Source organism: Allochromatium vinosum DSM 180 (genome assembly GCF_000025485.1).
Taxonomy (GTDB): Bacteria; Pseudomonadota; Gammaproteobacteria; order Chromatiales; family Chromatiaceae; genus Thermochromatium; species Thermochromatium vinosum.
In genome coordinates, this window is sequence record NC_013851.1 from 1827705 (window position 1) to 1942622 (window position 114918).

General features: G+C 64.9%; 107 protein-coding genes and 3 tRNA genes (2 of these 110 running past the window's edge). 32 read left to right on the forward strand and 78 right to left on the reverse strand.

Translation table 11 applies throughout. From position 1 onward, the window contains the following. The 15 genes from ALVIN_RS07790 to fliW form a co-directional block, all read right to left on the reverse strand. Nucleotides 1-157, reverse strand: the start of a protein-coding gene (locus ALVIN_RS07790; RefSeq protein ID WP_012970781.1) for a protein-glutamate methylesterase/protein-glutamine glutaminase. Its footprint begins 962 nt before the window's first position; only the first 157 of its 1119 coding nucleotides appear in the window; its start codon is at nt 155-157; its stop codon lies off the left edge, out of view. 69 nt (nt 158-226) lie between these two features. Next, on the reverse strand, nt 227-829 hold the full coding sequence (locus ALVIN_RS07795; RefSeq protein WP_012970782.1) for a chemotaxis protein CheD: 603 nt from the start codon (nt 827-829) through the stop codon (nt 227-229). Beyond that, nucleotides 826-1710, reverse strand: a complete 885-nt coding sequence (locus ALVIN_RS07800; RefSeq protein ID WP_012970783.1) for a CheR family methyltransferase — start codon at nt 1708-1710, stop codon at nt 826-828. The genes ALVIN_RS07795 and ALVIN_RS07800 overlap by 4 nt, the downstream gene beginning before the upstream one ends. After that, nucleotides 1697-2254: a chemotaxis protein CheW gene (locus tag ALVIN_RS07805; RefSeq protein WP_012970784.1), complete on the reverse strand. Its 558-nt coding sequence runs from the start codon at nt 2252-2254 to the stop codon at nt 1697-1699. The genes ALVIN_RS07800 and ALVIN_RS07805 overlap by 14 nt, the downstream gene beginning before the upstream one ends. Nucleotides 2255-2264: 10 nt before the next feature. Further along, nucleotides 2265-4211, reverse strand: a complete 1947-nt coding sequence (locus ALVIN_RS07810) for a HAMP domain-containing methyl-accepting chemotaxis protein (RefSeq protein WP_012970785.1) — start codon at nt 4209-4211, stop codon at nt 2265-2267. A 55-nt stretch (nt 4212-4266) separates the two neighbouring features. Next, nucleotides 4267-6474, reverse strand: coding sequence for a chemotaxis protein CheA (locus ALVIN_RS07815; protein ID WP_012970786.1), 2208 nt, complete (start codon nt 6472-6474; stop codon nt 4267-4269). Next, entirely contained in the window at nt 6471-6797 is a 327-nt protein-coding gene (locus ALVIN_RS07820; RefSeq protein WP_012970787.1) for an STAS domain-containing protein, read from the reverse strand. Before ALVIN_RS07820 ends, ALVIN_RS07815 begins: the two co-directional genes overlap by 4 nt. A 64-nt stretch (nt 6798-6861) precedes the next feature. After that, the gene (gene iscB, locus ALVIN_RS07825; RefSeq protein ID WP_012970788.1) at nt 6862-8211 is read right to left on the reverse strand and encodes an RNA-guided endonuclease IscB; all 1350 of its coding nucleotides are present in this window, start codon (nt 8209-8211) and stop codon (nt 6862-6864) included. Nucleotides 8212-8538: 327 nt separating this feature from the next. Further along, nucleotides 8539-8907, reverse strand: coding sequence for a response regulator (locus ALVIN_RS07830; RefSeq protein WP_012970789.1), 369 nt, complete (start codon nt 8905-8907; stop codon nt 8539-8541). A gap of 13 nt (nt 8908-8920) precedes the next feature. Then, nucleotides 8921-10126, reverse strand: a complete 1206-nt coding sequence (locus tag ALVIN_RS07835; protein WP_012970790.1) for a methyl-accepting chemotaxis protein — start codon at nt 10124-10126, stop codon at nt 8921-8923. A gap of 198 nt (nt 10127-10324) precedes the next feature. Beyond that, complete coding sequence (locus tag ALVIN_RS07840; protein ID WP_012970791.1) at nt 10325-11518, reverse strand: DUF5610 domain-containing protein; 1194 nt, start codon at nt 11516-11518, stop codon at nt 10325-10327. Between the two features lie 69 nt (nt 11519-11587). Then, a complete protein-coding gene (gene rsmA / locus ALVIN_RS07845; protein WP_012970792.1) occupies nt 11588-12379 on the reverse strand; it encodes a 16S rRNA (adenine(1518)-N(6)/adenine(1519)-N(6))-dimethyltransferase RsmA in 792 nt (263 codons plus the stop codon). 8 nt (nt 12380-12387) lie between these two features. Further along, entirely contained in the window at nt 12388-12678 is a 291-nt protein-coding gene (locus ALVIN_RS07850; protein WP_012970793.1) for a DUF2934 domain-containing protein, read from the reverse strand. A 7-nt stretch (nt 12679-12685) separates the two neighbouring features. Beyond that, nucleotides 12686-13150 (reverse strand): rhodanese-like domain-containing protein, encoded by a 465-nt coding sequence (locus ALVIN_RS07855; RefSeq protein WP_012970794.1) that lies wholly within the window; start codon nt 13148-13150, stop codon nt 12686-12688. 139 nt (nt 13151-13289) lie between these two features. After that, nucleotides 13290-13715 carry a flagellar assembly protein FliW gene (fliW, locus tag ALVIN_RS07860; protein WP_012970795.1) on the reverse strand — a complete coding sequence of 142 codons (426 nt, stop codon included), beginning with the start codon at nt 13713-13715 and terminating at the stop codon, nt 13290-13292. A 166-nt stretch (nt 13716-13881) separates the two neighbouring features. On the opposite strand from fliW, the gene ALVIN_RS07865 reads away from it, so the two are divergent. Further along, the gene (locus ALVIN_RS07865) at nt 13882-14454 is read left to right on the forward strand and encodes an Lcl C-terminal domain-containing protein (protein WP_012970796.1); all 573 of its coding nucleotides are present in this window, start codon (nt 13882-13884) and stop codon (nt 14452-14454) included. A 7-nt stretch (nt 14455-14461) separates the two neighbouring features. On the opposite strand, the gene ALVIN_RS07870 is transcribed toward ALVIN_RS07865, so the two are convergent. Continuing rightward, nucleotides 14462-14797, reverse strand: coding sequence for a hypothetical protein (locus ALVIN_RS07870; protein ID WP_012970797.1), 336 nt, complete (start codon nt 14795-14797; stop codon nt 14462-14464). A 253-nt stretch (nt 14798-15050) separates the two neighbouring features. On the opposite strand from ALVIN_RS07870, the gene ALVIN_RS07875 reads away from it, so the two are divergent. After that, nucleotides 15051-18599 (forward strand): hypothetical protein, encoded by a 3549-nt coding sequence (locus ALVIN_RS07875; RefSeq protein WP_012970798.1) that lies wholly within the window; start codon nt 15051-15053, stop codon nt 18597-18599. Between the two features lie 95 nt (nt 18600-18694). Here ALVIN_RS07875 and ALVIN_RS07880 read toward each other — a convergent pair. From ALVIN_RS07880 to rnr, 4 genes are all read right to left on the reverse strand, one after another. Then, nucleotides 18695-18769, reverse strand: a tRNA-Val gene (locus ALVIN_RS07880). Between the two features lie 72 nt (nt 18770-18841). Continuing rightward, nucleotides 18842-22735, reverse strand: a complete 3894-nt coding sequence (gene purL / locus ALVIN_RS07885) for a phosphoribosylformylglycinamidine synthase (protein WP_012970799.1) — start codon at nt 22733-22735, stop codon at nt 18842-18844. A gap of 48 nt (nt 22736-22783) precedes the next feature. Beyond that, nucleotides 22784-23527 (reverse strand): 23S rRNA (guanosine(2251)-2'-O)-methyltransferase RlmB, encoded by a 744-nt coding sequence (rlmB, locus tag ALVIN_RS07890; RefSeq protein WP_012970800.1) that lies wholly within the window; start codon nt 23525-23527, stop codon nt 22784-22786. Then, nucleotides 23520-25940: a ribonuclease R gene (rnr, locus tag ALVIN_RS07895; RefSeq protein ID WP_012970801.1), complete on the reverse strand. Its 2421-nt coding sequence runs from the start codon at nt 25938-25940 to the stop codon at nt 23520-23522. The genes rlmB and rnr overlap by 8 nt, the downstream gene beginning before the upstream one ends. 117 nt (nt 25941-26057) lie before the next feature. Here rnr and ALVIN_RS07900 point away from each other — a divergent pair. The 4 genes from ALVIN_RS07900 to thiO all read left to right on the forward strand — a co-directional run bounded on the left by ALVIN_RS07900 (nt 26058) and on the right by thiO (nt 29975). Next, nucleotides 26058-26144: transfer RNA gene (locus ALVIN_RS07900), tRNA-Leu, on the forward strand. A 118-nt stretch (nt 26145-26262) separates the two neighbouring features. Continuing rightward, entirely contained in the window at nt 26263-27630 is a 1368-nt protein-coding gene (purB, locus tag ALVIN_RS07905; RefSeq protein WP_043796116.1) for an adenylosuccinate lyase, read from the forward strand. 222 nt (nt 27631-27852) lie between these two features. Beyond that, entirely contained in the window at nt 27853-28818 is a 966-nt protein-coding gene (gene ispH, locus ALVIN_RS07910; protein ID WP_012970803.1) for a 4-hydroxy-3-methylbut-2-enyl diphosphate reductase, read from the forward strand. 26 nt (nt 28819-28844) lie between these two features. Beyond that, nucleotides 28845-29975 carry a glycine oxidase ThiO gene (gene thiO / locus ALVIN_RS07915; RefSeq protein WP_012970804.1) on the forward strand — a complete coding sequence of 377 codons (1131 nt, stop codon included), beginning with the start codon at nt 28845-28847 and terminating at the stop codon, nt 29973-29975. On the opposite strand, the gene folC is transcribed toward thiO, so the two are convergent. The 24 genes from folC to metH all read right to left on the reverse strand — a co-directional run bounded on the left by folC (nt 29929) and on the right by metH (nt 61224). Further along, a complete protein-coding gene (gene folC / locus ALVIN_RS07920; RefSeq protein WP_012970805.1) occupies nt 29929-31227 on the reverse strand; it encodes a bifunctional tetrahydrofolate synthase/dihydrofolate synthase in 1299 nt (432 codons plus the stop codon). The two genes, thiO and folC, sit on opposite strands and share 47 nt — an antisense overlap. Nucleotides 31228-31229: 2 nt before the next feature. Continuing rightward, nucleotides 31230-32123: an acetyl-CoA carboxylase, carboxyltransferase subunit beta gene (gene accD, locus ALVIN_RS07925; RefSeq protein WP_012970806.1), complete on the reverse strand. Its 894-nt coding sequence runs from the start codon at nt 32121-32123 to the stop codon at nt 31230-31232. Nucleotides 32124-32228: 105 nt separating this feature from the next. Next, nucleotides 32229-33038: a tryptophan synthase subunit alpha gene (gene trpA, locus ALVIN_RS07930; protein WP_012970807.1), complete on the reverse strand. Its 810-nt coding sequence runs from the start codon at nt 33036-33038 to the stop codon at nt 32229-32231. Continuing rightward, on the reverse strand, nt 33035-34285 hold the full coding sequence (trpB, locus tag ALVIN_RS07935) for a tryptophan synthase subunit beta (protein ID WP_012970808.1): 1251 nt from the start codon (nt 34283-34285) through the stop codon (nt 33035-33037). Before trpB ends, trpA begins: the two co-directional genes overlap by 4 nt. Continuing rightward, a complete protein-coding gene (locus ALVIN_RS07940) occupies nt 34254-34913 on the reverse strand; it encodes a phosphoribosylanthranilate isomerase (protein ID WP_012970809.1) in 660 nt (219 codons plus the stop codon). Before ALVIN_RS07940 ends, trpB begins: the two co-directional genes overlap by 32 nt. A 16-nt stretch (nt 34914-34929) precedes the next feature. Next, nucleotides 34930-35736 carry a tRNA pseudouridine(38-40) synthase TruA gene (truA, locus tag ALVIN_RS07945; RefSeq protein WP_148217475.1) on the reverse strand — a complete coding sequence of 269 codons (807 nt, stop codon included), beginning with the start codon at nt 35734-35736 and terminating at the stop codon, nt 34930-34932. 81 nt (nt 35737-35817) lie between these two features. After that, nucleotides 35818-38757: a FimV/HubP family polar landmark protein gene (locus ALVIN_RS07950; protein ID WP_012970811.1), complete on the reverse strand. Its 2940-nt coding sequence runs from the start codon at nt 38755-38757 to the stop codon at nt 35818-35820. A gap of 61 nt (nt 38758-38818) precedes the next feature. Next, the gene (gene asd, locus ALVIN_RS07955; RefSeq protein WP_012970812.1) at nt 38819-39934 is read right to left on the reverse strand and encodes an aspartate-semialdehyde dehydrogenase; all 1116 of its coding nucleotides are present in this window, start codon (nt 39932-39934) and stop codon (nt 38819-38821) included. 227 nt (nt 39935-40161) lie between these two features. Next, nucleotides 40162-41241, reverse strand: coding sequence for a 3-isopropylmalate dehydrogenase (gene leuB / locus ALVIN_RS07960; protein WP_012970813.1), 1080 nt, complete (start codon nt 41239-41241; stop codon nt 40162-40164). Nucleotides 41242-41260: 19 nt separating this feature from the next. Then, nucleotides 41261-41899, reverse strand: coding sequence for a 3-isopropylmalate dehydratase small subunit (leuD, locus tag ALVIN_RS07965; RefSeq protein WP_012970814.1), 639 nt, complete (start codon nt 41897-41899; stop codon nt 41261-41263). Continuing rightward, entirely contained in the window at nt 41899-43302 is a 1404-nt protein-coding gene (leuC, locus tag ALVIN_RS07970; RefSeq protein WP_012970815.1) for a 3-isopropylmalate dehydratase large subunit, read from the reverse strand. The genes leuD and leuC overlap by 1 nt, the downstream gene beginning before the upstream one ends. Before the next feature lie 55 nt (nt 43303-43357). After that, nucleotides 43358-43852 carry a glycosyl-4,4'-diaponeurosporenoate acyltransferase CrtO family protein gene (locus tag ALVIN_RS07975; RefSeq protein ID WP_012970816.1) on the reverse strand — a complete coding sequence of 165 codons (495 nt, stop codon included), beginning with the start codon at nt 43850-43852 and terminating at the stop codon, nt 43358-43360. A gap of 4 nt (nt 43853-43856) precedes the next feature. After that, nucleotides 43857-45431 carry an AAA family ATPase gene (locus tag ALVIN_RS07980; protein ID WP_012970817.1) on the reverse strand — a complete coding sequence of 525 codons (1575 nt, stop codon included), beginning with the start codon at nt 45429-45431 and terminating at the stop codon, nt 43857-43859. Between the two features lie 350 nt (nt 45432-45781). Continuing rightward, nucleotides 45782-46132, reverse strand: a complete 351-nt coding sequence (locus ALVIN_RS18210) for a type II toxin-antitoxin system HicA family toxin (protein ID WP_317623694.1) — start codon at nt 46130-46132, stop codon at nt 45782-45784. Further along, the gene (locus ALVIN_RS07990) at nt 46080-46976 is read right to left on the reverse strand and encodes a Bpu10I family restriction endonuclease (RefSeq protein WP_012970819.1); all 897 of its coding nucleotides are present in this window, start codon (nt 46974-46976) and stop codon (nt 46080-46082) included. The genes ALVIN_RS18210 and ALVIN_RS07990 overlap by 53 nt, the downstream gene beginning before the upstream one ends. 3 nt (nt 46977-46979) lie before the next feature. Beyond that, the gene (locus ALVIN_RS17055; RefSeq protein WP_012970820.1) at nt 46980-48170 is read right to left on the reverse strand and encodes a DNA methyltransferase; all 1191 of its coding nucleotides are present in this window, start codon (nt 48168-48170) and stop codon (nt 46980-46982) included. 83 nt (nt 48171-48253) lie between these two features. Next, nucleotides 48254-49633 carry a hypothetical protein gene (locus tag ALVIN_RS17555; RefSeq protein ID WP_148217477.1) on the reverse strand — a complete coding sequence of 460 codons (1380 nt, stop codon included), beginning with the start codon at nt 49631-49633 and terminating at the stop codon, nt 48254-48256. Nucleotides 49634-49801: 168 nt separating this feature from the next. Further along, entirely contained in the window at nt 49802-51076 is a 1275-nt protein-coding gene (serS, locus tag ALVIN_RS08005) for a serine--tRNA ligase (RefSeq protein WP_012970822.1), read from the reverse strand. 45 nt (nt 51077-51121) lie between these two features. Continuing rightward, complete coding sequence (locus ALVIN_RS08010; protein WP_012970823.1) at nt 51122-51733, reverse strand: class I SAM-dependent methyltransferase; 612 nt, start codon at nt 51731-51733, stop codon at nt 51122-51124. Between the two features lie 339 nt (nt 51734-52072). Continuing rightward, a complete protein-coding gene (locus ALVIN_RS08015; RefSeq protein ID WP_012970824.1) occupies nt 52073-53182 on the reverse strand; it encodes an osmoprotectant NAGGN system M42 family peptidase in 1110 nt (369 codons plus the stop codon). Then, on the reverse strand, nt 53179-54930 hold the full coding sequence (gene ngg / locus ALVIN_RS08020; protein ID WP_012970825.1) for an N-acetylglutaminylglutamine synthetase: 1752 nt from the start codon (nt 54928-54930) through the stop codon (nt 53179-53181). The genes ALVIN_RS08015 and ngg overlap by 4 nt, the downstream gene beginning before the upstream one ends. Nucleotides 54931-54979: 49 nt before the next feature. Beyond that, entirely contained in the window at nt 54980-56746 is a 1767-nt protein-coding gene (locus ALVIN_RS08025) for an N-acetylglutaminylglutamine amidotransferase (RefSeq protein ID WP_012970826.1), read from the reverse strand. Nucleotides 56747-57069: 323 nt separating this feature from the next. After that, nucleotides 57070-57402, reverse strand: a complete 333-nt coding sequence (locus ALVIN_RS08030) for a type II toxin-antitoxin system HicB family antitoxin (protein WP_012970827.1) — start codon at nt 57400-57402, stop codon at nt 57070-57072. 60 nt (nt 57403-57462) lie between these two features. Further along, complete coding sequence (metH, locus tag ALVIN_RS08035) at nt 57463-61224, reverse strand: methionine synthase (protein WP_012970828.1); 3762 nt, start codon at nt 61222-61224, stop codon at nt 57463-57465. A 281-nt stretch (nt 61225-61505) separates the two neighbouring features. Here metH and ALVIN_RS18160 point away from each other — a divergent pair, with 281 nt between their 5' ends. Together ALVIN_RS18160 and ALVIN_RS08045 are read left to right on the forward strand one after the other, a co-directional pair. Then, on the forward strand, nt 61506-62897 hold the full coding sequence (locus ALVIN_RS18160; protein WP_012970829.1) for a L,D-transpeptidase family protein: 1392 nt from the start codon (nt 61506-61508) through the stop codon (nt 62895-62897). Next, entirely contained in the window at nt 62894-64033 is a 1140-nt protein-coding gene (locus ALVIN_RS08045) for an aminotransferase class V-fold PLP-dependent enzyme (RefSeq protein ID WP_012970830.1), read from the forward strand. The genes ALVIN_RS18160 and ALVIN_RS08045 overlap by 4 nt, the downstream gene beginning before the upstream one ends. Here the strand turns inward: ALVIN_RS08045 and ALVIN_RS08050 are convergent. Next, nucleotides 64020-64409: a DUF2750 domain-containing protein gene (locus tag ALVIN_RS08050; RefSeq protein WP_012970831.1), complete on the reverse strand. Its 390-nt coding sequence runs from the start codon at nt 64407-64409 to the stop codon at nt 64020-64022. The two genes, ALVIN_RS08045 and ALVIN_RS08050, sit on opposite strands and share 14 nt — an antisense overlap. Nucleotides 64410-64743: 334 nt before the next feature. Here ALVIN_RS08050 and glgX point away from each other — a divergent pair, with 334 nt between their 5' ends. The 5 genes from glgX to ALVIN_RS08080 all read left to right on the forward strand — a co-directional run bounded on the left by glgX (nt 64744) and on the right by ALVIN_RS08080 (nt 71339). Then, nucleotides 64744-66828, forward strand: a complete 2085-nt coding sequence (glgX, locus tag ALVIN_RS08060; protein WP_012970833.1) for a glycogen debranching protein GlgX — start codon at nt 64744-64746, stop codon at nt 66826-66828. A 46-nt stretch (nt 66829-66874) separates the two neighbouring features. Beyond that, a complete protein-coding gene (gnd, locus tag ALVIN_RS08065) occupies nt 66875-67891 on the forward strand; it encodes a phosphogluconate dehydrogenase (NAD(+)-dependent, decarboxylating) (RefSeq protein WP_012970834.1) in 1017 nt (338 codons plus the stop codon). Nucleotides 67892-67901: 10 nt separating this feature from the next. Next, on the forward strand, nt 67902-68504 hold the full coding sequence (locus ALVIN_RS08070; RefSeq protein WP_012970835.1) for a Maf family protein: 603 nt from the start codon (nt 67902-67904) through the stop codon (nt 68502-68504). A 120-nt stretch (nt 68505-68624) separates the two neighbouring features. Continuing rightward, nucleotides 68625-70166: a lytic transglycosylase domain-containing protein gene (locus ALVIN_RS08075; RefSeq protein ID WP_012970836.1), complete on the forward strand. Its 1542-nt coding sequence runs from the start codon at nt 68625-68627 to the stop codon at nt 70164-70166. A 387-nt stretch (nt 70167-70553) separates the two neighbouring features. Further along, nucleotides 70554-71339 carry a metallophosphoesterase gene (locus ALVIN_RS08080; protein WP_012970837.1) on the forward strand — a complete coding sequence of 262 codons (786 nt, stop codon included), beginning with the start codon at nt 70554-70556 and terminating at the stop codon, nt 71337-71339. A 30-nt stretch (nt 71340-71369) separates the two neighbouring features. Here the strand turns inward: ALVIN_RS08080 and ALVIN_RS08085 are convergent, their stop codons facing one another. Next, nucleotides 71370-71660: an acylphosphatase gene (locus tag ALVIN_RS08085; protein WP_012970838.1), complete on the reverse strand. Its 291-nt coding sequence runs from the start codon at nt 71658-71660 to the stop codon at nt 71370-71372. A 178-nt stretch (nt 71661-71838) separates the two neighbouring features. On the opposite strand from ALVIN_RS08085, the gene wrbA reads away from it, so the two are divergent. Continuing rightward, a complete protein-coding gene (gene wrbA / locus ALVIN_RS08090) occupies nt 71839-72429 on the forward strand; it encodes an NAD(P)H:quinone oxidoreductase (protein ID WP_012970839.1) in 591 nt (196 codons plus the stop codon). Nucleotides 72430-72450: 21 nt separating this feature from the next. Continuing rightward, on the forward strand, nt 72451-73164 hold the full coding sequence (gene hda, locus ALVIN_RS08095) for a DnaA regulatory inactivator Hda (protein ID WP_012970840.1): 714 nt from the start codon (nt 72451-72453) through the stop codon (nt 73162-73164). Between the two features lie 2 nt (nt 73165-73166). On the opposite strand, the gene ALVIN_RS08100 is transcribed toward hda, so the two are convergent. Next, nucleotides 73167-73733 (reverse strand): CDP-alcohol phosphatidyltransferase family protein, encoded by a 567-nt coding sequence (locus ALVIN_RS08100; RefSeq protein ID WP_012970841.1) that lies wholly within the window; start codon nt 73731-73733, stop codon nt 73167-73169. Between the two features lie 81 nt (nt 73734-73814). Here ALVIN_RS08100 and purM point away from each other — a divergent pair, with 81 nt between their 5' ends. After that, on the forward strand, nt 73815-74888 hold the full coding sequence (gene purM, locus ALVIN_RS08105) for a phosphoribosylformylglycinamidine cyclo-ligase (RefSeq protein ID WP_012970842.1): 1074 nt from the start codon (nt 73815-73817) through the stop codon (nt 74886-74888). Beyond that, nucleotides 74878-75549: a phosphoribosylglycinamide formyltransferase gene (gene purN / locus ALVIN_RS08110; RefSeq protein WP_012970843.1), complete on the forward strand. Its 672-nt coding sequence runs from the start codon at nt 74878-74880 to the stop codon at nt 75547-75549. The genes purM and purN overlap by 11 nt, the downstream gene beginning before the upstream one ends. On the opposite strand, the gene ALVIN_RS08115 is transcribed toward purN, so the two are convergent. From ALVIN_RS08115 to ALVIN_RS08130, 4 genes are all read right to left on the reverse strand, one after another. Beyond that, nucleotides 75534-76133, reverse strand: coding sequence for an Lcl C-terminal domain-containing protein (locus tag ALVIN_RS08115; protein WP_223295188.1), 600 nt, complete (start codon nt 76131-76133; stop codon nt 75534-75536). The two genes, purN and ALVIN_RS08115, sit on opposite strands and share 16 nt — an antisense overlap. A gap of 37 nt (nt 76134-76170) precedes the next feature. Further along, entirely contained in the window at nt 76171-76428 is a 258-nt protein-coding gene (locus ALVIN_RS08120; RefSeq protein WP_012970845.1) for a DUF6489 family protein, read from the reverse strand. Nucleotides 76429-76864: 436 nt separating this feature from the next. Beyond that, nucleotides 76865-77323 (reverse strand): hypothetical protein, encoded by a 459-nt coding sequence (locus ALVIN_RS08125; RefSeq protein ID WP_012970846.1) that lies wholly within the window; start codon nt 77321-77323, stop codon nt 76865-76867. Between the two features lie 96 nt (nt 77324-77419). Next, the gene (locus ALVIN_RS08130; RefSeq protein ID WP_012970847.1) at nt 77420-77986 is read right to left on the reverse strand and encodes an NUDIX hydrolase; all 567 of its coding nucleotides are present in this window, start codon (nt 77984-77986) and stop codon (nt 77420-77422) included. A 218-nt stretch (nt 77987-78204) separates the two neighbouring features. Here ALVIN_RS08130 and phoB point away from each other — a divergent pair, with 218 nt between their 5' ends. Next, a complete protein-coding gene (gene phoB, locus ALVIN_RS08135; protein ID WP_012970848.1) occupies nt 78205-78891 on the forward strand; it encodes a phosphate regulon transcriptional regulator PhoB in 687 nt (228 codons plus the stop codon). Continuing rightward, nucleotides 78888-80264, forward strand: a complete 1377-nt coding sequence (gene phoR, locus ALVIN_RS08140) for a phosphate regulon sensor histidine kinase PhoR (RefSeq protein ID WP_012970849.1) — start codon at nt 78888-78890, stop codon at nt 80262-80264. The genes phoB and phoR overlap by 4 nt, the downstream gene beginning before the upstream one ends. A gap of 105 nt (nt 80265-80369) precedes the next feature. Here the strand turns inward: phoR and ihfB are convergent, their stop codons facing one another. From ihfB to aroA, 4 genes are all read right to left on the reverse strand, one after another. Then, nucleotides 80370-80732 (reverse strand): integration host factor subunit beta, encoded by a 363-nt coding sequence (gene ihfB / locus ALVIN_RS08145; protein ID WP_012970850.1) that lies wholly within the window; start codon nt 80730-80732, stop codon nt 80370-80372. Nucleotides 80733-80815: 83 nt separating this feature from the next. Beyond that, entirely contained in the window at nt 80816-82498 is a 1683-nt protein-coding gene (rpsA, locus tag ALVIN_RS08150) for a 30S ribosomal protein S1 (protein WP_012970851.1), read from the reverse strand. Nucleotides 82499-82660: 162 nt separating this feature from the next. Beyond that, nucleotides 82661-83338, reverse strand: a complete 678-nt coding sequence (gene cmk / locus ALVIN_RS08155) for a (d)CMP kinase (protein WP_012970852.1) — start codon at nt 83336-83338, stop codon at nt 82661-82663. Further along, nucleotides 83335-84669: a 3-phosphoshikimate 1-carboxyvinyltransferase gene (gene aroA, locus ALVIN_RS08160; RefSeq protein ID WP_050750365.1), complete on the reverse strand. Its 1335-nt coding sequence runs from the start codon at nt 84667-84669 to the stop codon at nt 83335-83337. Before aroA ends, cmk begins: the two co-directional genes overlap by 4 nt. A gap of 187 nt (nt 84670-84856) precedes the next feature. Between aroA and yhbY the strand changes: the two genes are divergently transcribed. Further along, the gene (gene yhbY / locus ALVIN_RS08165) at nt 84857-85159 is read left to right on the forward strand and encodes a ribosome assembly RNA-binding protein YhbY (protein ID WP_012970854.1); all 303 of its coding nucleotides are present in this window, start codon (nt 84857-84859) and stop codon (nt 85157-85159) included. 77 nt (nt 85160-85236) lie between these two features. Here the strand turns inward: yhbY and dcd are convergent, their stop codons facing one another. From dcd to ALVIN_RS08200, 7 genes are all read right to left on the reverse strand, one after another. Then, complete coding sequence (gene dcd / locus ALVIN_RS08170) at nt 85237-85803, reverse strand: dCTP deaminase (protein WP_012970855.1); 567 nt, start codon at nt 85801-85803, stop codon at nt 85237-85239. 87 nt (nt 85804-85890) lie between these two features. Beyond that, nucleotides 85891-86898 (reverse strand): UDP-glucose 4-epimerase GalE, encoded by a 1008-nt coding sequence (gene galE / locus ALVIN_RS08175; protein ID WP_012970856.1) that lies wholly within the window; start codon nt 86896-86898, stop codon nt 85891-85893. Nucleotides 86899-86947: 49 nt separating this feature from the next. Next, nucleotides 86948-87406 carry a protein YgfX gene (locus ALVIN_RS08180; protein ID WP_012970857.1) on the reverse strand — a complete coding sequence of 153 codons (459 nt, stop codon included), beginning with the start codon at nt 87404-87406 and terminating at the stop codon, nt 86948-86950. A gap of 3 nt (nt 87407-87409) precedes the next feature. Next, a complete protein-coding gene (locus ALVIN_RS08185; RefSeq protein ID WP_050750311.1) occupies nt 87410-87709 on the reverse strand; it encodes an FAD assembly factor SdhE in 300 nt (99 codons plus the stop codon). After that, complete coding sequence (locus ALVIN_RS08190; RefSeq protein WP_012970859.1) at nt 87710-88402, reverse strand: succinate dehydrogenase iron-sulfur subunit; 693 nt, start codon at nt 88400-88402, stop codon at nt 87710-87712. A gap of 153 nt (nt 88403-88555) precedes the next feature. Next, on the reverse strand, nt 88556-89758 hold the full coding sequence (locus ALVIN_RS08195) for a toxic anion resistance protein (RefSeq protein WP_012970860.1): 1203 nt from the start codon (nt 89756-89758) through the stop codon (nt 88556-88558). 73 nt (nt 89759-89831) lie between these two features. Continuing rightward, nucleotides 89832-90839, reverse strand: a complete 1008-nt coding sequence (locus ALVIN_RS08200) for a cobyrinic acid a,c-diamide synthase (protein ID WP_223295189.1) — start codon at nt 90837-90839, stop codon at nt 89832-89834. A gap of 223 nt (nt 90840-91062) precedes the next feature. Here ALVIN_RS08200 and ALVIN_RS08205 point away from each other — a divergent pair, with 223 nt between their 5' ends. The 3 genes from ALVIN_RS08205 to aqpZ all read left to right on the forward strand — a co-directional run bounded on the left by ALVIN_RS08205 (nt 91063) and on the right by aqpZ (nt 92410). Further along, complete coding sequence (locus ALVIN_RS08205; RefSeq protein ID WP_012970862.1) at nt 91063-91221, forward strand: entericidin A/B family lipoprotein; 159 nt, start codon at nt 91063-91065, stop codon at nt 91219-91221. A gap of 122 nt (nt 91222-91343) precedes the next feature. Then, entirely contained in the window at nt 91344-91571 is a 228-nt protein-coding gene (locus ALVIN_RS08210; RefSeq protein ID WP_012970863.1) for a YgaP family membrane protein, read from the forward strand. Between the two features lie 98 nt (nt 91572-91669). Next, nucleotides 91670-92410: an aquaporin Z gene (aqpZ, locus tag ALVIN_RS08215; RefSeq protein ID WP_012970864.1), complete on the forward strand. Its 741-nt coding sequence runs from the start codon at nt 91670-91672 to the stop codon at nt 92408-92410. Nucleotides 92411-92448: 38 nt separating this feature from the next. Here aqpZ and ALVIN_RS08220 read toward each other — a convergent pair whose 3' ends face one another. Further along, a complete protein-coding gene (locus ALVIN_RS08220) occupies nt 92449-93825 on the reverse strand; it encodes a ribonucleotide-diphosphate reductase subunit beta (protein WP_012970865.1) in 1377 nt (458 codons plus the stop codon). A gap of 259 nt (nt 93826-94084) precedes the next feature. Here ALVIN_RS08220 and ALVIN_RS08225 point away from each other — a divergent pair, with 259 nt between their 5' ends. Together ALVIN_RS08225 and ALVIN_RS08230 are read left to right on the forward strand one after the other, a co-directional pair. Then, nucleotides 94085-95074, forward strand: coding sequence for a serine/threonine protein kinase (locus ALVIN_RS08225; protein WP_012970866.1), 990 nt, complete (start codon nt 94085-94087; stop codon nt 95072-95074). Between the two features lie 135 nt (nt 95075-95209). Next, a complete protein-coding gene (locus tag ALVIN_RS08230; protein WP_012970867.1) occupies nt 95210-95509 on the forward strand; it encodes a DUF4342 domain-containing protein in 300 nt (99 codons plus the stop codon). 68 nt (nt 95510-95577) lie between these two features. Here ALVIN_RS08230 and ALVIN_RS08235 read toward each other — a convergent pair whose 3' ends face one another. The 3 genes from ALVIN_RS08235 to pncC form a co-directional block, all read right to left on the reverse strand. Next, on the reverse strand, nt 95578-96069 hold the full coding sequence (locus ALVIN_RS08235; protein WP_012970868.1) for a CvpA family protein: 492 nt from the start codon (nt 96067-96069) through the stop codon (nt 95578-95580). 23 nt (nt 96070-96092) lie between these two features. Beyond that, nucleotides 96093-96839: an SPOR domain-containing protein gene (locus ALVIN_RS08240; RefSeq protein ID WP_012970869.1), complete on the reverse strand. Its 747-nt coding sequence runs from the start codon at nt 96837-96839 to the stop codon at nt 96093-96095. Nucleotides 96840-96987: 148 nt separating this feature from the next. After that, nucleotides 96988-97533 (reverse strand): nicotinamide-nucleotide amidase, encoded by a 546-nt coding sequence (pncC, locus tag ALVIN_RS08245; protein WP_012970870.1) that lies wholly within the window; start codon nt 97531-97533, stop codon nt 96988-96990. A 156-nt stretch (nt 97534-97689) separates the two neighbouring features. Here pncC and ALVIN_RS08250 point away from each other — a divergent pair, with 156 nt between their 5' ends. Beyond that, a complete protein-coding gene (locus tag ALVIN_RS08250) occupies nt 97690-97971 on the forward strand; it encodes a cupin domain-containing protein (protein ID WP_012970871.1) in 282 nt (93 codons plus the stop codon). A gap of 64 nt (nt 97972-98035) precedes the next feature. Continuing rightward, nucleotides 98036-98530: a DUF302 domain-containing protein gene (locus ALVIN_RS08255; RefSeq protein WP_012970872.1), complete on the forward strand. Its 495-nt coding sequence runs from the start codon at nt 98036-98038 to the stop codon at nt 98528-98530. Nucleotides 98531-98536: 6 nt separating this feature from the next. Here ALVIN_RS08255 and ALVIN_RS08260 read toward each other — a convergent pair whose 3' ends face one another. From ALVIN_RS08260 to purT, 6 genes are all read right to left on the reverse strand, one after another. After that, nucleotides 98537-98863, reverse strand: coding sequence for a cysteine-rich small domain-containing protein (locus tag ALVIN_RS08260; protein ID WP_012970873.1), 327 nt, complete (start codon nt 98861-98863; stop codon nt 98537-98539). A gap of 22 nt (nt 98864-98885) precedes the next feature. Beyond that, a complete protein-coding gene (oadA, locus tag ALVIN_RS08265) occupies nt 98886-100706 on the reverse strand; it encodes a sodium-extruding oxaloacetate decarboxylase subunit alpha (protein WP_012970874.1) in 1821 nt (606 codons plus the stop codon). A 31-nt stretch (nt 100707-100737) separates the two neighbouring features. Continuing rightward, nucleotides 100738-102156: an acetyl-CoA carboxylase biotin carboxylase subunit gene (locus ALVIN_RS08270; RefSeq protein ID WP_012970875.1), complete on the reverse strand. Its 1419-nt coding sequence runs from the start codon at nt 102154-102156 to the stop codon at nt 100738-100740. A 227-nt stretch (nt 102157-102383) separates the two neighbouring features. Continuing rightward, nucleotides 102384-102470 (reverse strand) — tRNA-Leu (locus ALVIN_RS08275). Nucleotides 102471-102552: 82 nt separating this feature from the next. After that, the gene (locus ALVIN_RS08280; protein WP_012970876.1) at nt 102553-102996 is read right to left on the reverse strand and encodes a tetratricopeptide repeat protein; all 444 of its coding nucleotides are present in this window, start codon (nt 102994-102996) and stop codon (nt 102553-102555) included. A gap of 93 nt (nt 102997-103089) precedes the next feature. Then, nucleotides 103090-104274, reverse strand: a complete 1185-nt coding sequence (gene purT / locus ALVIN_RS08285) for a formate-dependent phosphoribosylglycinamide formyltransferase (RefSeq protein ID WP_012970877.1) — start codon at nt 104272-104274, stop codon at nt 103090-103092. 228 nt (nt 104275-104502) lie between these two features. Between purT and ALVIN_RS08290 the strand changes: the two genes are divergently transcribed. The 5 genes from ALVIN_RS08290 to ALVIN_RS08310 are packed head-to-tail and all read left to right on the forward strand — an operon-like array spanning nt 104503 to nt 110467. Continuing rightward, nucleotides 104503-106737 (forward strand): TonB-dependent receptor, encoded by a 2235-nt coding sequence (locus tag ALVIN_RS08290; protein ID WP_012970878.1) that lies wholly within the window; start codon nt 104503-104505, stop codon nt 106735-106737. Continuing rightward, entirely contained in the window at nt 106734-107789 is a 1056-nt protein-coding gene (locus ALVIN_RS08295; RefSeq protein ID WP_012970879.1) for an iron ABC transporter substrate-binding protein, read from the forward strand. The genes ALVIN_RS08290 and ALVIN_RS08295 overlap by 4 nt, the downstream gene beginning before the upstream one ends. Beyond that, nucleotides 107771-108847, forward strand: a complete 1077-nt coding sequence (locus ALVIN_RS08300) for a FecCD family ABC transporter permease (protein WP_012970880.1) — start codon at nt 107771-107773, stop codon at nt 108845-108847. The genes ALVIN_RS08295 and ALVIN_RS08300 overlap by 19 nt, the downstream gene beginning before the upstream one ends. Nucleotide 108848: 1 nt before the next feature. Then, nucleotides 108849-109598 (forward strand): ABC transporter ATP-binding protein, encoded by a 750-nt coding sequence (locus tag ALVIN_RS08305; protein WP_012970881.1) that lies wholly within the window; start codon nt 108849-108851, stop codon nt 109596-109598. Nucleotides 109599-109603: 5 nt separating this feature from the next. Continuing rightward, nucleotides 109604-110467, forward strand: a complete 864-nt coding sequence (locus tag ALVIN_RS08310; RefSeq protein ID WP_190275494.1) for a Rossmann-like domain-containing protein — start codon at nt 109604-109606, stop codon at nt 110465-110467. Here the strand turns inward: ALVIN_RS08310 and ALVIN_RS08315 are convergent. The 6 genes from ALVIN_RS08315 to ALVIN_RS08340 form a co-directional block, all read right to left on the reverse strand. Further along, a complete protein-coding gene (locus tag ALVIN_RS08315; RefSeq protein ID WP_012970883.1) occupies nt 110450-112573 on the reverse strand; it encodes a heavy metal translocating P-type ATPase in 2124 nt (707 codons plus the stop codon). The two genes, ALVIN_RS08310 and ALVIN_RS08315, sit on opposite strands and share 18 nt — an antisense overlap. Continuing rightward, the gene (locus tag ALVIN_RS08320; RefSeq protein ID WP_012970884.1) at nt 112570-112977 is read right to left on the reverse strand and encodes a hypothetical protein; all 408 of its coding nucleotides are present in this window, start codon (nt 112975-112977) and stop codon (nt 112570-112572) included. The genes ALVIN_RS08315 and ALVIN_RS08320 overlap by 4 nt, the downstream gene beginning before the upstream one ends. Further along, complete coding sequence (locus tag ALVIN_RS08325) at nt 112974-113156, reverse strand: hypothetical protein (RefSeq protein ID WP_012970885.1); 183 nt, start codon at nt 113154-113156, stop codon at nt 112974-112976. The genes ALVIN_RS08320 and ALVIN_RS08325 overlap by 4 nt, the downstream gene beginning before the upstream one ends. Then, on the reverse strand, nt 113153-113521 hold the full coding sequence (locus ALVIN_RS08330; protein ID WP_012970886.1) for a magnetosome protein MamC: 369 nt from the start codon (nt 113519-113521) through the stop codon (nt 113153-113155). The genes ALVIN_RS08325 and ALVIN_RS08330 overlap by 4 nt, the downstream gene beginning before the upstream one ends. Further along, nucleotides 113518-114273 (reverse strand): hypothetical protein, encoded by a 756-nt coding sequence (locus tag ALVIN_RS08335; protein WP_012970887.1) that lies wholly within the window; start codon nt 114271-114273, stop codon nt 113518-113520. Before ALVIN_RS08335 ends, ALVIN_RS08330 begins: the two co-directional genes overlap by 4 nt. Before the next feature lie 346 nt (nt 114274-114619). Continuing rightward, a protein-coding gene (locus tag ALVIN_RS08340) for an SDR family oxidoreductase (RefSeq protein WP_223295190.1) crosses the window boundary here: on the reverse strand, nt 114620-114918 show its 3' end. The gene runs 607 nt beyond the window's last position; 299 of the gene's 906 nt are visible here — the last part of the coding sequence; its start codon lies off the right edge, out of view; its stop codon occupies nt 114620-114622.

A 114918-nucleotide genomic window follows, 5' to 3' on the forward strand; every position in this document is an offset into this window, starting at 1 on the left:
CGATGACGTCGGGCCACTGCGTCTCCAGCAGTTTGCGCGCAAACAGCGGGTCGCGTGCCGCGCCCATGACCGTGATGCCGGCGATGCCGGCGAGCTGCTCGGTGAGCACCTGGCGGACGACCGCCGAGTCGTCCACGATCAAGACCTTCACAGTCATCCCAACACCGTCCATTCAATCGCGTTCCAGCCGGATGGGCGCACCACGATCCGCCCGTTGGAGCGCGCGTCAGAAGAAATCGGCCGGAACGCCACGCTGTCTGGCGGCGATGGCGTTCTGTAGATAGCGCTGCTCGTCGTTCAGGATACGCTCGACGCCGGCGCGCTGAATCCGGCGCAGAAACACCGAATAATCCCCGCCGTAGAAATGGATCTGGCGCCCATGCAGTCCACCGAGATCCTGCGCCACCAGCGGAATACCATCGTGTTCGAGGAACTGACGCACGAAGGCCACGTTGGACGCGCCGATGTTGAAGCGATCCGGCCGCGTATCCGTGTCCTCGCGCAGGACATTGGCCCCGCCGAACGCCTTGGCCCGGAGACGTTCGCGTCGCGCGCCACGCTTGAGCAGCCCGTTGACGAGCATCTCCATCGCCCAGACCCCATAGCGTCCGGCATCCGTGGCCAGCACCGGCTCGCGGCTGGCCGGATTGCGCATCGGCAGCAGAAAATGATTCATTCCCATCACTTGCGCCACTGGATCGAACAGACAGACCGAGACGCAGGATCCCAACAGGGTCGTCAGGATCATCGGCTCGTCGGTGGTCATGTGTTCGCCGGGGCGCACCAGATGGCGCTTGATCGCTTTCGCCGGGATCGCCGCTGCATTCATGGTGCGCCTCGCTGCGTGCTCGGGCGCTGAAAGATCGAGGGGCGGATCATGATGAGCGGGGTGTCGAGCCCGTGCAGCGACTCGACATGACTGATGAACAGCAGACCACCGGGACGCAGCGACGCGAACAATCGGTCGATGACGCGCTGTTTGGTCGGCGGATCGAAATAGATCAGCACGTTGCGCAGAAAGATGATGTCGAACGACTCGCCGTCGCGGCGCGGTTGCAGCAGATTGTGCTGTTTCAGCGTCACCCGCGACTTGAGCTTGGGATCGATCAGCAGATTGCCGGCCTGCGCGCGCACACCCTTGAGACAGTAGCGTTCCAGCCAGGGGCGCGGCAGATGCCGGGCGCGTTCGAGCGGATAGACCCCCTGACGCGCCTGCTCCAGCACCCGCTGGCTGATATCGGTCCCCAGGATGTGCCAGTCGCCCGGTCCCAGTGCATCGGCCAGCACCATGGCCAGGGTATAGACCTCCTCGCCCGTGGAACAGGCCGCGCTCCAGAGCCGCAACCCCAGGCCGTGGTAGGTCGGGAGTACCTGCTCGCGCAGATATTCGAAATGCGCCGGCTCGCGATAGAAATAGGTCTCGTTGGTGGTCAGAAGATCGACCAGATGCTGACGTTCCTGGTCCTGGTCCGGCTCGAAGACACGGTCGAGATAGGCATCGAAACTGTGCAGCCCCAGATGGTGCAGCCGCCGCTGGAGGCGCGCGCTGACCATCTGTCGCTTGTGCGGCGCCAGACTGATGCCGGCCCGCTCGTGGATGAAGTGACGGAAACGCTCGAATTCGCGCTCCTTGAGCGGTATGACGTCCGGTGGGCGCAGCGCATCCGCACGGGCCGCGTCCCGCGCGAGCTGTCCTTCAAGACGCCCCATCCGCTCCCCCGCCGGCCGCCTCATGACTGAGCCGGCGCAACGCCGCCAGTTCCTGCATGGACAGCACATGATCGACGCTGAGGATGATGACGAAGACATCCTCGACCCGTCCCATCGCCTCGATGAAGTCGATGCGGATCTCCGATCCGAACTCGGGCGGCGGCTTGATGTCCTCGCAGGCGATCTCCAGGATGTTCTTGACCTCGTCGACCAGCATCCCGAGCACATGCGCCTCGTCGCCGACATGCACCTCCACCAGCACGATGCAACTGCGCTTGGTCAGGGTGATCGGCCCGCGTCCCAGCCGCGCGCCGAGATCGATCACGGGCACCACGCTGCCGCGCAGATTGATGATGCCGCGGATATAGTCCGGGGTCATGGGGACACGGGTGATGGCCGGCGTCTCGATGATCTCCTTGACCGCGTCGATCGACATGGCCAGACGCTCGTCGGACACGGCGAAGGTCAGATACTGGGTGAATTCGTCGCCGGCCTCGCTGTGCGTCGCCGCCCCCGTCCGGTTGCTCAACACCAACTCGCCCATATGAACCTCCTCAGAAACGCTCGAAGTCCTTGTGGTCGAAGTCGTCGAGATCCACCGTGCCCTCCGCCTCGCGCACGCGGCTCGCCACAGGTGCCGGGGCGCGCACGCGGCTCTTGGTCCGTGATCCGCTCGATCCGGTGCGGAAGAACGCCATGGTCTCCTGCAACTGACTGGCCTGACCGCTGAGTTCCTCGGCCGTCGCCGCCAGTTCTTCCGAAGACGAGGCGTTCTGCTGGGTGGCCTTGTCGAGCTGGCTCATCGCCTCGTTGATCTGACCGATTCCGGCCGCCTGCTCGCCGGAGGCCGCCGTGATCTCCTCGACCAGATCGGCGGTCTTGACGATGTTGGGCACCATCTGTTCCAGCAGCTTTCCGGCCTCCTCGGCGATGGCCACACTGCTGGTGGCCAACTTGTTGATCTCCTGCGCCGTCACGCCGCTGTTCTCGGCCAGCTTGCGCACCTCGGCCGCGACCACCGTGAAGCCCTTGCCGTGCTCGCCGGCCCGTGCGGCCTCGATCGCCGCGTTGAGGGCCAGCAGATTGGTCTTGTAGGCGATGTCCTCGATCAGCCCGATCTTGCTGGCGATCTCCTTCATCGCCGCCACGGTGCGCGCCACGGCCTCGCCGCCGCGCCGCGCTTCCTCGGCCGAGCTCTTGGCCATGCCGTTGGTCACGCGGGCGTTCTCGGTGTTCTGCTGCACCGAGGCGTTCAACTGTTCGATGCTGGCCGTGGTCTCTTCCACACTCGCGGCCTGCTCGGTCGCCCCCTGACTGAGCGCCTGCGCCGTGGAGCTGACTTCGCTGGAGGCCGAGGACAGGTTATCGGCCCCGACTCGCACTTCACCCACGATCTGGCGCAGCCGCTCGACCATGGCATACATGTCTTTGTAGACGCCGCGCAGATTGGTCTGATCGAACTCGATGGCCAGATTGCCGGCGGCGACCTGTTTGGTGATATCGGCGATGACGCCGGGATCCTTGCCCAACTGGGCCATGACGCCGCGAATGATGAGCCAGGCGATCAGGAGACCGGCCAGGAGCGCGATCAGCGACAGCACCGAGATCAGCAGGATTCCGCGATCGTTGGTGGCCTGAACCTGAGGTCCGATGATGTCCTGTTCACCCTTGTAGGAGAGTTTGATCGCATCGATGTCGGCCGCGAACTTGGGTCCGAGGACATTCAGGGTCTCCTCGATGAGCCGATTGCGTTCCTCGATGAGACCGACCACGCGGTCGAAGGCGCTCTTGTAGTCGGCCTGGAGGCGCATGCTCTCGGCGAGCAGGGCGCGCCGCTGTGGATCCTGGAGGCCGGCGTCCATCGCCTCCATCTGTTGGCCGAGTTCCGTCCATTCCCGGTTGACGCGATCCACGTCCGCTTGAGCGTTTTCGCTGAGGAAACGACGCACATAGAGGCGCGCCAGCAGCAGATTGCGCAGACCGCGCGCCGACTTGAGCACGGCCTCGGTGTCGCCGGACTGGTTGGCGCCCTCAAGGATCTTGGTCAAGCTCTGTTCGATGGCTGGACCGTTGACTTCGAGCACGTCGTTGGCGAGTTTGTCGCTCTCATGGGTCATGGACACGACCTGCTCGAAGGTCTGGCTATAAGTCGCGATATTGGTCGCTGAGGTATCGATCTTGGCCTTGCGATCGGGGTCTCGGACGATGCTTTGCAGTTCCTTGAGGATGGCATCGGTCGTTGCCAGGTACTGCTCGAATTGCTTCACGCTCTGGTCGGCGTGGGTCTTGATGTAATCCTTGACCTCCATCCGCCCCATGAGCATGGCCGCCTGCATCTCGCCCATGCGGTTGGCACGGACCGCCTTCTCGCGATAGGAGGCAAAGCCCGTCGAGGCGCCGTTGATAGTGAAATAGGACAGGACGCCAACGATCACGAGCAGGGTCAGGATCGCCGTGAACCCCAGGATGAGCTTTTTGGCCATGGTCATGGAACGAAACATGTGCATTCTCCCAATACGACTTGAATCGATAGCGTCTCTTACGGCTCACTTTGGCTCAGGCGACGGCCGAACGCTTGCCGGCGCCCGCGCGCTGTCCCTCGGCGATGGCGGCCAGCTCGGCGACATCCAGGATGAGCGCAATGTCGCCCGTGCCCAGGATGGTCGCGCCGGCTACGCCGCGCAGTCGTTCGAAGACCTTGCCAAGCGGCTTGATGACGGTTTGCAGCTCACCGAGCAGCGTGTCCACCACCAGCCCCATCTTGTGATGCCCGAAACGCACCACCACCAGACTCTCGCGCCGCGGCCCCTGTTGGATCCCGGCATTTTCAAAAAGGTCGGTCAGACGAATGAACGGCAGCACCTCACCGCGCAGATTGATGTAGTGCTCGCCCTGTTGCCGCGCGCTGCGCTCGGCGTCCATCTCGACACACTCGGCGACCTGAGCGAGCGGGATGACATACTGATCCGGCCCGGCGCCGACCAGGAAGCCGTCAATGATGGCCAGGGTCAACGGCAGTACGATCGTGACCTGGGTGCCCTCCCCCAGACGGCTGTCGAGTTCGACCGTGCCGCGCAGCGCCTCGATGTTGCGTCGCACCACGTCCATGCCCACGCCGCGTCCCGACAGGTTGGTCGCCTGCTCCTTGGTCGACAGCCCTGGCGCGAAGATCAGGCGCAGCGTCTCCTCGCGCGTCAGCACGTCCTCGGGCTTGACGAGTCCCGCCGCCTCGGCCTTGGCGCGAATACGCTCGACGTTGAGTCCGGCACCGTCGTCGGCGATCTCGACCACGATGTGCCCCGAGTCGTGATAGGCGTTGATGCGCACCGTGCCCTGGGCCGGCTTGCCGCGTGCGCGGCGCACCTCGGGCGTCTCGATGCCGTGGTCGACGGCGTTGCGGATCAGATGAGTCAACGGGTCGATCATCTTCTCGACCACCGTCTTGTCGAGTTCGGTCTCGCCGCCGGTGATGACCAGTTCGATCTCCTTGCCGAGTTCGCGACTGGCGTCGCGCACCACGCGCTTGAAGCGCGAGAGCGACTCGCCGATCGGCACCATGCGCAGTTGCAGCGCGTTGTCGCGGATCTCGGCGACCAGATAGTCGACGCCGTCGACCACCTCGTTCATATCCTCGATCCCGGCGCGCTTGACCAGGACGCGGATGGCGGCGCTGCTCGTGACCAGCTCGCCGATCAGGTCGATCAGATGCCCGAGCCGCTGGGCGTCGACACGGATGAAACGCGTCTCCTCTTGACGCCGGGCGCGCGCGGCCTCCTGCGTGCGGGCCGCCTGTTCGACCACCGCCGGTTTGATCGATCCCTGCTCGACCAGGATCTCGCCGACACGGCGCTTGTGCGCCTTGGTGTCGCCTTCGGTGGAACCGCGCGCCTCGACCGCCTGCGTCTCCAGGGCACGATCGAGCTCGCTCCGGGTCAGAGCGCCGATGCGCAACAGCAGATCGCCGATCCAGCCCACCTGCTCGTCGGGTACGGCGGCGAGCAGCTCCAGATATTTCGAGTGCGCCGTGTCCGGCTCCAGGATACGGATCTCGCAGTCCTGATCGGCGAACTCGAACACCCCGGCGAGTGTCGGCTTGTCGACCTCGCCGCGAAAACCGATGCCGAACTGAAGATAGCAGCTCTCGGGATCGAAGTCGTCGGCGTGTCTGGCCTCGGGATCGAGCCGGGTGGTCACATGCACCAGCTCGCCCAGGGAACCGAGATAACGCAGGAAGGACAGCGGATCGATACCGTCGCGAAAGGTGTCGCGCTTGAATCTGAGCGTGATCATCCAGAGATCGCTGACGACCGGCAGATACTTGGCGTCCGGCTCGGAGCGCGCAACGGCGGCCGCGTCCTGATCGGCGTCACCCGACCGTCCAAGCCGCGCCAGCAGCGACTCGCCCGCGCGCGCCAGATCGGGATCGAGCGGGCCGTCCGGCACGGACGCTGCGACGATGGCATCGACGAGCCGCGCGGTGTGGTCGCGACATTCGAGCAGGGTCGCGATCAGGGGGCGTGTCAGGGGCACCTGGCCCGAGCGGACCCGATCCATCAGGGTCTCGACGGTATGGGTGAACTCGACGATGGCCTCATAACCGAACACACCGCCTGTTCCCTTGATGGTGTGCATGGCCCGGAAGACCGCGTTGAGCGACTCCGGATCATCGGGATCGTCCTCCAGGGCCAGTAGCGCGTCCTCCATGGATTGCAGTAGCTCGGCCACCTCGGCCAGAAAGGACTGACGGGCGCTGTCCAGATTCATGCCTCGTCTCCCACCGCCGCGTCGGCGGAACCGGGATCGAACAGGTCGCCGAGCTGGAGCAGGTCCAGCACCTCGTCCACCACCGACCCATGGGCGCTCAGTCGCAGCGTGATCCCCCGCAGGCGCGCCGTCTCGCGCAGCCAGAGCAGGAGCTGGATCCCGGCGCCATCCAGCTCCGTGATCCCGGAGAGATCGAGCTCGCCGGTGGGGTGCTCGCCCAGATGCGGGCGCAGCCGATTCAGCGTCTCGGCCACCGTGTAGATGGTCAGATCGCCGCTGAGTATCAGCCGGTCGTCGTTCGGGTGTTCCGGTCGTGTGTTCATCAGTCTTGCGCGAGAAACCCCGTCCTTCCGGGCGGGGAGGGATAGCGCGCGGCGCGTAGCGCCGTCAGGCCGCCCGTCTCGCCTTCTCCGCATCTGGTTTAGGTTGGAAGGCGTAGCCATAGCCGTCAGCGCGCTGGAGGACGCGGCAATGGCGGTAAGAAACCCCCTGAACGGTTCCGCCCTGGGCCTGGATGTTGAACGATCCCGTTTGGCGCACCGCCACGCGCCCGACATGCACGCCGGCCTTCTTGCCCTTAGGCACCTCGGCGCGCACCCAATCGCCGGTCTGGAAGCCGTGGACGCGCTTGTGGCGCATCAGATAGCCGCGCGGGAAGCCGTTGTTGAACGTGCGCGTGCGGCGGTAAGCGCCGCGCCCGGTGGCGCGGATGGCCAGGACCGGGCGGTTCCAGTCGCGCACCTGATCGACGGCGCCGACACAGGCGGCATCGAGGGCATGGGTTTTGGGGATGTCCAGGCGCGTGCGATTGAACTTGGTGCGTCCGCCCGAGCCGGTCTCGACCGCGAGGCCCGTGGTCTGGAGCGCGTTCAACAGCGCCCAGCGCGTGGCATTGACGGCGGCGGCGTCCTGAAGCGGCGCTTGGGCCTGGGCTTGGATCCGGTGCAGGAGCGCCGGTTGGCGTTTCAGAAAGTCCTCGATGGACTGGTTCGCCTTGCGCTGATTGCAGGCTCGGCAGGCGAGCGTCAGGTTCGAGACCCGATCCGAGCCGCCCCGCGCGCGTGGAACGATGTGCTCGATCTCCAGCGGTACGTGCGTCGCGCCACAATAGGCGCAGGTGCGGTGCCATGTCTCCAGCAGGTATTCACGCACTTCGTAGCCCGCCAGTTCGCCCTGTTGGTACTCCACACCGGAGATCTCCGGGTTCTGGAGCGCCTGGGTATCGAAACGCACCAGTTCCTGACTGAGGGCGGTGATCGGGGCGAGCCGGCGCAGCCGCGCCACCCAGTTGAGCGTCGTGTCGAGCCGATGCTGTAACGACGGCGGCAACCAGCCCTCACGGCGGGGGCGATTCAGAAAACGCGGCGCCCGGTAGCGGGTCTTCCGAGACCGGCGTGCTCGGCGATAGTGACGCCGCAGCGTCAGCGCCTCCCGGATCGCCTGACCGCGATGCGCCAGTTCCCCAAGCCACAGCCCATGCTCCAAGCGCTCGACCGCGCCCGTGTCCGCATCGCCGGTCTCGGATTCGCGAACGATGGCCAGCCCCGTGACGCGACTGCCCGGATCGAGCTTCAAGCGCAGTGGTTGAACCGCGCCGCCGATTCGATCCTTCAGCCGAAGGGTGAAGGGGGCCAGACGCACCACCACCGCGCGTCCGCGCTCCAGCAACAGCCGCGCGCGTTTCTCCGTGCACGGCATCAGCGGATGTTTCTGTTTGTCGAGTACGAATACCGCCATTGGTCTGTTCCAAACGTCTGCCCTTACGGGCCTGGTGACGGAGCCTTGCGGCTCGCTCCCCTCGGGAATGTCTGCAACCGGCTCCCGCCTCGCGGCGGCGATCGGAACCTTCGGCGCTTTGCCTTTCGCCTGCATGACTCCGACCTTCCAGGGTCCGGGACTGAGGAAGCATCCCGGAGTGGGTCTCAACGACCTGTTGCAAACGCAGCGGATGTTCACCGCTGTCCCTGATCAACCCGGCTTGCGAGTCGCCTCACAAGCCCCCGCCTTCAGGCGGGGGTAGTTGACCCCAACCTCGACTGTGCAAACAACCCCTTGGACTTGGATTCAGGGCAGGATCAGCTTGGAGACGGCATCCAGCAGCAGCGGAGGCTGGAAGGGCTTGACCAGCCAGGCCTTGGCCCCGGCCGCGCGCGCGGCCTCCTTCTTCTCGGGCTGACTCTCGGTGGTCAGCATCAGGATCGGCGTAAACCTGTAGTTGGGCCGTTTTTTGATCTCACTGACCAGGGTGATGCCGTCCATGTTGGGCATGTTCACGTCGCTGACGATGAGATGAATCTTCTTGCCGTCGAGCTTGGCCAGCGCGTCACGCCCGTCACAGGCCTCGATGACCTCGTACCCCGCGCCCTTGAGCGCGATGCCCACCACACTGCGAAAGGAGGCCGAATCATCGACCACCATGATCGTCTTCGCCATGCCTAACTCCGTTTCAGAAGAATGTCAATTCCGAGGCCGCCGACTCGTGGCGTGGCTGCTTCACGCCATGATGCAGATCGCATTCCTCGATGGTGCTATAGGATTTGAGCAGGCGCGCCAACAGATCGTCGATCTCCAGGATGTCGCGTTCCTGCTGGGGCAGGTCGTGCCCGGACGTGACCTTGAGTCGCTCACTCAGGCTGTCCAGCCCCTCGCAGACATGGCTGAGGATCTGGCTGGTGCGATCCTGGAACTGTAGATCGACCATGGAGGCGCCGATGCGCGCGCGCAGGCTCTCGCTGAGTGCGCGCAGACTCTGGGCGTCCTCGTTGAGCGACTCGGTCGTCTGTAGCAGACGCTTCATGACGGCCTCGACCTTGTGTTTGGACTCCCCGACCAGCTCGTCGGCACGGCGCATGGAGGCTTTGACCATCGTTTGGGTCTCGGCCAGTGAGCGTGCCAGCTCCTCGACCTTGGCGCTGATGCGCGCGCCTGTGTTGGCCGATGAACCGGCCAGCTTGCGCACCTCGTCGGCCACCACGGCGAAACCGCGCCCCTGCTCACCCGCGCGCGCCGCCTCGATGGCCGCGTTGAGCGCCAGCAGGTTGATCTGTTCGGCCACCGAACGCACGTCCTGGGCCATCTGCCGCATCTGTTCACCAAATCCGGCCAGCCGATCGACCTGGTCGTTCATCGCCGCGTCACGATGCAGAATGGCCTCGAAGTCGGCGATCACCTCGGTCAGCGTCGCCTGACTGTCCTCGAACTGACCGAGGATGGCGCGATCCTCCAGATCGCTGGCGCCCGTGGTCTGGATCACGCGCTCCAGATCCGCGACCAGTTCACTGAACGCGACGACCAGATGGCTGATGCTCTGCTCGGTGAGCTGGCGCGAATGCGCGATATGACGCACAAAGATGGGAAAGAGTTCGATGCCCAGACGCTCGAAGGCGTGTTCGAGCGCGGCCATCTGTTGGCCCTGATGGTCGAGCCTGGATTGAATCTCGGCACGCGCGGCGGCGATCCGGGCGGCGTGCGATCGAGACTGACGGAAGGCGATCAGGAAAGCGAGCGCGAGCACCAGAGGCGCCAGACCCCAGCCTGCTGGAGACCCCGAACCCAGCCACAGCATCGAGGTAGCAGCGAACAGGCCCAGGGCCAGGACTTCCCAGGACGCGCGGATCCAGTGGGTGAGCGACTGCATCGGCTGGTTTGACACCAGTGTCTCCTTGATTTCAGTCACCGAGTATGGTCGAGGCAACTCCCGTCAAGTATGGGCCGGACTCGAACCGTCTCGGTATGACGGCACTGAACGTCCTGAATGGCTGGATCGGTCCGGCAGGCCGAGAGTCTGACTCCCCAAGACGTCGTTCAGACCGATCCTAAGCGATTTCGACCGTCGCTGCACACTTCAATTTCACGTCAATGAGTCGTCCGGTTTCGCGGGGGTGATGGCATTCAGGATCTGCTCCAGGTTCTGCTCGTAGCGTTTTTGCTGCTCGGTATTGGCCTCCAGGAAGCGGCTGTCCTGCTGGACGAGCCCGCGCATGATCTCGCTGGCGGCTTGATCCGGCTGGTTCAGGAAGCCGAGCTCCGGACGCTCGAAGCTGTCGCGCAGCTCGCGCATCATGTGACCGAGACGACGGCCGGCGTTCTGGACCGACTCGGGCTGTTCCAGACGCTGGGTGCCTTCATACACACGGGCCGCGCTGTAACTCTCGGAGCGGCTCATGGTCAGGTTCATGGACGCGAGCTGGGAGGCGTCGAAGCGGACGTCGGGCGCCTGCTCGAAGGCTTTCTGCACGTCACCACCGAAGAAGTCCTTGGCCAGCTTGCCGACGTCCTGGACCAGCGTCTGGATGGCCTTCAGCTCATCTTCGCTCAGGTCGCCCTTCACGCTGAATCCATAGCCGGTCTGCTCGGACTGGCTGATATCCAGGACGGCGGCGCTGTTGCCTTCGCCATCCTGCGAGAAGCCGAAACTTCCCTGAGCCTCGAAATTGCGGCTGAAGCTGATCTCGACCTCGTCGCCGTCACGGGTCTTGAGCTTCAGGCTGAAGTCTTCGGCGTTCTGATAGCGCTCGGCGACCGCCACGCCGGAGGTTGTGTTCGGCGCCCTGGTCGCTTCGGTCTCGGTTCCGGTCTTGGCCTGGGTCGGCGACAGCTTGGCCAGTCCTTCGAGGGTCAGCTTCTCGGTCGCCCCCACCTGCTCGGCGACATTGCCTTCGAGCACCTTGAGATTGGAGAGGATGTCCTTGGCTTCCTTGAATCCCTGCTCGGCTCCCTTGACGGCGCTCTCGTAGAGCGCCTGGATCTCCTCCTCGGACTTGCCGCGTGCACGGGCGTTCTCCAGCCCCATGGCGACGAAGTCCGTGATACGGCCGGCGACCTTTTCCGGGGTGTATTCGTTGGGGTCGAGCGTTTTCAGCCCGGACACATCCATGCCCGGAATCTCGCGGGCAATGGCGCCGAGCGCCTTCTCCTGAAGGCTGGAGAGCGCCCCGGCCGGCTCGCGCAGGGAGGGTGAACCGGCCGGGGCGCCGACCTGAGTATGGGATCTGAGGGTCAGGCTGTTGGAGACGAGTGACGAGAACTGGGCTTGAATGCTCATGGGGGGCGGCTCCTGCGCACGGTGGGCATACACCCCTTAACGGCTGACGAACGGTCGGCTTGAGTCCGCTCAGTCAGCGGTCGCCGAAGCAGCCAGATTCGCCAGCCGCGTATAGCTGGCCACGTCCAGCTCCTCGGCACGGCGCTTCGGGTCGATGCCGGCGGCTTCGATGATGTCCAAATCGACGACTCCGGACAAGCTGTTGCGCAGGGTCTTGCGCCGCTGACCGAAGGCGGCGGCGACGATCCGTCCATGGAGCCGGGGATCGTCGATGGGGTGCGGGAGCGGTCGCAGCGGACGCAGACGCAGAAAGGCCGACTCGACCTTCGGCGCGGGCTTGAAGGCGCCGGGACCGATGCGAAACAGGCTCGCGGCCGCGCAGCGGCTCTGGATCATGACCGAGAGCCGTCCATAGGTCTTGTCGCCCGGCTCAGCGGCGATGCGTTCGACGACCTCCTTTTGCAGCATCAGGTGCATGTCCTGGAGCGCGTCGAGCTGGTCGAGGAAATGAAACAGCAACGGGGTCGAGATGTTGTAGGGCAGATTGCCGACGAGCCGCAGCGTGCCCTCGGAATCCGCGAGCGTGCGCAGATCGAAGTCGAGCGCGTCGGCGTTGTGGATGCGCAATTCGCCCAGACCGCCCAGCCGTTGACGGAGCGGTTCGATCAGATCGCGGTCGAGTTCGATGACGTCGAGCGCACCGGCCCGGGTCAGCAGACCCTGGGTGATGGCGCCCTGCCCTGGCCCGATCTCGACCAGACGCTCGCCCGGTCGTGCGTCGATGGCGGCGTGGATGCGGTCGATCACCAGGGGATCGTGGAGAAAGTTCTGGCCGAAGCGTTTGCGTGCGCGATGTTCCATGGTGTCGGTCAAGGCTGGACGGTCTCGGAAGGGGTATCGAATGTTGTTGGAACCGCGCGCCCGCCGGCGGTCTCCTGGAGCACCAGGGCGTTGCGGATGAGCCGGGCGCGTGTCTCGTCATCCGTGCGGCCCGTCAGGCAACGGCTGGCGATCATGGCGTCGATCGCCTGTTCGGCCAGCCGCCAGTCGGCTTCGGCCTGGCCGGGCGCGAAGCCGCGCCGCTCAGCCAGATAATAGGCGGCGACCGCGATCATCGTGTGACGCTGGCTGTCGGTGGGACGATCCGCACACTCGGACATGCGGTCATCAGACCGGGCGGCGCTGTTCGGGGCGCAGGCGTGGGGTGAAATAGACATCGGCCTCGTCGAGGTCGACCGGACGGCCTTCGGCGTCGACGAGCGGCTGCTCGTAGTCTTTCCAGCCGCGCAGTCCGGTCTTGAGTGAAACGACGCTGGTGTAACCCAGGACGTTCATCGAGTGAGCCGCCAGCACACTGCGATAGCCCGAGCGGCAGACGACCACGATCTCGCGCTCGCGCGCCTGGACCAGTTCGGGCACGGTTTCCTCATAATCCCATTCACACGCCGACTCCAAAATGCCGCGCGGGACATTGATCGAACCCTCGATGTGCATGGCCGCAAACTCATCGGGTTCGCGCACGTCGACGACCAGCAGGTCCGGGTTGGCCTGGAGACGTTCCTCCAGATCCCAGGGCATGAGTTCGTGCACTTCGGTCAGGCAATGTTTGATGAGTTCCAGGAAGTTCTTCACGGTCTGTCGCGCTCCGCTATGGCGTTGGAGACACCGAGCGCTCGTGCCGGGGTGCTCGGTGTCGAGTGAGCGCGGAGCATAGCCCGAGCGGCCGAGTGCGACATTCGAAATCCTCAACCCTGGGCCGACTCGGACGGATTCAGTTCGAGATGCTGAGTTCGACGCGCGGACTGTCGATGATCTTCTGCATTCCCAGACCCTTGACGACATTGATGAGGATGGGACCGCCGATATTGGCGTTCAGCCCCGGCATGCCGCTGCTTGCGGTCTCGTCTTTCCAGAGCATGAGCAGCACCAGAACCTGCTCGGGATCCTCGGCCTGGAGCAGGGACTGTTCCGTATCATCGAGTTCGAGCACATAATTGAGCGCATAGAGTCTCGGATCGACCAGCGTGAACTCGATCTCCGCGTCGTCCTCGGCGCGCAGTCGGTAGACGCGCCCGGAATCCGTGTCCGAATACGTCAGACGGTAGCGCTGAAGATGCTCGAATCCTGGAATGCCGGCGGGAAAGGCGATGGTGGCGGGGACATCCGGCTCGGAGGCCATGGTGGTCTGCTGGTTCATGGTCCTATGTTCCTCGTTTCATGCGCGCTGTTTGAAAGAGATGGAATTTCGCTGGAGACATTACCGAACGCCGGGACTGGCCGCGTTCTCGTTAAAGGATACACGAGCCTGACGCAGCCGGAGATTCCGGCGCCGATCCTAACCCAGATTCACGGCCCTTGCGATCATGCGATACCGGATACGGACGGCCCTGGCCGTCAGTCTGCTCGTTTACTTCACCCCAGCCCAGCTCCAGGCGCAGGAGGACACGCCGATCCTGCCCGCGACCGATGCCTGTCTGAAGGGCGAAACCGAAACCACACCCTCGGCCGAATTCAGTCTGCTGGAGAACGGGGCCGTGGTCCGGCACCAGCGCACGACGCTCGAATGGCAGCGCTGCGCACTCGGTCAGCGCTGGGACGCCGAATCCAACGGCTGTGTCGGGCGTCCCGCCAGCCATCCCTGGACCAAGGCCATGCAGTTGGCGGGCAAGGCCGGGGGCGACTGGAGACTGCCGACCGGCGAGGAACTCCTGACCATTGTCGAAAAATGTCACGACAGCCCCGCGATCAATCCGCAGGTGTTTCCGAACACCCCTTCGGGGCTGTACTGGTCGTCCTCGGTCGACACGGGCGGACTGGAGCGCGCCTGGTCGGTGAGTTTTTTCAGCGGCCAATACTTCCGGGCCGGCAAGTCGCAGAACGGGCGCGTGCGCCTGGTGCGCGGCACCCTGGGGCCACCGGGCGGCGCCGCGCCCTAGACCTCCGTCACCAGGGCCGGTATTCCAGACCTGGAATGGACTCGCGCTCGAAGACATCCGGCAGCGTCAGGATGCATTCTTTGAGCGCATCGAGTTCCATATAGCGTCCATAGGACGCCTTGGCGGCATCGACCGGCAGTTCCACCCAATAGCGGTGCTGGGACGGCTCATAGAGAATCTGCAGGATGGTCTCCTGCGTATCGATGAGACCGAGATAGTCGTCTTCGGTCTGAAGGCGCGGCAGGAGCTGCTCGCAGATGGCCTTGGCGCTCATCTCCACGGCACTGGCCGAGGAGATGGCTTCACCGGACCGATCGAAGAGATAGAAGACGCGATAGTGCATAGTGGGCGGGCTCGCTATCCAAGGGAGGCCATGAATGCAATGAGACCCATCCGGAGTCCGACTCGCGCATGCTATGATGACGCGCAGCGCCACTGGAATCCGGGACGGATCCGTTCAAAACGATTGATTATACCCCCGATTCCCTGTCCGAACAGCGCTTTGGCGCTATCGCTCACTCCATCGTCCGGCTGGCGCGACATCCGATTGCTCGTTGACTCCAAGATCCGACGCCTTTCCTAGAGTGCCTGGAGCCATGTCCCGTCCGCCGCCGACAACCGCCGAGTCCGCCGCGAAGGAATTTCGTGCGAGCGTCTTCAAGCCGGCCGAAGGCATCTTTCTGTTTCATCCGCGTGCACTCGAGCGCCTGGTCGCCGAGCATCTCGAACCCTTTGGCTGCACGGGTTCCATTCCCAGCCTCGGCTATCACGTCATGTCGCGCGAGGATTTCCTGAGCGCGCTGGAATACGAGAATCCCGAGGCCCTGGTGGTCATTGAGGGACTCACTCTGCCTGAGTACGTGATCCTGCTGCCGATCCCGCTGGAGCTGCACCTGGAGCACGAGGATTTCATCGGCCTGCTGCGCGAGTATTGGGCACGTCGCTTCGAGGGCGAGATCGCGCGCGCCTGGCAGATGGCGCGTGATCGCGATCGCGACAGCATACGCTTCGGCGCGGCGCAATTGCGGGCGCTGATCGGCGAGATCGCCCTGGACGAGGTACGCGACGTCCTCACGCGCGATGGTGTGCTGCCAGCGGGGCTGGATGACACCTGGGTCTGCCGGGCCTTCGTCGCGCTGGTCATGCGGCTGCGTTATTTCAGTCCGGGTGCGCGCGGTCATTTCTTTCCGGCCATCCACGACTGGCGCGCGCTCGATGCCTGGATCCGCGACAGCGGTCTGGATCTGCCGCCGCCGAGCCTGGATGGACCGCTCCCGGCACTGCTCGAAGCCTCCTGTCCGGACCCACGCTGCGGACATCCGACCCGACTGCCGTTGCTGCCGTCCGGATTTCCCTATGGCAAATCGGACGCGGATCTGGAGATCCACCGCTCGACGCGGGCGCGTTCGGCCAAGCCGGATTCACCCGCGCTCGAGCCTGAGCCGGCCGTGGATGGGGGGGCGCTGCTCCAGCCTGGATTCCAGCCCCAGGGAACGTTCATGGACCGGTGCGTGGCGGCATTCCATCCGGCGCCGCGACCCGGCCGACACGATTGGCTGGCGCGCCTTCAGGATCTGGCGCTGACACTGATCGCGATCGTCCTGGACCCACTGCTTGCGCTGTCGAACCGATTCCGGCCCCGTGATGCGTCGGGTCCGGCACGCGGTCTGCGCCTAGCGCTCTCTCTGCCGCTGTTCACCCTGGCCATCCGGCGCGCCCGGCACGCCGATCGAGCCGAGCACTACGCCGCCGCCATCGCGCATCTGGCCGTGGCGCGGCGGCGTTTCCTGTCCATGGGGGTCGTCGGCGCGGCCGAAGCGAGCCGGGTGCTGTGGCTCATCGACCAGCGCCGTCGCGGCGCCGAGGAATCGCTGACCAACCGGCTGGCGTTGCAGTGGAAGCTCAATCCCGGCATGAGTCGCGATCTGAAGGCGCTGATCCAGCGGCTCGGTGACGCGATCCTTGATCGCGAGCCGGTCGCGCTCGATCTGTTCCGGGATTTGGAGCGCGTGCTGATCGAGAGTCGCGCCACCTACTATCAGCTCAACCTCATCGCTTGGCTGCGCGCGCGCGGGCGTGTTCCGGCACGCCAGATCCTGCCCTTTCAGGCCGATCTCAAGGCGCTGCGCCTGCTAGACACCGTCCAGAATCGACTGGAACGGCTCGGTTGGCCCACCGATGAGGCGGAGCGCTTCAACCGCCCGTTGAGCGCACTCTCCGGGCGCATCACCGAGCACCTGGAACACCAGCTCAAGCCGCACCTCAAGTGCGCCCTGGAAGAGGCCGGGTTCACCCCTCGCACCCACCGCGAGGAAGTCGCCTTCAACAAGCTGCTGCGTGAGCTGCTGGACGTCATCGAGCACCGGCGTCATCTCAAGTTCACCGACGTGCGCGACATCGTGGCGCGCAATCTGCTGCGTCTGCCCGATCTCACGCTCGACGAATGGCGCTCCGGCGACCGGCTGGCGCAGTTCGATCGCTGTGCCGAACGCGCCCTGCCCGGTCTCTATCGCCCCGGCGAGATCTATATCAAGGGACTGCAACGACTCGGTGCACCACTCTTCGGCACCCCCCAGGGCCGGCTGGCGCTACGCCATCTGATCCTGCCGGTCGGACTGGCCTTTCTCGGTCTCAAAACGCTCGATGTCCTCATCGGCATCCTGCCGACCCTGGAGGCGACCTTCAATCTGACCAGCCTCTGGCTGATCCTGGGACTCGGACTCCTGATCAATGCACTGGCCTACACCCGGGCCGGACGCATCGGCGTGCGGGTCTGTTGGCGCGTGGTCTGGTGGACGCTGCGACTGCTGCTGTTCGATGGTCTCAGACGGTTTCTGCGCTGGCCCCCGGTCAAGCGCATCCTGGAGACCGAACTGGTGCGGGGACTGGACCGCAATCTGCTCCGCCCCTTCCTGAGCGGAACGCTCCTGATGCTGCCGGTCATCGGGCTGGCCAGTCTCATCGAGGGCGGCCTGATCGACCTGAACCTCTCACTGGCTGCGCTGACGCTGATGCTGGGCGTGCTCATCCGCAATACACCCGGCGGACGGCGTCTGTTCGACGACCTCGTCAGTGCCGGCGGTCAGTTTCTGCGCCGAATCAACCAGACCCTGGTGATCGGGCTGATCCAGGAGCTGATGCTGTTCTTCAAGGAGGTCACGCGGCGCTTCCAGCAGGGGCTGCACCGGATCGAGGAGCGTCTGAGCCATCATCTCGGGGAGTCCTGGATGGCGCTGGCGCTCAAGGCGCTGCTGGTACCGGTGTGGCGCGTGCTGGAATGGCTGATCCAGTTCTATGTCACGGTCCTGGTGGAACCGCAGATCAATCCGATCAAGCATTTTCCGCTCGTCACCATCGCTCACAAGCTGATGCTGCCCTTCCTGCCGCTGATCACCTCGATCATGGTCGAGATGCTGGCTCCGGTCCTGCCGAAATGGATCGCCATTCCCTTCGTCACACTCACCGTGCTGCTGCTGCCGGGGCTGGCGGGGTTTCTGGTCTGGGAGCTGAAGGAGAACTGGAAGATCTATGCCGCCAATCATTCGCGCACGACCAACGGGGTGGACGTCAAGCCGGGGCTCTATGCGGTGCGGCGCGAGCATCTGGCGCTGGCGCCGATCGAGCCGGCCATCATCGGCGGGCATGGCGAGACGCTGCGCGGCTTTCTGCGGCGCGGCTTCCATAGCGGGACATTGCCCAAGTCCTTCGATCGTCTGCGGCGTGTGATGCGCCGGCAGATTCACAACGCGATCGAAGCGCCGCAGCGGCTGCGTGAGACTCAGCGTCACCTGACCGAGATCGAGCGCACCCTCGGGGTCTTCTGTGATCGCGAACTGGCCTATGCGCTGCGTCGCCGTTGCCAGGATCCGAACTGCGTTCTGATGAGCGTCTGGACACGGCGTCCGCGTCTGGCGACCACCTCGTTCGAGCTGACCCTGGATCTGCGGCTGAAACCGCCGCATGAGCGGGCGCGGATCGAGTTGCGGCTGTGTCTCTGTCTGCGCGAGCCGGATCTGCGCCTGAGCGTCGTCATGCTGGGTGATCGCGAGGCTTTGGGCGTGACCTGCCGCGAGCGGATCCGCGAGGACATTCGCGTGTTCGGCGCGCGGGCGGGCGCAACGGAGATCGGCATCGACCTGGGCTGATCAGGGTTGACGCCATAGCGCCAGCCGATATGCGGCATGCAAGGCCGCAAACATAAAAAAACCGGCTGATCAGCCGGTTTTTTTATGGACTTGATTGGTGGGCGCAGGTGGGATCGAACCACCGACCCCTGCCGTGTGAAGGCAGTGCTCTCCCGCTGAGCTATGCGCCCTGAACAGACGGCGAATGATAGCGATATTGGCGGAGCCTGACAAGCCCCGCCGCACTCGATCACATCACCCGATCAGCCGACCCAGACGCGCGCATTGCGGAACAGCCGCATCCAGGGACCATCCTGACCCCAGTCGTCCGGATACCAGGAGTTCTGGACGGCCCGGAAGACGCGCTCGGGATGCGGCATCAGGATGGTGACGCGCCCGTCGGTGGTGGTCAGTCCGGCGATGCCGTTGGGCGAGCCGTTGGGGTTGGCCGGATAGCGTTCGGCGATCTGTCCGTCGTTTTCGACATAGCGCGCCACGACCCAGGGTTCGGCCGCCGCCAGATGGGCCGCATCGCGGAACTCCGCCCTCCCCTCGCCATGGGCCACGGCGATCGGCATCCGCGATCCGGCCATGCCGGTCAGCAGCGCCGAGGGAGCCGCTTCGACCTGGAGCATGAGCGTGCGCGCCTCGAACTGCTCTGAGCGGTTGCGCACGAAGTGCGGCCAGTGGTCCGCACCCGGAATCAGCTCGCGCAGGTTGGAGAGCATCTGGCAGCCGTTGCAGACACCGAGCGCAAAGGTGTCGGCACGCTCGAAGAACGTCTGGAACTGATCGCGCGCGCGGGCGTTGAACAGGATGGTCTTGGCCCAGCCCTCGCCCGCCCCCAGCACGTCGCCGTAGGAGAAGCCGCCACAGGCCACCAAGCCCCGGAACTCGGCCAGATCCACGCGCCCGGCGATGACATCGGACAGATGCACGTCGACACAGGAGAACCCGGCGGCATGGAAGGCGGCAGCCATCTCGATCTGACCATTGACGCCCTGATCGCGCAGGATGGCGATCGGCGGGCGCGCGCCGCGTTCGATGTAGGGCGCGGCGATGTCGTCGTCGGGATCGAAGGTCAGGACCGCGTTCAGGCCCGGATCGGGTGCGCCGATCCGCGCGAAGGCTTCAGCCGCGCACTCGGGATCGTCGCGCCGCGCCTGCATCCGGTGGCTGGTTTCGGACCAGAGTCGTTGCAGATCGGCTCGGTCGGCCGTGAACAGGGTGCAGCAGCGATGACAGATACGGATCTGGTCACTGTCGTCGAGCAGACCGATCACCGGACTGAACTCGGCCAGCCCGTGGTACTCCAGGATCTGGAGTACGTCGTCGGTGTCGGTATGACGCACCTGGATGACTGCACCCAGTTCCTCGTTGAACAAGGCCGCGAGCGCGTCAGAGCCGATGGCGGCCAGATCGATGTCCAGCCCGCAATGTCCGGCAAAGGCCATCTCGCACAGGGTGGCCAGCAATCCGCCGTCCGAGCGGTCGTGATAGGCCAGGAGCAGCCCTTCGGCACGCAGTTCCTGGAGCGCGGCGCAGAAGCGCTTGAGCAATTCAGGGTCGTCGAGATCCGGCGTCTCGGTGCCGATCCGGTTGTAGACCTGCGCCAACGCCGAGCCGCCGAGCCGGTTGCGTCCACGGCCGAGGTCGATCAGGATCAGGTCGGTATCGCCCTGATCGGTACGCAGTTGCGGCGTCAGGGTCTCGCGCACGTCCTCGACCGGCGCGAAGGCCGAAACGATCAGCGACAACGGTGCGGTCATCTCGCGCCGCTCGCCTTCGGGCGTGTTCCACACCGTCTTCATGCTCATGGAATCCTTGCCGACCGGGATGGCGATCCCGAGTTCGGCGCAGAGCTCCAGACCGACCGCGCGCACCGTGTCGTAGAGCCGCGCGTCCTCGCCCGGATGCCCGGCCGCCGCCATCCAGTTGGCCGAAAGCTTGATGTCGCCCAGCTGCTCGATGTCAGCGGCGAGGATGTTGGTGATGGCCTCGCCGACCGCCATCCGGCCCGAGGCCGGTGCATTCAACAGCGCCAGCGGGGTGCGCTCGCCGATGGCCATGGCCTCGCCGGTGTAGCCGCTGTAATCGCTCAGGGTCACGGCACAGTCGGCGACCGGCACCTGCCAGGGGCCGACCATCTGCTCGCGCGCCACCAGTCCGGTGATGCTGCGGTCGCCGATGGTGATGAGGAAGCTCTTGTCGGCGACCGTCGGCAATCGCAGCACACGGGCGATGGCCTCGCTCAGCTCGATGCCGCTGGTGTCGAACGGCGCGCCGGGTGACGGCAGACGCTCGACCTCACGGCGCATGCGTGGCGGCTTGCCCAAGAGCAGCGAAAGCGGCATGTCGATCGGGCGCTCACCGCGCGCGGCGTCTTCGAGCGCCAAATGCTCGATCTCGGTCGCCTCGCCGACCACGGCATAGGGGCAACGCTCGCGCTCGCAGATGGCCTTGAACTCGTCCAGCTGCTCGGCGGCGATCGCCATCACATAGCGTTCCTGCGACTCGTTGCACCAGAGTTCCATCGGCGACAGTGACGGATCGTCGCTCGGGATCGCGGCCAGATCGAAGCGTCCGCCGCGTCCGCCGTCATGCACCAGTTCGGGCAGCGCGTTGGACAGTCCGCCCGCGCCGACATCGTGGATGAACAGGACCGGATTGTCCTCGCCGCGCGCCCAGCAACGGTCGATGACCTCCTGACAGCGGCGCTGCATCTCGGGGTTGGCGCGCTGCACCGAGGCGAAATCCAGATCTTCCGCCGAAGCCCCCGAAGCCATGCTGGAGGCCGCACCGCCACCGAGACCGATCAGCATCGCCGGCCCGCCGAGCACGACCAGCGGCGTGCCCGCCGGGAAGGGACGCTTCTCGACATGCTCGTCGCGGATGTTGCCCATCCCGCCTGCAAGCATGATCGGTTTGTGATAACCGCGCAGTTCGGTGCGGCCGTCCGGGCCGGGGATCGCCTGCTCGTAGGTGCGGAAATAGCCGGTCAGATTGGGCCGTCCGAACTCGTTGTTGAAGGCCGCCGCGCCGATCGGCCCCTCGATCATGATGTCGAGCGCCGAGACGATGCGTCCCGGCTTGCCGTGATCGACCTCCCAGGGCTGCTCGAAGCCGGGGATGCGCAGATTCGACACCGAGAAGCCGCACAGACCGGCCTTGGGCTTGGCGCCCTGCCCGGTCGCGCCCTCGTCGCGGATCTCGCCGCCCGAGCCGGTGGCCGCGCCCGGATCGGGAGCGATGGCGGTCGGGTGGTTGTGGGTCTCGACCTTCATCAACAGATGAATGGGTTCCTCGGACTCGCAGTAGACGCGCGTCTGCGGACAGGGGATGAAACGCCGTCCTTCCCAGCCTTCGAGCACGGCGGCGTTGTCCTTGTAGGCCGAGAGCACACCCTCGGGTGAAGTCTGGGTGGTATGGCGGATCATGGCGAACAGCGAATGGGTCTGCGGCTCGCCGTCGATCACCCAGTCGGCGTTGAAGATCTTGTGCCGGCAGTGCTCGGAGTTGGCCTGGGCGAACATCATCAGCTCGACATCGGTCGGATTGCGGCCGAGTGCGCTGAAGTTCTGGGTCAGATAGTCGATCTCGTCGTCGGAGAGCGCCAGCCCCAGTTCGAGGTTGGCCGCTTCCAGCGCCGGCCGTCCGGCACCGATGACATCGACCCGCTGCATCGGGCGCGGCTCGGCGGACTCGAAGAGCTGACCGGCCGAGTCCAGATCGAAGCGGACCACCTGGGTCATGCGGTCGTGCAGCACGGCGGCCGCCGCGCCCAGCACATGGCCGTCGATCTCGGCCGATTCGCTGGTCAGATAGTAGGCGATGCCGCGCTCCAGACGGCGGATCGTCTTCAGGCCGCAGTTGTGCGCGATGTCGGTCGCCTTCGACGACCAGGGCGAGATGGTTCCCGGTCGCGGCACCACCAGCACCAGGCGCCCCTCGGGTTCATGCGCCGGCAGACTCGGCCCATAGCGCAGCAGACGCTCCAGGATGGCGCGCTCCTCGGCGCTGAGTTCAGCCGTCACCTGGGCGAAATGCACATACTCGGCATAGGGCTGGATCGGGAACCCGGTCAGCTCGCACAGCCGGTCGGCCAGTTTCTGGAGACGGAGTTCGGAGAAGGCGGGCGCGCCACGGAGGACAAGCATCGGCGTTGCTCTTTAGGGACTTAGGTGATTGTCGACAGAAAAAGACGGCTAGGCGCGTCGTTGACGCAGGGCCTCGTAGAGACAGACGCCGGCCGCGACCGAGACGTTCAGGCTCTCCACCTGGCCACACATCGGCAGACGCACCAGACGATCGCAGCGTTCGCGGGTCAGGCGGCGCAGTCCGCTGCCCTCGGCGCCCATCACCAGCCCCAGCGGGCCGGTCAGGTCGGCGGCATAGAGTTCGTCGCTCGCCTCGCCGGCGGCGCCGATCAGCCAGATGCCGCGCTCCTTGAGCGCATCCATGACCCGCGCCAGATTCGTCACCTGCACATAGGGCAGCGTCTCGGCGGCGCCGCTGGCGACCTTGCACACCACGGGCGTCAGCCCGACGGCGTTGTCCTTGGGCGCGATGACGGCCTGGACGCCGACGGCCTCGGCGGTACGCAGACAGGCGCCGAGGTTGTGCGGATCCTGGACTTCATCCAAGAGTAGCAGGAATGGCGGCACATCGAGTCGATCGAGCAGCGCCGCCAGGTCGGATTCGGTGCGCGAGGACGGCACCCGAACCCAGGCGAGCGCCCCCTGATGGTTGACGCCGGCCGCCGCGCGTTCCAGCTCCGCACGCTCGACCTGACGCAGCCGGATACCGGCCTCGCGCGCCAGATCGGCCAGTTCCTGCAGGCGCCGGTCACGACGCGCCCGCTCCAGCCAGACTTCGTCCACGCCCTCGGCGCCGAACTTCAGTGCCGCACGGACGCTGTGGATACCCCCGACGGGCGCGCGCTCAGTCATCGCGCTTCACAGTGTTGGACGAACGCTTGCGCTTGGAGCGCGAACGCGATTTCTTGGGCGCAGGCTTGCCGGCATCGGTCAGGCCGCTTGAGTCGCTCTTGGCGGCGGCTTCCGAAGTCGGACGATCACCCGACGGCCCGCCCTGTCGCTTGCCACGCTTGGGCTTCGCATCAGCCGGCACCGGCTCGCCGCCCGGCTTCGGCCCGCGACGTCCGGTCTTGGCCATCGGTTCGGCGAGCACGAAATCGATCTTGCGGTCATCCAGGTTGACGGAGGCCACCTGCACCCGCAGCCGATCACCGAGACGATAGACCATGCCGGTGCGCTCGCCGTGCAGACGGTGCCCGATGGGGTCGAAGTGATAGAAGTCGTTGTCGAGTGCCGTGATATGCACCAGACCATCGACGTGGACCTCGTCGAGTTCGACGAAGATGCCGAACGAATTGACGCTGGTGATGGTGCCGTCGAACTTCTCGCCCAGCTTGTCCTGCATGAACTCGCACTTGAGCCAGTCCTCGGCGTCGCGCGTGGCTTCGTCCGCACGCCGTTCGGTGCCCGAGCACCACTCGGCGGCCTGTTGCAGCTCGGTCTTGGTGTAATCGAGATCCGAGGCCGTACCGCCGGCGATCAGGTGCTTGATGAGCCGGTGCACGACCAGATCCGGATAGCGCCGGATCGGCGAGGTGAAATGCGTATAGGCGTCGAAGGCCAGTCCAAAGTGCCCGGCATTGTCGGTGCTGTACATGGCCTGCTGCATCGAGCGCAGCAGCACGGTCTGGATCAGACGCCGGTCGGGACGCTCCTTGATCTGCTCCAGCAACGCGGCATAGTCCGCCGCTGTCGGCTTCTCGCCGCCCGGCAGTTTCAGCGCCAGTTGCGCCAGGAACTCGCGCAGATCGTTGAGCTTTTCCTGACTCGGCAGGTCGTGGATGCGATAGATGCCCGGCAGTCGCTTGCGCTGGAACTGGCGTGCCGCCGCGACGTTGGCGGCCAGCATGCACTCCTCGATCAGCTTGTGGGCGTCGTTGCGCACCAGCGGTACCACGGATTCGATCCGCCCCTGCTCGTTGAACAGGAATTTGGTTTCAGTGGTGTCGAAGTCGATCGCTCCGCGCTCGGCGCGTGCGGCCTGGAGCGCCTGATAGAGCTGATAGAGCTCGTGCAGATGCGGCAGGATCTCGGCGAAGCGTTCGCACAGCTCGCCATCGCCATCGACCACCATGGCCGCGACCTGATCATAGGTCAGCCGCGCCTGCGAGCGCATCACCGCCTCGAAGAAGCGGGTGCGTGTGACCTGACCCTCACGATTCACATACAGCTCGGCCGTCATGCACAGCCGGTCGACATGCGGATTGAGCGAACAGAGTCCGTTGGACAGCACCTCGGGCAGCATCGGGACGACGCGATCGGGGAAATAGACCGAGTTGCCGCGTGAAAACGCCTCGCGGTCGAGCGCGGTGCCGGGGCGCACATAGCTGGAGACATCGGCGATACAGACCAGCAGCTTCCAGCCCTTGGGCTTGCGCTCGCAGTAGACGGCATCGTCGAAGTCGCGCGCATCGGCCCCGTCGATCGTCACCAGCGGCAACTGACGCAGATCGACACGCCCTGTCTTGGCTGCTTCCGGTACGTCCTCGCTCAAGCCGGCGACCTCGGCCATGACCTCATCCGGCCACTCGACCGGCAGGTTGTGGGCGCGGATGGCGATGTCGGTCTCCATGCCGGGGGCCAGATGATCGCCGAGCACCTCGCGAATCCGTCCGATCGGCTGGGTGCGCTGGGTCGGCTGATCCGTGATGTCGGCCATCACGATCTGCCCCTGCTCGGCGCCTTCGAGCCGGTCGCTGGGGATGATGATGTCGTGGGTGAGCCGCTTGTGGTCCGGCACCACAAAGCCGACGCCACTCTCCTTATATAGACGTCCCACCACGCTGTGGGTGTTGCGCTCCAGGATCTCGACGACCGCGCCTTCGAGCCGCCCGCGCCGGTCGCGCCCGGCGACCCGCACCACCACCCGATCACCGTGGAAGAGCGCGCGCATCTCCTTGGGATAGAGATAGAGATCGTCCCCGCCCTCATCGGGCCGCACGAAGCCGAAACCGTCGGGATGCCCGATGACGCGCCCGGCGATCAGGTCGCGACTGTTGACCGGGCAGAAGGCCTGGTTACGATTGCGCACCAGTTGGCCATCGCGGACCATGGCCCCGAGACGGCGTTCGAGCGCGATCAGGTCCTGTTCGTCAGAGAGCGCGAGTGCGGCGGCGATCTCGTCGAACGCGAGCGGCGCGCCATGATTGGCCAGGGTTTCGAGGATGAACTCCCGGCTCGGGATGGGGTTAGCGTACTTCCTCGCCTCGCGTTGGCGATGGGGGTCCGCGCTCTTGGCAGGTGTGGCTGATCGGCGTTTGGTCACTATAGAGGAATCGTTGCGAAGAAAGTTGTTAGTTTACCCTTGACAGGGCCGTCCTGTCTCACTAATATGCGCGTCTCCACTGGGGGCGCGGCAAAAAAGCCAACGCAAACAGTGACTGCCGAGGTGGCGGAATTGGTAGACGCGCATGGTTCAGGTCCATGTGGGCGAAAGCTCGTGGAGGTTCGAGTCCTCTCCTCGGCACCAAAAATTCCGCAATCACCCATGAGGGTGATATCGAAAAGGCGCTGCATCTCAGGATGCGGCGCCTTTTTTTATGTGTCCGTTTTCGTTCAAGATCCTCGATTGGAGCCAGCCTATGTCGATGCCGCTTTCCACGCTCACCGCGATCTCACCGGTGGATGGCCGCTATGGAGCCCGCGCCGCGGACCTGCGCGCCATCTTCAGCGAATACGGACTCATCCATCACCGCGTCCTGGTCGAGGTGCGCTGGCTCCAGACGCTCGCCGCCCATCCGGGCATCCCAGAAGTACCGCCCTTCTCCGAATCGGCCAACCAGTTGCTCGACCGGATCGCCACCGAATTCAGCCTCACGGATGCCGAGCGGGTCAAGGAGATCGAGCGTACCACCAATCACGACGTCAAGGCGGTCGAATATTTCCTCAAGGAGCGCATCGCCGAGAATGCCGAACTGACGGCCGTCAGCGAGTTCATCCATTTCGCCTGCACCTCCGAGGACATCAACAACCTCTCGCACGGTCTCATGGTCCAGGCCGGACGCGAGCGGGTGCTGCTGCCGCAGATGGACGCCCTGATCGAATCGCTTCGCGCCCTCGCCCACCAATACGCCGATCAGCCGATGCTCTCGCGCACCCACGGCCAGCCGGCGACCCCGACCACGCTCGGCAAGGAGCTGGCCAACGTGGTGCACCGTCTGCGCGCCCAGCGCGCGCGGGTGGCCGAGGTCGCGCTGTTGGGCAAGATCAACGGCGCGGTCGGCAACTACAACGCCCATCAAGTCGCCTATCCCGAGGTCGACTGGCCGGCGCTGGCCCAAGATTTCGTCACCTCGCTGGGCTTGACCTGGAACCCCTACACCACCCAGATCGAGCCGCACGACTATCTGGCCGAGCTGTTCGACGCACTCGCCCGCTTCGACACCATCCTGATCGACTTCTGTCGCGACGTCTGGGGCTACATCTCGCTCGGCTATTTCAAGCAGCGCACCATCGCCGGCGAAGTCGGCTCCTCGACCATGCCGCACAAGGTCAACCCGATCGACTTCGAGAACGGCGAAGGCAATCTCGGCATCGCCAATGCCGTCCTGGAGCATCTGGCCGGCAAGCTGCCGATCTCGCGCTGGCAGCGCGATCTGACCGACTCGACCGTACTGCGCAACCTGGGCGTGGGTCTGGCCCATCTGAGCATCGCACTCCAGTCGATCCAGAAGGGTCTGAGCAAGCTGGAAGCCGACCCCGCGCGTCTGGCCGCCGATCTCGACGCCAACTGGGAAGTGCTGGCCGAGCCGATCCAGACTGTCATGCGTCGTCACGGCGTCGAGCAACCCTACGAAAAGCTCAAGGAACTGACGCGCGGACGGCGCATCGGTGCCGAAGCCCTGACCGCCTTCGTCGACACCCTGGAGATCCCGGATTCGGCCAAAGCCGAACTCAAGGCGCTGACACCCGCACGCTATATCGGTGAAGCCGCCGCGCTGGCACGCGCCATCTAAGCTCGACATCTCAGCTCGCGAGGACGTCAAGGCTTGAGGTGCCGGCGTCGGGGGGTGTCGACCGCATGGAGGCGGTCGTCAAGCCTACAGGGATGCATTCACGGCGCCCCCCCGATGCCGGCACCCCAAGCCGCCCGCCCCGGCAGGAACCCAGCCAAAGCTCAGAAAACCTTACTTTGGCTCTCTGTTTCAATCCGACAGCATCGCCTATCCTTGACGACCATGACCTCGAACCAACACGCCCTCTCCATCGAACTGGCCAACCCGCGCGGCTTCTGCGCCGGCGTCGACCGCGCCATCGCCATCGTCGAGCGCGTACTCGAACGCTATGGCGCCCCCATCTACGTCCGCCACGAAGTCGTCCACAACCGCTTCGTCGTCGACGGACTGCGCGAGCGCGGCGCCATCTTCATCGAGGAACTCGACGACGTGCCGGACAACGCCACCCTGGTCTTCAGCGCCCACGGCGTGCCCCAGAGCGTGCGTCAGGCCGCCGAAGCACGCGGTCTGCGGGTGTTCGACGCCACCTGCCCGCTCGTCACCAAGGTCCATCTGGAAGTCGCGCGCTACTGCAAGAACGGTGTGAGCGTGGTGCTCATCGGACATCGCGGCCATCCCGAGGTCGAGGGCACGCTCGGTCAGTTCGTCGAGGCCGCCGACGGCGCCGCCATGCATCTGGTCGAGAAGGCCGCCGATGTCGAATCACTGGTCGTCGCCGATCCCGAACGGCTGGCCTACGTCACCCAGACCACGCTGTCGATGGACGACAGCCGCGAGATCATCGCCGCACTCCAGGCCCGCTTCCCGGCGATCCAGGGTCCGAAAAAGAGCGACATCTGCTATGCCACCCAGAACCGCCAGGATGCCATCCGCGATCTGGCCCAGCGCTGCGACCTGATGCTGGTGGTCGGTTCGCCGAACAGCTCCAACTCCAACCGGCTGCGCGAGCTGGCCGAGAAACAGGGCTGCGCCGCCTATCTGATCGACGGCCCCGAAGACATCCAGCGCGACTGGCTGAATGGCCGCGCGCGCATTGGCGTCACGGCCGGCGCTTCCGCCCCCGAGATCCTGGTCGAGCGTGTGATCGGCCAACTCAAGGACTGGGGTGCGGCTGAGGTCATCGAACAGGATGGCATCCGCGAGCAGGTCGTCTTCGCCCTGCCGCGCGAGCTGGTGCAAGACTCATAACGAACCCAAGCGATGGGGGAAACCTGATGCGGGATGTTCTGGTCATCGGCGGCGGCATCATCGGCCTGCTGACCGCGCGCGAGCTTCGCCTGTCAGGCGCCGAGGTGACGCTGATCGAGATGGGCGAAACCGGACGCGAGTCCTCCTGGGCCGGCGGCGGCATCGTCTCGCCCCTCTATCCCTGGCGCGTGCCTGAGCCGATCACGGCGCTGTCGCGCTGGAGTCAGGGCCTCTATCCCACGTTGACCAATCAGCTCCTCGACGAGACCGGGATCGATCCCGAGTTCACGATCAACGGCCTGCTGGTCCTGGACGATGAAGATCTCGATCTGGCGCTCGATTGGGGCGCGCGTCACGGCCAGCCGATCGAGATCCTCCAGGAACCCGGCCCGCACGCGCTCGAACCCGAATTGGGGCCGCGTCCGGCGCGTGCGCTGCACCTGCCCGGCATCGCCCAGCTACGTCCGCCCCGGCTGTCGAAAGCGGTGCGGCGCGCACTCGAAAAGCGCATCGACCTGCGCGAACGCGAGGAGGTGTGTGAACTGCTGGTCGAGCAGGGTCGGGTGCGCGGCGTGCGCACACCCAAGGGTCAGGTCGAGGCCAAGCGCATCGTCATCTGCGCCGGCGCCTGGACGGCCAAGCTGCTCGAACAACTGGGTACCCCGCCGGACATCCAGCCGGTACGGGGTCAGATGCTGCTGTTCCACGCCAAGCCGGGGCAGATCAATCACATCACACTGCACGCCGGTCGCTATGCCATTCCGCGCCGCGACGGGCGCGTGCTCTTCGGCAGCACGCTCGAACACGCCGGATTCGTCAAACGCACCACGGCCGAGGACAAGGAAGCCCTCTACCACGACGCCATCGACCTCTTCCCCGTGCTCAGACGCACGCCGATTGAGGACCACTGGTCGGGACTGCGTCCCGGCTCGCCGAGCGGAATCCCCTACATCGGCGCCTATCCGGGGATCGAAGGACTGTATTTCAACGCCGGACACTTCCGTAACGGTCTGGTCATGGGGCCGGCCTCGGCACGGCTCATGGTCGATCTCATGCTCGATCGTGAGCCGATCCTCGACCCGGCGCCCTATGCGTTGAACGCCGCGCGTTCTATACCGGACAGGCCGGATGTCGAAGCGCCTGCCCGACCGTCGTGAACGATCCAACGATCAGTAGCGCATCGCCGGGCGCGGATTCGGCTAAAGCAGCCCCGATCGCCTCGGCGACACACCCAAAGGCGCCGCGCCGGTTCGCACCGATCAGCCCATCCAGACGTGCGCTCAATTGCTCGACCGGCAGAGCGCGTGCGTCCTCACTCTGAGCCAGATACCAGTCGTTCACGTATTCGCGAATCGGCGTAACCAGACGTTCAGGGTTCTTGTCGGCCAGCACCGCGAGCACGGCACGCAAGCGTCCGGGACAGGCGAAATCGCGCAGATTGGCGGCCAGTGCCTCGGCCGCCTCGCCATTGTGAGCCACGTCCAGAATCCAGGTGACGGCGCCCGGCATGACCTGGAAGCGTCCGGGAAGACGTGCCCGCTGCAAACCGGCGCGGATGGCATTGACCGGAACCGGGAGCCGTTCGCGCAGTGCCTGCACAGCCGCAATGGCGGCGGTGGCATTGTCGAGTTGGAAAGAACCACGCAGTGCTGGGATCGGAAGCGCCAGTCGCTGTCCATCCGGCCCGGTCCAGATCCAGCCCTCGGTCGTGCGTGCATGGTCGAGTTCGCGCCCGAGCTGGAGCGCCAGCGCGCCGATTCGCGCGGCTTCCGCGCGCAGTGTCTCGGGTGCGTCGCGCTGACCGATGATCGCCGGACGTCCAGGGCGGAAGATCCCGGCCTTCTCGCGCGCGATCGACTCCAGGCTGTCGCCGAGCCAGTCGGTGTGATCCAGACCGATGCTGGTCACGACGGACACATCGGAGTCGATCAGGTTGACCGCATCGAGCCGCCCGCCGAGTCCGACCTCCAGCACCACCAGATCCGGCCGGGCACGGGCGAAGATGTCGAGCGCGGCGAGCGTGCCGAACTCGAAATAGGTCAGCGAGATCCCCTCGCGCGCCCGGTCGATACGCTCGAAGGAGTCGCACAGCGCCTCATCCGCGACCGGCACGCCATCGAGCCGCACCCGCTCGTTGTAGCGGCACAGATGCGGCGAGGTATAGACGCCGCATCGATAGCCGGCCGCGAGCGCCATCGACTCGATCATGGCCACCGTCGAACCCTTGCCGTTGGTGCCGCCGACCGTGATCACCGGACAGGGCAGACGCCCGCGCTCCGGCGCCAGCCGTGCCCACACCGCCCCGACCCGCTCCAGCCCCAGATCCATCCGGCTCGGATGCAGACTCGACTGCCAGTCCAGCCAGTCGTCGAGCGTCGCGAAACGCGCCATGTCCGTTGTCAGCGTCATACTCAGACCGGCACCACGGTCCGGCAATAGCGCGGACGGTGCATCAGCAGCGCCAGCAGATCGGCCAACCGTTCGCGCAGATCGCGCCGGTCGATGATCATGTCGAGCGCGCCCTTGTCCAGCAGGAACTCACTGCGCTGGAAGCCTTCGGGCAACTGCTCGCGCACCGTCTGTTCGATGACGCGCGGCCCGGCGAAGCCGATCAGCGCATTGGGTTCGGCGACATTGATGTCGCCCAGCATCGCCAGACTCGCCGAGACGCCGCCCATGGTCGGATCGGTCATCACCGAGATGAAGGGCAGCGAGCGCTCACGCATCCGGGCGAGTGCCGCGCTGGTCTTGGCCATCTGCATCAGCGAGAACAGGCTCTCCTGCATCCGCGCCCCGCCGCTGGCCGAGAAGCAGACATAGGGCGCCTCATGCTCGATCGCCGCCTCGACACCGCGCACGAAGCGCTCGCCGACCACCGACCCCATCGACCCGCCCATGAACCCGAACTCGAAGGCCGCCGCCACGATGGGCGCGTCCTTGAGCCGACCGCGCATCACGATCAGCGCCTCCTTCTCGGAGGACTGCTTCTGAGCGGCGGCGAGCCGGTCCTTGTATTTCTTCAGATCCTTGAACTTGAGCGGATCGAGCGATTCGAGATCGGCGCCGATCTCCTCGCGACAATCGGCATCGAGAAAGGCTTCCAGCCGACGGCGCGCGCTCAGACGGTTGTGATGCCCGCACTTGGGACAGACCTCCAGATTGCGCTCCAGCTCGGCGCGATAGAGGATGGCGCTACAGCCCGGACACTTGGCCCAGACGCCCTCGGGCACGGCACGCTTGGTGTTGGCATCGATACGGATGCGGTCGGGGATGAGCTTCTCGAACCAGCTCTTGCCCCGGTCCATGGCCTGCTTCACGGTGGCGGTGGCCTGGGCCTGAACCTTGGATTTGGTGGATTCTTCCATCGTCGTTGGTGTGCTCTGGACGTTGGTTGCAGTGTGGGTCGCCGATCAGCGCGCGCCGTCGATCGCCGTGCGCAGCTCGGCCAGGAAGGCCGCGACCGTCTCGGGGATGCGCTCGGGCGTCTCGGCGAGTGCTTCGATCCGCCCGACGATGGCGCTGCCGACGATCACGGCATCGGCGACCTCGGCCACGCGCGCGGCGGTCTCGGCATCGCGGATGCCGAAGCCGACCCCGACCGGAAGCGCGACCGCCGACCGGATACGCGCCAGATGCTCGGCCACATCCGCCGTGTCGAGATTCGCCGCGCCGGTCACGCCCTTGACCGAGACGTAATAGACGAAGCCCGAGGCCACGCCACCGATACGCTTGATTCGATCATCGGTCGAGGTCGGCGCGAGCAGATAGACCAGATCCAGCCCCTGTTCCTTGAGCGTCCCGACCAGCTCATGCCCCTCTTCGGGCGGCACATCGACGATCAGTGCACCATCGACCCCGGCGGCCTGCGCCCGCTCGGCGAACGCGGCATAGCCCATGATCTCGATTGGATTGAGATAGCCCATGAGCACCACGGGCGTCTCGTCGTCGCGCTCGCGGAACGCACGCACCATCTCCAGCACGTCGGCCAGCCGCACACCCTGAGCCAGCGCCCGTTCGGTGGCGCGCTGGATCACCGGACCATCGGCCATGGGATCGGAGAAGGGCACGCCCAGTTCGATGATGTCGGCGCCGGCCGCGACCATGGCGTGCATCAGCGGCACCGTGGTCGCCGGTCCCGGATCGCCGGCGGTGACGAAGGGAACCAGCGCGGTACGACCCTGCGCCTTCAGTTGTTCGAAACGCTGTGCGATGCGGCTCATAGGACCAACCCGTCGTGACGCGCGACCGTGTGCATGTCCTTGTCTCCGCGACCGGAGAGATTGACCAGGATGCTCTGGTCGGGACGCAGGGTCGGCGCGAGCTTGTGTGCATAGGCGAGCGCATGGCTCGATTCGAGCGCCGGGATGATGCCCTCGGTGCGCGTGAGATGATGGAAGGCGGCGAGCGCCTCGTCATCCGTGACGGCAGCGTACTGAGCACGCCCGCTGTCCTTGAGCCACGCATGTTCGGGACCGACGCCCGGATAGTCGAGTCCGGCCGAGATCGAGTGGGTCTCGATGATCTGGCCGTTGTCGTCTTCCATCAGATAGGTGCGGTTGCCGTGCAGCACGCCGGGACGTCCGGCGCACAGGGGGGCGGCGTGCCGGCCGGTCTCGACGCCCTCCCCGCCTGCTTCGACTCCATAGATCGCCACGTCCGTGTCCGCGATGAAGGGATGGAACAGACCGAGGGCGTTCGAGCCGCCGCCGACACAGGCCACCAGCGCATCGGGCAGGCGTCCGGTGCGTTCCAGCATCTGGGCGCGCGCCTCGCGACCGATCACGGTCTGGAAGTCGCGCACCATCATCGGATAGGGATGCGGCCCGGCGACGGTGCCGATGATGTAGAAGGTGTCGTCGATGTTCGTCACCCAGTCACGCATGGCTTCGTTCATCGCATCCTTGAGGGTGCGCGAACCGGACGTCACAGGCACGACCCTGGCGCCGAGCAGCCGCATCCGGTAGACATTGGCCTCCTGACGCGCGACGTCGACCTCGCCCATGTAGACCACGCATTCCAGCCCCAGCCGCGCGGCGACCGTGGCGCTCGCCACGCCATGCTGACCGGCGCCGGTCTCGGCGATGATGCGCGTCTTGCCCATGCGCTTGGCCAGTAGCGCCTGACCGATGGTGTTGTTGACCTTGTGCGCGCCCGTGTGGTTGAGATCCTCGCGCTTGAGATAGATCTGCGCCCCGCCCAGCTCACGGCTCCAGCGCTCGGCGTGATAGAGCGGCGAAGGCCGACCGACGTAGTCGCGCAGATCGGCGTCCATCTCGGACTGGAACTCGGGATCGGCCTTGCAGCGCTCATAGGCCAGCCGCAGCTCTTCCAGCGGATGCATCAGCGTCTCGGGCACGAACAGCCCGCCATAGGGACCGAAGTGTCCCGCCGCATCCGGCAGGTCATAGGCCGCCGCGCGGCCTGGATCCAGGCGCTCAGCCTGGCTGGTGTCGGCGTTGATCGCCATCTCTTACCCCTTGCATAAACGCGAAAATCAGTTCCGGATCCTTGAGACCCCTGGCGGCTTCGACCCCGCCGCTGACATCGACCCCATAGGGTCGCACCCGTTCGATGGCCTCGGCCACGTTCTCCGGGGTCAATCCTCCTGCGAGCAGGATCTCGGGAGCGATGTCGGGCGGGATGCGCGCCCAGTCGAAGCACTGGCCGGTTCCGCCGGCGCGTCCAGGCTCATAGGCATCGAGCAACAGACCATCGGCCCCGGCGAAACGTTCGCGCTCGGCGGCCAAGTCGATCCCCGGACGCATCCGCAACGCCTTGATCCAGCGCCGTCCGAAACCCGAACAGAACTCAGGCGACTCGTTGCCGTGGAACTGGATCAGATCCAACGGCGCCTGCTCCAGGGTCGCGTCGATGGTCTCAGCTGAGGCATCGACGAACAGCCCGACGGCGGTGACGAAGGGCGGCAGCGCCCGACACAGCCCAGCCGCCTGCTCGGGCGTGACCGCGCGCGGACTGGCCGGATGGAAGACGAAGCCGACCGCATCGGCTCCGGCCGCCACGACGGCGGCGATGTCCGAGACCCGCGTCAAACCGCAGATCTTGACCCGTGTTCTCGGGATGTGGTTTTGCTTCAACGGTGCCTCGATCGCCTCAAATCGAATTCTTCAAACGCTGGAGCGGATCGGCACGCTCACTCTGTGGCAGTCCGAACTCGGCCGGATAGTCGGCGCGGACGAAATAGAGTCCCTGCGGCTGGGCTGTCACGCCGCCGAGTCGCCGGTCGCGGACCTCCAGCAGCTCGCGCGTCCAGTCGACCGACGCCTCGCCGCGCCCGATGGCCATCAGCACCCCGGCGATGTTGCGCACCATGTGATGCAGGAAGCCATTGGCGCCGATCGCCAGCGTGATCAGCCCCTCGCGCTCGCTGAGATCCAGATAGAGCACGCGCCGGATCGGACTCTTGGCCTGACAGGCCACCGCGCGGAAGCTCGAAAAGTCGTGCTCGCCGACCAGCGCGACGGCGGCGATGCGCATCCGTTCCAGATCCAGCGCCTCATGCACCCAGACGGCACGATCGCGCTGGATCGGCGAGCGGGTGCGCCGCGCCAGGATCTGATAGCGGTAGTGCCGGGCCTGAGCACTGAAGCGCGCATGAAAGCCGTCATCGACCGGATGCGCCCAGCGCACGCCGACATCGGGCGGCAGATTGACATTGGCACCCAGCACCCAGGACCGCTCGCTGCGCGTGGCCGTAGTCTCGAAATGCACCACCTGTTCGAGCGCATGGACACCGGCATCGGTTCGTCCGGCACAGTGCACGATCACGGGATGATTCGCGACCCGCGAGACGGCCGCTTCCAGCTCGGACTGCACGGTCCGTACTCCGGATTGCGTCTGCCAGCCGTGGAAGTGGGTGCCGTCGTACTCGACACCCAAGGCGATGCGCCCCGACCTCAAGGTGTCGGCACCCAGGCCGGGCCGTCAGCGGCCGCCTGAACGAAGGTCAAACCATCAAACGGGGTCACGAGCATGCACGCCTCATCCGCCTAGTCGCTCCAGCATGGCACGCGCCTCACGGCGCTGCTCCTCACGCCCTTCGGCCATGACTTCCTCCAGGATCTCGCGTGCGGCCTCCTTGTCGTCCATCTCCACATAGGCGCGCGCCAGATCCAGCTTGGTGGCGGTCTCGTCCCAGATGCCGGAGTCGATCTGCCATTGCGAGGACAGCAGATCCGAGGGCACGCTCTCCTGCTCCTGTGACAGACCGGAATCCAGGGCGTCCAGCGACGCATCGGTCTTGTCGGACGGTTCGGGTCCGCCGGACAGGATCGGCGGCTCCGGTGACTCGTCCAGATGGTCGAGGTCGTCGATCGACAGATCCAGGTCGTCGAGCGACGGCACGTCCAGATCCGGTATCCCGTCGCCGGCTTGGAGTCCGGCAGCCGCCGAGGCTCGCTCGGCGGACTTGGGCGTCACGTCGGGGAAACCCAGATCGAGATCCAGCCCCACGGAATCCTCGGGGACAGGCAGGATCGAATCGATATCGCCGCCCTCGATCGCTTGTTCGATCTCTTCGACGTCCGGAACCGCAGCCCCGGAATCGAGTTCCAGCTCCAGCGAATCCACGGCCGGCTTGGACCCCGTCATCTCCTCGAATTCGAGCGGCCCGGAATCCCCCAGATCGAGCAGCAGGTCTTCCTCTGATCCGGATTCCGGCCCCAAGTCGACCACAGACTCCAGCTCCGGCACGGCAATGGATTCGCGTAACGCTGAGGCCGCCGCCGCACCGGCCAGACCGGCACTGGCGGCTGCCACGGCCGTGGGGGTCAATGAGGGCGTCGCCGGAGCCGCGTTCGGTGCGAGTTCATGCAGCAGACGCTGCATCCGCTCCCACTGGGCCGGCTCCTCGCTGTCTCCGCCCGCCGCGCGGATGTCGTCGAGCAGATCCCGCAAAGCCTCGGCATCGCCGGCGGCTGCGAGCGCCTCGGCCAGCTTGTATTTGATGTCGAGTCGCTGCGGATAGCGTCTGAGTTCCTTGCTCAGGAGATCACAGGCTTCGCGATGACGGCCATAGGCGATATAGATGTCGGCCTCGGAGAGCACGTCGGCCTCGTCGGTCTCGGCATCGAAATCGGTGAGACCGGACATGGACGGCTCGTCGGTGTCGTCGAGGTCCGGCCTGACGGGGGCCGAAGCCGGCTCGACGGGAGATCGATGCGCCGGCCTGCCCTTGTCTAGTGATACGGCCTCGGCAGCGCGTGACGTCGCTCTCGGCCCCGGCTCGCCCTCCAGTTCGGACGGGCGATCGAGTACGAGCTCCGACTCGATGTCGTCCTCTGAGAAATCTTCAGCGTCCTGCTCCTGTCGACGGCGGCGCGCCGTCAACAACGAGAAGAGCAGGATCCCGAGTGCCGTCACACCCGCAAGTCCGGCCAGCGGCAACAGCAGCGCATGCCAGGTCGAGGGCGACTCGGGCTGTGGCTCGGGCGCGGTGGCCGGCGCGGGCGTCTTGATCGCCCTCGGCTTGGGTGCGGATTCAACGGGCGTGCCGCCGTCAGGGGCTGTGGTCGTTGCCGGTGTCTCGGGCGTGACCGGCGTTGGCGTCGGGATCGGGACCAGGCCGATGGGCGAACTCGGTTCCGTCGACTCGGATTCGGCGGCGGATTCAGGCCCGGCTTCCAGTTCCGCCCCGCCTGCCTGCGACGCCTCTTCCGCAAGGATCGACTGGAGGTCCAGGGGTTCGGTTTCAGCCGGCGAGGATAGCTCGCCGGGCACCGGCTCGGGCACACCGACCGCGTTCTGAGCCAGCGTATCGGGAGATGCGATCGGCTCCAGTTCGAGGCCGGCTCCAGGCGCTGACTCGCCCTCTCTCAGGTCCGTCGGGGTAGCGGCCGTCTGAGACTCGACCGCTTGGGCGCGCGCCAGTTCGGCGTTTCGAACTTGCAGCAAGGATTGAATGTCGGCGAGCTGAGTCTCCAGCTCTTTGATCCGGTTGCGCAGTTCGATCGTTTCCTGCCGTGCCGTCTCGCTCGTCTCGATGGCCAGCAAGACGTCCGGCGACTGCTCGCCACCGGCTCCGGCGGTCGGTGCCGCACCGGGCGGAGGTGTGGAGGCGACCGGAGCGCCGGTCCCGGGCGTCGCCCCCACCAGACGCAGGCGCGAGAGCGTCTCGGGTGAGACATCGGTGATCGGTGAACGCCGTGCGGGACGGCCGTTCATGGCCGCCTGGAGTTCACGTCTGGCCTCCTCGGCATCCAGCGCGAAGAGTTCGGCACGTGATGGAACGACCAGTGTCTTGCCGGCGATCAGACGATTGATGTCGCCTCGGATGAAGGCACCCTGATTGCAGCGGTAGAGCGCCATAGCCGTCTGGGCATCGGTGGCGCCGGCCGTGGCATGTCGACGCGCCAGCGCCCAGAGTCCCTCGCCGCCGCCCACCGGACCGATATAGAGCGGAAAGCCTTCGCCTGGAGCCGGGATATAGGTTCCCGAGCCGCTCGCCACGGGAGGCAGACCGGAATCCAGACCACTGACCGCCGTTCGGACCCGTGCGGACTGGATATTGGGTGCACGCCGCTCGGTTTGCGTCGGCGGATCGAGCAGGACGGTATAGCCCTTGACCAGACGCCCCGTCGGCCAAACGGCCTCGACGAGAAAATCCAGATAGGGTTCGCGTACCGGCTCCCGACTGGAGACGCGCACGCGCACACGACCGTCGGCTGTCGCTTCAGGCGTGAAGCGTAGCTGAGTCAGATAGTAATAGCGCTCGATCCCGGCCTTCTCGAAGGTCTCGGACGAGGCGAGGGATACACGCAGAGCATCGATTTCACCCGGACCGATGTCACCGAGATCAATCTCGCCCTGGAAGGGTTGATTGAGCGCGGAGTCGGTGCGCAAGGCACCCAGTTCCAACGCGAGGGCTGGATGGCCGGTCAAGGCCGCGGCGATGGCGGACGCCAACATCAGCTTGCGAGTCATCCTCCCCCCTCGTGCTCCAGGCAGCGAAATATCTCCAATGAGCCGCGCCCGACACCCAATATCAGCGATCCAGCAGGATCATCAGCATGCGACGCAGAGGTTCGGCCGCGCCCCAGAGCAACTGATCGCCGACGGTGAAGGCCGACAGGTAGCGGCTCCCCATATTCATCGTTCTCAAGCGCCCGACCGGGACATGGAGCGAACCGGTCACGGCGGCGGGCGACAAGTCACGCATCGTGACGGCTCGATCGTTCGGCACCACGCGCACCCAATCGTTGGCGCTTGCGATCAGTGACTCGATCTCGCTCAGGGCGATGTCGCGGTTGAGCTTGATGGTCAGACCCTGGCTGTGGCAGCGCATGGCGCCGACACGCACACAGAGTCCATCGACCGGGATCGGTTGGTCGGTCCGGCCAAGGATTCTATTCGTCTCGGCCTGTCCTTTCCACTCTTCACGACTCTGGCCGTTGTCGAGCTGGGTGTCGATCCAGGGAATGAGGCTGCCGGCGAGCGGAACGCCGAAGCTTTCGGTGGGGAATCCGGGATCGCGCAGAGTCTCGGTCACGCGCCGGTCGATATCGAGGATCGCCGAGGCCGGATCGGCCAGCAGCGATTCGACCGAGCCGTGCAGCGCGCCCATCTGGGCCAGCAGTTCGCGCATGTTCTTGGCGCCCGCGCCCGAGGCGGCCTGATAGGTCATGGCGCTGACCCACTCGACCAGACCCTCGCGGAACAGTCCGCCGATGGCCATCAGCATCAGGCTCACGGTGCAGTTGCCGCCGATGAAGTCGCGCTTGCCGGAGTCCAGGGCCGCATCGATCACCGGGCGGTTGACCGGATCGAGGATGATGGTGGCGTCGGGCTCCATGCGCAGTGACGAGGCCGCATCGATCCAGTAGCCGTTCCAGCCGCTGGCACGCAGGCGCGGATGGATCGACTTGGTGTAGTCGCCGCCCTGACAGGTGACGATCGCATCCATTTCGCGCAGGGCGTCGAGCGACTCGGCGTCGAGCAGGGGCGAGGCGCCCTGACCGACGTCCGGGCCGGGCTGGCCGACCTGGGAGGTGGTGAAGAAGACCGGCTCCGCGAGGCGCGCGAAGTCGTTCTCGGCGCGCATTCGCTCCATCAGGACCGAGCCCACCATGCCGCGCCAACCGACGAAACCAACCCGCTTCATCTCTTAATGCCTCGCCAAAACTTTTAAAGCGTTATTCGAACTGTATTCGTTGCGCACGAACGTAACCTTGGGGCGCGGATCGGGTGACGGCTGTCGGGGGGACGCCGTGAATCCATCCCTGGAGGCTTGACGACGGCATCCATGCCGTCGACACCCCCGCCAGCCGCCACCCGATCCGCTCGTGGCCGTCATCACGGGATGACGTGCGCGGGGTCTCTTGCGATCGCTCAGGCCGACAGCGCGGCGACCACGGCGTCACCCATTTCGGCGGTGCCGACCTGACGCATGCCTTCGGACATGATGTCAGCGGTGCGCAGACCCTGGTCGAGCACCTTGGAGACGGCGGCATCGATACGGTCGGCGGCTTCGGGCGCGCCGAGCGAGTAGCGCAGCATCATCGCGACCGACAGGATGGTGGCGAGCGGATTGGCCACGCCACGGCCGGCGATGTCGGGGGCCGAGCCGTGGATCGGTTCGTACATGCCCTGGCCGTGCTCGTTGAGCGAGGCCGAGGGCAGCATGCCGATCGAGCCGGTGAGCATGGCGGCGCAGTCGGAGAGGATGTCGCCGAAGATGTTGCCCGTGACCATGACGTCGAACTGCTTGGGCGCACGCACGAGCTGCATGGCGGCATTGTCGACATACATGTGGCTGAGCTCGATCTCGGGATAGTCGGCGGCGGTCTTGGTCGCGACCTCGCGCCACATCTCGGTGCATTCGAGCACGTTGGCCTTGTCGACCGAGCACACTTTCTTGCCGCGCTTCATGGCGATGTCGAAGGCGACGCGACAGATGCGCTCGACCTCGGACTCGGTGTAGACCATAGTGTTGAGGCCGCGACGCTCGCCGGAGGGCAGAGTCTCGATGCCGCGCGGCTGGCCGAAATAGATGTCGCCCGTGAGCTCACGCACGATCATGATGTCCAGCCCGGAGACGATCTCGGGCTTGAGCGTGGAGGCGGCGGCCAGTTGCGGATAGAGCACGGCGGGACGCAGGTTGGCGAACAGGCCCAGGCCCGCACGCAGACCCAGCAGCCCCTTCTCGGGACGCTTGGAGATGTGCAGCGGTTCCCACTTCGGGCCACCGACTGCGCCGAGCAGCACCGCATCGGACGCCTTGGCGGCGGCGAGCGTTTCCTCCGGCAGAGGGTCGCCGAAAGCATCGTAGGCCGCGCCGCCGACCAGCGCCTCTTCGAGCGTCACGTCGATGGCGCCCTCGGCCTTGAGTGCGTTGAGCACCTTCACCGCCTCGGCGACGATCTCGGGACCGATGCCGTCACCGGCGAGAACCAGAATCTTCTTGCTCAATGGAGTCTCCAGACAGAATTCAGATGAACAGCCAGGGCGCTTCGGCGCGGCGGTGTTCTTCGTAGGCGCGGATGGTGTCGGCTTCCTGAAGGGTCAGGCCGATGTCGTCCAGCCCCTCGATCAGACGATGCTTGCTGCCCGCCTCGACCTCGAAGGCGATGACCTGACCATCGCTCAGGGTCAGGGTCTGGGCCGGCAGATCGACGGCGATGCGCAGCGGCTCGGCGCCCGTCGCCTTGGCGAACAGCCCGTCGATCACGGCCGCGTCGAGCCGGATCGGCAGCAGACCGTTCTTGAAGCAGTTGTTGAAGAAGATGTCGGCGAAGCTCGGCGCCAGGATGACGCGGATGCCGAAATCGGTCAGCGCCCAGGGCGCGTGCTCGCGCGAGGAGCCGCAGCCGAAGTTCTCGCGCGTGAGCAGGATTTCGGCGCTCTGGTAGCGCGCGTCATTGAGCACGAACTCGGTGTTGCGCGGACGGTGGGTGCAGTCCATGTCCGGCTCGCCGTGATCGAGATAGCGCCACTCGTCGAACAGATAGGGGCCGAAGCCGCTACGCTTGATGCTCTTCAGGAACTGCTTGGGGATGATGGCGTCGGTGTCGACATTGGCCCGATCGAGCGGAGCGACGACGCCGGTGAAATTCGCGAAAGCCTGCATCAGAGCGTCCTCACGTCGACGAAATGACCGGTCACGGCGGCGGCGGCGGCCATGGCCGGACTGACCAGATGGGTCCGACCGCCCTGCCCCTGCCGACCCTCGAAGTTGCGGTTGGAGGTCGAGGCGCAGCGCTCGCCCGGCTCCAGGCGGTCGGCGTTCATCGCCAGACACATGGAGCAGCCCGGCTCGCGCCATTCGAAACCGGCCGCGACGAAGATCTTGTCCAGCCCCTCGGCCTCGGCCTGTTCCTTAACCAGACCCGAGCCGGGCACGACCATCGCCAGCTTGATCGAGTCGGCGACCTTGCGCCCCTTGGCGATCTCAGCCGCCGCGCGCAGATCCTCGATGCGCGAGTTGGTGCAGGAGCCGATGAAGACCTTGTCCGGGCGGATCTCGCTGATCGGCGTGCCGGCGGTCAGACCCATGTAATCGAGTGCGCGCCGGATGCCGTTGGCCTTGACCGGATCGGACTCGGCGGCCGGATCGGGCACGCGACCGTCGACCGGCTGCACCATCTCGGGCGAGGTGCCCCAGGTGACTTGCGGCTTGAGGCTCGCGGCGTCGATGTGGAGCACGCGATCGAACTGAGCGCCCGCGTCGCTGACCAGGGTGCGCCAGTGGGCGGCGGCGCGCTCGAAGAGTTCGCCCTCGGGCGCGAGCGGACGGCCGCGCATATAGTCGACGGTCTTCTCGTCGACGCCGATCAGACCGGCACGCGCGCCGGCCTCGATCGCCATGTTGCAGACGGTCATGCGGCCTTCCATCGACAGCGCGCGGATGGCTTCGCCGCCGAACTCGATCACGAAGCCGGTGCCGCCGGCGGTGCCGATCTCGCCGATGATGGCGAGCACGATGTCCTTGGCGGTGACGCCTGCGCCGAGCTGGCCGTCGACGCTGATCAGCATCGACTTGGACTTGCGCTGGATCAGGGTCTGGGTGGCCAGGACATGCTCGACCTCGGAGGTGCCGATGCCGAAGGCCAGCGCGCCGAAGGCGCCGTGGGTGGCGGTGTGCGAATCGCCGCAGACGACCGTGGCGCCCGGCAGGGTGAAGCCCTGTTCGGGGCCGACCACATGCACCACGCCCTGACGCTTGTCACCCATGCTCAGTTCGGTGATGCCGAAAGTCTGGCAGTTGGTGCCGAGCGTCTCGACCTGGAGGCGCGAGACCGGATCGGCGATGCCGGCGGCGCGGTCGGTGGTGGGGACGTTGTGGTCCGGCACCGCCAGGTTGGCGCTGACGCGCCACGGCTGGCGCCCGGCCAGACGCAGCCCTTCGAACGCCTGCGGCGAGGTGACTTCGTGGATCAGCTGACGATCGATGTAGAGCAGTGCCGTGCCAGTGTCGTCGACACGGACGACATGCTCGTCCCAGAGTTTGTCGTAGAGGGTCTTGGCGACCATGGCCCTACCTCAAGAAAAAGTGAATCCACTAGGATAGTCGCGGCGCGCGTCAAACTCAATCGGCGCGCGCGGATCGACGTGTCGAGCGGGCGATGAACCGGCGCAGTCGGGCGCGGTTGTAGCGCTGGATCAGGATGAAGGGCAGGTTGACCAGACCGCCATAGACGACCATGAACAGGCCCATCCATGCGGGCGTCCAGAGAAAGAAGGTCAGTGCCAGCGCCCAGGTCAGCCAGTGCCCGAACTCGGCGCGGCTGGTCTCGCGTGCGAAGCGGTCGAGATAGTCCGGCTCAGCGGAGGCGAGCCGGCGCTTGGAGAAACCGTCGCGTAACAGGCCGCCGGCTTCAGGTAAATGATCCTTCCACACCCGGATGCCCAACCATTCATAGCAGCGCCCGCCGTGCTCCCAGGCATAGCTTGCGCCGATGACCGGCCAGCGGGTCAGCCAGTCCAGCGGCAGACGCTGCGCCACATAGCCCGCGATCAGGTGAAAGCCGGCCCAGAGCACGGTGCACAGCGCGATGATGCCCAGGACATCGAGAGTCGTCATGCAGTCAGGCTCGCACCACGCACACCCGGCGCCCGGACGGACTCGTGGTTTCGTCGACCCTGAGTCGCTCGGCCAACGGCGCCAGCCCCGGACGACGGTCGAAGATCACCAGCCAGCCGCGATCCACTCCCAAACCGGCGAGATAGGCATCCAGTTGCACCAACCCGTCAGGCAGCGGATCGGACGCGCTTGGGCGCCAGACCTTGATCTCGATCCCCAGCGTCACGGCCCGGTAGCGCAGACATAGATCCATGCGTCCGCGCCCGATGGCGTATTCGCGCTCCAGCGCGCCCTCGCCATTGACCACCCGTTGCAAGAAGGCCATGAGCACCAGATGCGGGGCGATCTCGTGATAGGGCGCGCTACCGAGCATGGCTTCGCCGTGCCGGCGCCAGAAGGCGAGGAAGGCGTCGAGCAGCGCCTCGGGATCGAGGTCGCCCGTCGGCGTGAGCCAACTCGGGCTGATCTGGGGCAGCGAGTCCTGGGGTCCGCCGGCGAGCGTGCGCGGCAGCACCTCGCGATAGATGGGATTGGCCACTTCCAGTCCGCTACCGCCGGTGCGACGCAGCAGACCCAGGTCGATCAGGTAATCACGTTCGTCGACCGGTATCTCGCCCAGTGCCGTCCCGGCCAGCATGGGTTCGATGATGCGGCGCACTCTGGGTTCGCGCAGCTTGTCGGCCAGTTGGTCGAGATGGGTGACGCGGCGCTGGATGAGGTTCTCCTTGGCCCGATCGATCAGGGCGATATCGATGGGGCGGGTTCGGTCGCGGCCTTCGGGTATATCGAAGCAGCTTTCATACGCGAGGGCGTTGACCAGCCAGGGCTGCCCCAGGGTCAGGGTCCAGATTCGATCCCTGGCCTCAGCGGTGAAGACCTGCCCCGTCTCTTTGGTGTGCTCGTCGAGCAACGCCATGACTTCATCGGACGAGAAATCTCCCAGACGCAGCGATTTGGCTTTGATGTTGAAGGCGCTGCCGCCGGTGATGGGTTCGGACTCGGAACTGGCGTGAATGCGGTAGTCGCGCAGGTCGCGCACGCCGCAGAGAACCAGGGTGCTGGGGAAGGCTTGGGGGCGTTGCGGATAACCGGCCCGCAATTGGCGCAGCAGTGAGACCAGGGTATCGCCCACCAGGGCGTCGACCTCGTCGAGCAAGAGCGCCACTGGTTGCGGGGAGCGTTCGCACCATTGGTTGAGAAAGGCCCGCAGTGCGCGAGTCGGGGCGTTGAGCGCCAGCACCTCGCGCGCGAGGGCGTCGAGTCCCGAGGCGCCCGTCTGGCGCTGGGCTTCGTCGGCGATCGTTTGCACGATGTCGGCCATGGCCAGCGCGACGTCCTCGCGCGCGGCCTGGGCCGTTTCGAGATTGGCATAGACCGCCCGATAGCGCCCCTCGCGATTGAGATGTTCCACCAGCGCCAGCAGACAGGAGGTCTTGCCCGTCTGGCGCGGGGCATGGAGCAGAAAGTATTTCTTCTGCTCGATCAGGGTCAGCACCTCGTCCAGATCCCAGCGTTGCAGCGGAGGCAGGAGGTAATGATCCTCGGGCCGGACCGGACCCTCGGTATTGAAAAAACGCATCCTCGTAACCTTCGGTTTTTTACTTATTGTGTATACGGTTGACGGATGACCAGGGCGACAGGGCCGTCTGAATCAGCGCGATATCAAAGACTCAGGCGGCCTGTTCCGAATTGTGAGTATTCTGTATCAGAATTGTTGGGTTGCTTGTTATTGGAGGCACTGGGCGATTTGTTTCTGATAAAACCGCTATATGCTCTGCCATAACCGAATTAGCCATGATAAATGGCGCCCTCGACCGAGTGTGCCACACCCGAGAAACCAGGTAAGTCAAGCGAATAAAAGGTAAAAAAGTCAGGCTCATCTGTTGCTTCGATAACGAGAGAATAGGGCAAATCGATCATCAGATCACCTTATTGATCTATACCAGCCGTTTTCAGGAGCGAACGACAAGTACCAGTAGGGACTTCTTTTGCATCATAAAAATCAACACGAACGACGTTGTCCCAGCCGACCCTTGTGTAGTATCGGATTGATCTCTTCTGCTTGACGAGATGGAATCCGTTTTTCTCCAAGAGTCGAACCAGTTCGCTGAATTTCATGTTCTCAGTCAATCTGGAGAGCATTGCATGCCTGACGATGAGCTTACTGGCGGCAATAGAGCACTGCGGAATTGCCTTCCGGTGCAGCGCCTTGTTATGTGGTTCTTGCTTAGACGAAAGACCCCCGCTCAAGTGCAGCGTTTGGATCATACCAAACCGCATTTACGAAGGCGTCAATGTTTTCGACGAATCGCAGAATTACAGCCGGGTCGATTGGATGAGCATCCCTTTGACGACGCACAGCATCGTAGTCGTTCCGAAGATTAAACGGCAATCTCTTTGCGTGGCGGAGAAGATAAACGTTATCAACAGCAGTTAATCGGCAATCTTCAGGTGACATGTCCAAATACTCGTTCAGGACAAAATACTGCGCATGTGGGCAACCCTGCTTCAACCGTGCGGCAGTCCCGGAAGCCTCCTGAAACATGGTCTTGTCGAGGTTAACCTTGCATTCAGCGGCAAGAACAGCGAGGGGAATAACTCCAGATGCCGTCGTAGAATCCGGGAAATCGTGGTCTGGGGAGAATTTGTAGTAAATCTCTTTGCCGAGAATAAAATCCTGATCCTTGACCTTGACCACGACGCTTGGCTTTTCGCCAAGCGCAGCAACGCCAGAAGGATTAAAGGAAAGCGACATAAATGCGCGAGTTGGCCCTACATTTAATTCTAAATTCTCGGGCAGACCGGGAATAATCGCCGGATGGATTAGATGAATAAGAAACTCTTCAAGAACTGAGTTATCGAGCTTGAGCTGACCCTTTTGCCTTTTGATAAAGGCCGAGCCATTCTGCGCGATCAGCTCTACTTCGAGTCGATCTTTATATTCATTCAGATGCGCCGTCATCTCGCGTACACGCTCAGCGCCTTCGGATGTGAGCGCAGTAGTATTGGCAATCCACTGCTCGTAGTACTGAATTGCTTGCTGCAATAAATTGCGATCTTCTTGGCCGCATTTTGGATTACGAATTGCTGCCTCGAGCTTCTCTTTATGAGGTGTGTTTGCCATAATTTAAAGTATTGGTGTTCTGTCTTGGATAGGGGATTCTGGAATCTGGTCAAGGTTGTTGATGGCATCTTCGATATCCCTGACAACCTTCTTTTCTGCCACTCTCAGCCCTTCTTGTAATGCATCACCAGCTATAGTCCGCGCAACATTTGAGGCAGTTGCTGTTTCTGCTTTTCGGAAAACAAGAATATCTTCGACGATGTTGGTACCGAATCGATTAGTAAAGGAGCGCTCATGCTGGGACTCCAAGGCGAATAGACCGCCTTCTGTTGCGATACGGTACACAAGCTCGCCATTCTTAAATGGAACGCCCCGGACATTTGACTCTCTCCCTAGAATCATAATAGCGTAGCCACTATTTTTTAAAATTTGATTGAAGGCAGTGAGGGCGCGCTCCATTTCAAGGCAATACTGAACTACGGTTCTGAACCGATTGCCCCGATTTTTTCGATTTGAACCTATCTCGCACCTCGCCACACTCAGAATATCAAATCCTAATAACTCAACAATTGCGCGATGGTTCTGATGATAGTTGAATACATTAATGTAAGGCGGACTTGTCAGGAGAAAATCGCACTCTACAGGAACAACCTTCGCTGCGAGTCGAGCGTCACAGAGAAATATCTGCGGAGATACTGCAAGACGAGGAAGACCAACAAGTTGCTCGGTGAGTTTCTGGTGGCTCCTGCGGATCACTGGAAGTAGATCGCCACAGCGAGTTGACTCTGCTTCAAAAAGCAAGAGCGTCGAAAGAAGGGTTTGCTTCTTCGTCTCGCTTTTATCTAGCAAGGTTCTCGCGAAATTCAAGAGATTAGCTGCCTTTGCTCTGTAATCCGAGGACTCATTCCATAGCGGCAGACCACCAAACGTCCGAACAGTCGAGTTGATGTGAGATTCAATTTGCCGGGAAAGTTCCAAACGCTGACGAAGATCCAATAAAGCTAATGTAGAAAACTTTGCCATTGCGTATGCAGCAGGATTCAACTCAATTCCGAAGCCAGCGATATTGCGCGAAGCCGCTTCCAGCAAAACAGTTCCTGAACCGCAAAAAGGATCAATTACCGCAGAAGCGTTTGTAGCAAACTCCTCCAAGATGTAATCAACGAACTGTGGCGTAAATTGGCCTCGCCAGTTGAAAATATTTGATCTGCTTTTGTTCGTGACGTCCAAGCGCTCTTGAAGAAGCTCTCTCATGGGGAAAATTTCGTGAAAATCATAAAATCGAGAGGGTCGTTTTACGGGGTCATTGTTTCGCATAACGCTTGAGTTAGTGCTCGCTAGCGGTCTGCCAGCCCGTAGTTGATTGCGTACTCCTTCAGTTTTTCCAGAACGTAGATTGCTATCTTATTCTGATTAGATTCACTCGTTGCTTTGTGATGAAACTCTAACGCGATCAGCCCACGGTCGCTCGTATACGTTACGTCGGTCTGCAGGCCCTTTACTAGGGTCTTCTCATAATCCAGTTGCGGCACTTCTGCTCCTGCATCTAAAGCCAGCGACATCACGGCTTGATTTATGCTTCTGTGGCGACTTTCTGAGACTGCTTGGATCTTGTCGAAAGATTGATACGTTTCTGGACTCACGCTAGAGCCGTACTCTCGGTTATCCAAAGGCTCATTACGTAGAAATTTGTAGAGTTCTGATGAGGCCATAACTCGCTTTGCATTGCCTTTGTCAGCTCGCACCCCAGAAGTTAGATCTTTAAGATCTTTTTTACCGTGCTGTGCTATGGCATGAACAAGACAGCTGGCGGAGATTGACGCGAGCTGCGCATTAAAGAGCGCAATCACATGAGGCAAAGCGGACTTCAGGTGGGTAGATCTGTTCTGCCACCACTCCGAAACATTTGATCTTCTTGTGTACATAAGTAGACGTGATGCTTCTATGTAGTAGCTGTCCGCTCTGCGTAGAGAGCGGCAGACTTCTCGAATATTCGGCGCCCCCGATGAGATGGTAATTACAAGCATAGGAAATGTGATACCGAACGACCCTACATCAAAGCGCTCCGTGATAAGAGACTGAAGCGCGTCAAGAAAAGCTCCTATGCTATCGTTCTTTGCAATCAACGCTTCTACTTCTGTGGTTGATATTGCTGCATCATCTAAGCGCCAATTTGCCACTTGAAGTATTTTTTCGAGTACAGCCGAAAACTGCCCCTTATCTGGCCCCTTTAGTGCATGTATTGGGGAAATGCCGAAAGCGCTGTTTCCGCCGACTTTTTTCAGGATCCCGATGAGCCTTTCTGCGAACTCTGGATCAGTAACCGGCCAAAGAATTACCAGATCGGGGCGTTGCCGTAGAACCCCATTGAGCGATCCCAAGAACGTTTGGTATTGTGCTTGGTCGAAGTACGGTGATTCTCTACCGTCGAAGTTAAGGATGGTAATTTTTCCTTTTCGGGGAATCTTAGCGATATACCCAGGAATTTGTTCTACGGGAAGTTCGTGCTGCTCCGGAATTCGTTCCACATGATCGACTTTGTCTGCAAGAAATATTTCTAGACCGTGAACGAAAGTACTTTTCCCGGAACCACTAGCCGCGCTGATGAAGGCAATCTTGCCCTGTTGTGCGCTCTCCGCCGAAGAAATCAGTCTCTTAGCAAATTCGATATCCGACGCTGACTCTATAAACGTGGCCTTGGCCTTCTGGCCAAACACGTTTGTCAGCGGTTCGTACCTTGTGGGCAACGAGCGAATCGAAAGTGTAGCTGAGGACATGAAATCGCCTATTTATTTGGATTTGAGCACTAACAGTTAATTAGACAGAAAGTCGGTCTGGCGAGCTAGACAGATTCCATCTAGCTCGCCAGGTATTCACAATCCAGGCTAAGACAGCCGCTCGATCCCACCCATATAAGGCCGCAACACCTCGGGAATGACCACACTCCCATCGGCCTGCTGATAGTTCTCCAGCACCGCGACCAGGGTCCGCCCGACCGCCAGCCCCGAGCCATTGAGCGTATGCACCAACTCCGGCTTGCCGGTCTCGGGATTGCGCCAGCGGGCCTGGAGCCGACGCGCCTGGAAGTCCCCGAAATGGCTGCACGAAGAAATCTCGCGATAAGCGCCCTGCCCCGGCAGCCAGACTTCCAGATCATAGGTCTTGCGCGCCGAGAACCCCAGATCGCCCGTGCACAGAGTCACGACCCGATAGGCCAGCCCCAGCCGTTGCAGAATCGACTCGGCATGCCCGGTCAGCGCCTCCAGCGCCTGCGCCCCATCCTCGGGCCGCACGATCTGCACCAGCTCGACCTTCTCGAACTGATGCTGACGGATCATGCCGCGCGTGTCCTTGCCGTAGGAACCGGCCTCGCTGCGGAAGCACGGCGTATGCGCCACCCATTTGCGCGGCAGACTGTCGGCCTCCAGGATCAGATCGCGCGCCAGATTGGTCACAGGCACTTCAGCGGTCGGGATCAGATAGAAATCGCGCTCGCCCGGCACCTTGAACAGATCGGCCTCGAACTTGGGCAACTGGCCGGTGCCGCGCAGACTGTCGGCATTGACCAGATAGGGCACATAGGTCTCGGTATAGCCGTGCTCGCCGGTATGCACGTCGAGCATGAACTGGATCAGCGCCCGATGCAGCCGCGCCATGGGGCCGGAGAGCGTGACGAAGCGCGACCCCGTCACCTTGGCCGCCAGATCGAAGTCCATCCAGCCGTTGCGCGCCCCAAGGTCGACATGATCCTTGGGGTCGAAGTCGAATGCCGGCGGCGTGCCCCAGCGGCGTTCCTCGCGGTTGTCGGACTCGTCGCGCCCGTCCGGAACCTCGGCGGCCGGCAGATTGGGCAGGCTCAGACTGATGTCGGTCAGCTCGTCCTGGATCGCGCTCAACCGCGACTCGGCCGCCTTGAGCTGGTCGCCCAGATCGGCGACCTCGGCCAGCAGCGGCGCGATGTCCTCGCCGGCCGCCTTGGCGCGCCCGATCGACTTGGAGCGCGTGTTGCGCGTGTTCTGGAGTTCCTGAACCTGGATCTGAAGCGCCTTGCGCTCGGTCTCCAGGGACTCGATCCGCGCGGTGTCGAGCACCAGACCGCGCCGGGCCAGTTGCTCGGCGACCTGATCGAGTTCGGTGCGCAACGAACGTGGGTCTAGCATCGATGATTCCTTCGGCGTGAATGAGAAAAAAGACGGATGTGGAGGCTATCCCGGCGCGCGCACGCCGAACGGAACCTTCCAGAACGCGGCGCTGAAATCGCCGGCCAGATAGCCTTCATGAATCTGATAGTCGACCTCCAGCGCCTGGGCCAGATGCTTGATCTCGCGCGGCTGATAGAGGTTGTAGATCGGCGAGGTGTCCCAGCCCTTGAGCAGGTTGAAGACGAAGCCGTGACGGCTCGCCTCCAGACAGCGCTCGATGAAGCGCCGCGTCTCCTCGCGGGTGAAGGTGTTCATGGCCCCGCTACAGAGATAGACATCGGCCTCGGGCAGCACGCTGTCCTCGTCGAGGATGTCGAGGACATGGATCTCGCAGCCGGTGCGCCGGCGCGCGGCCTCGACCATGGGGGGCATGACATCGAGCCCGATATAGCGCTTCGGCCGGTCGCCGGTGCGCTCCAGATAGGCGAAGAGATCGCCGAAGCCGCAGCCGGCGTCGGCCAGGGTCAACCGGGACAGATCCGGCGGCAGAAAGGAGCGCAGCACCCGGAAGCGGACTTCCTGGGTCTCGGTCGAATTCCACTGCACGCCCTCGGCCGTCTCGCCGTGGGTGTCGAGCGCGCTGCCATAAAAGATTTCGGTATCGACTCGGGGCATGTCAGCCGCCTTCCTGGGACGTGATTCTCGGGGGGGATGTTCAAGCATCGACCGGCAGGATCTGGCGGCACGACACGGTTCAGGATGCACGACCGATTTCGACAGACCTGCTTAGCGTGCTCGATGAGGAGTGCATGGCGCCCACACAGCGGGGAGTCTTACGCGGTATGTGCCGCAGCCGCGCATTCCCTCAGGTCTCACATTCTCTCCGCAAGCGTTACTTTCGGCCTGCCCGGCCGTAGGCTCAGAGAGCCTGGACAGTCTAGCGGCGCTTTGCAAGTCCCCGCAAGGGGACTCTATTCTTCCACGCCCTGAAGGGCGGGCTTGTCGCACGCCGGGTCAACCCGGCTGGATCGGAAACCCGGTCAGCGGCCCGATGCCGAGCCGGTCACGACTGAACAGCGGCGGCCCCTGCATATAGACCGCGACCAGACGGGCGAGCGATTCGAGCGCGTCGAGATGGATGCGCTCGTAGCCATGCGAGGCGTCCACACCGAAGGTGATGAGCGCGGTGCGCACGTCGTTGCCCGCCTCCAGCGCCGCCGCACTGTCGGAGCGGTAGTACTTGAAGACATCGCGCTGATGCGGGATGGCGAACTCCTGACAGAGCTGGATCAGACGATGGGTCAGGTGATAATCGAAGGGGCCGCTCTGGTCGGCCATGGCGATGGTCACGCCGAACTCGCTGGAGTTCTGGCCGGGCGCCGAGGTGCCGTTGTCGATGGTGAGCATTTCGGCGACGTCCTGATGCAGTGCCGCCGAGGCCCCCGAGCCGACCTCCTCCGAGATGGTGAACAGCGGATGGCAGTCGACCGGCAGTTCCAGTCCCTCGCGCCGCACGGCCTCGATCGCCGCCAGCAGCACCGCCGCGCCGGCCTTGTCGTCGAGATGGCGTGAGTTGATGAAGCCGGTGTCGGTGATCTCGGGCGTGGTGTCGATGGCCAGGAAGTCGCCGACATGGACGCCGAGCCGCAGCAGATCTTCGAGCTTATGGACGCGGGCGTCGATCCGGAACTCGACATAGTCCCAGCCGCCTGGCTGGTTGTCGATCTCGGGCGCGAAGGTGTGCCCGGACGCCTTGAGCGGCAGGATGGTGCCGCGCCACTGCCCGGTGTCGGTGAAGAGCGTCGCCCGCGCACCCTCGGCGAATCGCGCGTTCCAGTGTCCGACCGGCACCAGTTGCAACCGTCCGTTGTCCTTGAGCGCCTTGACCATGGCCCCGAGCGTATCGATATGGGCGACAACGGCCCGATCCGGCTGCGAGACCTTGCCTTCGAGCGTGGCGCGGATCGCCCCGCGCCGGGTCAGTTCGAAGGGCACGCCGAGCTGCTCCAGACGCTGGCAGACCAGATGCACGACCCGGTCGGTATAGCCGGATGGGCTGGGCGTGAACAGCAGTTTTAGCAGGGTCTCGACCAGATACCCGGTATCGATGGTTGGCAGTTTCATACCAGTCCCTCCCGCATGGCCGTGCGTGGAAACAGCAGATCGACGAAGCGTTCGGCGGTCGGTTGCGGCTCGTGATTGGCCAGACCGGGGCGCTCGTTGGCCTCGATGATGACATAGTCGCTCCCGCGCACGTCGGGGACGAGGAAGTCCAGCCCGGTCACGGGGATGTCGAGCGCCCGCGCCGCCGCACAGGCCGCCTCGGCGAGTGCCGGATCGAGATCGGCGGTGACGTCGTGGATGGTGCCGCCGGTGTGCAGGTTGGCGGTCTTGCGCACTTGGAGCGCCTCGCCCTCGGGCAGAACGTCCTTCATCCCGTAGCCGGCCTGACGCACACAACGCTCGGTCTCGGCATCGAGCGGAATCGAACTCTCGCCGCCGGTCGCCGCGCGTCGGCGCCGACTGCGCGCCTGGATCAGATCGCGGATGCTGTGGCGTCCGGTGCCGACCACCTGGGCCGGACGGCGGATGGCGGCGGCCACGACCCTGAAGTCGATGACGACGATACGCAGATCCTCGCCCTCGACGAATTCTTCCAGGATCACCACCTCGCAGACCTTGCGCGCCGCCGCGATCGCCGTCTCCAGCGTCTCGGGGTCGCGCACGTCGACACTGATCCCCGCTCCCTGCTCGCCGCGCGCCGGCTTGACCACCACCCGCCCGAAACGCGACAGAAAGGCCTCGGCCTGATCGAGCGCCTGATAGCGGATCTGCTCCGGCACCCGCAGACCGGCGCGCTTGAGCACGCGCTGGGTGATGGCCTTGTCGTCACAGCGGCTCATGGCGATGGCGCTGGTCAGTTCGCTCAGACTCTCGCGACAGAGGATGCGCCGCCCGCCGAGCATGAGCGCGAAATAGCCCGCTTCGGCATCGATGACCTCGACCCCGATCCCGCGCCGGCGGGCCTCGTCGACGATGATGGTGGCATAGGGGTTGAGATCAGCCTCGGGCTGGCGGCCGATGAACAGGGGTTCGTTGAAAGCGTTCTTGTTCTTGAGCGCGAAGGCCGGGATGCGCTCGAAGCCGAGCTTGCGATAGAGCCGGATGGCATTGCTGTTGTCGTGCATCACCGACAGATCCAGAAAGGCCCGACCGCGCGCCTGATGGTATTCGACGACCTGACGCACCAGCGCCTCGCCGATGCCCGGATAGGGCGCCTGCGGGTCGACGGCCAGCGCCCAGAGACTGGCGCCGTTCTCCGGGTCCTGGAAGGCGGCAGCGTGATCGACCCCATTGACCACGCCCAGCAGACGGCCGTCCTGGCTGTCCTCCGCGACCCAGTAGCTCAGCACCTTGGAGGTGCGCTGGTTCCAGACGAACGCCGCGCCCGGCGGCACCATGTGATGGGCGATATACAGACGCTGGATCGCCTCGGCGTCGGCGAGGCTGTTGAGCAGCCGGATATGGAAACCCTTGGGCCGACGCGCGCAGGACTGATAGCGCTCGAACCAGAGCCGGAAGGTATGCGAGGGATCGAGAAACAGATCCTGGGGCGCATAGGAGAGCACCACATGCGGATCATTGAGATAGAGCGCCACGTCCCGCTTGCCCGGATGCTCTTCCTGTAAGGCCCGCGCCAGCGACTCGGGATCGGTGAAGGTCTGGCCGAACAGCAACCGGCCCCAGCCGCAGTCGACGGCCACGCCCGAGGGCGCGACCGAGAGATCGGCACGCGGACGCCGGTCCCAGTTCTTGAGCGACGGGGCGCGACTGCGTTCGAGCCGATGGTTGAAGCGGTCTTTGAGACTCATTGAGGCACCCTAATCCTGTCGGTGTCCGAGGGATCGGTGAACGGCTCGATCACAAACCCTGCTGCTGCAACCACAGCTCCAGAAGCGCGACCTGCCAGAGTTTGGAGCCGCGCAGCGGGGTGATGTGCGCTTCGGGCGCGGCGAGCAGGGTCTCGACATAGTCGGACTGGAACAGACCGCGGGCGCGCGCCGGAGCGGAATGCAGCAGATCGCGCATCATCTCCAGCACCGGGCCGCGCGGATACTTGAGCGCCGGCACGGGGAAATAGCCCTTGGGCCGGTCGATGACCTCGCTCGGGATGATCCGCCGCCCGATCGCCTTGAGTACACCCTTGCCGTCGTCGTGCAGCTTGTGCGCGTCCGGCATCCGTGCGGCCAGCTCGACCAGCTCGTGATCGAGGAAGGGCACGCGCGCTTCCAGGCCCCAGGCCATGGTCATGTTGTCGACGCGCTTGACCGGATCGTCGACCAGCATGATCTGCTGATCCAGACGCAGCGCCTTGTCGACCGGAGCCGCGGCGCCGGGACGGGCGAAGTGCGCGGCGATGAAGGCGCGGCTGTGGTCCTCGCCGTGGAAACGCGGATCGACCGCGCGCCGGTATTCGTCCTGATCGCGGTCGCAGAAGGCGCGCGCATAGTCGGCGGCCGGATCACGACTGCCGACCAGCGGCGGATACCAGTGATAGCCGGCGAACACCTCATCGGCGCCCTGCCCGCTCTGCACTACCTTGACGTGTTTGGAGACCTCGTGCGAGAGCAGATAGAAACCGATGGCGTCATGGCTGACCATGGGTTCGGACATGGCACGCACGCAGTTGGGCAGCTCGGGCAGCAGACGCGCCGCCGAGTCGACCTGGATCTTATGGTGCGTGGTGCCATAGTGACGGGCGATGATGTCCGAATACTGGAACTCATCGCCGACCTCGTCGCCGACCGTCTCGAATCCGACCGAGAAGGTGTTGAGTCCCTGTTGCCCCTGTTCGGCGAGCAGGCCGACGATCAGGCTCGAATCCAGCCCGCCCGAGAGCAGCACCCCGACATCGACGTCGGCCACCAGACGGCGGGCGACCGCTGTGCGCAGACTCGCCAGAATCCGTTCCTGCCAGTCCGCGAAGCTCAGACCGCGTTCTTCTGGGCGCGGCTCGAACACCGGCTCCCAATAGATCCGGTCGCGGTGGCGTCCGTCGGGTTCGATGACGCGGAGGGTCGCGGGCGGGAGCTTACGCACCCCGGCAAGGATGGTATAGGGCGCCGGCACCACGGCATGGAAGTGCATGTAGTGATGCAGGGCCACCGGGTCGAGGTCGGTGTTAAGGCCACCGCCGGCGAGCAACGCCGGTAGCGTCGAGGCAAAGCGCAGACCGCCGGCGACCTCGGCGTAATAGAGCGGCTTGATGCCGAGCCGGTCGCGCGCCAGCGTCAGCCGGCCCGAATCGCGCTCGACGATGGCGAAGGCGAACATGCCATGGAAACGCTCGACACAGTCCGCGCCCCAGGCATGGAACGCTTTGAGCACCACTTCGGTGTCGCCGTGCGAGAAGAAGCGATAGCCCCTGGCGCTCAGTTCATCGCGCAGGGATTGATAGTTGTAGATGCAGCCGTTGAAGGCGATCGACAGACCGAGTTCGCTGTCGACCATGGGTTGGGCGGCATGGGTGCTCAGATCGATGATCGACAGACGCCGATGCGCCAGTGCCGCCCGTCCCTGCTGCCAGACGCCGTGCCCGTCGGGGCCGCGCGGCTGCATCGAGGCGCTCATGGCGTCGAGATCGACGGGGACATCATCGAAGCGGATTTCTCCGCAGAAACCACACATGGCACTCTCCTGAGTCTGTCGCGAAGACATCCACGGCCGCCGACGACCCGAGCAAGTGCAGTCTCGATTCACTCTGGACGCGGTGAGTACGGATCGGTCGCCGATGACCGATCCGTTCGTCCGCGGAGATGACCTTCGCGCTAATAAATCAGCGAATTGGTCAACATCCTACAGTAAAGCGCTCTTGGTTTCCAGGAAGGGGGGGCACAGGGAGCGAACACGATTGGCTGTCGAGCCGTTTTTCCCCAAGTGACTTCAAGGCATGATCCAGCCGCTTGTGGGAAGCGGATGGCCAGATCCATACCATCGTATGGGACGCAACATTAATGCTGTACCGCCTCCTTCAGCGTGCTGACCGCCCATTGGTTGAGACTGACTCCGGACAGCTCGGCGGCCACCGCCATCGCGGCATGGGTTTCCGGATCGAGGCGTAGCAGCACGCGACCCGAGTAGGGTTTTTGTGCCGGGCGTCCGGTGTGTGCACTGACCTCCAAATAATGATCGACGGTTTCATGGAAGGCCGTTTCCAACTCATCGACGGTGGTTCCGTGGAACACGGCGATGTCCTTGATTCCCGCCAGTCGCCCAACAAAGATCCGATCATCGGCGTCGTATTCGATGCGTGCGGCATACCCGCGATAGGTCATAGCGTTCATGGTTTGAACCCGGCGTGTTCGAGTAATTCGCGTGCCGCTTTCACGCCTCCAGGGCGAGCTTCAGGCTTCGTAGCCCAGCACCGGCGCCAGCCAGCGTTCAGCCTCGGCGAGCGTCATGCCTTTGCGTTGGGCATAGTCCTCGACCTGATCGCGCTGGATGCGCCCGACGCCGAAATAACGCGCCTCTGGATGGGCGAAATACCAGCCCGAAACCGCCGCCGTGGGCCACATGGCATAGTTCTCGGTGAGCGTAAGGCCGATGCGCTGATCGGGCTCCAGCAGCGACCAGAGTATTCCCTTCTCTGTGTGATCCGGGCAGGCGGCATAGCCGGGCGCCGGGCGGATGCCCTGATATTTCTCGGCGATGAGTTCATCGTTGCTCAACGTCTCGCCCGCCGCATAACCCCAGTAACGGGTGCGCACCAGTTGATGCAGCCGTTCGGCGAAGGACTCGGCGAGCCGGTCGGCGAGCGCCTTGAGCATGATGGCGCTGTAGTCGTCGTGATCGGCCTCGAAGCGCGCCAGATGTTCCTCGATCCCCACCCCGGCGGTGACGGCGAAGGCTCCGATCCAGTCGGGGCGCCCGCTCTCGGCCGGGGCGATGAAGTCGGAGAGACAGAAGTTGGCCTGATTGCGCCCGCCATCGCGCGGCATCTGCTGGCGCAGGTTGTGCAGGGTCGCCAGCGGTTGGGTGCGCGCCTCGTCGCGGTAGAGCGCGATGTCATCGGCTCCGACCCCATTGGCCGGAAAGAAACCCAGCACCGCACGCGCCTGGAGCCAGCGTTCGCTGACCAGCCGCTCCAGAAACGCCTGGGCATCGGCATAGAGCTTGCGCGCTTCCTCGCCGATGACCGCGTCGTCGAGAATGCCGGGGAAGTGCTTATGCGCCAGCTCCCAGGCGCGGAAGAAGGGCAGCCAGTCGATGGTTCGGACCAGATCGTCGAGCGGAAAATCATCGAGCGTGGCAATCACCGTCTCGCCCGTGCGTTCCAGCCTGAGCGACCAGGACGCCGTGTCGCTGAAACCTGCATCGAGCAGCGCGGGCTTCGGCGGCTCATAGCCCGCCCAGTCGAGCGCCAACCGGTTGGCACGCGCCTCGGCGATCGACACCGACTTGCGGGTCGTCGAACGCCCCTCACGTTCGACACGCAACCGCTCGTACTCTTCGGCGATGGCGGCCACATAGCCCGGACGCTGGGTCTCGCTCAGCAGACTGGAGACCACGCCCACGGCACGCGAGGCATCCGGCACATAGATGACCGGCGCCTCACGCTGCGGCGCAATCTTGAGCGCGGTATGCAGCTTCGAGGTCGTGGCCCCGCCGATCAGCAGGGGCACATTCATGCCCTGGCGCTGCATCTCCTTGGCCACATGCACCATCTCATCCAGTGACGGCGTGATCAGCCCCGAGAGTCCGATCACATCCGCGCCGACCTCGCGCGCGCGCTGGAGGATGGTCTCGGTCGGCACCATGACCCCAAGGTCGATGACCTCATAGCTGTTGCACTGCAAGACCACGGCGACGATGTTCTTGCCGATGTCGTGCACGTCGCCCTTGACCGTGGCGATGAGGAATTTGCCGTTGCTGCTCGCCACGGCGCCGCTCTCGGCCTTCTCGGCTTCGAGGAAAGGCTGGAGATAGGCCACGGCCTTCTTCATCACGCGTGCCGATTTCACCACCTGCGGCAGGAACATCTTGCCCTCGCCGAACAGGTCGCCGACGATGTTCATGCCCCGCATCAGCGGGCCTTCGATCACCTCCAGCGGACGCCCGAGCGCCTGACGCGCCGCCTCGGTGTCCTCGTCGATGAAGTCGGTGATGCCCTTGATGAGCGCATGTTCGATGCGCTTCTCGACCGGCCAGCCGCGCCATTCCAGATCGGCCTTGTTCTCGACCCCACCGCCGTCGCCCTTGTACTTGGGGGCCAGATCGAGCAGCCGCTCGGTGCCGTCCGGACGCCGGTTGAGGATCACGTCCTCGACCGCCTCGCGCAACTCTTCGGGCAGATCGTCGTAGATGGCGAGCTGACCGGCGTTGACGATGCCCATGTCCATGCCGGCCTTGACCGCATGGTAGAGAAAGACCGCGTGGATGGCCTCGCGCACCGGATCGTTGCCGCGGAAGGAGAAGGAGACGTTGGACACACCGCCCGAGACCAGGGCGTGCGGCAGGGTGCGCTTGATCTCGCGCGTGGCCTCGATGAAATCGACCGCGTAGTTGTCGTGCTCTTCGATGCCGGTGGCGACCGCGAAGATGTTGGGGTCGAAGATGATGTCCTCGGGCGGAAAGCCGACCTGCTCGGTCAGCAACCGGTAGGCCCGGGTGCAGATCTCGATCTTGCGCGCCTGGGTGTCGGCCTGCCCCGCCTCGTCGAAGGCCATGACGATGACCGCTGCGCCATAGCGTCGGCACAGTCGCGCCTGTTGGAGAAACTTCTCCTCACCCTCCTTGATCGAGATGGAGTTGACGATCGGCTTGCCCTGGACGCATTTCAGTCCGGTCTCGATCACCTCCCACTTGGAGGAGTCGATCATCACCGGCACCCGGGCGATCTCAGGCTCGGCGGCGACCAGATTGAGGAAGCGCTTCATGGCCGCGACCGCATCCAGCAGCCCCTCGTCCATGTTGACGTCGATGACCTGCGCGCCGTTCTCGACCTGCTCCTGAGCGACGCTGAGCGCGGTGTCGTAATCGCCCTCCTTGATCAGCCGCCGGAAGCGCGCCGAGCCTGTGACATTGGTGCGCTCGCCGACATTGACGAAGAAGGAGCCGGCGTCGATGTTGCAGGGTTCCAGCCCCGAGAGCCGGCAGGCCGGGGCGATCTCGGGCCGGGCGCGCGGGGCGATACCGGCGACGGCCTGGGCGATGGCGCGGATATGATCGGGCGTGGTGCCGCAGCAGCCGCCGACGATGTTGAGAAAGCCGCTCCGCGCCCACTCGGCGATCTCTTCGGCCATCTCGTCGGGACCGAGATCATAGCCGCCGAGTTCGTTCGGTAGGCCGGCGTTGGGATGGGCCGAGACATGGGTCTCGCTGATGCGCGCCAGCTCTTCGACATACTGGCGCAGTTCGAAAGGACCGAGTGCGCAGTTCAGCCCGATGCTGATCGGCTCGGCATGACGCAGCGCGTTGTAGAACGCCTCGGTGGTCTGACCGGTCAGCGTCCGGCCCGATTGATCGGTGATGGTGCCCGAGATCATGGTGGGGCGTTCGACGCCATCCTCGTCGAACACCTGCTTGACCGCAAAGATCGCCGCCTTGGCGTTCAGGGTGTCGAAAATGGTCTCGATCAGGATCAGATCCGCGCCGCCCTCGATCAGACCGCGCGTGGACTCGGCATAGGCCGCGACCAGGGTATCGAAGTCGACGTTGCGCGCGCCCGGATCATTGACGTCGGGTGAGATGGAGGCGGTGCGGTTGGTCGGCCCGAGCACGCCAGCGACGAAACGCGGCTTCTCGGGCGTCGAGTAGTCATCGGCCGCCGCGAGTGCCAGCCGAGCAGCGGCGACGTTGATCTCATAGGCGAGGTCTTCCATGCCGTAATCGGCCATGGCGATGCGCGTGGCGTTGAAGCTGTTGGTCTCGACGATGTCGGCGCCGGCCTCCAGATAGGCGCGATGGATGCCGCCGATCACGTCCGGGCGCGTGAGTACCAGCAGATCGTTGTTGCCCTTGAGGTCGCTCGGCCAGTCGGCGAAGCGCGCGCCGCGATAATCGGCCTCGGTCAGACCGTGGCGCTGGATCATGGTGCCCATGGCGCCGTCGAGAATGAGGATGGAACGCGCGAGGCGCTCGCGGATCAGAGCATTGGAATCAGTCATGGAAACTCACGGCTAGAGAAGTCGAGCGCGTGGACGGCGCGGCGGCGAGCGGCGTGGATCTTTGGCCAGGCGCTGGGAGAATTCGCGCCACAGGCGCATCTAAAGGCGGAAACGATACCATGAGCACCGGTTTTTGTTCATGGCTTCGCGCCCGAAGGCCGTTCATACAGCAATTCGCGGGCTTTCGAGACGTGCCCTCGAAATCCGGTCGCGCTATGCTAATACCCTATCTACAATTCAAAAATGACTGTGCCCATCGAGGCTCGGGAAATCACTGCCCCATGACCAACTCCAAGATCCTCGCCTTTACGTCGGCTTCGTTCAAGACCGGCGTCAGCTCACTCATCGTGCTCGGGCTGGTGGGGTGCGATGGATTCGCACGTTTCAACACCAAAAAGGACGCACCGCCGGCCGAGTCCGTCGCCGCCGAGGAGTCGGCAGGAGCGGCCACGCCTCCGGGGGCCGATCCGTTAGCCGCGACCGAGACGCCGCCGGAACAAGACAAGAAGCTGTCGGGGCCGCTCTATGAGTGGAAGGGCGATGGACGTAAGGTCACGCGCATCGTCGTCAACACCAATGAGCAGAAAGCCCGCTTCTATTCGGGCGACGAAGAGATCGGCTGGAGCACGGTTGCGACCGGACTGCCCAAGTATCCGACTCCGACCGGCCGTTTCCAGGTGACGGAGAAGGTCGAGAACAAGCGCTCGAATCTCTACGGCAAGGTCTATGGCAAGGGCGGGCGTGTCCTGCGCTCCAGCGTCAAGGTCGGACGCGATCCGATCCCGGATGGCGGACGCTTCGAGGGCGCGCACATGCCCTTCTTCATGCGTCTGACCGACGACGGCGTGGGCCTGCACGCCGGGCCGATCCCCAATCCGGGGCAGCCCGCCTCGCATGGCTGCATCCGGATGCCGACCAAGATCGCGCCCGTGTTGTTCCGTCACGTGTCGAATGGGACACCCGTGACCATCGAGGGCAAGGGACCGAGCTACGGTGATTACGTCGCCAAACAGCGTGCCAATGCCGCGCGTCGCGCCGAGGCGCGACGGATCGCCGAGCAGAAGCGCGCTGCCGAGGCCCAAAAAGCCCAACAGGTCGCTCAGACAGCGCCGAGTGCGGCCGATACGACGACCAAGCCCCAGGACGCCGCTAGCAGCGAGAGGCGCGAGACGCATGCAGTGGCCAAGGATGAGGCGACACCGGCGACCCAGGCCATCGATACCACGAACGCGCGCGAGACGCGGATGCGCGAGCCGGCCCTCGATGCCGATACTACGGCTACGGCACCGGTTGAGAGTGCGTCGGCACAGTCGTCCGAACGGACGAACGCTCCAGCACCCGAGACGGCCAAGCCCGTGTCGGCTGAAGCCACTCCCGCTGAGCCGCGACCATCGATCATCGAGGATGCGGCACCGGCGGCCGAGCCCCAGCCGGCGGCCAGTGGAACCGGCCCGTCAACGGCACCGACCAGTACACCCGAGCCGGCACAGCGCGCTGAACCGACAACGCCTTCGGCCGCCACCCGGCCGGCACCAGAGATTCAGGAAGCCCCCGCCCCGACGCCGCCGCCCGCCGCGCCGGCGGTGGAGGCAAGTGCTCCTGCACCCAAACCGGCTGAACCGACGCCGAGTCCGGCACCGGCGGCCGCACCAGCCGACAGCGCTGCCGAATGAGCGACGAGTTCCCACTCGATCCCGGCGTCTGCCATCTGAACCACGCCGCTGTCGGCCCCTGGCCGCAGCGCGCGGTGGCGGCGGTGACGCGCTTCGCCGAGGCGAACGCGCGCCAGGGGTCGCTCGACTATCCAGCCTGGCTCGCCGTCGAGCAGCGTCTGCGCGAGCGTCTGGCCTGGCTGATCGGCGCCGATCAGGCCGCCGACATCGCGCTGGCCAAGAACACGTCGGAGGCGCTGTCGGTCATCGCGCACGGTCTGCCCTGGACGCCGGGGGACAGCATCGTCGGCATCGCCCAGGAGTTTCCCTCCAACCGCGTGGTTTGGGAGTCGCTGGCCGATCAGGGTGTGACTTGGCGCGCATTGGATCTGGCCGGCTCCAGCGATCCCGAAGCGGATCTGATCGCGCTGTGCGACGATTCGACGCGGATGATCGCCGTGAGCTGGGTGCAGTATGCCTCGGGTCTGCGGCTGGATCTGGAACGGCTTGGGGCCTGGTGCCGGGCCAAGGGCGTCCTGCTGTGCGTGGATGCCATCCAGGGTCTCGGCGCCCTGCCCTTCGATCTGAAGCGCTTTCAGGCCGATTTCGTCGTCGCCGACGGGCACAAGTGGATGCTCGGTCCCGAAGGGCTGGCGCTGCTCTATGTCCGGCCCGAACAGCGCGAACGCCTACGGCTCCGTCAGTTCGGCTGGCACATGGTCGAGCATTCGGGCGACTTCGACCACACCGACTGGACACCCGCCAGGGACGCGCGCCGCTTCGAGTGCGGCAGTCCCAATCTGCTCGGGACGCACGCGCTGGAGGCCAGTCTCTCGCTGCTGGCCGAGATCGGGATGGACGAGATCTGGCGCCGGCTTCAGGCTCGCACCGAGCACCTCATCGCCCTGATCGATGCACGCGGATTCGAATTACTCACGCCCCGCGATCCCGAGCGACGCGCCGGAATCGTCACCTTCCGCGTGCCGGGCGAGTCGTCCGCGCGGCTCTATCAGTCGCTCATGGCGCGGCGCGTACTCTGCGCCCAGCGTGGCGGCGGCCTTCGCTTCTCGCCTCACTTCCACACCGCATTTGAAACCCTGGATCGCGCCATGGCGATCCTCGATGAGATCCGGCGCGAGTCGACTAAGGCGCCTTGAGCTGACTCAGATCCTCATACAGTTCGAGCGGCTCGACCACGATGCCGGTGCCGTCCGGAGCCGGAAAGACCGACGCCAGACGCTCATCGCGCGCCATGCCCTTGAGCCAGCGCTCCATGAAGACCTCCAGCTCCAGCGGCTCGGGCCGGCAGTCGGCCCAGTCGTCGTTGGCCACGGCCGCCGCCAACTCGGGACTGGGCCAGAACGGAAAGCAGTCTCGCTCATCCTCATCGCGAAACGCCACGAATCCACCCGGCCCCTGGAGCGCCCAGACCCCATCACGCGCGATGGCCTCGCGGATGAAATAGGCATAACGCTCGTCGGCGGGCAGCGCGAAAAGATCTAGACTAACGGAGTTGGAATCTGGCGCATTCATGGATTGGCTCATTGGATCGCGGATTGCTGGCAATTCGGTATGAATCTGGAGTGCCGACTCTAACAGCGCTGGCCCGTGCACAAAAGCCCAGGCTCGATTCAGGCCGTTTGGTGTACTCCTTCATGATTTCAGGTCACGGGCGCTTGTCGGTCGAACCGAAAGGGTCGCACAATACGCGGGCTTCGGACGAGGCAAGAGAGGTTGGCGACATGAGATGGTATGGAATTCTGTTGGGAGCCATTCTCGGCACCCTGGTCGGAACCCTGATCGGCTATCTGCTGGTTCCGGCGATGTTGAAATAAGCGAATCCGCTCGATTGGGGGAGTGACCGCCGATGAGGCCACTGAGGTACCGTGTCCGACCAGGCAGTTGGGAGACGGCGGGAGCCACGGTCATGGAAGGCGGCGTCAATTTCTGTGTACTGTCGCGCTATGCCGAGCGCATGCAATTGCTGCTGTTCGAGTGCGAGGAGAGTCCGGACCCCTATGAGGTGATCCAGCTCGACCCGCGCGTCAACCGCACCTTTTTCTTCTGGCACGTCTTCGTCGAGAATCTTCCCGAGGGTACCTTCTACAACTGGCGTGCCGAAGGCCAGGCCGACCTGCGCGAGACCGGAAGCCGGCTCGATGTCGAAAAGGCGCTGCTCGACCCCTGGGCCACCACCATCAGCGACCGGCTCTGGGACCGCGCCGCCGCCTCGCGCCCCGGCGACAATGTCGAAACTGCGATTCGCGGTCAGGTGCTGCGCGACGACTACGACTGGGAGGACGACAAGCCGCTGTTCATCCCGCTCAGTCAGGCGGTCATCTACGAGATGCATGTCGGCGGCTTCACCCGTCATCCCTCGTCCGGCGTGGCTCATCCGGGCACCTTCTCCGGTATCGTCGAGAAGATCCCCTATCTCAAGGAACTCGGCATCACCCATGTCGAGCTGATGCCGGTCATGGCCTTCGACGCCCAGGACGTGCCGCCCAAAACCGCCAGTCTCGGGCTGGAGAACTACTGGGGTTACAGCACCCACAGCTTCTTCGCCCCGCATCCGGGCTTCGCCGTGAGCGCCGGTCAGGCGCGCGACGAGTTCCGCAACATGATCAAGGCGTTCCACAAGGCCGGGATCGGCGTGATCCTGGACGTGGTCTTCAACCACACCGCCGAGGGCGGCGCGGGCGGTCCGGTCATCAGCTTCAAGGCGTTCGGCAACGAGATCTTCTATCACCTCGACTTCGAGGACCGCAGCCAGTACCGCGACTACACCGGCTGCGGCAACACCATGAACTGCAATCATCCGCTGGTGACGCGGTTCCTGATCGACGCCCTGCTCTACTGGGTGCGGCGCATGCACGTCGACGGCTTCCGCTTCGATCTGGCCAGCGCACTGGCGCGCGGCGAGGACGGCAATCCGCAGTACCATGCTCCGGTGCTGTGGGCGATCGAACTTGCGCCCTCGCTCAATCGCGCCCACATCATCGCTGAGGCCTGGGACGCGGCCGGACTCTATCAGGTCGGCGACTTCCCCGGATACCGCTGGACGGAATGGAACGGTCGCTATCGTGATGTCATCCGCGGCTTCGTGCGCGGCGATCCCGGTCTGGTGTCCGAGGTCGCCACCCGTCTGGCCGGATCGAGCGACATGTACGAGGGCCGTCACCGGCTGCCGATGAACTCGATCAACTTCGTCACCTGTCACGACGGCTTCACGCTGTGCGATCTGGTCAGCTACGACCACAAGCACAACGAGGCCAACGGCGAGGACAACCGCGACGGTCACGACCACAATCTGAGCTGGAACTGCGGCTACGAGGGGCCGACCGACGACCGTGAGATCCAGCGGTTGCGGCGCCGGCAGGCCCGCAACTTCATCAGTATTCTGATGCTCAGCCAGGGCGTGCCCATGCTGCTCTCGGGTGACGAGGTGTTCCGCACCAAGCGCGGCAACAACAACACCTATTGTCAGAACAACGAGCTGTCCTGGTCCGACTGGGGGCTGGTCGAGAGCAACCGCGACGTCCTGGAATTCGTGCGCGCCATGATCGCACTGCGCCGGCGTCACCCGGCACTGATGCGCGACCGCTTCCTGACCGGCCAACCCGAATACGGTCAGACACTCCCCGACATCACCTGGCACGGCACCCGGCTCGACAAACCCGACTGGGACGATCCGACGAGCCGGGTGCTGGCCTTCACCCTGGCCGGCAAGGTCGAGGACGAGCCGCCGCTGCATGTCATGTTCAACATGGATGGCGTCGAACACACATTCGAGCTGCCGGTCATCGCCGGTCGACACTGGTGTCTCGCGGTCGATACCTGCCCCGAGGGCGGACTGGTGGTGCCGCCCGAGGCACAACATCCGCTCCAGAACCCTGATCGATTCGCCGTCGGCGCGCATGGCGTGGTGGTGCTGGAGTCGCGTTCGGTATGAACCCGGCGGCGACTGGATGAACGACAACCAACGGAGGACACCCGAGATGCACATCGGCATGATCGGTCTGGGGCGCATGGGCGCCAACATGGTGCGACGCCTGCTGCGCGCCGGGCACCAGTGCGTCGTCTACAACCGCAACCCGGCCAAGGCTCAGGCCCTGGTCGACGAGGGCGCGATCGCCATCAGTGATCCGGCCGAGTTCCGCGCCCGGATGGAGTCGCCGCGCCATATCTGGCTGATGGTGCCGGCGGCGGCCGTGGGCGGCGTCATCGAGGATCTGATCCCGCATCTGGAACCGGGCGATGCCCTGATCGATGGCGGCAACTCGCACTATCACGACGATCTGGTCCACGCCGAGCGGCTGCGTCCGCTGGGTCTGCATCTGGTCGACTGCGGCACCAGCGGCGGCGTCTGGGGACTGGAGCGCGGCTACTGCCTGATGATCGGCGGCGAACCTGATGTCGTCGAGCGGCTCGACCCGATCTTCGCCGCGCTCGCGCCCGGAGCCGGTGAGATCCCACGCACCGCCGGACGTTCCGGTCCGCCGAGCCGCGCCGAACAGGGCTATCTGCACTGCGGACCCAATGGCGCCGGCCATTTCGTCAAAATGGTCCACAACGGCATCGAGTATGCGCTCATGGGCGCCTATGCCGAAGGCTTCAACCTCCTGCGCCATGCCGGTATCGGACGCGAGGACCGCGCCAGCGATGCAGAAACCGCCCCGCTCGCCCATCCCGAGCACTATCAGTACGATATCCCGCTCGCTGAGGTCGCCGAGGTCTGGCGACGCGGCAGCGTCATCGCCTCCTGGCTGCTCGACCTGACGGCCAATGCCCTGCACGAAGATCCACGGCTCGATGCATTCGGCGGCCGGGTCTCGGACTCGGGCGAAGGCCGCTGGACGGCACTGGCCGCAATCGAGACCGGCACCCCCGCCCCGCTGCTGACCACGGCGCTCTACGAACGCTTCGGCTCGCGCGGTGAGGGCGATTTCGCCAATCAGCTCCTGTCGGCGATGCGCTATCAGTTCGGCGGGCACCACGAGAAACCCAAGGACTGAACCCACTGCAATGACCCCGACTTCGACGCCTGTCCCCCTGATCCTCGCCTCGACCTCGCCCTACCGGCGCGCCCTGCTCGACCGGCTCGGCCTGCCCTTCTCCACCGCCGCGCCGGATGTCGACGAGCGTCCTCATCCCGGCGAGTCGCCGGCCGATCTGGTCCGGCGGCTCGCCGAGGCCAAGGCGCGCGCCGTGGCCGAGAACCACCCGGACGCGCTCGTCATCGGCTCGGATCAGGTCGCCTGTCTGGACGACGCCATCCTCGGCAAGCCCGGCGATCATCAAACGGCCGTCGCGCAACTGGAGCGCGCCTCGGGCCGCTGCGTGCTGTTCCAGACCGGACTCTGTGTGCTCGATGCGCGCAGCGGCCAGACTCAAACCCTGGTCGAGCCATTCCGGGTGCATTTCCGCGTGCTCAGTCGCGCGCGCATCGAAGGCTATCTCGAACGCGAGCGTCCCTACGACTGTGCCGGCAGCTTCAAATCCGAAGGACTCGGGATCGCGCTCTTCGAGCGCCTGGAAGGCGACGATCCCGCTGCGCTCATCGGCCTGCCTTTGATTCGACTCATCCCCCTGCTGGAAACCGCCGGTCTCTGCCCGCTCGGCTCTTGATCCCTTTTGATCAAATTAACGAAGGGGCGTCTTGCAAAACGGTTTTTCGTGGGCAAGACTTAATGTCAAACTCTAAAGACCCCTTCTAGGGTCAAGAATTTCCAAGGGGAATCTTCAGCAATGCGACCACGCGCCCTGAACGCCAGGCTCGTTTGGGCCTTACCCGTTTCCGCCAGCCTGCTGCTCATGGCCGGCTGCGCGAGCAACAATCTCGAATCCCAGCTCGGCGACACAGGCCATCTGACTCAGCGCGACTACGGTGACTCGCACACCTTCCCCGTTCCAGCCGAGATCCAGGACAACGTGGATTTCTGGCGTCATGTCTATGGCGTCTGGAGCCGAAGTGAGGTCGCCATTCATGACGACGAGCATCTCGGTGTGATCTATGAAGTCACCCGGATTCCGGGACTGACTCAAGCCTCGTACAACCAGCTCCAGCAATCCTGGCTGAAAGATCGCGTCGATCACTACCGGTTTCGGCTCGCCGACCTGGAGCGGCGTGTGCGCAACAACCAGCCGCTGACCGCCGACGACAAGGCGCTCCTGGCGAAATTCGATCGCGCCGGCGGGGTGGCGGCGCTCTATGGGGCCTCGGAGCGCGTCCGCGCCCAGCGCGGCATCCGCGAGAAGTTCCGCCGCGGCGTCGAGATCAGCGGCCGCTACGATCGGACCTTCCGCGAGATCATGCGTCAGTACGGCTTGCCCGAGGATCTCGCCTATCTGCCGCACGTCGAATCCTCCTTCCAGTCCAACGCGCGCTCGAGCGCTGGCGCCAGCGGAATCTGGCAGTTCATGCCGGCGACCGGACGGCAATACATGACCGTCAACGGTCATATCGACGAACGTTACGATCCGATCATCGCGGCGGAAGGCGCTGCTCGCTATCTGTCCGAAGCCCATCGACGCCTGGGCAGTTGGCCGCTGGCGATCACCTCCTACAACCACGGACAGGGCGGCATCGCCAATGCCAAGTCGCAACAGGGAAGCGACATCGGTCGTATCGTCAGGCACTACAAGGGATCGGCCTTCGGTTTCGCTTCGCGCAACTATTACGCCGAATTCATCGCCGCCCGCGAGGTTGCCCGCCACCCGGAACGTTATTTCCCCGAAGGGATTCGTTACGAGGAGCCCTGGAGGTACGACAAGATCGTATTGCGCAACAGCATGCCTGCCGTCCATCTGGCGCAGCACTACGGCACCTCCAAGCAGCAGCTCGCTGAACTGAACCTGCACTGGCGCGACCCGGTGATCAAGGGCGACGGCCATCTGCCGGCCGGAACCACGGTCTGGCTCCCGGCCGGGACGACGCGCCGGATCGCCAGTCAGCCCCCGGCCTATGCGCGTCCCGCCGCTGTCGCGCGCACCGAACCCGCCACCCGGCCCGCTGCGGCGACGCCTGCCGCGACCCGCACCGCCGTGGCCAAGACGACGCCCAAGACCAAACCTGTGGCGGCGTCCAAAGCGCCCATCGTGGCCAAGTCGTCGACCAAGACCAAGCCGGCCAAAACCCAGACCCGCTACCATATCGTCAAGCCCCAGGAGACGCTCTATCGCGTCGCGGTCCAGAACGGAATCTCGGTCGAGGAGTTGCGCAAACTCAACAAGATGCGCCCGGACGACAACCGAATCCTGCCTGGACAGAAGCTCATCGTCGGCATCTGATCAGCGCCGGGATCTGTTCAGCCCCGTCTAGCGGGGCTGACTCCATCCTTCCGGGGTGACGCGGTGGAGCCGCCGAACTCCAGTCCGCCCCCAAGCTGACAAACGCACACCACGCCATCCGTGTCGTGACCGCGCTGCTGTCGACATGCGAAGCCTGTCACAGTATCGGGCGTTGACGCCAACGCTTTTTCGAGTGTTGTGAACGGGTTCATCGCACGTGGCGGCGCGGATCGCTATAAACAGCGAACCGGGGAGGCTCGACGGCTTCGAGTCTCACATTCGCCGCCTCGACCGGAACCGGACATGCCGCCACACACCAAGCTTTCGCTTCGCTCAGTGCGTCAACCCGATCCGCGACAGACCAACGCCTTGGCTGGGGAATCCGCGATGCCGCTTCGCCTCCTGCAACTCACGGACCCTCACCTCTTCGGTGATCCCGGCGGGCAGCTTCTCGGCATCACGACACGCCGCAGCTTCGAGTCCGTGCTGGCGCTAGCCCTGTCCGAATCCCCGGCACCGGACGCGCTGATCCTGACCGGCGATCTGGTGCACGACGAAACCCCGGTCGGCTATCGCTATCTGCGTGAGCGGCTCAATCGCACCGGGATCCCGTACTATTGCATCGGCGGCAACCATGACATCCAGTCGCTGATGATGGAGCAACTCGGTCCGGCGGCGCTGGTGTCGGTGGCCCTGCGTCGGCTCGACGGCTGGAATCTGATCTTTCTCGATTCGAGCGAACCCGGAAGCGATGGCGGCCGTCTGACCGAGACCCAGCTCACGCAACTCACCGACCTGCTGGCCGATGAGCGGGCACCGGCGCTGATCTGTCTACATCACCATCCGGCGGCCGTCGGCAGCGCCTGGATCGACCGGATCGGTGTGGCGAACGGGGCGTCATTGCTCGATCTGTGCAACCGTCATCCGCACGTCAAGGCGGTGCTCTTTGGGCATGTCCATCAGGAATTCTCGGCATGGCATGGCGACTGCCGGCTGCTGGGCGCCCCCGCGACCTGCTTTCAATTCGAGCCTCGAAGCCGGGATTTCGCCATTGACGAGATTCCGCCCGGCTATCGCGAACTCATGCTCTATCCGGACGGTCGGCTCACCACGCGCGTCGTCCGACTGGTGGAGTATGCGGAGCGGCCGCTCTATCAGGCGGGCGGCTACTGAGTCGGCCAGGCGCGAACGGCCCATCGTCGCTCAGTCGATGACGAATCCGGGCCAGCCCTGATAGTCCAGCGGCTCGCAGGCCACACCCGACACGTCGGCCCTGGCCGGACCGATTCGCAGCCAGTCGCGTAACTGCGCCACGGACGCCGCCTCGCCACAGGCCAGCACCTCCACACGCCCATCGCTCAGGTTGCGCGCATAGCCGGTCAGTCCCAGTCGCATCGCCTGCTCGCGTGTCGAAGCGCGGAAGAAGACTCCCTGAACACGCCCGGCGACCACACAGCGATAGCAGACTCTGTGCTCAACGGCTCGCTCGTCCATCGTTGAATCCCCCAGGTTGTTGTCGTGCATCACGCGCCGGGACGTCGGCAGAGCACGCGATGGTGGCAGCGATTCTCACCAGATCGCCGCGGCGGATCAAGGATAGCGATTGGCGTGCGCGGCTTTGAATGATTAAATCATCGGACATACAACCGACACTGTCCGGGACGGCCCCCACATGAGCCATATCCTCGTCCTCTATTACAGCCGCCACGGCGCCACCGCCGAGATGGCGCATCAGGTCGCCCGCGGTGTGGAAGCCGCCGGACTCGAAGCGCGTCTGCGCACGGTGCCGGCCGTCTCCACCGTCTGCGAGGCCAGCGAACCGGCTATCCCCGCCAGCGGCGCGCCCTATGTGGATCTCGATGACCTGCGCGACTGCGCGGGTCTGGCGCTCGGCAGCCCGACGCGCTTCGGCAACATGGCGGCGGCCATGAAGTATTTTCTCGATGGCACCAGCAGTCTGTGGCTGTCGGGCGCCCTGGCCGGCAAGCCCGCCGGAGTCTTCACCTCGACCTCCAGTCTGCACGGCGGGCAGGAATCGACCCTGTTGAGCATGATGCTGCCGCTGCTGCATCACGGGATGCTGGTCATGGGGCTGCCCTACAGCGAAACCGATCTGCTGCATACCCAGAGCGGCGGCACCCCCTATGGTCCCTCGCATCTGGCCGGAACCGAGAACGACCGGCCGCTGACGGAGGAAGAAAAACGACTCTGTCAGGCTCTGGGTCGGCGTCTGGCGACCACGGCCTCGAAACTGGTGGGCTGAGACGCCCGCGCGAGGCCTGAGTTGAACGGCCCGACCCCGCAACTCCATCTGCCGCTCGAACTGCGGCCTGAACCAACCCTGGAGTCCTATCGGCCGGGGCCGAACGCCGAGGTGCTGGATGCCGTCTCGGCGCTGGCGCGGGGCGCGGGTGAACCCTACCTATTGCTCTTCGGCGCCAGCGGCACGGGCAAGACACACCTGCTGCAAGCCTCCTGCCAGACTGTCGTGCGCTCCGGGCGTCAGGCCCATTTCGTGCCGCTCGGGATGGCGGATCTGGACCCGGCGATGCTGGAGAACCTGGAGCAGATGGATCTGGTGGCGATCGATGACATCCAGTGCATCGTTGGCGATCCGGCCTGGGAGCGCGCCCTCTTCGATCTCTTCAACCGGCTGCGCGAACAGGGGCGTTCGCTGCTCGGCGCCACTGATGCCGCCCCCGACAGCCTGCCGTTCAGCCTGCCGGATCTGGCCTCGCGCCTGCTGTGGGGACCGCGTTATCGGCTACTGCCGCTGCCAGACCTGGACTGCGAACAGTTGTTGCTCGAATCGGCGCGCGGACGCGGGATGCGCCTGACGCCGGAGTTGGTGCGCTTCATCATGAGCCACCACGCACGCGATCCGGCCTCGCTGCTCGACCTGCTGGCGCGACTCGACAGCCTCAGCCTGCGCGAGCAGCGCCAGCCGAGCATTCCGCTGGTGCGTCGCATCATGCTGGGATCCGAAGACGCCGACTGAGTTCAATCCGGCCTCCGGCCGTTGGCGATCGCCTTGCGGCTCCAGATCCAGACGTACTGCGTGCCGCTGACGACCACGGTGAGCAGGCAACTCCAGACCAGCGCGGCAATCAAGGCGTCCGGCAGATCCACGACCCCGGCATCGAGGATGACCGCCACGACCAGCAGGATCTGCAGGGCCGTGTTGACCTTGCTCATGAGGATGGGAGCCGCCTCGACCTCGGCGACCCGGTAGTTGTAGAGCAAGGCGCCGCTGATGATGACCAGATCGCGAAAGATCACCGCCAGCACCAGCCACAGCGGGATGAGGTCGTGCACACCGAGCACCAGGAAGCAGCACACGAGCAGGGTCTTGTCGGCCAGCGGGTCGAGCAGGCCGCCGAGCCGGCTCTGCCAGCCATAGTGTTTGGCCAGAAAACCGTCGAGTCCGTCGGAGATCCCGGCGGCGGCAAACAGAACCAAGGCCCAGCCGAATTCGTGGACCACGAGCAGATAGACCACCGGAATCACGGTGATCAGTCGAATCATGCTGATGATGTTGGGGATGTCACTGGGCTTCAAGAGACTCATAGCGCCTACGCCTACGGAACGCACTGACGGAAGATGGCGGGTATACTAGCGCACCTCGATTCGTCAGACTGGAGCCATCGCGTGCCGCAGGATTCAACCCCCCCATCCACCGCCCTCAGTTACCGCTCGGCCGGTGTCGACATCGACGCCGGCGCTCGACTCGTCGAGCGTATCAAGCCGCTGGCCGCCGCCACGCGCCGCCCTGGCGTGCTCGATGGGCTAGGCGGGTTCGGGGCGCTGTTCGAATTACCGCTGGAGCGGTTCCGTCAGCCGGTGCTGGTCTCGGGTACCGACGGCGTAGGAACCAAGCTCAAGCTCGCCATCGAACTGGGACGTCACGACACCATCGGCATCGATCTGGTGGCCATGTGCGTCAACGACATTCTGGTCAGCGGCGCCGAGCCGCTGTTTTTCCTCGACTACTATGCCACCGGGCGCCTGGACGTGGATGTGGCCACGGCTGTCGTCAGCGGCATCGCGCGCGGCTGCGAGCTGGCCGGCTGCGCCCTGACCGGCGGCGAGACGGCCGAGATGCCCGGACTCTACGGCGCGGGCGACTATGACCTGGCCGGATTCTGCGTCGGCATCGTCGAGAAGGATGCCATCATCCAGCCCGAGCGGGTCGCGCCGGGCGACCGGCTGATCGCGCTCGCCGCTTCCGGGCCGCATTCCAACGGCTATTCGCTGATCCGCAAGGTCATCGAGACCAGTGGCGCGGATCTGAGCCAAACCTTGGGTGAGACGACGCTGGGCGAGGCGCTACTGGCGCCGACGCGCATCTATGTGCGCTCGGTGCTGTCGCTGATCGCGGCGCAGCACGTCCATGCCCTGGCGCATATCACCGGCGGCGGCCTGACTGAGAACCTGCCGCGCGTGCTGCCGGCCGGCACGCAGGCGTGCATTGATCTCGACTCCTGGACCCGTCCGGCGGTGTTCGACTGGCTCCAGACCCAGGGCGGCATCGCCGAGACCGAGATGCTGCGCACCTTCAACTGTGGCGTCGGGATGGTGGTGTGCGTGGCGGCGGACTCCGCCGATGACGCGCTGGCTCACCTGCGCGCACAGGGCGAGACCGCCTGGGTCATCGGCCGGATCGAAGCCACCGAGGGCGAGCCGCGTGTCGTCTACCAGGGCGGCGGTGCCCATGCCGTCTGAACGCGCGCCGCTGTCGGTCGTCGCGCTCATCTCGGGGAGCGGCAGCAATCTACAGGCCCTGATCGACGCCCAGGAACAGGGGGCGCCGTTTCGGATCCGCGCCGTCATCAGCAACGAGCCGGAGGCCTTCGGCCTGGAGCGTGCGCGCCGTCACGGCATGGCGACTGCGGTTCTGAACCACCGCGACTATCCGGATCGCGCCAGCTTCGATGCCGCCCTCGCGGCGGCGATCGATGGCTATGATCCGGGGCTGGTGGTCTTGGCCGGCTTCATGCGCATCCTGACGCCGGCTTTCGTCGAGCACTATCGCGGACGGCTGTTCAACATCCATCCCTCGCTGCTGCCCAAGTATCAGGGGCTGCACACCCACAAGCGCGCGCTCGAGGCCGGTGACACCGAACACGGCGCCAGTGTGCATTTCGTCACGGCCGAACTCGACGGTGGTCCCGTGGTGCTCCAGGCCCGCGTGCCCGTACGGCCCGGAGACGACCCAGGCATACTGGCCGCGCGGGTGCTGAAACAGGAACACGTCATCTATCCGACCGTGGTGCGCTGGTTCGCCGAGGGCCGGTTGCGTCTCGACGCGGATGGACGCCCCAACCTCGATGGCGAGGTGCTGGACGAACCGCGCCGGATCGATCTGGATCAGGGGTCGACCTGATCGTTGCCGCCTTCCGCTCCCGGCTCGCGACCGTCATGGGGTTCGAGGCGCCGCTCGCTGTAGGGTAGACAGGTCGCGGGGCGCGCCGGCGAACAGGCTTCGGCATCGCGCACCAGCCGGACATAGAAGGCCTCGCGCGGCGTGCCATAACCCAGGTGGCCCCGGCGAAAATCGAGCGTCCAGGCGCTGTCCGGATAATAGGTCGCCGGGTCCGAGGTCCAGAAGCGGCCGGCCGGCGTGCGTGGAAAGGTGACGCCGTCGATGCCGACGCCATGGCAACGCTGCAACAGCAGGGAGCGCAGTTCGTCCTGGGTCGGCAGGCGCCAGTCGGCATAACCGGCGAAGCGCCAGTCGCGCGCGCGCCGCTTCGCCTCTTCCAGCTTGAATGTCTGCGGTTCGCCCGCCGTACAGCCGACCCCCGCCGCACCCTCGGGACATTGCTTCCACATCAGCCGGGTGCTCCGGTCGTAGACCGTGCCGTTCTGGATCGGGATGTAGCGCGGATCGGGCATGGGCGCGGCGTCCCAGTCGACACACTCCTGAGCGACCGCCAGACCAGCCAGCAGCGCCAGCGGAATGCTCAAGAGTCGTATCGGCCGCATACGCACGCGCTGACCGACACTATTTGGATCTGTCCTCATCCGTCCTGGAGCCGGAGGCCGGCAGGCTCGTCATGAGTTTCTGGAAGTAGTCCCAGGACGCCAGGGTTCCGGCCATATAGGGCTGGAAGAGCTTGAGCGGGTCATAGCCCTCGACCCCTGCATTCATGCGCTCGCGGATGTCGTCCATGAGCTGGCGCTGAAAGGCTTCGACGTCCGGGAGACCGAAGAGTTTGCGCATTTCCTCGGGGGTGATATCCACATCGACCGTGACCTTCATCAGTTCCTCCGCGAGAAACCCCGTCCTTCAGGGCGGGGAGGGATAGCGGCTACGACAGTGCAGCCACCGGAAACAGGTGCAGGCTTTCCACCTGCCGGGCCGTGAGGCTCTGCCCGTAAGGGCCTGGTGACGGTGCAGCGTCTCACGACGCCACACGCTCCCCTCGCCAATGTGTGCAACCGGCTCCCGCTGGCGCGGCGATCAAAACCTTCGACGCTTTACCTTTCGCCTGCATGATCTCGACCTTTCAGAGCGGCGGACTGAGGAAGCATCCGCCGGTGAGTCTTAGCGACCTGTTGCATACGTAGCCCCTTTCGACCGTCCTGGTCAGGCGGGCTGAGGCTGGTCAACCCAGCTTGCTCTCACAAGCTCCGCCCTTCAGGGCGGGGTAGTTGACGAGAACCTCTCCGGTGGGTGACGAGCCGGTCGGACCAGCTCAGTGACGGCGCGCACGCGGCATGTCTTCCAGGATCGGCTCCTCGACCTGGATGCTGCGTCGCACACGCCGGCCGATCAGGACGCAGGCGCGCTCGAAGGCACGCTCGGCCTCGCGGGCGTTCCAGTCCCATTCGGATGGATGCGAGGTGGCCGGAAACTGCCAGTGCCCGGTGATCAGCACCGAACCGATGCGAACCTCCAGCGTCCAGTCGTGCCAGACCATGTCGGGCCGGTCGTCTTCGACGAACTCCTGTTCGACCAGTCGGACATAGTGGCCGGCCTGATCGTCCATGGCGACCTGATTGGTGAGCACCAGGCTGTCGTCGATACAACTGCTCCAGCCGGTATGCACCGCGCTGGCCGTCGACATGAGGGCATGGAAGAGCAGACCGGGCGTGAGCGTCAGGGACAGGGGGGTGTCCCAGTCCGGCTCACCTGTGTCTCTATCGGGTGTCATTGCGTGAATGTCGCGCCTCTGTTGTCCGTGGTGGCGCGATCTGAGCGCCAAACAGCAAGTCTACGTCGGTCGGGCCACGAACGGCAATGCGGACACTCAACACCCCGGATCCTCCGAGAGCATCTCGGCCTGACTGCGCAGATAGGCGCCGGCGCGATAGAGTCCGACCAGTGTCTTGCCATCGCGGATGGTGCCGTCGTCGCACCAGTCGAGCGCCTGACTCAGCGGCATCCAGTGGATCTCGATCACCTCGCCGTGCTCATGAGCGTGCGGCAGCTCGGTCAGACCGCGCCCCAGCCACAGATGGATGACTTCATTGAAGATGCCGGGCGAGCTGTACAGGGAACCGAGATCGATCCAGTCGTCGGCCTGCAGGCCGGCCTCTTCGGCCAGCTCGCGGCGCGCGGTCGACAGCGGGGTCTCGCCCGGATCGAGGCGGCCTGCCGGCAGTTCCCAGATCCAGCCCCGGGCCGCGTGACGGAATTGACGCAGCAGACAGACGCGCTCCTGCTCATCGAGCGCCACGGCCGCCGCGCCGCCCGGATGGCGCACCATCTCCAGCTCGACCTGACTGCCGTCGGGAAGTTCGACCGACTCGACGGCCACTTCGATGACCTTGCCCTGATAGATCGGTTCGCGTTTCAGGATGTCGCCTTCACTCATCTCAGAATCTCCTCGATGCGCGCGATGCGGATTCGCCGGGCATCTCTCGTGTCGTGAGGGGGTTACACTAGTCCCCCCGCGCGAATTCGACAAGATCGGGGCGCGATTCGAGGGCGGTTCGGACCCTACAGTCACAGAACCGTCATCGATCGTCAATAAAATCGATCGTCCTCCAGCGCAGGCGCGCTGTTCCATTTCAGTCTTCAGGTTCCTTCCCCATGACCACCATTCTTGTCATCGATGACGAGCCAGACATCCGCGAGGTGATGCGGTTCGCGCTCGAGAGTTCGGACTTCCGCGTCATGGAGGCCGGTCACGCCGACGAGGCGCGCAAGCTGTTGAGCAACGAGACCCCGGATCTCATCCTGCTCGACTGGATGCTGCCCGGACGCTCCGGGCTGGAGCTGGCGCAGCAGCTCAAACAGAACCCCAAGACCAAGTCGATCCCGATCATCATGATCAGCGCGCGCGGCGAGGAAGAAGATCGGGTCAAGGGACTCGACACCGGCGCCGACGACTATATCGCCAAGCCTTTCTCGCCGCGCGAGATGGTGGCGCGCGTCAAGGCGGTGCTGCGGCGCGCGAAGCCGGACGAGGCCACCGACGAGATCGAGATCGGCGGTCTGGTGATGGACAATCTCGGGCATCGGGTCACGGCTGGCGGTCGCCCGATCGAGGTTGCACCGACCGAATACCGGCTGCTGCACTTCTTCATGGCCCATGCCGATCGCGCCTTCAGCCGTTCGCAGCTGCTCGATCAGGTCTGGGGCGATCAGGTCTATGTCGAAGAGCGCACCGTGGATGTGCATGTGCGCCGTCTGCGCAAGGCGCTGGAGCCGACCGGACACGACCGGCTGCTGCAAACCGTGCGTGGCGTCGGCTATCGTTTCTCGGACAAGACTTGAGCGGCGCACGCTATCCGGCGTCGGTTCGGGGCGATCTGGGACGAGCCCTGCTGCTCGATCTCGGGCTGCTGCTGGTGCCGGTCGCGCTGGGCCTGCTCATCACCGCATTCGGCCTCGACCCAGCCTGGATCTGGCCTTGGATCCTGCTCCCGACCCTGCTGCGTCATCCCTGGCTGCTGATCCGGCTCGCGCTCCTGATCCGGCGCCAGCATCGACTCGCCCCGCCCTTCCCGCTCGGACTCTGGGGCGAGGTCTATCGCGGGATCGCACGCTATCAGCAACGCGGGCGTAAGAGCCGCAAGCGTCAGATCCGCTTCAGCCGGCGTTTTCGCGAGGCCGCCAACGCTGTGCCCGATGCCCTGGTCATCCTCGACAAACAGCATCGCGTCGAGTGGGCCAATCCGGCCGCGGCCAAGCTGATGAACATCCGTTGGCCGGAGGACGATCGGCGTCCCTTCACCGAGATCCTGACCCAGCCCGAGATCCTGCCCTTCATCGAGGCGGGCGAGTACATGCGCCCGCTCGACATCGCGCCCGAACACAACCGCGCCATCATGCTCTCGCTACGCATCACGCCCTTCGGCGAGCGCAAGAAGCAACGGTTAGTGGTCGGGCGTGACATCACCAAGATCTATCATCTCAACATGATCCGGCGCGATTTCGTCGCCAACGCTTCGCACGAACTGCGCACGCCCCTGACCGTGATCGCCGGGTTCCTGGAGACCCTGCTCGACGCGCCCGGCACGCCGACCCCGCATCGGCGTCCGCTGACCCTGATGCGCAACCAGACCGACCGCATGTGCTCGATCATCGAGGATCTGCTGACGCTCTCACGGCTGGAGATGCGCGAGAGTTCCGAGGAACAGGAGTCGGTGGACGTTCCCGACGAGCTGCATCTGATCCTGCAGGAGGCTCAGGCGCTGAGCAATGGCCGGCATGGTTTCGAGAGCCGGATCGAAGAGGATCTGCTGCTGCTCGGCAGTCCGCCCGAACTGCGCAGTGCGTTCTCCAATCTGGTCTTCAACGCCGTCAAGCACACACCCGACGGCACGCGCATCCAGGTCGTCTGGCAGCGTGGGATCGATGGGGTCGAATTCAGTGTCAGCGACGACGGTCCGGGCATTCCGCCCGAGCACCTGCCGCGGCTGACCGAGCGTTTCTACCGCGTCGACCGCGCGCGCTCGCGCGAATCGGGCGGAACGGGTCTGGGGCTGGCCATCGTCAAGCATGTGCTCAACCGGCACGATGGACGACTCAGGATCATGAGCGAGCTTGGACGCGGTTCGCGCTTCGTCTGCCGCTTTCCGGGCAAACGCGCCCTGATCCGGGACGATCGCGACGCGATGCCGGTCGATGAGCGTCCGGCACAGTAAGGCGCACGCCTGGACTCGTCGCCGGCCGAATCGGAATGGGGTGTCTGGAGAGGTCCAGGTCGACGTCTTGGCACGGACGGCCGCGCCGAACCTGGTTCGGAGGGATCAGCCGAGGGCCGACATCGGGATACGCCGCTCATCGCCGTCATCGGACGAAACAGCGGAATCAGGCGACTGAGAATCCTGGAAGGCCAGGTTGACGCGATCGCGCAGTTCCTTGCCCGGCTTGAAGTGCGGGACGTGTTTGGCGGCCAGGGCGACCGACTCACCCGTCTTGGGATTGCGTCCGATGCGTGGCGGGCGGTAATGCAGCGAGAAACTGCCGAACCCCCGGATCTCGATCCGCTCCCCGGTAGCGAGCGCCGTGCTCATGCGCTCGAGGATCTTTCTGACCGCCTCCTCGACGTCTTTGTAAGGGAGATGGTCCTGGTCGGCGGCCAGAATGTCGATCAGCTCCGATTTCGTCATGGGGCGACTCCTGGAAAAATCGATCGGGGACCGCCCCGTGGCGGCGCGGTCCCCGTATCCTCATGGTCTAGAGGATCTCAGCCTCAGTTGCCGCGCTGAGCCTCTTCCATCTGCTCCTTGAGGAGGTCGCCGAGCGTGGTGGCGGCGCTGGCCGCGTCACGCGAATAGCCCTTGATGGCGCTCTGCTCTTCCTCGACGTCCTTGGCCTTCATCGACAGCGACAGGGTGCGGTTCTTGCGATCGACGCCCAGGAACTTGGCCTCGATCTCTTCGCCGACCTTGAGCACGGCGCGCGCGTCTTCGACGCGGTCACGCGAGATCTCGGAGGCGCGCAGATAGCCTTCGACGCCCTCGCCGAGCGTGATGGTCGCGCCCTTGGCATCGACCTCGGCGACCACGCCGGTCACGACGCTGCCCTTCTCGTGCAGAGCGACGAAGCTGGAGAACGGATCCTTGTCGAGCTGCTTGACGCCGAGCGAGATGCGCTCACGCTCGGGGTCGACCGACAGCACCACGGTTTCGAGTTCATCGCCCTTCTTGTAGCGACGCAGGGCGTTCTCGCCGGCCTCGTCCCAGGAGATGTCGGACAGATGCACCAGGCCGTCGATGCCGCCGTCCAGACCGATGAAGATACCGAAATCGGTGATCGACTTGATCTTGCCGGAGACGTGATCGCCCTTCTTGTGGGTGACGGCGAACTCCTCCCAGGGGTTCATGGCGCACTGCTTGATGCCGAGCGAGATGCGGCGACGCTCCTCGTCGATGTCCAGCACCATGACCTCGACCTCGTCGCCCAAGTTGACGACCTTGGAGGGATGGATGTTCTTGTTGGTCCAGTCCATCTCGGAGACGTGCACCAGACCCTCGACGCCCTCTTCGATCTCGACGAAGCAGCCGTAGTCGGCGATGTTCGTGACCTTACCGAAGACGCGGGTGCTCTCAGGATAACGGCGCGAGATGTTGACCCACGGGTCTTCGCCCATCTGCTTGAGGCCGAGCGAAACGCGCTGACGCTCACGATCGAACTTGAGCACCTTGACGCTGATCTCGTCGCCGATCTCGACCACTTCCGACGGATGCTTGACGCGACGCCAAGCCATGTCGGTGATGTGCAGCAGGCCGTCGATGCCGCCCAGATCCAGGAAGGCGCCGTAGTCGGTGAGGTTCTTGACCACACCCTTGACTTCCATGCCCTCTTCCAGGTTTTTGAGCAGTTGATCGCGCTCGGCGCTGTACTCTTCCTCGACCACGGCGCGGCGCGAGACCACGACGTTGTTGCGCTTGCGGTCGAGCTTGATGACCTTGAACTCTTGTTCCTTGCCTTCGAGGTAGGTGGTGTCGCGCACCGGGCGCACGTCGACCAGCGAACCGGGCAGGAAGGCACGCACCGTGCCCAGGTCGACGGTGAAGCCGCCCTTGACCTTGCCGTTGATGAGACCCTTGACGGTCTCGGCGTTCTCGAACGCCTTCTCCAGATAATCCCAGGCGGCGAAGCGCTTGGCCTTTTCGCGCGAGAGACGGGTCACGCCGAAGCCGTCTTCGACGGCGTCGAGGGCCACTTCGACCTCGTCGCCGATCGCCACTTCCAGCTCGCCCTCGGGGCTGATGAATTGACTGCGGGGAATGATGCCTTCGGACTTGAGTCCGGCATTGATCACGACGTTGTCGGCGGTGATGTCGATGACGGTGCCGACGACGATGGTACCCGGCTGGAGCTGGGTGGTGTTCAGACTTTGTTCGAAGAGTTCGGCGAAGCTTTCGGTCATGAGATCCAAGTATCCTGAGAATGGCGCGCTGACCCATCCCATCCGGGACGAGGGGTGTTTTAAGTAAACGAAAAGGTCGACGCTCTCCACGTCGACCCTACCTGTTTCAGACCGCTGTTCGCAGCCAATCCAAGGGATTGGACTGGCCGGATGCCGGCGATCTTAGGAGCCTCGGGCGATCGCTTCCGGGAAGACGCGCCTAACCTCTTCCAGGACTCGATCGAGCACTTCAGCAATGGACATCTGGGTGGAATCCACCAATACGGCATCCTCGGCGGGACACAGGGGTGCCACCGGGCGGGACCGGTCGCGCGCGTCCCGTTCGCGGATGTCCGCTACAAGTTGCGGGAGGTTAGCATCCACCCCCTTCTCCTTCAACTGTTTATAGCGGCGTTCGGCACGGATCTCGGGGCTGGCATCGAGAAAGATCTTCAGTCGTGCCTGAGGAAAGACCACGGTGCCCATGTCGCGTCCGTCGGCCACCAGGCCAGGCGCGCGGGCGAAGCGGCGCTGCCAGTCGAGCAACGCCGCGCGCACGCCCGGATGGGCGGCCACGCGCGAGGCGGCCATGCCGGCCTCTTCAGTGCGGATGGCATCGCTGACGTCCTCGCCGGACAGGAGCACCCGTCCGGCCTGGAACTCGACCGGCAGGGCGGCGGCCAGCGGAGTCAGCGCCTCAGGGTCGTCGAGATCCAGTCCCTGGCGACCGGCCGCCAGACCCAGCACTCGGTAGAGCGCGCCGCTGTCGAGCGCGTGCCAGCCGAGCCGTTCGGCCAGGCGCTGCATGAGCGTGCCCTTGCCGGTGCCGGAGGGACCGTCGATGGTGAGGATCGGGGTCATGGACGCTGTTCCTCGATCGTCAGCCCGGCGTTTGAGGCCAGTTGCGGGAAGCCGGGGAAGGAGGTCTCGACATTGGCGCAGTCGCGCACCTCGATCGGCCCACTGGCGCGCAGTCCGGCGATGGCAAAGGACATGGCGATGCGGTGGTCGCCGTGGGCCTCGATGGCGTTCTCGCCTGTGGCCGAACCCAGGGTGCCGCCCTGGATGCGGATGCCGTCCGGGGTCGGTTCGGCCTGGATGCCGAGCTTGGTCAGGCCATCGGCCATGACCTGGATGCGGTCGCTCTCCTTGACGCGCAGCTCTTCGGCGCCGGTCAGCACCGTCTCGCCCTCGGCGCAGGCGGCAGCGATGAAGAGCGCGGGGAATTCGTCGATGGCCAGCGGCACCTGATCGACCGGAATCCGGATGCCGCGCAGCCGGGCCGACTTGACGCGGATGTCGGCCACCGGCTCGCCGCCGGCGGTGCGCTTGTCGAGCAGTTCGATGTCGGCGCCCATGGCGCGCATGATGTTGATGACGCCGACTCGGGTCGGGTTGATGCCGACGGCTTCGAGCAGCAGATCCGAGCCGGGCGCGATGCTGGCGCCGACCAGAAAGAACGCGGCCGATGAGATGTCGGCCGGGATGCGCAGTCGGCAGGCGGTCAGGCGTCCGCCGCCGGTGAGACAGACGCGCAGTCCCTGGCGGCGTACTGAGTAACCGAAGGCGGTCAGCATGCGCTCAGTGTGGTCGCGCGTCGGCTCGGGTTCGACGATACAGGTCTCGCCCTCGGCATAGAGTCCCGCCAGCATCAGGCAGGATTTGACCTGGGCGCTGGCCATCGGCAGGCGGTATTCGAGGCCGTTCAGATGGTCCACCGGCTCGATGGTCAGGGGCGCTGTGCCGGTCGGACTGGTGCGGATCTGAGCGCCCATCAGTGCCAGCGGCTCGGTGACGCGGCGCATCGGACGGCGCGTCAGCGAGTCATCGCCCACCAGTGTGGCCGTGAACCCCTGCCCCGCCAGCAGTCCGACGAGCAACCGCATGGCCGTGCCCGAGTTGCCCATATCGAGCGTCGTGTCGGGCGCGCGCAGACCGCGCATCCCCACGCCCTCGATCACCAGCTCGCCGTCGCTCGGACCCTCGATCGAGACGCCCATGGCACGGAAGGCCGCGAGTGTGGCCAGGGCATCGGCCCCTTCCAGGAAACCGCTGACCTGGGTGCGCCCCTCGGCGATGGCCGAGAGCATGATGGAGCGATGCGAGATCGACTTGTCGCCCGGCACGCGCAGACGTCCGCGCAGTGAGCCGCCGGGGCTGATGAGGTAGCGATGATCGATGAGCGAGGACAAGGCGTCTCCCAGGCTCGCGTGGCCGGTGATGAAAGGGCTGGGATTGTAGCAGTCGCCGGGCGGCGAACCAACGCACACCACGCTGGGATGGAAATTCAAGTAGGATGTCGGCCCGACTCGTTCGAGCATCATGACGGATGCCCGCCGAAGCGGCGTCCTCCCGTTCACACCCCTAAAGATCGACCCCATGCCCATCACCGAGAAACAGAAACGCTGGCTCAAGCCCCAGGTCCATCATCTCAAGCCCGTCGTACTCGTTGGTCAGTACGGCATCACCGAGCCGGTCCTGGCCGAGATCGAGATTGCACTCGACCATCATGAACTGATCAAGGTCCGCATCAACGCCGGCGACCGTGACGAGCGTGATGCCGCCATCGGCCTGATCTGCGAGCGCACCGGCGCGGACCTCATCAATCGCATCGGCAACGTCGCCGCGCTCTATCGCCACAATCCCAAGAAGCGCGACCCCATCGTACTGCCGAAGCTCTGAGGCGGCCCCAGACCTCGCCACACACGCAAACAGTGGCCTGAACCAAACGCCGCTCGGTTCAGGCCGTGATCCCTGACTCAGGATCTGGGCAGGGTCACGCCGCGCTGCCCTTGGTACTTGCCGCCGCGATCCTTGTAGGACGTCTCGCAGACCTCGTCGGACTCGAAGAACAGGATCTGCGCCACACCCTCATTGGCGTAGATCTTCGCCGGTAGCGGCGTGGTGTTGGAGAACTCCAGCGTGACATGACCTTCCCATTCAGGTTCCAAAGGGGTCACGTTGACTATAATTCCACACCTTGCATACGTGCTTTTTCCAACGCACACGATCAGCGTATTCCGGGGGATACGGAAGTACTCCACCGTGCGCGCCAGCGCAAACGAATTCGGCGGAATGATGCAGACGTCGGATTTGAGGTCGACGAAGCTGTTGGAATCAAAGTTCTTGGGATCGACGATCGCTGAGTTGATGTTGGTGAAGATCTTGAACTCATCGGCGCAGCGCACGTCGTAGCCGTAGCTCGACGTGCCATAGGAGATCACGCGCCCATGCTCGCCTTCACGCACCTGGCCCGGTTCGAAGGGATCGATCATCCCATGCTCGACGGCCATGCGTCGTATCCAGCGATCTGATTTGATGGCCATCCGGCCTCCTGACGAAAAACAAAAAACTACGACGCCGCTGATGGGCGGCGCACGACAATGAACTAATGGGACAGCGCCAAGCCGCGCTCAGTAACCGTCCGGATTCTGCGACTGCCAGCGCCAGGCATCGACCACCATACGCTCCAGATCGTATTCGGCACTCCAGCCCAGCTCGTCGCGCGCAAGCGACGGGTCGGCATAACAGCAGGCGATGTCACCGGACCGGCGCTCGACGATGTCATAAGGGACGGCACGACCGCTCGCCCGCTCGAAGGCCGCGATCACCTCCAGCACACTGTAGCCGCGACCGGTCCCGAGATTGTAAGTGACCACGCCCGGCGATTCTTGCAGCTTGTGCAGGGCGGCCAGATGACCTCGCGCCAGATCCACCACATGGATATAGTCACGCACCCCGGTTCCGTCCGGCGTCGGATAATCGTTGCCGAAGACGCGCAACCGCTGGAGCCGCCCGACCGCCACCTGAGCGATATAGGGCATCAGATTGTTCGGGATCCCGTTCGGATCCTCGCCGATGCGCCCGCTCTCATGCGCTCCGACCGGATTGAAATAGCGCAGCAGCGCAATGTTCCAGCGCGGATCGGAGACATGCAGATCGTGCAGGATCTCCTCGATGAACAGCTTCGAGCGCCCATAGGGATTGGTCGCCCCGACGGGGAAATCCTCACGGATCGGCACGCTCGTCGGATCGCCATAGACGGTCGCCGATGAGCTGAAGACGAGGTTGCGCACCCCGGCTTCGGCCATCACCTGACAGAGCGTCAGGGTGCCCTGGACGTTGTTGTCGTAATACTCCAATGGCTGCGCCACCGACTCACCCACCGCCTTGAGTCCGGCGAAATGGATCACGGCATCGAACCGGCCCTGGCTGAAGATCTCGCCGAGGGCTTCACGATCGCGCAGATCGACCTCGAAGAAGCCCACAGCCTGCCCCGTGATCTCGCCGACACGGCGCAGGGACTCCTCCCGGCTGTTGCAGAGATTGTCGATTACTACGACATGGATACCCGCCTGCAGCAGCTCCAGGCATGTGTGGCTGCCGATGTAGCCGGCCCCGCCGGTCACTAGAACTCGCATGTCTTGTGTGCTCCGTTCAGTCCGAATGAAATCCGCTGTTACTCGACCTTCAGGCTATCTCAACACGCTCGCCGGCGAGTCGCAAACGTTGGCGCAGACGGCGCAGCGTCTCGGGATCGAGCGAGTCCGGGGGCAGCGCCAGCGTGCGTCGCCGCCACCAGGAACCCTCGACGATGAACACGAGCGCCACGCCCAGCGTACTGACGAAGGTCGCGGGCGAGAGCCGGGCTTCGATCTCGCGTCCGGAGACGAGCCTCAGCGTCCAGAATCCATCCGGGTGCCAGATTGCGCACCGGATCGACCAAGGCGCACGCCCGAGCACATCACCCAACAGCGTCAGCAGGGCGCCCAGCAATACGGCCGAGATCAGCGGCAGAGTCAGCCAGCCGAGCGGTAGCGCCAGGATCACAGCCAGCGCCAGCATCGGTGTTGCAACGGCCAGGAACACGAGCCGGCGCGAAACACGCGGGAACAGTACGAGTGGCGGATACGCTCGATGCGTATCCATGGACTAGACTGCGCGTGGCGACTCGCTCACGACCGCGAGGATCCGTGCAACGAGTGCACGCTGACGCGGTTCGGGCGGCTCGGAACGCTCCATGAACCAGTCGCTCAGATGCGGATCCGGTTCGCCGAGTAGCGCCAGGAAATCCTGCCGCTCGCTCTCGGACAACTCGGCATAGCCGAGATCGAGAAAGCGCGCGAGCAGATGATCCAGCTCCAGCATCCCGCGCCGACACTGCCAGCGCAGACGTTGCAGCTCCCGTGCGTCATCGGTGGGAAGCGGCCGTGATTCGCTCGGGTCAACCACTTATAGCCCCTTTTCGAGCATCAGCTCCTTGATGTGCCCGATGGCGCGGGTCGGATTGAGTCCCTTGGGACAGACCTCGACGCAGTTCATGATGCTGTGGCAGCGGAACAGCTTGTACGGTCCTTCCAGCGCATCGAGCCGCTCTTCGGTCGCCTGATCGCGGCTGTCGGCCAGGAAGCGCCAGGACTGCAACAGTGCCGCCGGCCCATGGAACTTGTCGGGATTCCACCAGAACGACGGACAGGCGGTGGAACAGCAGCCGCAGAGGATGCACTCATAGAGTCCGTCGAGCTTGTCGCGATCAGCCGGACTCTGCGGGATCTCCTGCTCGGGCAGCGGATCCTTGCGCACCAGATAGGGCTTGACCGCGCGATACTGTTCGTAGAACTGGGTCATGTCGACGACCAGATCGCGGATGACCGGACGCCCCGGCAACGGACGCACCGCGATCGGCGTCTTCAGCTCAGTGATCGGCGTGACACAGGCCAGCACGTTGCGACCATTGGCGTTGACCGCGTCCGACCCGCAGACACCCTCGCCGCAGGAGTGACGAAAGCTGAAGGACTCGTCTTGCTTCTTCACTTCCAGCAGTGCATCACGCAACATCATGCCCTGGAAGGTCTTGACCTCGTAGTCCTGCATCCGGGGACGCGGGTCGGTGTCCGGATTGTAGCGATATACGCTGATTCTCATCGTCGATACCCGAGACGGTTGGCTGTTGGAGACTGGGCGAATACGCGGCGATCCAGAGGCTTCGGACGATTCGCGCTAACCTGTGCATCCTACCTGTTTTGTGCGCCGCAATAAAACAGCCGGATCTCCTGGTTAACCGCACGGCCCCCGATCCTACTGAGTGATCGCCCGACCCACTTGGGCGGCATCGCCCTTGTCCATGCGCTGGATGGCGGCATCGCCCTGATTCGCCAGCACTTCAAGACGGTCGATCTGGGCATCGAGCTGGGGCAGCGCCTCGCGCCGGTAACGCGAGACCTCATCGATGGCACCGATCACGTCCGTGAACGCCTGCTCCAACTGTTTCATGTCGAGCACCGTGGATGCGGCGCGATTCTGGATCTCCACGCCCTGGGTGCGCAGCGCCTTGGCGGTGCCGGCGATCAGATTCGAAGTCGTGGTGTTCAGGGCTTCCACCCGATCCAGCACCAGACGCTGATTGGCCAGCGCCAGCGCCACCGTGACCGCGACATTCAGGGCCGAGACCGTGACATTGATGGCCCGATCCACGCCGCGCATCAGCTCGCGGTTGTTCCGGATGACCACTTCCAGAGCCATGATGCCCTGCTGACTGACCGCCAGCTGCTGTTGCAGATCCAGGATGCGCTGGCGTAGCGGAAACAGCAGTTCCTCATCGAGAAAACGGCGCTTGGGATCGTCCTGGGGCAGCTCCAGCGCCTTGTCTTCCAGACGCCGGTCGATGATCCGGCCCAGCCCGATCTGGCGGCGCAACTGATCCAGGCTGTCGCGCAGTGACTGCTGATCGTCGCTCAGGGTCAGGTTGTCCCGATGCAGCATCTGCTTGCCGGACTCCAGATCCTTGATGATGCCGTCGAGCGCCTCCTGCGCCGTCTCGAATTTCTGGAAATAGCGTTGCAGCGGCGTGCCGATGCCGGGGATCAGGGCCAGGAGCCGCGACAGGCCCGCCCGGCTCAGGTCGTAGCGCTGGGGATCGAGCTCCTGCATCCGAATACGTAGATCCACCAGCGAGCGCGCTACAGGTCCGCCCTCATCGCCCTGGTGGGCGAGCTTGCGGATCGGTGCCTGGAGCATCTGACTGCGATGGGCCGCCTGACGCTGCACTTCCAGGCCCATGTCGTCCACCGCCTGACGCTGACGGCGGTCGATGCCGTCCTGGTCCGTCGCCTTGAGCACCTCGGCCACGAAGGCATCGGCCATGGCGAGTAGCGCGGGGTCGTCCAACGTGGTCTCGGGGTCGGTCTCCTGTTTCACCCGCGCTTCGATCTCCGCTGCCGGGGGCAGCGACAGATTGAAGCCGGAATCGTCGGTCGTTTGCAGGGTCTTGGATGTGCTCATGCGGGGGTTCCTCGCGTCAGGTGCCGGCCGGTCGTTGTCGGGGGGGGGGGGGGCGCGGAGCCTCGGCGGATCTTCAGGCATCGCGCCCGTAGTGATGCGCCTTCTCCGCGAAGCGCCGCAGATCGGCCAGCGCCTGATCCGCCGCGACCGACGCCTGGGGCCGGTCGGTCTCCACCGCCGCCACGGCCACGGCGGCGTCGTCCAGGGCGGTGATGGCGGCCTCGTTGCGCGCGCTCAACTCGCGCAGGCGCTGCTCGGTCTGCTCAACCAGATCGAGTCGCCGGGTCAGGGCCAGGCGCTCCTCGTCCGGCATCCGGGCCGGCTCCTGGGACAGACGACGGCGCACATAGTCCGCGTCCACCTCGGCCACGCCACGGGCGATCGAGGCCATGGTGTTCAGATTATCCACCGCCGTCCGGGTGACCTCGCCCACCAGACCCCGGGAGCGCTCGAAGGTTAGTTCGTTTGGATCGAATTTGCCGCGCAGCATTCCGTCCACATGCGCATAGCGGGTATAGAGCCGGTCGGACTGGATGGCCAGATCGGGACGCTCCACCGCCAGCAGACGTTTTTTGGCCTCCCAGAGCGCGAGAATCACCGTATCGCTCTCCACCGGCGGGCGGGCAGGATCGAGCACGGCGATTCCCTGCTCGCGGGCCTCGCGTTCCAGTGCGGCCTGTTCCTGTGTCGCCAGTGCCGCCTGCCGGGCCGCGCGCCGGCGCTCGGCCAGGGTCAGACGCCGACGCCGCCACGCCCGCTCGGCGGGGATCGCCGCCGCCAGCGCCGCCAGACCGGTCAGCCATCCGCCCAGGGTCGGGCCGAAGCCGCCCCACAACGAGGTGAGCCAGATGAGCAGGGCGATGAAGGGCACGACGAGCCAATAGCGAATCAGCACCCGCAGCCGCGTGAACGGCTCGCTGGGCAGCGCGGCGTGCGGGTTGATCAGGCCGAGGATCAACCACGGCAGGCAGGAGAGAAAGAGCCCGTAGGCCAGACCCTGGAGGAAGCCGAACATGGGTTGGGTGCCTGTCCGCAGGTGGTAAGGATCGGTCATCGCATGACCGGCCGGCCGCTTGGTCAAGCGGGGCTTCCGACAACAGTATGGCTCTGATGATAGCTGATAGCCGGTCGGTACGGACAGATCGTCAGGCGATCTCAGCGGTTCCAGTTCAGTAACTTAAGTTCGCTAGCGCACCGACAGGCGCGGCCCACATGGCCTAGGGTTGGCCAAACCCGGCGCAGATACATGCAGGACTGACCGGCCGTAATGCAACGCCAACCGATGGCGACGACAACAGGTGACGATGATGAACAAGCTTCCGGCACTGACACTGGCACTGATGCTGCTGATCACGATCAGCGGATTGTTCGGCTGCAATACCATGGAGGGCGCCGGCAAGGATATCCAGCGCGGCGGCGGTGCCGTGAGCGAGACGGCAAGAGACGTCAAGCGGGATATGTGAGACGCGCGATGTCGTCACGCCCGCCGTGGGAAGCGCCGCGCCTGCGCACTGTCGGACGGTGCGCGAAACAGAACGGCACGGAGGCCAAGAGCGATCCATCCCCAACCACTGGAGCACAGGTTATGCATTTCGATATCACCCAGCACAACGTCGGCAACATCGATCGTCTGATCCGCGCGCTTGTCGGCGTTCTCCTGATCGTCGCCGTCTTTCGCGGCAGTAGCTGGTTCGGCGGAATCCTCGGCGCGGTCCTGCTCGCCACCGCTTACTTCCGCTTCTGCCCGATCTATACCTTCTTCAATTTCAGCTCCGACAGCTCCAACGAGGACGTCGCTCCCCAGGGCAAATAGGCCGTGCGGGCACCCGCCGGGTGGGTCATCAGGCCCGGCGGTGGAACCAAGCGACTGGACTGGCTACATCGGCCATTAAAATTATGGAGCCTGCTGTCATGCTATTGATGAAGCGCTTACTCGCCGAGTTCATCGGCACGTTCTGGCTGGTTCTGGGCGGTTGCGGCGCGGCGGTGTTTGCCGCCGGCGTGCCCGATGTGGGCATCGGCTATCTGGGCGTCGCCCTGGCCTTCGGTCTGACGGTGCTGACCATGGCCTACGCAATCGGTCATATCTCCGGCTGTCATCTCAACCCGGCCGTGTCGGTTGGTCTGGCCGTTGGCGGTCGCTTCAGCGTGGCCGATCTGCCGCTGTATGTCGTGGCGCAGACGCTGGGGGCCATCGTTGCCGCGTTTCTGATTCTCTTTGTGGCCAGCGATATGGGGCTGTACAAGGACGGTCAGGCGACCTTCGCTCTCGCGGCCGACAGTCTGGCCGTGAACGGTTATGGTGAGCTGTCGCCGCAGGGTTACGGACTCGTGGCCGGACTGGTGACTGAAATCGTCATGACCATGATGTTTCTGTTCATCATCCTTGGCGTCACGGACAAGCGCGGCACCGCCGTGGCCGGCGGTCTGGCCATCGGTCTGGCGCTGACCCTGATCCATCTGATCTCGATCCCGGTCACCAATACCTCGGTGAATCCGGCCCGCAGCACAGGTCCAGCGTTAGCCCTCGCCTTCTCGGGCGAAGGCAAGGCGCTGGCGCAGTTGTGGCTGTTCTGGGTGGCGCCTATCGTCGGCGCGGCCCTGTCCGGCGTCATCTACCGCTTCTTCGAGCGCGACGAGGGGCGAGTCTGAGGGCGCGAGGCGCGAAAAAACTGACGTCCGCAGACGGCTCAGTCCCAGTTCAGGGCGCCGCCGGTCTGATACTCGGTGACACGGGTCTCGAAGAAGTTCTTCTCCTTCTTCAGATCCAGCACCTCGGACATCCAGGGAAATGGGTTGCTCGCGCCCGGATACTGCTCCGGCAGACCGATCTGGGCGCAGCGCCGGTTGGCGATGAAGTGCAGATAGTCCTCGAACATCTGAGCGTTGAGTCCGAGCACCCCGCGCGGCATGGTGTCGTGAGCATAGCGCGCTTCCAGCTCGACGGCCTCGCGGATCATGCCGACCAGTTCCTGCCGGAACTCGGGCGTCCAGAGGTGCGGATTCTCGATCTTGATCTGATTGATGACGTCGATGCCGAAGTTCATGTGCATCGACTCGTCGCGCAGGATGTACTGAAACTGCTCGGCGGTGCCGGTCATCTTGTTGCGCCGACCCATGCTCAGGATCTGCACGAAGCCGACATAGAAGAAGATGCCCTCGAAGATGACATAGAAGGCGACCAGCTCGCGCAGCAGCTTCTGGTCGTTCTCCGGCGTGCCGGTCTGGAAGTGCGGATCGGCCAGATGCTGGGTGAAGGGCAGCGCCCATTCAGCCTTGCGCGCCACCGCCGGCACTTCGCGATACATATTGAAGATCTCGCCCTCGTCGAGTCCCAGGCTCTCGACCACGTACTGATAGGCGTGGGTGTGCAGCGCCTCCTCGAACGCCTGACGCAGCAGATACTGACGGCACTCGGGATTGGTGATGTGACGATAGACCGCCAGCACCAGATTGTTGGCGACCAGCGAATCGGCGGTCGAGAAGAAGCCCAGATTACGCTTGACGATGAGACGCTCGTCTTCGGTCAGTCCGTGCGGATCCTTCCAGAGCGCCAGATCGGCGTTCATGCTGATCTCCTGCGGCATCCAGTGGTTGGCACAGGCGTCGAGATACTTCTGCCAGGCCCAGTCGTACTTGAAGGGCACGAGCTGGTTGAGATCGGCGCGGCAGTTGATGATGCGCTTGTCGTCGACACGCACCCGGCTTGCGCCCATGGCGAGTGATTCCAGGCCGGTGGCGCCGCCCGTGCTGGAGGCGCTCGGGTGCGGCTCGGGCAGGATGCGATCATCGATCGGCAGATCGCCCTGCAGGTCCGGGGCGGCGTGGGCAAAGGGATCGGGATCGACGCTGGGGGCGGCGCCGGCGGTCGTCATGAGCGCGGCATTGTCGACCAGCCCCAGACCGGGACGCGGATGCGCCGGGCGTGGAGACGACTGGGGCGTCGCAGCTCCATGAACGGCCGTGTCCGGTCGGCGCCCTGGTCTTGGACGCGTCACGGGTTCCAGCGACGGCTGCGGGTTTGGAGTCTGACTGGTGGTTGCGAGTGGGTCATCCCAGTTCAGCATGGTTTCTGGCCTCCGAGGTCGCTGCGGCGGGTGAACGAGAGGGGGGGCGAGTCTACGCGATTTCAGCGACGGCTCCAAGAGATAAAGACCATATCTTGTGCATTCAATGCGTCGTGGATCGCTTATATAGTTGTCAGGCACTTTGCCATGCCGGTGGCGCCCGCTCGATGCCTGACCCTGGGGAGGATAGAGAACCGCTGGCGCGACGCGTTCGAGACGAATGCGGCCCAGCGGGACCGGAAAGCGTTAGAATCAGGTCATGAACACAGCCAATCCAACCCCCTATGCCGATCTCGGTCCCGACTGCGTGCTGGATGCCGTCGAAAGCCTGGGGCTGGTGCCCGATGGTCGTCTGCTGGCACTCAACAGCTACGAGAACCGCGTCTATCAGGTCGGCCTTGAGGACGAGGCGCCCGTCATCGCCAAATTCTACCGTCCCGGACGCTGGAGCGATGCCGCCATCTGCGAGGAGCATGCGTTCACGCTGGCCCTGGCCGAGCTGGAGATCCCGGCCGTCGCCCCTCTGGACATCGGTGGCGAGACGCTCCACAGCTTCGCCGACTACCGCTTCTCGCTGACGCCGCGACGTGGCGGGCGTCATCCCGAGTTGGGCGACCTAGACGTTCTGGAATGGATCGGGCGCTTCATCGGGCGCCTCCACGCTGTCGGCGCGGTCGAGCCGTTCCGCCATCGCCCGACCCTCGACATCGCGCATTTCGGCATCGAATCGCGCGACTATCTGCTCGCCCACGACTGGATCCCGGCCGATCTGCTGGCGGCCTATGTCAGTGTGGTGGATCAGGCTCTGCAAGGCGTGCGCGACTGTTATGCGCGCGCCGGATCGATCCCGCACCTCCGGCTGCACGGCGACTGTCATCTCGGCAACCTGCTCTGGACCGACGCCGGCCCGCACTTCGTCGATTTCGACGACGCGCGCCAGGGGCCGGCCATTCAGGATCTGTGGATGCTGCTCTCGGGCGAGCGCGAGGAGATGAGCCAACAGCTCGCGGCCGTGCTCGCCGGTTATGAAGACTTCCAGGAATTCGACACGCGCGAACTGCATCTGGTCGAGGCGCTGCGCACGCTGCGTCTGATCCATCATGCCGCCTGGATCGCGCGGCGATGGGCCGACCCCGCCTTCCCGGCGGCCTTCACCTGGTTCGGCGACGCGCACTACTGGCAGAATCATATCCTGCAACTGCGCGAACAGATCGCGGCGATGGAGGCCGGCCCCCTGCATGGATTCTGAGCAGCGGATGCGCGGCACCAAGACGCGGTTTAGAATGCGCCGCTCCTGCACCACGATGCACGCGCCCACCCCGACCGGTAACGGTGGAGTTCCGGGCCGGCATGAACACCGATTCGACATCCGAGGTCTCATCACATGCGCAACCGAGGCGGACGCCAACAGTCCGACGATCTTGATTTCAACGGCTCGGACTGGCTTGGCAAGGCCAAGGATCTGATCAATCAGGGCAATCTCAGGCGGCTGATCGTGCGCCGCCCCAGCGGGCGCATCCTGGCCGATCTGCCCCTGACCGCGGCGGTAGTCGTCCTGGTCATCCTGGTCCTGATCGTGCCGATGCTGATGGCGCTCGCCGCCCTGGCCGCGCTCGCGATGCAGTTCAAGCTCGAGATCACACGCGATCCGGGTGTCTACGACAGTCACGACTACGACGACTGAAGCGCCTGCTCGATCGAGGGTGGCCGAGGCGCTCGCCGCTGACTGTGGTCAGCGGTGCCGCGTTGCGATCAGATGTGCTTCAGCCGGCTTTCGAGTTCGGGGGGAGTCAGACTGAGCAGCCACTGGCCGATCGACTCGAAGTCCATGATCAGTGTCGACTCCTTCCAGACCGGATCGGACGGCGCGGGCGTCAAGGCCGCCAGATAGACGGCCATGGCCACCAGCACCACGCCGCGCGCACCGCCGAAGGCCATCCCCAGCACGCGGTCCAGTCCGCTCAGGCCGACCGTGTCGATCAGGGTCGTCAGGATGGCCGCGAGGATAGCGCCAGCCAGCAGCGTCAAGAGCACCAGTCCGGCAAAGGCGGCGCCCTTGCGCACCATGGGATGCGAGAGTTGCGTGCTCAGCAGATCGGCCACTTCCTGATGGAATAGCCAGGCGATCACGAGGGCGGCGATCCAGGTGCCGAGCGAGAGCACTTCGCGAATCAAGCCGCGCGCCAAACCGACCAGGGCCGAGAGCGCAATGATGCCAATGATGATGTAGTCGACCCAGTTCATCTGGTTTGTGGGTTGTTCGTCACTTACTGGTAGCGTTGGATGAGCGTGTCGAGCTTTTGCTGCTTGCGCAGCATCTCGGCGGTGCGCTCGGCATTGGTGCGGTCGATGTCCGGACCCACACGTACCCGATAATAGGTCTTGCCATTGACCACGGCCTGCTCGACGAAGGCCGAGAAGCCGGACTGCTTGAGTTTGCCGGCCAGTTTGCCGGCCGCTTCCGGCGAACCGAGACTGGAGACCTGGACCACCCAGGATGGCAGACCATCGGCGCGCGACTTCGGAGGCTCGGGCAGTGCCACCCTCGACTCCGGCTTGGGGGCTGGCTGCTGGGCCGGCTTCGGGGGCTGAGCCGGTTTTGGTGTCGGCGCCTGCGCCATCCTGGAGGCTGGCGGCGGCGCCGGGGGCGGAGTCCGAGGCTGTGGGACGGTTGGCGGCGCAGGCTCCGAGACCGGATCGAAGGTGATCACATCCGGACCATCCTCTGCAAAGGCTTCATCGATACGCCCGAAGTCCCGCATCGGTTCGGGGGGTGTCAGTTGCGCTTCCTCATCGGTCAGACCACCGGCCTCGGCGGGCATCGGCGGCGTTCCGGGCACCGCATAGGGTGCGTCGAGCGACAATGGATCCTGGAATACGGGTTCGGGCGGAAGCGGCCCCTGGACATAAGGCGGTGCGGGCGATTCGTCCTCGAACAGCATGGGCACGAAGACCACCGTCACGGTGATCATCACCACGGCGCCGGCCAGTCGTTTCTTGGCTCCTTCTTGCATTGCTCATCACCCGATGGTCGGGCACCGCTGAGCGTGCCCGCGTATTGATGTCGTTCATGCCCCGATGAGGCAGGCGCCAGTATAACTCAGACCCACCGGCGCGGCGCGGGACCGGGTGTCCGGCCAGACCGCCAGAACCCCATGTCAGTCAGCCATCGGTCTTCCGGGGGAGCGGAGCGTTGAGCCATTCAAGCAGACCCAACAGCGCCGTGCGCACCGCCTGGGCGCGCACCGCCTCGCGATCGCCGGCGAAGCACGCGCGGCGCGTCACGGATGCGCCGCCCGCTTGCCCCCAAGCGAACCAGACGGTTCCGACCGGCTTTTCGGGCGAGCCGCCGCCCGGCCCGGCGATACCGCTGACGGCCAGCGCGATCTCGGCCTGACTGTGCGCCAGCGCGCCCGCGACCATAGCGCGCACCACGGGTGCACTCACCGCGCCGTGCTGTCCGATCAGCCCGGCGTCGACGCCGAGCATCTCCTGCTTGGCCGCATTGCTGTAGGTGACGAAACCGCGATCGAACCAGTCGCTGCTGCCGGCGATGTCGGTGATCGTCTTGGCGACCCAGCCGCCGGTGCAGGACTCGGCCGTCGCCAGCCGCCAGCCGCGTTCTCGCAGGCACTCGCCCACGCGCGCCGCGAGCCGGGTGAGTTCATGGGGTGAAACCGAATGCGGGGCAGGATGATCTGTCGTCATGGGAGACGATCTTCGCCGAAGGCGACGGACCGGACAAGCGTCGGCGTTGGAAAAAATCGTCTGAAAACCGCACTATTACACTGTCAAGGCCGGCAGAGCGGCCGACACCCCAATCTCAGACGATCCGATCCAACCGACGAGACGACCCAAGAGACCATGAGCGACCTGGAGATCCGTTGCGAACACAAGCCCTCCCCCGCCAAACTGGACGTGATGGGCGTTTATGACTGGCCGATCTGGAAGAAGGAACCCTCGACCTTCTCTTGGCGCTATGACCAGACCGAAACCTGCTATGTGCTGCGCGGCCGTTTTCGCGTGACACCCGAGGGCGGCGAGCCGCAAGCGTTCGGGCGCGGCGATCTCATCACCTTCCCGGCCGGACTCTCCTGCACCTGGGAGATCATCGAGGCGGTCGAAAAACACTACGACTTCGCCTAGGCGTCTCCAGTACGCGCCGCGCGTCGACGAACGAGAACACCAACGAGGAAACGAGGACAGTCACATGCGAAAGATCCACTGGCTTGCCGTACTCACCGCCCTACCCCTGCTGTTCGCCACGCTGGCGCCACGCGCCGAGGGGATGAACATCGCCGACACCGTGGTCAAGATGCCGCTGGCCGAGGACGTCTCCATCGACGACGCGATCGACTCCATGCTGCTGCGCGCCAACGGACTGAACTTCAAGCTGGTCGCGCGCCAGCCGCTCTACAAGGAGCTGGAGGCCATGGGCGTGGAGACCAGGCACGTCGAGATCTTCCAGTTCTGCGACGCGCGCATCGCCGCCCGGATGCTGGCCGAGAATCTCGATTTCGCCGCCTATCTGCCCTGCCGCATCACGCTGATCGAGGATCAGGACGGCAAAGTCTGGCTGGTGACGCTGGATCTGGACCGGGTGATGCAGATGGCCGACCTGCCGCCGAACCTCAAGGAGCTGGCGATCAAGGTGCGCGACACCATGAACGAGATCATGACGGCCGGCGCCAACGGCGATCTGTAGCCCGACTCAGCCGCCGCGCGCGGCCTTGCGCTCGCGCGCGTCCAACTCCCTCCCGCCCCAGATCCTGGGCCGTTCCAGCCATTTCTGGATGAAGGACCAGGATGCCTGATAGCCCTCATGCGGCAGCCGACAGTCCGAGCAATCCTTGCGCCTGAGTCCATGCTTGTCGGTATAGATCCGATAGGGTCCGGGACACTCATAGGCGATGAGCGGGCAGTAACAGAACAGACAGTTGAAGGCCCGCTTGACCCCGGCATGGCAGGGATAGAACGGGCATTCATGGTTGGTGAAGCCCTTGTAGGCTTCATTCACCGTACCGTCTTTCGGTTGCATCAGCCAGCCGTCACACGTCCGATCAGGACGTGATTTCGATCAGCACCTCATCCGGATTGACCGTGTCGCCCTTGACGACATAGACGGCGGTGACGGTGCCGGCGATCGGCGCCTGGATCTCGGTCTCCATCTTCATCGCCTCGGTGACGATGACCGGCTGGCCTGCGTTTACCGTATCCCCCTCCTTGACCAGCACATCGACGATGTTGCCCGGCATGGAGGTGGTGACGTGACCCGGCTGACTCGGCTTGGGACGCTTGCCCGCGCTTGCCCGCGGCACCGCACCCTCGGCGCCGCCCGAGAGCACCAGCTCGTCGAGCGTCTCGACGACCACCTCTTCCGGGATGTCGTCGATGGTGAAATAGAAATGACGCTCGGCCTGTCCCTTGTGCCCGGCGCCCGTGACCTTGATGTGATAGGTCTCGCCGTGGACGTTGATGTTGAACTCGGTCGGCGCGGCCTTGGCCGGCTCGTTGCTCGGCGGCGGCTCCAGCGGCTCGGGCACCAAGGTGCCCTCGGCGCGCTGCTCCAGGAAGCCGCGTCCGATCTCGGGGAACATGGCATAGGTCAGCACGTCGTCTTCGGACAGCGCCAGCGGCCCGATCTCCTTGGTCAAACGCTCCAACTCAGGCTTCAAGAGATCCGCCGGGCGGCACTCAATGAGATCCTCGTTGCCGATCGCCTGCTGTTGCAGGGTCGGATTGACCGGCGCCGGCGCCGCACCATAGCGGCCCTGGAGATAGAGCTTCACCTCGTTGGTGATGGTCTGATAGCGCTTCTCGGTCAGCACGTTGAACACCGCCTGGGTGCCGACGATCTGCGAGGTCGGCGTGACCAGCGGCGGATAGCCGAGATCCTGACGTACGCGCGGAATCTCTTCCAGCACGGCGCTCATGCGGTCGAGCGCGTTCTGTTCCTTCAACTGGTTGGCTAGATTCGAGATCATGCCGCCCGGCACCTGATTGACCTGGACGCGGGTGTCGACGCCGGTGAACTCGCTCTCGAACTGATGGTACTTCTTGCGGATCTGGTAGAAGTACATCCCGACTTCCTGGATGGCCTCCAGATCCAGCCCGGTGTCGTACTCGGTGCCGCGCAGGGCCGCGACCAGACTCTCGGTCGGTGGATGCGAGGTGCCGCCGGCCATCGACGAGATGGCGGTATCGATGGTGTCACAGCCGTTCTCGATCGCCTTCAGGTGGCACATGTCGGCCAGACCCGAGGTGGCGTGCGAATGCAGATGCAGCGGCAGATCCACACTGTCCTTGAGCGCCTTGACCAGCTCGGCCGTGACGAAAGGCGTCAGCAGTCCGGCCATGTCCTTGATCGCAATGGAGTCGCAGCCCATCGCGGCCAGTTCGCGTCCCATCTTGACGAAACCGTCGACAGTGTGGACCGGACTGACGGTGTAGCAGATGGTGCCCTGGGCGTGCTTGCCGGCGGCCTTGGTCGCCTCGATCGCGGTCTTGAGGTTACGCAGATCGTTGAGTGCATCGAAGATGCGGAACACGTCCATGCCATTGTCGGCCGCGCGGCGCACGAAGGCGCGCACCACGTCGTCTGAATAATGCCGGTAGCCGAGCAGGTTCTGGCCGCGCAGCAGCATCTGCAAGCGGGTGTTGGGCAGCGCCTCGCGCAGCTTGCGCAGACGCTCCCAGGGATCTTCCTTCAGGAAGCGCACGCAGGCGTCGAAGGTCGCCCCGCCCCAGCACTCCAGCGACCAGTAGCCGATGGCGTCGAGCTTGGGACAGATCGGCAGCATGTCCTCGGTACGCATGCGCGTGGCGAGCAGGGATTGATGCGCATCGCGCAGGATGACGTCGGTGATGTTGATCTTCGGCATGGTGAAGCTCGCTTGAAGCCGGTCGGTTGTCTCAAAGCCCCGCGTGAGCGGCGATGGCGGCGGCGAGCGCCGAGGCGATGTCCTCGCGGCGGCGCTTGGTCGAATAGTTCAGGAGTTCCGGATGCGACTCCAGGAAACCGGTATCGAAGTTCGCGGCCCGGAAGTCGGGGTGACGCAGGATCTCCTGGTAGAACGGAATGGTGGTCTTGACGCCATAGACGCCCATGTCGCGCAGCGCCCGATGGCCGCGACTGACCACGTCGTCCCATTCGAGCGCCCAGACGATGAGCTTGGCCAGCATCGAGTCGTAATAGGGCGGTACATGGTAGCCGGTATAGATGGCCCCATCGGTACGCACACCCGGACCGCCCGGCGCGTAATAGCGCGAGATGCGACCGAAGCTCGGCAGGAAGTTGTTCTTGGGGTCTTCGGCGTTGACGCGGAACTGAATGGCGAAACCGCGACGCTGGATCTGGTCCTGGCGATAGCGCAACGGCAAGCCGGCCGCGACCCGGATCTGCTCCTCGACCAGATCCACGCCCGTGATGGTCTCGGTGATGGTGTGCTCGACCTGGATGCGGGTGTTCATCTCCATGAAGTAGAAGCGCCCGTCGGAATCGAGCAGGAACTCCACGGTCCCGGCATTGGTATAGCCGACCGAGCGCGCGGCCAGCACGGCCAGTCCGCCGACGTACTGGCGCTGGGCATCGTCGAGCTGCGGCGAGGGTGCGATCTCGATCAGCTTCTGATTGCGCCGCTGGATCGAGCAGTCGCGCTCGAACAGATGAATGCAGTGGCCGTGATGGTCGGCCAGCACCTGGACCTCGATGTGCTTGGGATTGACCACGCACTTTTCGAGGAACACCTCGGCGCGCCCGAACGCCTTGGTCGCCTCCGAGATGACGCGCTCGTAGTTGTGGCGCAGGGCGGCCGGGTCGTCACAGCGACGGATACCGCGCCCGCCGCCGCCCGAGGTCGCCTTGAGCATGACCGGATAGCCGATCTCCGCGGCGCAGGCGAGCGCCTCATCCAGACTGTTCAGATTGCCGGGGCTGCCGGGAGTGACCGGAACGCCCGCTTTCTGCATCGCCTGGCGCGCGGCGGTCTTGTCGCCCATGCGGGCGATGACCTCGGCATTCGGTCCGATGAAGGTGATGCCGCGCCGTGCGCAGGTCAGCGCCAGCTCGGGATTCTCCGACAGGAAACCATAGCCTGGATGCACGGCATCACAGCCGGTCATGACGGCGAGGTTGACGATATTGTGGACGTTGAGATAACCGGCGAGCGGATCGCTGCCCAGACTGTAGGCCTCGTCGGCCTTCTTGACATGGAGCGAGTGACGGTCGGCCTCGGAATAGATGGCCACCGAGCGAATGCCCATCTCGGCACAGGCTCGGATGACGCGCACGGCAATCTCGCCACGATTGGCGATCAGGATCTTACGAAGCATGGATTAGCCTCTGGAACGGCCGGCCGCTGGCCGCAATGGCGTTGGCGAGTGAACCGCGATCGAGAGCGATGGTTCAGCTCGCGATGAATGCTGCTAAGCAGCAATATAGCTGAAGTGCGGAATCCTGCAAAGAGATCGCTGAATGCGATCGCGGCGATCCGAGAGCGGCTCAGGCGGCATGAGCCGCCTTGCCGTGACTTAAACTCCGATGTCTAAGTCATTTGAGCTGGTACCGAGGGCCGGACTCGAACCGGCACGGTGTCACCACCGTCAGATTTTGAGTCTGATGCGTCTACCAATTTCGCCACCCCGGCAACGCAGAGGCGGATTATAACCAAGTCGGGCCGCAAATGGGAGATCCTGATCCAGTGTCCGTGGAGCGGGGCACGCTGTCCGTCAGCGTTCGTCGAATCCGGCCAGCCTGTAGAGTCGCCTCGCCTCGTCCAGATCCTGCGCTACACCGTGCCCTTGTTCGTACATCATCGCCAGCGTGGTCAGGGAGCCAACGAGCCCCTGGTCGGCCGCCCTCTTGAACCACTCGACGGCTTTGGCGGGATTCTTGTCGGTGCATTCGCCCTCCATGTACATGAAGGCCAGACCATGCTGAGCCAGCCCGAGTCCGGCCTTGGCCGCGCTCTTCATGTAGCTGTAGGCCATGAGCGGATTGGGCAGCATCCCGAGACCATTCTGGGCCATGATGGCCATGCGGTACTGGGCCTCGACCTGTCCTTGCTCGGCCAAAGGCGCAAGCAATCCCACCGCGCGTGAAAACTGCTTGCACTCGAAGGCGGCAATACCACTCGCCAGGTCGATATCGAACGCATTGTCTTGGTCGTTCACGGAGATCACCTCATGCTGGAGTCTGTTGGAACCGTTATCGGTGGTCGCATTCCGTACTGGCCCGCCGGCTGGGCACGGTCACGACATGACGCTCTATTCCAGTATCACCTGCACCTGAGCCGCCGCCTGCACGGCCCGCGCAGTGGCCTCCTCCACGTTCTGACCGCGCGCCAGGACCACCCCCAGTCGGCGCCGCCCCTGCACCTCGGGCTTGCCGAACAGCCGCAGATCGGTTCCGGGTTCGGCCAGGGCGGCGGCCAGATTGCCGAAGCGCGGCTGTGTAGATACGCCTTCGGCCAGAATGACCGCCGAGGCCGCCGGCCCCAACTGACGGATGGCCGGGATCGGCAGCCCCAGAATCGCGCGGGCGTGCAGGGCAAACTCCGAGAGATCCTGTGAGATCAGTGTCACCAGCCCCGTATCATGGGGACGGGGCGAGACCTCGCTGAAGATCACCTCATCGCCGCGCACGAAGAGTTCGACGCCGAAGATCCCCGGCCCGCCCAGCGCCTCCGTCACCTGGGCGGCGATGGCCTGGGCACGCTCCAGGGCGCGCGGCGTCATCGGTTGCGGCTGCCAGGATTCGCGATAGTCGCCCTCCTCCTGACGATGGCCGATCGGCTCGCAGAATGCGGTGCCGTCGCGATGGCGCACCGTCAGCAGCGTGATTTCGTAGTCGAAGTCGATGAAGCCCTCGACGATCACCCGGCCACCGCCGGCGCGACCGCCGACCTGGGCATAGTCCCAGGCCGCTTGCAGGTCGTCGGCGTGGCGCACCAGGCTCTGGCCCTTGCCCGAGGAACTCATGATCGGTTTGACCACGCACGGCAGACCGATTTCGGCGACCGCCTGCTCGAACTCGGCGTGGGTGTCGGCAAACCGGTAGTTCGAGGTCGGCAGTCCCAGCTCCTCGGCCACCAGACGGCGGATGCCCTCGCGGTTCATGGTCAGCTGGACGGCGCGGGCGGTGGGCACGACCCGGAATCCCTCGGCCTCCAGCTCCAGCAGCGTCTCGGTGGCGATCGCCTCGATCTCGGGGACGATGAGGTCGGGACGCTCCTGCTCGATCACCCGCCGCAGCTCCGCCCCGTCGAGCATGGAAAAACAGTGGGCGCGATCGGCCACCTGCATCGCCGGTGCATTCGCATAGCGGTCGCAGGCGATGACCTCGACGCCGAGGCGCTTGAGTTCGATCACGACCTCCTTGCCGAGTTCGCCGGCCCCGCAGAGCAGCACCTTGGTGGCCGAGGGGGTCAGAGCGGTTCCGAGTGTGGGCATGAGTACTCCGCATGGTTGGCGGTGGATGGGATGGGGGTGACATCCAGTGATGAGATTCCCCCGAAATTTCGTCTTACAAGGATAACGCAGACTGTCCGTCTGACTGGAGATGAAGAGGCGGAGGCCGGTGGTAGCGTATTACGCTAATAAAAATTATCATACAGCCCATATTGGCACCCAGCCGTGGCTGTATCAGGCCGGCATTCCCCATCGTCAAGGAACCTCTCCATGTACTCACGACGCTCGTCACCCGTTCAGGCCGCGCTCGTCATTCAGTGTCTGGCCTGGTCTGGGGCGTACGCGCAGGAAACGATCACGCTCGAGACCATCGAGGTCGGCGCCGAGCGGATCCTGACACCGACCAAGCAGGCTGAAGAAACCGTGTACACCGGTGCCGCCCTGACGACCAGGGGGATCGAGATCCAGGGCGCCAAGGCCGCGATGCAGGTCTGGGGGGCGATCGATCTGCTGCCGGGCGTGAGCGCCGAGCAACCGGACAGCCGCGGACTGGGGGTGGAGCAATCGAGCGTGCGTCTGCGCGGAGTGCGCAGTTCGCTGGGCACCCTCACCGTGGAAGGGGTGCCGAACTACGGCGGCAACCCCATCGGTCCGCGGGATTCTCTCTATGACCTGGAGAACATGGAGTCGATCTCCGTCTACAAGGGCGCGGCCCCGGCCGACATCGGCACCGGCGTCGGCACGCGCGGCGGGGCCATCGTCCTGCATCCCAAATGGCCCGGCGAGGAAGCCGGCGCCGCGCTGAGTCAGCGGCTGGGTGGGAATGACTTCACGCGCACCCACGCGCGGCTGGAATCCGGACGGTTGAACGCGAGCGGCACCCGGATCGCCGGCGCGGCCTCCTATTCGGAGGCGGACAAGTGGCGCGGCCCGGGGGATCTGGGGCCACGGATCAATGCCAATCTGGCGCTCGTCCAGCCGGTGAGCGAGGATCTCGAACTCAAGCTCTGGCTCAATCACAACGACCAGGAACAGCACCTCTACCGGGCGCTGACCTATGCGCAGGTCGCCGGGGCGGGGGCGGATCTGGATCTGGATCTCGACTTCAACGCCCGGCGCACCGGGAACGCGGCCGATGACATCCATTACTACGACTACAACCGCGGCGCCTACCTCAATACCGATCTGCTCTCGGTCCTGACCTACCGGCCCAGTTCGGACACCCGCTTCACCCTCAAGCCCTACTACGCCAACGAGGACGCCAAGATCCTCCAGGGCACCACGGCGAGCGGCGGACGGGTTCAGGAGCGCAACCGCGACATCGAGCGCTGGGGTCTGATCGCCGAGGCCGGCACCGAATTCCAGGGGATCTCCGCTCTGCTCGGGTATCACTATGAGCACACGGATATGGAGATTACCTCTGAGAATTACGCCATCACCCGCACCGGACTCAGTTATCGCGGCTACGGCGTGCTGGCGACCACCGGGACGACGCACATCCACAGCCCCTATGCCAAGCTCGCCGGCCGACTCGGTGCACTGAACTGGCAGGCCGGACTCAAATATTTCCAGTTCCAGGATGCTGCCAGCGACGGCTACACGACCGGCGGAGCGCCCGACTATGCCCTGGTGCGGGCATCCGACCTGGACCGCGAGGCGCGTTCCCATGACATCTGGCTGCCGTCGCTCGGCCTCTCCTACGACCTGACGCCCGAGACCCAGCTCTATGCCAGCTATGGGCGGGGATTCATCCGTCCCTATTCCTACATGCCCATCATCAATACCTACAGCAGCAACCGCGCACGCTTCCAGGCCGCCGGGGTCACGCTGAACGAGCTGTTCGCCGGCTATGACATGGAGGAGTCCGATACCCTGGATCTCGGCCTGCGCTTTCGCGGCGAGCGTTTTGAGATCATGCCGACGCTCTTCTTCGGCCAATACCGGAACCTCCTGACCAGCGTGTCCGACTCCCGCGTACTGGTCAACGGCAAGCCGGTGAGCTACCAGCAGAACATCGGCGAGGCCACGGGCTACGGGCTGGAGCTGGCGATCAATGCCTATGTCTCGGACGCTCTCACGCTCTATCTCAACCCGACCTATACCCGCCTGACCTACGACACGGATCTGACCTATCAGGGCACGACCCTCGACACCAAGGGCAAGCAGGTGGTCGACACGCCGGAGTGGATGGCGCGCGCGGGACTCATCTACCGGATCGGGGGCTTCGAGCTGCGCCCGGTGCTGCGCTACCTGGGCGAGCGTCATGGCGATTCCCGGCACGCCGAGTCGATCGACGCCGTGCTGCTCGCGGATCTGACCCTGAGCTACAGCACCGAGCGGCTGTGGCCGGGCCGGACGCTCAAGGCGTCGCTGGAACTGACCAACCTGTTCGACGAAGACTATGTCGCGGTGATCAACGCCTCGGACGACAGCCAGGGCGGAAGTGCCAGTTACTATCCGGGGGCGCCCTTCACGGCCATGCTGACGCTGGGGATCGAGCTGTGACAGCTTGCACGCGCCGACATGTCCTGGGTCTGTTGGTCGCCGGACTCGCCGCGCCCGTGTGGCGTTCGAGCAGCGCGGCTTCCGCCGAGCGGGTGCTGGCCGTCGGCCCAGGCGCGCTGCGGCTGTTGGCCTATCTGGAGGCGACCGAGCGTCTGGTCGGGTTGGAGGACATGGAGCGACGTCCGCTCTCGACCAGTAGCTATCGCTATGCGCTGCCGCCCGGATTGGCCGACCTGCCATCGATCGGACCCGGCGGTCCGGGCCGTCTGCCGGACCTGGAACAGCTATTGGCGCTGCGCCCGAATCTGGTCGCGACCGTCACCCTCGACGGCCAGCAGCTCCAGGCATTGCGCGAGCGCGCCGGACTCCGAGTGCTGCCGTTGAGCTATGGCGACACCGGCCTGCTGCGGATCGATGACCTGCTGACCTCGCTGCGTGCCTTGGCCGCCGCTCTGGGCCGGGAGGCACGCGCCGAGCAGCTGGCCGGATTCCTGACCGCCAACCTGGCCGAACTACGCGAGCGGCTGGCCGATGCCACGCCGGCGGCGGCCTATCTGGGCGGCGTCAGCCTCCAGGGTGCCCATGGCCTCACCAGCACCCAGTCGGGACATCTGCCGCTCGTCTGGGCGGGCGCCGACAATCTGGCGGACCGGGCTGGACCCACCGGGCATTTCTTCATCGACCGCGAACAGCTCCTGCTCTGGGATCCGCCGACGCTCTTCATCGATGGCGGCGGGCTGGCCGGTGTCCTGACCGAGTACGCCGAAAATCCCGGCTTCTACCAACGTCTGCAAGCGGTACGCGAAGGCCGGGTCTATCTGACCCTGCCCTTCAACGCCTATAACACCAATGTCGAGAACGCCCTGGCCAATGCCTGGATGATGGCCAGGGTGCTTCACCCCGCCGCCCTGGCGGATCTCGATGTGCCGACCCGGGCAGGCGCCATCATGCGGACCTTCCTCGGCGCAGACGTCATGCCGGCCCTGGCCCGCAACGGCCAGGGTCTGGGCCGGCTGGATCTGGAGACCGGACAGTGGACGCCGCTGTCCTGAGTGCGCCGCGCGCGGTCTTCCAGCGCCAGACCGGGCGGCGTCTGCTGACAGGTGTGGCGCTCCTGATCCTGCTGGCCGGACTGATGATCTATGCCCTGGGTCAGGGCAGTTATGCACTCACGCCCGAAGCCGTCCTGGCCGCGCTGTTCGGCGGCCCCGGAGCCGCCGATCCGGCGGCACACGTCATCTGGTCGATCCGTCTGCCGCGTCTGCTCGCGGCCCTGCTCGCCGGCATGAGCCTGGGTCTGGCGGGGGCTGTCATGCAGAGCGTGCTGCGCAATCCGCTCGCCTCGCCGATGACGCTCGGGGTCTCTCAGGGTGCAGCCCTGGGCGCCACCTGCGCCATCGTGCTGCTGGGTGCGGGCGAGCTGAACCGGCTGGGACCGAGCGCAGTGGTCATCCAGGAACCCTCTCTGGTGGTCGGCGCCGCCCTGATCGGGGGACTCGGAACCGCCGGCGCCATCCTGCTGCTGGCCCTGCTGCGCGGGTTGCGCCCCGAGGCGCTGGTGCTGGCCGGCATCGCGCTCGGGGCCTTCTCCAGCGCCGGAACCATGCTGGTGCAGTATTTCGCCACCGAGACCCAGGCGGCGGCGACCCTGTTCTGGACCTTCGGCGATCTCGGCAAGGCGGGTTGGCGCGAGGTCGCCTGGCTGGCGGCCATGCTCGTACCGCTGTTTCTGCTGCTGAAGCGCGCGGCCTGGTCGCTCAACGCCCTGGCCTGGGGCGAGGACAGCGCGCGCGCGCTCGGGGTGGCAGTCGGTCCACTGCGTCTGTGGGCACTGGCAGCGGGCGCCGTGCTTGCAGCGGTGGCCACGGCCTTCCTCGGCGTGATCGGCTTCGTCGGACTCATCGCGCCGCATCTGGTGCGCTTGCTGATCGGGGCCGACCATCGCTATCTGCTGCCCTACGCCGCGCTGGCGGGGGCGATCGTACTGCTCGGCGCCGATACCCTGGGCCGCCTGATCATCGCCCCCGTGGTGCTGCCGGTCGGGGCGGTCACGGCCATGCTCGGCGCGCCCCTGCTGCTGGCGCTGCTGCTGCGGCGGCGGAGTCACTGAGATGCTCGAGATCCGCGATCTCGGTCTGGGCTATGGCGAGCGTATCCTGGTGCGCGGGCTGGATCTGGCGGTGCCGGCGGGCGAGGTGCTGGCGGTACTCGGTCCGAACGGCGCGGGCAAGTCGACGCTGCTCAAGGCGCTGGCCCATCTGCTCCGACCCCGGACCGGAACCCTGCACCTGGACGGCGTTCCTCTCACCGGCCTTGGCCGCGCGACCCGGGCGCAGCGCGTCGCCTATCTGCCCCAGCAATCGCCGCCCGTGGCCGTCACCGTCTACGAGGCCGTTCTGCTCGGGCGTCTTCCGCATCTCGGCTGGCAGGTCGCGGACGCCGATCTGGCGCTGGTCGACGACATCCTCGCGCATCTCGGCCTGAGCGCCTTCGCCGGACGGCTCTGTACCGAACTCAGCGGCGGCGAGCTGCAAAAGGTGCTGATCGGACGCGCCTTGGCGCAGACGCCGCGCCTGCTGCTGCTCGACGAGCCGGTCAATCATCTGGATCTGGCCAATCAGCTCGAGGTGCTGGCCCTGATCCGGCAAACGGCCCGCGACCGCGATCTGGCCATCCTGGTGGTGCTGCACGACCTCAATCTGGCGCTGCGTTTCGCCGACCACTTCCTGCTGCTCGACGGTGCCGGCGGTCATGACGCCGGGGCCATGACGACCCTGACCCCGGAGCAGATCGAGCGGGTCTACCGGGTGTCGGTGGTCCGCCATGACTTGGCCGGGCATTCGCTCTTCATCCCCCGGTGAATCCCGTGACTGACGATACCCGCTGGCCGAGTGATCCCCTGCTCGAAACCCTGGCCCGCCGCGCGGTCGACGATCTGGCCAGACATCCGCTGGTCCTGGAGGATCTGAGCCTCGGCCAGCCCATCTCCTGGGCGCTGGTCCGCGACCGGAACGGACAGCGCGCGCTCGGCCTGGCCCTGACGCCGGCTGGCGAGTCCGGCTCGCCGGGGCCGCGCCATGCCGGGCTACCGCTCGACTGGAGCGAATGGCCGCTGCATGAGCTCCCCGGCCGGATCCTGGCCGACCATCCGCTGGAGCGCTGTCTCGCGCTGGCGGTCATCAACGCCATCTCGCAGCATCGTCTGGCGCGTGAGGGATTCGCCGGCGTCGAGACCACGGAGGTTCGCCCGAGTGTGGTGCGCTGGGTCAGGGAACAGGAGGTGCGCCGCGTGGTGGTCATCGGCAACATGGGACCGCTGGTGACCGGACTCGCCGAGGCGGGCGTTCCCCATGTGGTCTTCGAACGCAGCCCGGGCAATCGCGCCGGTGCCTTGCCCGACGCCCAGGAGTGGGCCTGGCTGCCCAGGGCCGATGGCCTCATCCTCACCGGCGCGACCCTGCTCAATCACACCCTGGCGCCGATCCTGGCGCTGGCGCGCGAGGCCCGTTTCAAATTGCTGGTCGGCTTCTCGGCCCAGGCGCACCCGGCGTTCCTGGCCGGATGCGGTGCCACGCACGTCTTCAGTCTGCACATCCGCCACATCGATCGGGTTCGCCGGCTGTTGCAAGTCGGCCACTGGAATTCCATGTTCGAGACCGAGATGGGCTATCTCGCTCGCCTCAATAGCGAGGCGTCGTCGCCTGACGTCATCTCAGACGGGGTGAGATGACTCCGCCTCCCTGATCACCGACCCGCTCTCCGTCAGTCGCGCGCCCCGCAGGGCGTTGACCAACACCCCGAGCGTGGTGCCGTTGTGCAGCAGCGCGCTGGCGACGGGCGAGAGCCGGCCCATGAGTGCGCCGGCCATGATGGCGGTGTTGATGCCGACGGTGGCATTGAAGTTGGTGCGGATGATGCGCATGGTGCCGAACGCGATCTCGCGCGCGTCGGCGACCGCGAGCAGACGATCGTCGGTGAGCACGATATCGGCACTCGCCCGCGCCAGATCCGCTCCGCGCGACATGGCGATCCCGACATCGGCCGCGACCAGCGCCGGGCCGTCGTTGATGCCGTCGCCGACGAAACCGACCTTGCGCCCCTCGCGCTGAAGCGCGGTGATGAGCGCCGCCTTCTCCTCCGGCCGCACCTCGCCGTGGACCTGGTCGAGCCGCAGCGTCCGCCCCAGCGCCTCCGCCTTCTCCTGACGATCGCCCGAGATCATCACCAGCCGCTCGATCCCGAGCGCACGCAGCCGCTCCAGGGTCGCCTCGGCGTCCGCGCGCAGGGTGTCGCGCAGCGCGATCAGACCCATGGGGCCATGCTCGCTGGCGACATAGAGCAGCGTCTTGCCTTCGTCGAGCAGGCGTTTGACCTGCATCTCGTGGGCGTCGAAGCGGATGCCTTCGTGCTCTTCCAGATAGTGGCGGCTACCGACGATGATCCGGCAGCAGTCGAGCTGGGCGTTGAGTCCATGGGCGACCATGTAGTCGACCTCGCCGTGCGAGATGTGCTGGAGGTCGCGCTCGCGCGCCGCCTCGACCACGGCCTGGGACAGGGGGTGGGTGGCATGTTCCTCGACCGAGGCGACCATGGCGAGCAGGGCTTCCTCCGACTCGCCGCAGCGCGGATCCAGCACCACGACATCGGTGACTTCCAGCTCGCTGTGGGTCAGGGTTCCGGTTTTGTCGAACACCAGGGTATCGATCTCGGCCAGACGCTCCATGGCCTCGCCGCCCTTGATCAGCACCCCATGGTTGGCCGCCTCGTAGAGACCGGACTTGAAGGCGACCGGGGTGCCGAGCTTGAGCGCGCAGGAATAGTCGACCAGGAACACCGACTGCACGCGCGTCAGATCGCGTGTCAGGGCATAGACGGCCGCCGCCGAGCCGAGCGTGAGATAGACCCGCTGGTCGGCCAGTTCGTCGGCCAGACGCTGGGTCTCGGAACTCTTGTCGAGCGATTCCTGGATGAAGCGGGCGACGCGGGCGGTGGTGGTGTCCTCGCCGACCCGGGTCGCCCGGATGCGCAACCGGCCCTCGACCAGCACCGAACCGGCGACCACGCGCTTGGGCGCCTCGCGCGCGACCGGCACGTCTTCGCCGGTGACGGCGGCCTGATTGACCAGGGCCGCGCCCTCGACCACGTAACCGTCGACCGGAATGGTCTCGCCGACACCGACGACCAGGGTCTCGCCGGCCTGCACCTGATCGCCCGGGATCTGGACGAGCTGTCCATCGCGCTCGACCCAGGCGAGGGTCGGCGCCGGGCGCAGCAACCGGCGCAGCAGACGGTCGGACTGCCGCTGGGTGCGTTCCTCCAGATACTCGCCGAGCGTGAGCAGGAGATCGGTGATATTCGCGGTGTAGAGCTTGCCGCGACTCGCCGACAGACCGACGGCCAGGGCGTCCAGCACCTCGACCTTGACGCCTTCGTGAATCAGGGTGTCCGCCCCCTTGACCAGCTTGGTGCCGATGTTCAGGTAGGTCGCCACATGCTGGGCCGGACGCGGCAGCAGCGGCAGCAGCAGGAGCGTCAGAACGTTGCGCACCAGCGGCGTGACGGACGGCTCGTCCGCCGGCTCGCGATGCGTCTCCAGCGGTTCTCCCGGCTTGAAATCGGCGAGTCTCGCCAGCAGCCGCTCCCGAGGGAGCAGGCGCGGGTCGAAGTCGATGGCGAGACTGCGCGCGGCGCGGTTGAGGCGCACGTCCAGGACGCCATCCAGCGATTCGAGCCAGTAGCGCAGCGGCTCACCGACGCTGGCCGCCGCCAGCGCCGGAACGCGCAGGCGCAGCCGGCCAGACAGCTCATGGAGGATGCGGTAGGGAACCGAGGTCATCCATCCTTGCTCTGCTGACTGTGATGCAGTTCCGCCGCCGCGTCGCCGAAGCGCTCCTTGACCTCCTCGATGCCACCCTGCAACAACGACCAGGTCTTGACGAGGCCCTTGATGGCTGTGCGCTGCACCTGCTCGTTGGTGACCAGATAGGTGACGGCGGCGCCGATCATCAGTCCCTTGAGGAAGCGGTCGTTGGGCAGGCTGAACAGCGAACGGTTGGGCTGTTGCTGTTGCTGATAGTAGGCTGGATGGGCATACGGATAGGCCGGCGGCATGCCGGGCTGAGCGGCACCCATGCCCTGCCCTTGTCCCTGTGACTGGCCCGGTCCCGGATAGCCGCCGGGGGTCTGACCGCCGGCGTACTGACCGGCGCCCGGAAACGGCTGATAGTTGTAATGGCTCATGCTGGATCTCCCGAAGTGGCTGGAGTCGTGGATGGAGTCGGGTCGGTGTCGGCGCTACGGCGTTTGACGAGGCCGCGCATCAGGAGCACCAGGGCGGCGCCGACCAGGACGCCGCCGACGCCCTCGACGAGCTTCTTTTTCACGCCGTGCTGATGGCGTTGCGGGCTGTATTGACTCATGAGGTCTCCTCACTGCCGGTCATCCGGCTCTGGATTCCATAGACGACCGCCGTGCCGATCAGGAACATGAGTCCCAGCCGGCCAAAACCCTGGTCGGAGACGCTGGAGGCGATGGCGCCCGCCGCCGCCGTGGCGACACCGCCGATGACGGCGGTACGGGTAGTCTCGACCAGCGCGCCCTGCGGGGTCTGGGTGCCGGACTGAAAACGCCGGATCTGTTGAGCCGCCGCCGCGCTGCCGGCAACGATGGCGCCGGTGGTCGCCAGACGCATCAGGGCCGCACAATCCGGAGCGGTCTGCGGGTGGGGTGGATAGACGGGGCCGGCCGGAACCGGGTAGTAGCGCGGTTCGTAGTGCGTGCTCATGCGCTCGAATCCTTGCCGCCGTTGCCGTTGGAGCCAAACAGCGCACTCTGGACCGAACCGCTGGTCAGCAGCAGCACGGCAGCGGCGCCGACCAGCGCGCCCTTCCAGAAGTCCGGGTCGTCGAAGTTCAGCATCTTGGAGATCGTGGACAACCCATTGCCGCCATTGGCGACCTCGTTGACGAGATCGCTCACGCTGGCTCCATGGGCCTGACCGGCACCATGTGCCGCACCATGGGCATAGCCCTGATGCGGCGCCTGGAAAGCCTCGGGCGGATAGGGATAGGCACCCGGCGGCGGGGGTGGCGGCGGATAACCGGCATATTGGCCGTAGTACATCGCGGCGGCGGCGTAGTGCGGAGCGGTCTGATGATAGCCCGGAGCGAATGCGGGCTGAGCCGTGTGGGGCTGTCCGTAGCCAGGCGGCATGGCGCCTGCGCCGCCGTGCATGAAGGGCTCCCGCCCTGAGACCGGCCCCATGGATTCGCCGTAGCCCGGCTGATTGCCCTGGGGTGCGACATAGCCCTGCGGCTGGCCCTGAGCCGCCCCGTAGCCGGGCTGACCGCCGGCGGACTCGCTACGGCCGGGTTGGCTGCCCTGGGACAGGCCGGCCTGAGCCTCGCCGTAACCACCGGCGGCCCCCGGCCCCTCCGGCCCTTTCGCGGCGCCCTCGGACGAGCCGCCGTATCCCTGCGTCTCCATGCCCGGACGCTGCTCTGGCGCGCCGCGCGCGCCGCTTTGGTGATCGCTCATCGGATTCTCCAATCGTGTTTGACCCTTTAGAGATGCCGGCCGCCCACGCAAGCGGCCGACACGTGCCGCCAAGGTTACCGCAATTCGGGCGCGGAATGTAGATGAGAATGCTTATTCTCTTCCATCTCATGATCGGACAATGGGGCGCGGTGGCGGCGACAAACGCCACGGTGTTCAGCACCTCTGGCCGGCTGTTCGCTGAACGGCGGCAATACAGTATAGGTCGTGTGGTAAACGATACAACGTCCCATCAGCTCGCCGAGCCGACGCGGGGGATGGTCCCCGTCACCCCGTCCATTGCTGGAGGTTTTTTCAGTGGTGCGGTCGAACACGCCAAACTTGGAGATCACGGAACGCGCTCAGCCGCAATGGCGTGCAATCCCTCACGATAGGTCGGATAGCGCAGCTGCACGCCCAGCTCCTGCTTGATGCGCTCATTGCTGAGACGCTTGCACTCGGCATAGAAATGTCGCGCGAAGGGCGAGAGTTCAGCCTCCTCGAAGCGCACGGCCGGCGGCGGCTCGACGCCGATGAGAACGGCGGCATGGCACAGCACCGTGTCGGCCGGCGCGGGCTGGTCGTCGGCGACGTTGTAGATCCGCCCGGCGCTCGGCCGCTCCATCGAGGCCAGGAGGACGGTCACGA

Bases quoted from the DNA above. Each gene is read 5' to 3' on its own strand.
- ALVIN_RS07795 (WP_012970782.1), bottom strand. From the start codon at position 829: ATGAATGCAGCGGCGATCCCGGCGAAAGCGATCAAGCGCCATCTGGTG.
- ALVIN_RS07800 (WP_012970783.1), bottom strand. From the start codon at position 1,710: ATGGGGCGTCTTGAAGGACAGCTCGCGCGGGACGCGGCCCGTGCGGAT.
- ALVIN_RS07805 (WP_012970784.1), bottom strand. From the start codon at position 2,254: ATGGGCGAGTTGGTGTTGAGCAACCGGACGGGGGCGGCGACGCACAGC.
- ALVIN_RS07810 (WP_012970785.1), bottom strand. From the start codon at position 4,211: ATGTTTCGTTCCATGACCATGGCCAAAAAGCTCATCCTGGGGTTCACG.
- ALVIN_RS07815 (WP_012970786.1), bottom strand. From the start codon at position 6,474: ATGAATCTGGACAGCGCCCGTCAGTCCTTTCTGGCCGAGGTGGCCGAG.
- ALVIN_RS07820 (WP_012970787.1), bottom strand. From the start codon at position 6,797: ATGAACACACGACCGGAACACCCGAACGACGACCGGCTGATACTCAGC.
- iscB (WP_012970788.1), bottom strand. From the start codon at position 8,211: ATGGCGGTATTCGTACTCGACAAACAGAAACATCCGCTGATGCCGTGC.
- ALVIN_RS07830 (WP_012970789.1), bottom strand. From the start codon at position 8,907: ATGGCGAAGACGATCATGGTGGTCGATGATTCGGCCTCCTTTCGCAGT.
- ALVIN_RS07840 (WP_012970791.1), bottom strand. From the start codon at position 11,518: ATGAGCATTCAAGCCCAGTTCTCGTCACTCGTCTCCAACAGCCTGACC.
- rsmA (WP_012970792.1), bottom strand. From the start codon at position 12,379: ATGGAACATCGCGCACGCAAACGCTTCGGCCAGAACTTTCTCCACGAT.
- ALVIN_RS07850 (WP_012970793.1), bottom strand. From the start codon at position 12,678: ATGTCCGAGTGTGCGGATCGTCCCACCGACAGCCAGCGTCACACGATG.
- fliW (WP_012970795.1), bottom strand. From the start codon at position 13,715: ATGAACCAGCAGACCACCATGGCCTCCGAGCCGGATGTCCCCGCCACC.
- ALVIN_RS07865 (WP_012970796.1), top strand. From the start codon at position 13,882: ATGCGATACCGGATACGGACGGCCCTGGCCGTCAGTCTGCTCGTTTAC.
- ALVIN_RS07870 (WP_012970797.1), bottom strand. From the start codon at position 14,797: ATGCACTATCGCGTCTTCTATCTCTTCGATCGGTCCGGTGAAGCCATC.
- ALVIN_RS07875 (WP_012970798.1), top strand. From the start codon at position 15,051: ATGTCCCGTCCGCCGCCGACAACCGCCGAGTCCGCCGCGAAGGAATTT.
- purL (WP_012970799.1), bottom strand. From the start codon at position 22,735: ATGCTTGTCCTCCGTGGCGCGCCCGCCTTCTCCGAACTCCGTCTCCAG.
- rlmB (WP_012970800.1), bottom strand. From the start codon at position 23,527: ATGACTGAGCGCGCGCCCGTCGGGGGTATCCACAGCGTCCGTGCGGCA.
- purB (WP_043796116.1), top strand. From the start codon at position 26,263: ATGCCGCTTTCCACGCTCACCGCGATCTCACCGGTGGATGGCCGCTAT.
- ispH (WP_012970803.1), top strand. From the start codon at position 27,853: ATGACCTCGAACCAACACGCCCTCTCCATCGAACTGGCCAACCCGCGC.
- thiO (WP_012970804.1), top strand. From the start codon at position 28,845: ATGCGGGATGTTCTGGTCATCGGCGGCGGCATCATCGGCCTGCTGACC.
- folC (WP_012970805.1), bottom strand. From the start codon at position 31,227: ATGACGCTGACAACGGACATGGCGCGTTTCGCGACGCTCGACGACTGG.
- accD (WP_012970806.1), bottom strand. From the start codon at position 32,123: ATGGACCGGGGCAAGAGCTGGTTCGAGAAGCTCATCCCCGACCGCATC.
- trpA (WP_012970807.1), bottom strand. From the start codon at position 33,038: ATGAGCCGCATCGCACAGCGTTTCGAACAACTGAAGGCGCAGGGTCGT.
- trpB (WP_012970808.1), bottom strand. From the start codon at position 34,285: ATGGCGATCAACGCCGACACCAGCCAGGCTGAGCGCCTGGATCCAGGC.
- ALVIN_RS07950 (WP_012970811.1), bottom strand. From the start codon at position 38,757: ATGACTCGCAAGCTGATGTTGGCGTCCGCCATCGCCGCGGCCTTGACC.
- asd (WP_012970812.1), bottom strand. From the start codon at position 39,934: ATGAAGCGGGTTGGTTTCGTCGGTTGGCGCGGCATGGTGGGCTCGGTC.
- leuD (WP_012970814.1), bottom strand. From the start codon at position 41,899: ATGCAGGCTTTCGCGAATTTCACCGGCGTCGTCGCTCCGCTCGATCGG.
- leuC (WP_012970815.1), bottom strand. From the start codon at position 43,302: ATGGTCGCCAAGACCCTCTACGACAAACTCTGGGACGAGCATGTCGTC.
- ALVIN_RS07975 (WP_012970816.1), bottom strand. From the start codon at position 43,852: ATGACGACTCTCGATGTCCTGGGCATCATCGCGCTGTGCACCGTGCTC.
- ALVIN_RS07980 (WP_012970817.1), bottom strand. From the start codon at position 45,431: ATGCGTTTTTTCAATACCGAGGGTCCGGTCCGGCCCGAGGATCATTAC.
- ALVIN_RS18210 (WP_317623694.1), bottom strand. From the start codon at position 46,132: ATGCGGTTTGGTATGATCCAAACGCTGCACTTGAGCGGGGGTCTTTCG.
- ALVIN_RS07990 (WP_012970819.1), bottom strand. From the start codon at position 46,976: ATGGCAAACACACCTCATAAAGAGAAGCTCGAGGCAGCAATTCGTAAT.
- ALVIN_RS17055 (WP_012970820.1), bottom strand. From the start codon at position 48,170: ATGAGAGAGCTTCTTCAAGAGCGCTTGGACGTCACGAACAAAAGCAGA.
- serS (WP_012970822.1), bottom strand. From the start codon at position 51,076: ATGCTAGACCCACGTTCGTTGCGCACCGAACTCGATCAGGTCGCCGAG.
- ALVIN_RS08010 (WP_012970823.1), bottom strand. From the start codon at position 51,733: ATGCCCCGAGTCGATACCGAAATCTTTTATGGCAGCGCGCTCGACACC.
- ALVIN_RS08015 (WP_012970824.1), bottom strand. From the start codon at position 53,182: ATGAAACTGCCAACCATCGATACCGGGTATCTGGTCGAGACCCTGCTA.
- ngg (WP_012970825.1), bottom strand. From the start codon at position 54,930: ATGAGTCTCAAAGACCGCTTCAACCATCGGCTCGAACGCAGTCGCGCC.
- ALVIN_RS08025 (WP_012970826.1), bottom strand. From the start codon at position 56,746: ATGTGTGGTTTCTGCGGAGAAATCCGCTTCGATGATGTCCCCGTCGAT.
- ALVIN_RS08030 (WP_012970827.1), bottom strand. From the start codon at position 57,402: ATGAACGCTATGACCTATCGCGGGTATGCCGCACGCATCGAATACGAC.
- metH (WP_012970828.1), bottom strand. From the start codon at position 61,224: ATGACTGATTCCAATGCTCTGATCCGCGAGCGCCTCGCGCGTTCCATC.
- ALVIN_RS18160 (WP_012970829.1), top strand. From the start codon at position 61,506: ATGACCAACTCCAAGATCCTCGCCTTTACGTCGGCTTCGTTCAAGACC.
- ALVIN_RS08045 (WP_012970830.1), top strand. From the start codon at position 62,894: ATGAGCGACGAGTTCCCACTCGATCCCGGCGTCTGCCATCTGAACCAC.
- ALVIN_RS08050 (WP_012970831.1), bottom strand. From the start codon at position 64,409: ATGAATGCGCCAGATTCCAACTCCGTTAGTCTAGATCTTTTCGCGCTG.
- glgX (WP_012970833.1), top strand. From the start codon at position 64,744: ATGAGGCCACTGAGGTACCGTGTCCGACCAGGCAGTTGGGAGACGGCG.
- gnd (WP_012970834.1), top strand. From the start codon at position 66,875: ATGCACATCGGCATGATCGGTCTGGGGCGCATGGGCGCCAACATGGTG.
- ALVIN_RS08070 (WP_012970835.1), top strand. From the start codon at position 67,902: ATGACCCCGACTTCGACGCCTGTCCCCCTGATCCTCGCCTCGACCTCG.
- ALVIN_RS08075 (WP_012970836.1), top strand. From the start codon at position 68,625: ATGCGACCACGCGCCCTGAACGCCAGGCTCGTTTGGGCCTTACCCGTT.
- ALVIN_RS08080 (WP_012970837.1), top strand. From the start codon at position 70,554: ATGCCGCTTCGCCTCCTGCAACTCACGGACCCTCACCTCTTCGGTGAT.
- ALVIN_RS08085 (WP_012970838.1), bottom strand. From the start codon at position 71,660: ATGGACGAGCGAGCCGTTGAGCACAGAGTCTGCTATCGCTGTGTGGTC.
- wrbA (WP_012970839.1), top strand. From the start codon at position 71,839: ATGAGCCATATCCTCGTCCTCTATTACAGCCGCCACGGCGCCACCGCC.
- ALVIN_RS08100 (WP_012970841.1), bottom strand. From the start codon at position 73,733: ATGAGTCTCTTGAAGCCCAGTGACATCCCCAACATCATCAGCATGATT.
- purN (WP_012970843.1), top strand. From the start codon at position 74,878: ATGCCGTCTGAACGCGCGCCGCTGTCGGTCGTCGCGCTCATCTCGGGG.
- ALVIN_RS08120 (WP_012970845.1), bottom strand. From the start codon at position 76,428: ATGAAGGTCACGGTCGATGTGGATATCACCCCCGAGGAAATGCGCAAA.
- ALVIN_RS08125 (WP_012970846.1), bottom strand. From the start codon at position 77,323: ATGACACCCGATAGAGACACAGGTGAGCCGGACTGGGACACCCCCCTG.
- ALVIN_RS08130 (WP_012970847.1), bottom strand. From the start codon at position 77,986: ATGAGTGAAGGCGACATCCTGAAACGCGAACCGATCTATCAGGGCAAG.
- phoB (WP_012970848.1), top strand. From the start codon at position 78,205: ATGACCACCATTCTTGTCATCGATGACGAGCCAGACATCCGCGAGGTG.
- ihfB (WP_012970850.1), bottom strand. From the start codon at position 80,732: ATGACGAAATCGGAGCTGATCGACATTCTGGCCGCCGACCAGGACCAT.
- rpsA (WP_012970851.1), bottom strand. From the start codon at position 82,498: ATGACCGAAAGCTTCGCCGAACTCTTCGAACAAAGTCTGAACACCACC.
- cmk (WP_012970852.1), bottom strand. From the start codon at position 83,338: ATGACCCCGATCCTCACCATCGACGGTCCCTCCGGCACCGGCAAGGGC.
- yhbY (WP_012970854.1), top strand. From the start codon at position 84,857: ATGCCCATCACCGAGAAACAGAAACGCTGGCTCAAGCCCCAGGTCCAT.
- dcd (WP_012970855.1), bottom strand. From the start codon at position 85,803: ATGGCCATCAAATCAGATCGCTGGATACGACGCATGGCCGTCGAGCAT.
- galE (WP_012970856.1), bottom strand. From the start codon at position 86,898: ATGCGAGTTCTAGTGACCGGCGGGGCCGGCTACATCGGCAGCCACACA.
- ALVIN_RS08180 (WP_012970857.1), bottom strand. From the start codon at position 87,406: ATGGATACGCATCGAGCGTATCCGCCACTCGTACTGTTCCCGCGTGTT.
- ALVIN_RS08190 (WP_012970859.1), bottom strand. From the start codon at position 88,402: ATGAGAATCAGCGTATATCGCTACAATCCGGACACCGACCCGCGTCCC.
- ALVIN_RS08195 (WP_012970860.1), bottom strand. From the start codon at position 89,758: ATGAGCACATCCAAGACCCTGCAAACGACCGACGATTCCGGCTTCAAT.
- ALVIN_RS08205 (WP_012970862.1), top strand. From the start codon at position 91,063: ATGATGAACAAGCTTCCGGCACTGACACTGGCACTGATGCTGCTGATC.
- ALVIN_RS08210 (WP_012970863.1), top strand. From the start codon at position 91,344: ATGCATTTCGATATCACCCAGCACAACGTCGGCAACATCGATCGTCTG.
- aqpZ (WP_012970864.1), top strand. From the start codon at position 91,670: ATGCTATTGATGAAGCGCTTACTCGCCGAGTTCATCGGCACGTTCTGG.
- ALVIN_RS08220 (WP_012970865.1), bottom strand. From the start codon at position 93,825: ATGCTGAACTGGGATGACCCACTCGCAACCACCAGTCAGACTCCAAAC.
- ALVIN_RS08225 (WP_012970866.1), top strand. From the start codon at position 94,085: ATGAACACAGCCAATCCAACCCCCTATGCCGATCTCGGTCCCGACTGC.
- ALVIN_RS08230 (WP_012970867.1), top strand. From the start codon at position 95,210: ATGCGCAACCGAGGCGGACGCCAACAGTCCGACGATCTTGATTTCAAC.
- ALVIN_RS08235 (WP_012970868.1), bottom strand. From the start codon at position 96,069: ATGAACTGGGTCGACTACATCATCATTGGCATCATTGCGCTCTCGGCC.
- ALVIN_RS08240 (WP_012970869.1), bottom strand. From the start codon at position 96,839: ATGCAAGAAGGAGCCAAGAAACGACTGGCCGGCGCCGTGGTGATGATC.
- pncC (WP_012970870.1), bottom strand. From the start codon at position 97,533: ATGACGACAGATCATCCTGCCCCGCATTCGGTTTCACCCCATGAACTC.
- ALVIN_RS08250 (WP_012970871.1), top strand. From the start codon at position 97,690: ATGAGCGACCTGGAGATCCGTTGCGAACACAAGCCCTCCCCCGCCAAA.
- ALVIN_RS08255 (WP_012970872.1), top strand. From the start codon at position 98,036: ATGCGAAAGATCCACTGGCTTGCCGTACTCACCGCCCTACCCCTGCTG.
- ALVIN_RS08260 (WP_012970873.1), bottom strand. From the start codon at position 98,863: ATGCAACCGAAAGACGGTACGGTGAATGAAGCCTACAAGGGCTTCACC.
- oadA (WP_012970874.1), bottom strand. From the start codon at position 100,706: ATGCCGAAGATCAACATCACCGACGTCATCCTGCGCGATGCGCATCAA.
- ALVIN_RS08270 (WP_012970875.1), bottom strand. From the start codon at position 102,156: ATGCTTCGTAAGATCCTGATCGCCAATCGTGGCGAGATTGCCGTGCGC.
- purT (WP_012970877.1), bottom strand. From the start codon at position 104,274: ATGCCCACACTCGGAACCGCTCTGACCCCCTCGGCCACCAAGGTGCTG.
- ALVIN_RS08290 (WP_012970878.1), top strand. From the start codon at position 104,503: ATGTACTCACGACGCTCGTCACCCGTTCAGGCCGCGCTCGTCATTCAG.
- ALVIN_RS08305 (WP_012970881.1), top strand. From the start codon at position 108,849: ATGCTCGAGATCCGCGATCTCGGTCTGGGCTATGGCGAGCGTATCCTG.
- ALVIN_RS08315 (WP_012970883.1), bottom strand. From the start codon at position 112,573: ATGACCTCGGTTCCCTACCGCATCCTCCATGAGCTGTCTGGCCGGCTG.
- ALVIN_RS08320 (WP_012970884.1), bottom strand. From the start codon at position 112,977: ATGAGCCATTACAACTATCAGCCGTTTCCGGGCGCCGGTCAGTACGCC.
- ALVIN_RS08325 (WP_012970885.1), bottom strand. From the start codon at position 113,156: ATGAGTCAATACAGCCCGCAACGCCATCAGCACGGCGTGAAAAAGAAG.
- ALVIN_RS08330 (WP_012970886.1), bottom strand. From the start codon at position 113,521: ATGAGCACGCACTACGAACCGCGCTACTACCCGGTTCCGGCCGGCCCC.
- ALVIN_RS08335 (WP_012970887.1), bottom strand. From the start codon at position 114,273: ATGAGCGATCACCAAAGCGGCGCGCGCGGCGCGCCAGAGCAGCGTCCG.